Here is an 83,929-nt window from a genome sequence, read left to right on the forward strand (position 1 = left end):
CGGAACTGCGCCTGGCCCGGGCCGAGGCAGTTTCCCTGAGCAGCGCCCCGGAAGGCCTGATCCGCATTGATGCGCCTGCCGCATTCGGGCGCCGGCACCTGGCGCCGGTGATTGCAGACTTCCTGGTGCTCTACCCTGGCCTCGATGTGCAACTGCATCTGATCGACAGTTTTGTCGACATGCAGGGCTTGAACCTGGGCAAGGTCGACCTCGTGCTACGCGCCGGGCAAATGGCCGATACCCGCCTGGTGGCCACGCCACTGGCGCGCATGGTTCGAGTCGCCTGCGCGAGCCCGGCCTACCTGAAGCACCGTGGGATGCCGGCCGCCCCGGCGCAGTTGATCGACCATGACGGCCTGGACTGGGACGGCTTGGCTCCACCATTCGCCTGGCGCTTTGAGCAGGACGGACAAATGCAACTGCACCGCCCGGCGCGCATCCGCATGAGCGCCAACAATGCCGAAGCACTGGTGTGCGGCGCGCTGGCAGGGCTAGGCATCGCACATCTACCAACCTGGCTTGCCAGCGAATACCTGCTGCGCGGCGAACTGCAACCGCTGTTTTGTGACAGCGGCCTGCCGCCGCCGGAAAGCACCGGTATCTACGCATTGCGCCTGGAACAGCAACCCAACCCACGCAGTCGTTTGCTGCTTGAATACCTGAAGACCCGTTTCAGCCCGGTCCCGCCATGGGACTTGGCGCTGCAGAATAATCTGGACCGGCACTAACCGCGAATTATCTGGCGCATTAAAGATTCGCCCACTAGATTGATGACGATGACTGATCAAGGCTTTGAAATGACTGACAAGCACAACACCCCGGATAACTGTGACCACCTGCTGCTGGACAACCAGGTGTGTTTCGCCTTGCACTCCACTTCACTGATGATGACCAAGGTTTACAAACCGCTGCTGCAAGCATTGGGCCTGACCTATCCGCAGTACCTGGCGATGCTGGTGTTGTGGGAACGGGATGGCTTGACCGTGAGCGAAATCAGCTCTCGGCTGTTGACCGATCCCGGGTCGCTGACGCCGCTGCTCAAGCGCCTCGAAGTCGAGGGTTTGCTCAGCCGTACCCGGAGCCGGGAGGATGAACGGGTAGTGATTGTCGAATTGACCGCGCCAGGCCGCGCAATGCGAGACAAAGCGCGGGATATTCCCCAGTGCATCCTGGGGGCAAGTGGGCAGACGTTGCAGCAGTTACAGAAACTGCAGACCGAGTTGCAGGCATTGCGTAGTCACTTGCAGGACAGTCTCTGAAACCCGGGCCACCGCTGATCTGACCGGCACGAGCCCGCTTGCTGGCGATGGACGTCAACGATAACGAGTGCATGCTGAATAACCACGGCATCCTCAAATCCATCGTCAGAACGCCGCCCAGAGCAAGCTCGCTCAACAAGGGATCTGCGACAGGCCCAAGATTTTGCATTCGGTGTCGTGCGTAGTCTTCCAAAGCCATTGGTAAATTTTATCTTGCGCGCAAATAATTTGCGCGATACATTTACCTCGCACTTACTTGGCGCACAAAATATTAGTGCGAAATACATCCAATCTGGCGAGGCTCACATCATGCAAACTCTCTACACCGCAATCGCAACCTCTACTGGTGGCCGTGATGGTCGTGCGGTTTCCAGCGACAACGTCTTGGACGTCAAACTCGCCACGCCTAAAGAGCTCGGCGGTGCGGGGGGCGCCGCGACCAACCCTGAGCAACTGTTCGCCGCCGGCTACTCCGCGTGTTTCATCGGCGCACTGAAATTCGTTGCCAGCCAGACCAAACGCAGCATTCCCAACGATGCTTCGATCACAGCCCATGTCGGCATCGGCCAGATCCCAGGGGGTTTTGGTCTGGACATTGATCTGCATGTCAGTTTGCCGGGCCTTGAACAGGCCGATGCGCAATCCCTGGTGGATGCGGCTCACCAGGTGTGCCCTTACTCGAACGCTACTCGGGGCAATGTGGATGTGCGGTTGCATGTAACTGTGTAAATGCAGTGAAACGGGCCTGCGATCCCTTACTGACAGGCAAGAAAAAGCCCGACTCAATGGTCGGGCTTTTTCGTTCCTGAAGCGGTGCTTATTTGGCACGGCCTTTGTAGGAACCGCCTTCGCGGGTATCGATCTCGATCATGTCGCCGATTTCGATGAAGTCAGCAACCGACAGCTCGGTACCGTTCTTCAGTTTGGCAGGCTTCATCACCTTACCGGAAGTGTCACCGCGAGCGGAACCTTCGGTGTAGTCGATTTGACGCACGATGGTGGTCGGCAGCTCGACGGAAACCAGACGCTCTTCGAAGAAGATCGCTTCGCAAACATCGGTCATGCCTTCTTCAACGAAAGGTAGAACGGCTTCGATGTCTTCAGCGTTCAGCTCGTACATGGTGTAGTCGGTGGTGTCCATGAACGTGTAGGTGTCGCCGCTGATGAACGACAGGGTCGCTTCTTTGCGGTCGAGGATTACGTCGTCCAGTTTGTCGTCGGCGCTGTAAACGATCTCGGTCTTGTAACCGGTCAGCAGGTTTTTCAGCTTGGTCTTCATGATCGCGCTGTTACGACCGGATTTGGTGAATTCAGCTTTCTGAACCAGCCAAGGATCGTTTTCGAGACGGATCACGGTACCGGGTTTCAGTTCTTTACCAGTTTTCATTGCGAATATCCGAATTTGGATGGGATTTACAAAAATCTAGGCCGCGTATCATATCCAATTTACATAAAACTGTACCAGCGCCGCGGCAAGATCATCTTGCAAGGCCTGTTCCAGACACCACGCCTCGGCGTGCTGCTGCAGTTCTGGCGCGTATTTGCGGGTGGCTTGCCAGCCATCGGTCATTGCTGCACCGTCATTCCAGGCTCGCCATAGACCGCTGATCGCCTCACTGGCCGGCGGCGACAGGCCCTTCGTGTACAGTGCGAGGAACGCTTCGAGCTTGTCCAGGTGTATATCTTCGTCCTGCCTATAGATGTGCCACAGCAACGGGCGTCCTGCCCATTGGGCGCGCACGAACGAGTCCTCGCCGCGCACGGCATTAAAATCGCAGCTCCACAGCAACAGATCGTATTGATCCTGTCGGACGAATGGCAGCACCTGTACGGTCAAACCGTCGCGCACATGCACCTCGCCCGCTGCGAGCTCTTCGACGCCGAGCCAACGCGCCACGTCGCCGAGGATCCGTCCTTCCGGCACCAGCATGTGCGAGGGCGTCGAATCCCTTGCCAGGCAATCAAGCCAGCTGGCCAACCCGGCATTCTCATAGGCGAACAGCGAAATCAACAGGCTGTCCGGGGCTCGTTCGATGCCCAGGCCCTGGAGAAACTCGCGCTGAACTTGGGCGCTTTGCTGGAACTGCCGACGTCGCTCAAGCAAGCCACGCTCACGCAGTAAGCCACCAGTGCCCTGGCGAAAACCTGGGAAGAAAAAGTACTTCTGCACGTTTCGGTATTTGACCGACGGCAAGCCATGGCAACCGACCACCCAGTCTTCGGCGCTCAGGTAATCAAGGTTCAGCCACAGTGGTGGTTCCCGCGCTGCCATGGCGTCCATGTAGGGCGCCGGTAATTGGCAGGCAAACGCGGCGATGACCACATCAGCCGCATCGACCGCCGGCCAGTCCGCCGGCCAGTGTCGCACCTCGACGCCTTGTTGCCATTGTTGCGCCAGCTGATTGTCGATCTCCGGACACAGGCGCTCGAAGGCGCGCAGGTCATCGACCCACAGCCGCACTTGCACCGAATGCTCGGCTACCAATTGCCGGGCCAGCCGCCAGGTCACCCCGATGTCGCCGAAGTTGTCGACCACGGTACAGAAAACATCCCAGCGGGTGTTCGTGTCAGGCATTCCAGGCTCCCGTTGGCAAAGGTGGCGATTGTCCGCATAAATTACGCCCCGTAGAAGAGCCGACGGCGATTAATCTTCGTGCGACAATCGACCTTTGCTCGCAACCACCCGCCAGGAGGCGCCATGCCCTATCGTCCCAAGCCGCGCCGCCCACTAGCCATACGATTCAATATTCTGCAACTGAGTGCCAGCATCGCCCTGGGCCTGTGGCTTGGATTCATGGCCATCGCCCTCACTTGCTGGCTCGCCTCGCGCCTGTTGTTCAGCGAACAGTTGGCTCCGGTGACCGCAGCGATGAAGCAACTGGCCAGAGCGCCCGAGTCGGAGCAGACGCAACCACGACCGGACATTGCGCCCCAGAGCCAGTTGTTCGATCAATACGAGGAAAACCTGCGCAAGAACGAGCAGCAGCAGCGACTTGATCAGGCCCGAAGCAGCAGCCGCAATCTGGCTAATCCGAAATGCCAGTTCTGGCTGCAACAGGACCAGAACGCACCGAGTGAAAAGAGCCGCGCCAACGTCCAGCAATTCTGTGATTAATGAAACCAGCCATGCACAAGAAGACCGTTCACCAACTGATACTCGACAAGCTGCGCATTGATCTCGACATCGCCGAGCGCGCGGCACAGACCGCTTATGAAACCGCGACTCACGAAGAAAACATCGCCGAAAACAAGTACGACACCTTGGGGCTCGAAGCGTCCTATCTGGCTGCCGGACAGGCCAGGCGCGTGGAGGAAATCAGGCAGTCATTGACCCTGTGCCAAAACCTGACGCTGCGCCCCTACGACGAACAACGCGGCATCGAAGTCGGTGCCCTACTGGGGCTGGAAGACGAGAAAGGTCGCGAACAATGGCTTTTCCTCGCACCCGACGCGGCCGGGTTGAAGATCGATATCGTGGGACAGATCATCACGGTCATCACCCCCCGCTCGCCCTTGGGCAAAAGCCTGCTGGGCAAGTTCGAAGGGGACGAAGTGGAAATCCTGGTCGCGGGAACCCGGCAACAGTTTGCTGTTACCGAGGTAATCTAGACGGGAATCAGTGCACCGGCAATTCGACTCCGTCGAACAGTTCTTCCAGCTCCTGCTTGTTATGGCACTGGATGGCCTTGGCCATGATTTCTCGGGTCAGGTGCGGCGCGAACTTCTCGATGAAATCGCACATGAAGCCGCGCAGAAAAGTACCGCGACGGAAGCCGATCTTGGTGATGCTGGACTCGAACAAATCACTGGCATCGAGCATGACCAGGTCACTGTCGAGCTTGGCGTCGACGGCCATCTTCGCCACGATGCCCACGCCCAGACCGAGTCGCACGTAAGTCTTGATCACGTCGGCGTCAGCGGCGGTGAATACCACTTTCGGCGTCAGGCCGCGGTGGCTGAACGCTTCGTCGAGCTTTGAGCGACCCGTGAAGCCGAACACATAAGTAACGATCGGGTATTCGGCCAGCGCTTCGAGGGTAAGCTTCGACAGCTTGGTCAACGGGTGGCCCTGGGGCACGACCACGCAGCGATTCCAGCGATAGCACGGCATCATCACCAGGTCGCCGAAGAGCTCCAGCGCTTCGGTGGCAATGGCAAAATCCACCGTGCCGTCTGCGGCCATTTCGGCGATCTGCATCGGCGAGCCCTGGTGCATGTGCAGGGCCACATCGGGGTATTGCTTGATGAAATTGCTGATCACCGGCGGCAATGCGTAGCGCGCCTGGGTGTGGGTGGTGGCGATCGACAGGGTGCCCTTTTTCTCGTTGGAGAATTCCTGGGCGATCTGCTTGATGCTTTCAACCTTGCGCAAGATCTCGCCAGCGGTGGTGATGATGCGCTCGCCTGCCGGGGTCACGCGGGTCAGGTGCTTGCCGCTGCGGGCGAACACCTCGACGCCGAGTTCGTCTTCCAGCAGTCGAATCTGTTTACTGATGCCCGGTTGCGAGGTGTAAAGGCTTTGGGCTGTAGCTGAAACGTTGAGGTCGTGGTGCGCCACTTCCCAGATGTAGCGCAATTGTTGAAGCTTCATATGAATCCCTCAAAGCAAGGTAGACGCCACGGGCATCAGCGACGGTATATAACTATATTAATGGTTTGGAGAATAAATCTAGAACTTTTTATAAGAATGCCACCATTCGTTCCTAGCGATCCCCCTGGCGCCGACGCTCAACCAGCGGTACCAGATAGACCGGTACTCTTGCCAGTTGCAAAACTCGCGCAGCGGTGCGGCCCAAGGGTGTTTCGGCACCGGCCCCGTGGCTGTGACTACCGACGATCAGCAAATCCACAGAGAGTTTCTGCGCCTGGTCGAGAATCACCTGCGAGGGGTCGCCCTGAATCACCCGCACCGCCTGGATGCGCGCCAAGTCCTGGTCTCCCTCCTCCCCCAGTTCCTCGCGGAAGCTGTCGAGCACCCGCTGCTCGATGCTGGCGATCACCGTATTGAGGCCCTGGCTGTGGAAGTCATTCAACGCCTGCTCATCAAGGTAGCTCTGCAACACCGACTCGGCGAACAGCCCCATTGGCTCCACCGCATGCACCACATACAACTCGGCTTCGAATGTCCGGGCCAGCGCCAGGGCATGCTGCATCACCAACGGTGCGTAAAGGCCGAGGTCAGTGGCATACAGCATCGAACGAATCATATGACCTCCTCGTCTGCCAACATGGCGGAGATTGATTCAGCTTAGCAGTGCCTTGACGAGTACGGTGCCCGACGTAACGCATTGAACGGCGTGCTTAAACCTTTTGCTCGTTGCTTATGCCATGGGGCACATGGCCGGTTGCAACCACTTCACGGGCCAACTCGCAGTGCCCGGCCTGATCATCGAAAAACACATCGGCGGCAAAGGCTTCGAGGAACGCCGACTTGGTCAGGCCGCCAAGGAACAGTGACTCATCGAGGCGGATATCCCACTCGCGCAAGGTGCGGATCACCCGTTCATGGGCCGGTGCCGAACGCGCAGTCACCAGGGCGGTGCGGATCGGACAGGCGTCGTCTGGAAACTCACGCTGCAACAAATTGAGTGCGGCGAGGAAGCCTTTGAACGGTCCACCACGCAACGGTTCCCGTGCCGACTCTCGCTCGCTGGCCTGAAAGGCTTCAAGACCACCGGCCTGGTAAACCCGCTCGGATTCATCGGAGAACAGCACCGCGTCACCGTCGAAGGCGATGCGCAGTTCGTCGCTGGCTGCGCGACTGGCACCGCCGGACAAAATGGTCGCCGCAGCGAACCCGGCGTCCAGTGCGCTGCGCACGTCTTCGGCATGGGTCGACAGGAACAGGTCGCAGCCGAACGCCTTGAGGTAGGGATACGGACTGCGCCCACCAACAAACGCCGCGCGCGAGATCGCCAGACCGTAGTGGTGGATGGAGTTGAATACCCGCAGCCCGGTGTCGGCGCTGTTGCGTGACACCAAGATCACCTCGACCCGGGCACGGCCCAGGCTGTTATTGAGGTTCAGCAGTTTCTGCACCAGGGGAAATGCATCGCCGGGCTCGAGGATTTCGTCTTCGTGCTCGATCTGATATTGCCGGTAGGCTTCAACACCGCTGGACAGGTATACCTTGTGGCTTTCGCTCAGGTCGAACAGCGCTCGCGAGGAAATCGCCAGCACCAGCTTGTCATCGATAGTCTTCACCATACCTTCCCTCACTGGATGACCGACTCAAACTGGACGTCGATCGATGAAAGCCAAACTGCGAAACAGGGCTTCGATTCGCGGCATTTCGCATCCTGCGGCCTTCGCAGCCGCCAGGGGCCGGGCGTAAATCGCATCCAGCTCCAGTGGCCGCCCGTGCAGATGATCGTGGTACATGCTCGGCCAATAATCGGGCATCTTCTCGGTCATCGTAAACAGATGCTCGGCGTAACCGACGGGTATCTGATGGCCGCAGGCGGTGGCGCCCTGCACCACTTCGGCCATCAATGCCTTGATCAGCTCCCGGCTATCGGGATCGGCCATCAAGGGCGTGGTGCTCGCGCACAACAGCACGGAGAGTCCGTTGTAGGGGATATTCCAGACCAGTTTCTGCCAGCGTGCCTGATGCAAGTTCGCCATGGCCTGGGAATCGATGCCGGCAGACCGGAACAGCCCGGCGCCCTCTTCGACTATCGCCTGGCGTGATTTCGTATCGTTGGCAGGACCGCTGTGATAGCCGACATGCACTGCGCCCAAGGCCTGATGCGTGATGACTCCAGGCGCCTCGCGATGGACGCAGATATAACAGAGACCACCGAGCACATGCAGCGAATCAGGTAGGGATTCGCGCAGGCTGTCTTCGACATCCAAACCATTTTGCAACAGCAGCACCTTGGCGTGCGCCGCGCCAGCACGAACGATGGTGGACGCCAGATCGGCGTTGCTGGTAGTTTTCGCCCCCACCAGCAACCAGTCGCAGGGCGGCATGTCGTCGGCAGAAGAATAGGCCTGGACCGGGTAAATGTTTAGCGTGCCATGTTGCGCACTGCGCACTTGCAGGCCACGCTCGGCCACGGCGTGGAACTCGCTGCGCAGCAGCAAATGCACATCGAAACCGGCACGCGCCAGCATCGCACCGTAAAATCCGCCGATCGCACCGGTGCCGATAATGCCGATTGTCGGCTTGGCTACTGCCCCCATCATGGCAACTCCTCTGCTGTTCTTGTCAGCGCCTTGGCCACCGCTTCATTGAGTTCGGTAGCATCAAGGCGCGAATTCAGTGCCCCGAAGAATTCACCGTCGCGCACTACAAACAGTGCGGGCAAGTGAAAAACCTGGTAACGCTCGACCACGCCACCATTACTGCCGGCATCAATCCAGCACAGCCGGTCGACCGCCAGCTCCAACTTCGGTAATCGAGCCCGGGCAAATCGGCAACTGGCGCAGCCGACACTGGTGAAAATCACCAGAGAAACGCCGCTAAGCGCAAGCAGCCGCTGGTCGACATCGAAATCGGTCATTTCCGATTCGACCACTATACTGGTGGAAACACTGTCAGATGGCCGACACATGGAGTCCGTGTTCATGGGACGATTTCTTCCTCACCCTGACGATGTGCCTGTTGAATTAACGTTGCTCAAACATGAATGCATATCGCGGCAACGGCTGCACACTATCAGCCTCGGCGGCATGGCTTGCAATTACCACCGCGCCTGGCGCCATGGCACGGCGCTTGAAGTGCGCTTGCCGACCCTCAACCCGGACCTGCGTTACCTGGGCTATGTAGCCTGGTGCCTGCGCCGCAAGCGCGGCTATCTGGTAGGCATAGCGTTTGTCGACGAGCAGATGCTGTTCAGCGCGAGAATGGGCGAACAGATTTGCCAGATCGAACGCTATTGCCGCCTGCATGAGCCGCAAAGTGAGCGCCAGGACAATCAGGCCCTGGCGCTTGAGTGGGTCCAGCAGCATGCCGATGAGTTCTCTCATGACACGGTCTGCAAGGCTTTTGCACACCCTGTGCTGGATTAGGGGGGATTCTCCGTCAGTTTCCACGCCACGAAAACTAACGGAGAATGCCGCCTAAGCCACTTCTGCCCATTGTCGAGCCACGGTGTAACGCGCTAAGGTTCAGCTCCCCGACGCGCTTAATTTGCTGTGCTCCGCCGCGCGGGTTCGCTGGCGGCCAGCACCCGTGACCTGACGAGTAAACGATGGCTGATTTACCGATCAACGACCTAAACGTCGCCTCCAACGAGACGCTGATCACTCCTGACCAGCTCAAGCGTGATATTCCCCTGAGCGACGCCGCCCTGCGCACCGTCACCAAGGGGCGCGAAGTTATTCGCAACATTCTTGATGGCACCGATCACCGCCTGTTCGTCGTCATCGGGCCTTGCTCGATCCACGACATCAAGGCTGCCCACGAATATGCCGAGCGCCTCAAGGTGCTGGCCGCCGAAGTGTCCGATACCCTGTATCTGGTCATGCGCGTGTATTTCGAGAAGCCACGCACCACCGTTGGCTGGAAGGGATTGATCAACGATCCGTACCTGGATGACTCCTTCAAAATCCAGGACGGTCTGCACATCGGTCGTCAATTGCTGCTGGACCTGGCAGAGATGGGCCTGCCCACCGCCACCGAAGCCCTTGACCCAATCTCCCCGCAGTATCTGCAGGACCTGATCAGTTGGTCAGCCATCGGCGCGCGCACCACTGAATCCCAGACTCATCGTGAAATGGCTTCCGGCCTGTCCTCGGCTGTCGGCTTCAAGAATGGCACCGACGGCGGCCTGACCGTAGCGATCAACGCCCTGCAGTCGGTTTCCAGCCCGCACCGTTTCCTGGGGATCAACCAGGAAGGTGGAGTGTCGATCGTCACCACCAAGGGTAATGCCTACGGTCACGTGGTACTGCGCGGCGGCAACGGCAAACCGAACTACGATTCGGTCAGCGTCGCACTGTGCGAGCAAGCGCTGAACAAAGCCAAGATCAAACCGAACATCATGGTCGACTGCAGCCACGCCAACTCCAACAAGGACCCGGCCCTGCAACCGCTGGTGATGGAGAACGTCGCCAACCAAATCCTTGAAGGCAACCAGTCGATCATCGGCCTGATGGTCGAAAGTCACCTGAACTGGGGTTGCCAGGCCATTCCGAAGGATCTCGCCGACCTGCAATACGGCGTGTCGATCACCGACGCCTGCATCGACTGGTCTGCCACTGAAACCACCTTGCGCAGCATGCATGCCAAGCTCAAGGACGTGCTGCCAAAACGCGATCGCGGATGATCACTGTTTTGCACGCATAAAAAAACGCCGGGCTTACCCGGCGTTTTTTTGGCGTTGCGTTTACTGACTCAGCTTCGCGGCATGCCGCTGGTGACGTTCCATGTAGCGCTCGACATAGGAGCACGATGGAATGACCGTGTAGCCCATTTCCTCGGCGTACTGCAGCGCCTGCTCGGTCAACGCTGCGGCAATACCGCGGCCACGCAGCGCGTTGGGCACAAATGTACGGTAAATATCCAGGGTCTGTTTACCCAGATCCATATAGGTCAGGTAGGCACGATGACCGTCCACATTGGTCTCGAACTGATGACCAGCCTGGTCATGGTGGATGGACAACGCCTCGCTCATCACTACTCCTCGCGGGTCTTGAATTATGACCCCTACCTTACCGATGTTTTTCCGGCGAAGGAACATCTACGCCACCCCGTGCCTGAAAGGACACCGAGAAGAGCCGCACAAATCTCGCGCAACCGGGCACGTACAAATAGTAGGCACCATTGGCAAAAATGCTCAAGGTACGCTCGTCATCACGCAGGTTGGCGGGTGCTGCTCCGGGTGACGCAGGGACGTCTCGACCGGGGATTTCCCGCAGTCGATTACCTGAACATTGCCGAATGTTGAGACTTAAGACGAGCGCCCGTTGTTAAAGTCACCTCAACTAGCAGAAAGATAGGCGAGGTGCCGCACAAATCCCGAACAAAAGTGTAGACGAAATCATTTAGACGTACTTTACCCAAGACCGCAAAAACAGCGCTGCGGATCGGCAATTTTTCCGGCCGGCTCGCTCAGTTCGGGGCTTGCAGCTGGATATTTTTTAAACAACGCAGTTAAAAGTTGCTCGAAAAAGAATCAACGCCTACAATTTTTTTTGCTTCTTGCTACACGTCAGTTTACTTACTACAAGTAATGGGTAGTATGTACGCCGGCTATTTCCTCACTCTGAGGAGACAGCTACTTAATAGAAAGTCCTTGAAGGGGAACACGATGAACAACGTTCTGAAATTCTCTGCTCTGGCCCTGGCCGCAGTTCTGGCTACCGGTTGCAGCAGCGCATCGAAAGAAACCGAAGCACGTCTGACTGCTACCGAAGACGCAGCAGCTCGCTCCCAGGCTCGTGCAGACGAAGCTTACCGTAAAGCTGATGAAGCTCTGGCTGCTGCTCAAAAAGCACAACAGACTGCTGACGAAGCTAACGAGCGCGCTCTGCGCATGCTCGACAAAGCTAGCCGCAAGTAATAATCCTTCGGGATTGTTATCAAGCCGACCCATTTTTGGGTCGGCTTTTTTATTGCCTGAGTTTTCCTGCAGACAATAAAAAACCCGTCGACGCGATTCACGTCGACGGGCGATTCGAGACGCCTATTGCTGCAGGTCGATCGGCGAACTGGTCACCATCGGCGCTGCATCATTGGGTACGGCGATCTCCACTGGCAAGCCATCTTCGGCAGCGACCACATCACGCACCACATCCCAGTTCATGCGCAGGTTGTTGGTGATGTCCTCACGCTTGAGCATCGCGTTGATTACCGCCGTGTGCTTGTCGACCACCGACGGGTTGCCGTTATCATCCAGCGGCGTGTGCGCCTCGAGGTAGACCTTGCCGCCACTCACGCCGAATTTGTACGGGTCGTTGATGATGCGCACCGAGGTACCCACCGGCACCATGCTCGCCATTTCCAGGACATTATTGTTGAACATGCGGAAGCAACCATGACTGGTACGCATGCCGATGCCAAACTTCTTGTTCGAGCCGTGGATCAGGTAGCCCGGGGTGCCCAGGTTGAACTTGAACGGGCCCAGTGGGTTATCCGGCCCGGCCGGCACGACGTTAGGCAGTGGATCACCATCGGCAAGGTGCTCGGCCTTGATCGACGCAGGCGGCGTCCAGGTCGGATTAGGTGTCTTGGCAGTGATGGTCGTGTGGGCAATCGGCGAGCCCCAGCCTTCACGACCAATGCCCAGCGGGAAGGTGTACACCACGTCCCGGCCTTTGGGGTAGTAATAGAGGCGGTATTCGGCCAGGTTGATCACGATGCCTTCACGAGGCCCTGGGGGCAGGATGAAGCGAGTCGGCAGAATGATTTCGGTACCAGCGCCAGGCAGCCAGGCGTCGACGCCCGGGTTGGCGGCGATCATTTCCGAATAGCCCAAGTCGTAGGTGGTACCAAGGTCGGCGAAGGTATCTTCGTACTTGGCCTTGATCACTTGTACCTGACCAATGATGTCTTCACCGGGCGGCGGAAGGGGCAACTCCAAGGCTGCCACGGGACCTGCGGCACAGAGCGCGGCAAGAGTCAGGCAGCGGGTGACGACGGGAAAGCGCGGCAACATCCGGAAAATCCTTCGCATGATCGACAAGGTATAAGAACGCGATTGTACACTGGCGCTTTGGTATTCGGGGAGACGCACCGATAGAGCGCGCATTGGCTGGGGGCTTGGTGGGTGGGGGGTTCGGTTTTTCTGGAAACCCCTGCTAACGAATTCGCCCTGACTTTCTGGGATATGTGGGATGTGTGGGAGCAAAGCTGGCTCGCGATGGCGGCCTCAGGTGTACATCAAAGCTCAAAGCTCAAACCGTAACTCCGGCCAGATCGGCGAAGTCCCGCGCTTCTGCGATTCCAGAATCGCACGGCACAACGAACACAGGCGCTGGTCCTGAAAAACCCGACGATCCACGCTCGACCAGCGCGGCTGCGCCGGCAGAAGGCTGCCGCAGAGAGTCCGGTCGGCCGAGCCGCCCAGTTCAAGCTGTCGGGTCACCAGATGCACCCGCACTTCCTGGCAGGCGAACAGATCCAGCTGCTCGTCAGGCTCGATCAGTTGATAGGCGAAAAGTGACCAGGCGGGACGCGGCATCGGGGGCTCCAAATCGGGGGCGCCACCTTAGCCGAAACGCAGCCACTAGAAAAGCGTCAAAGCAGCGGTTTCAGTGTCGGCCAGACATTTTCCACCAACTTGCCCTGAGCCCCTGCAGCCGGGTGCAGGCCGTCGCTTTGCATCAGGTCCGGATGTCCACCCACGCCGTCGAGAAAAAAGGGGACCAGCGGGATTTTTTTCTCGTCGGCCACGGCACTGTAGACCTCGGCAAAAGCCTTGGTATAGCGAACACCATAATTCGGGGGTAGTTGCATGCCCAGCAGCAACACTTTTGCCCCGCTGGCGCGTGAGCTGTCGATCATCGACGCAAGATTTTGTTGCAATTGAGTTGGGAGCAACCCGCGCAAGCCATCATTGCCACCCAGCTCAAGGATCACCAACTCGGGCTTATGCTCTGCAAGCAGCGCTGGCAGGCGCGCCTGGCCTCCGGCACTGGTGTCGCCACTGATGGACGCATTGACCACCTTATCGTCGAAACCTTCGCGCTTGAGCCGCTGCTCAAGCAAAGACACCCAGCCCAAGCGGGTATCCAGGCCGAAACCCGCGCTGATACTATCGCCAACGATCAGGACAGTACCCGCCGCTGCGTTCTGGGCCATGCACATCAAGGCCAGGCCAGCACTCAAAAACCACACTCGCATCGGATTCTCCATGGGCTCAAGCATTCTCACCGCGAAGAACCTCAGCAAAGTGGTACCCAGCGCGGAAGGTGAACTGACTATCCTGCACGAACTCAGCCTGGAACTGAACAAGGGCGATAGCTTGGCTATCGTCGGCGCCTCAGGATCAGGCAAATCCACCCTCCTCGGTTTGCTCGCCGGCCTCGACCTGCCCAGCAGTGGCGAAGTCACGCTGGCCGGCCAGCCCTTGAGCAATCTTGATGAAGACCAGCGCGCGCGCATCCGGGCCGAACACGTCGGCTTCGTGTTCCAGTCGTTCCAACTGCTCGACAGCCTCAATGCCCTGGAAAATGTCATGCTGCCGCTGGAACTGGACGGTCGCAAGGATGCCCGCGAACGGGCCACGCAGTTGTTGCAGCGGGTAGGCCTGGGCCAGCGACTGACCCACTCTCCGCGCCAGCTCTCCGGCGGCGAACAGCAACGGGTGGCGATTGCCCGTGCTTTCGCTGCCGAGCCTGACGTACTGTTTGCCGACGAGCCCACGGGCAACCTCGACAGCCACACTGGCGAGCGCATCAGCGACCTGCTGTTCGAACTCAACAAGGAGCGCGGCACCACCCTGGTGCTGGTGACTCACGACGAACGCCTGGCACACCGCTGCCGGCGCCTGATCCGCCTTGAAGCCGGCCTGCTGGTCGCCCCTCTGGAGCCTTGATGGCACGCCTGCCGCTATTGCGCCTGTTCAGCCTTGCCCTGCGTCAACTGCTGCGCGATGCCCGCGCCGGTGAGCTGCGGGTGTTGTTCTTCGCTTTGCTGGTCGCCGTGGCGGCGAGTACTGCCATTGGTTACTTCGGCGCTCGCCTGAACGGCGCCATGATGCTGCGGGCCACCGAGTTCCTCGGCGCCGACCTGCTGCTCGAAGGGAGCTCGCCGGCACGACCGGAACAGATCAGAAGCGGAGTCGAGCTGGGCCTGGAGCACGCCCAGGTTGTAGAATTCTCCAGCGTGATCGCCACCGACAACGGTATTCAGCTGTCGAGTATCAAGGCTGTCGATGACATCTACCCGCTACGCGGCGAACTGAAAAGCGCGCCAGCACCCTTCGCCCAGGAGGAGCCGGGGGGTGGCCCGAAACCAGGGCAAGCCTGGGTTGAAGCGAGGCTGCTGACGGCCCTGGACTTGAGGATGGGCGACAGCATCGACGTCGGCATGAAGACGCTCAAGCTCGCCCGGGTACTGACCTATGAACCCGATCGGGCCGGCAACTTCTACAGCCTGACACCAAGGGTCATGATCAACCTCAGCGACCTTGCAGCGACTGGCGTGGTCCAACCCGGCAGCCGGGTCAGCTATCGGGAACTGTGGCGCGGCAACGCCGAGTCCCTGGAAAACTATCGGCAACTGATCAAGCCCGGCCTGGCGCCGAATCAGCGGCTGCAGGACGCCCGCGATGGCAATCGGCAAATCGGTGGTGCACTGGGCAAGGCCGAGCGCTACCTGAACATGGCCAGCCTGGTCGCGGTGCTGTTGTCGGGAGTGGCGGTGGCCTTGTCGGCGACGCGCTTCGCCACTCGCCGCTTCGATGCCAGTGCACTGTTGCGCTGCCTGGGCCTGTCCCGCCGGGAAACCCTGCTCTTGTTCAGCTTGCAGCTGACGGTGTTGGGCTTGCTGGCCAGTCTCAGCGGCGCGGTGATTGGCTGGCTCGCACAGCTTGGGTTATTTGCGTTACTCCATGATCTGCTGCCCACCGATGTCCCGCCCGGCGGTCTGTTTCCGGCCATCGCCGGGATCGGCACCGGGCTGGTGGCATTGGCCGGATTTGCCTTGCCACCCCTGGCTGCGTTGGGTCGGGTGCCACCGCTGCGTGTGTTGCGTCGAGACATGCTACCCATACCGTCCAGCACCTGGATGGTTTACGGCGCGGCGTTGGGGGCGCTGGGATTGATCATGTGGCGCCTGAGCCTGGACCTGGTGCTGACCTTCGCCCTGCTCGGCGGCGGCGTCATTGCCGCGCTGGTCCTGGGGGGCTTGCTGTTGCTGCTGCTCAAAAGCCTGCGGCGCATGCTGGCACGCGCTTCCCTGCCCTGGCGCCTCGGGCTGGGCCAGTTGCTGCGCCATCCCCTGGCGGCTGCGGGGCAGTCCCTGGCGTTCGGCCTGATCCTGCTGTCCATGGCTTTGATCGCCCTGCTGCGTGGCGAATTACTCGATACCTGGCAGAACCAGTTGCCGAAAAATGCGCCCAACTATTTTGCGCTGAACATTTTGCCGGCGGACAAGCAGGCATTCACCGACCGCCTGATCGAACTCTCGGCACAGGCCGCGCCTTTGTATCCCGTGGTGCCCGGTAGACTGATCAGCATCAATGGCGAACCGGTGCAGCAAATCGTCAGCAAGGATTCAGCCGGAGATCGAGCCATCCAGCGCGACCTGAGCCTGACCTGGGCTGCCGATCTGCCGGCGGGTAACAAGCTCACTGCTGGTAACTGGTGGACCGACCAGGCGCCCGACGAAATTCCCGGGGTGTCGGTGGAAGGAAAAGTCGCCGAGAGCCTGAAGCTCAAGCTGGGCGATCGCATGGTATTCACCGTCGGCGGAGTCAATCGCGAGGCGAAAGTCACCAGCCTGCGTGACATCAACTGGGACAACTTCCAGCCCAACTTCTTCATGATCTTCCAGCCCGGCACCTTGAAGGACCTGCCGGCCACCTACCTGACCAGCTTCTACCTGGCGGCAGGGCATGACCAGCAGATCGTCGACCTGTCCAGAAGCTTTCCGGCGGTGACCATCCTGCAAGTGGAGGCCTTGCTGGAACAGCTGCGCAGCATCCTCGCCCAGGTCACCCTGGCGGTGGAGTACGTCCTGCTGTTCGTCCTGGCGGCAGGCATGGCGGTGCTGTTTTCGGGGTTACAAGCGACGCTCGATGAGCGCATTCGCCAGGGTGCACTGCTACGCGCACTCGGCGCGCAGAGGCAGTTACTGGTCAAGGCCCGGAGGATCGAGTTCGGCCTGCTGGGCGCCGTGAGTGGTCTGCTTGCGGCACTGGGCTCGGAACTGGTCAGCCTGGTGCTGTACCGCTACGCATTCGACCTGCCCTGGCAACCGCATCCATGGCTGCTGGTATTGCCATTAATCGGCGCCGTGCTGATTGGTGGCGCTGGTGTTTTCGGAACCCGTCGGGCCCTGAACTCCAGCCCCCTGACCGTGTTGCGCGAGGGTTGAGTGAGGCGCTTGAGCGATCGCCCTACCCTGGGCGATCGTTTGGCGACTGCCCGTAAGAGATGGAGTTGATCCACCACAACACTTCTCCCCCCGGAGTCTGCACCACCGACTCGTCACCCACTTCCTTCTTCAGTAGCGCGCGGGCCATGGGTGAATCGATCGAGATGTAATCGTTTCGCCCATAGATTTCGTCGTAGCCCACCACGCGGAATCTCTTCACGTCCCCAGCCTCGTTTTCAATCTCGACCCAGGCGCCGAAATACACCCTCCCTTCCTGCTCTGGCGAGTACTCGACCACCCGCACATCCTCCAGCCGCTTGCGCAGATAGCGGACCCTGCGATCAATTTCGCGCAGCAGCTTCTTGTTGTACTGGTAATCGGCATTCTCGCTGCGGTCGCCTAGCGAGGCAGCCCAGGTAACCTTGCGGGTCGTGTCCGGACGCTTCTCTCGCCATAGGTAATCGAGTTCCTGTTTCAGGGCGTCATGACCTTCCTTTGTGATGATGTTCGTACTCAAGTCGAGTACCTCCTGGGGCGAGTTACGAATGGGCGGCACTGAAAAAAATATTTCGCGGCGGTGCAAACAAGCGAGAAATGAAACGCTTACAGCTCAGATAGATAGTCACGAAAACTCAACTGATTCTATTTGTCGCTTTCGAATATCGATAGTTTTATGACGCTATTCCAAGCAAATTCAATATAACTTGCTAACATCTTGTTACAACGGCCAATAAATTGGCACCTCGTAACCACGCAGATCCCCATTCATCAACGAGAGATTTAGTGGGAGTACGGCATGATCGTGCAGCAGTTGATTCAGAAAAGCCAAACGAAGATTCGAAAAAATGGGTTATCCAGCGCAATTCATCAGTTGCTGTTGAAGACGGTCAACGTCTTCATGCTGTTCAAGATTCTGCGCGGGGTAACGCTACAGAAAGTCGACGAGACATTTCTCGACTACCCCTCACACCTCAAGCCGATGTTCCTCAGTGAACAGATGATGCGTCACTACGCCCGCGATCCAGTGAATGAGATGCCCGAAAGCTTCATCGAAGAATCCTTGGCCAAGGGCGACCAGTGCTTCGGCATCTTCGATGGCGCGGTATTGGCCTCTTATGGTTGGTACTCACGGCAACCGACGCATATCGATCCGCCAGAACTGTTCCTGCACTTCAGCCCATCTTTCGTGTACATGTACAAGGGCTTCACCCATCACGACTATCGCGGTCAACGCCTGCACGCAATAGGCATGAACCTGGCGCTCAAGCATTACCTGGAGAAGGGTTATCAAGGCCTGGTCTCTTATGTCGAGTCGAGCAACTTCGATTCGTTGAAGTCCATTTACCGCCTGGGCTATTTGAACGTCGGCTCGATCTACCTGATCCGCCTGTTCGGCCGCTATCAGAGCTTTACCAGCAAAGGCTGTGAACCCTTCGACCTGGCCCTGAAAAGGCTTGTCTGACCGGTTGATGGAAGATCCTGGAAGCCACCGCTAGACGCTGGCACGCGAGCCAACCGACAGAACGGCAACATTCAGCGTCGTGTAATCAGCCCCTGGCGGGCCACGCGGATCAATTGGCTGATCATTTCGCCGGCCCGTTCAACATTTGGTGACTGAATCACCGCCAGGTCGAAGCTGTCGCTGGAGAAGCGCGCCAGCGACTCACCGTCTTCGACAAACTGGATGAGGAATGCAGCGGGACCACCGGTGCGGCGGGGCCAGCCATCGAGATAACGCAGGAGCGTCGGCTGATGTTTGCCGCCAAGCAGGATTTTTGGATTGCGCTGGGTGAGGTGTGCCGTGATCGGCGCGGGGCGTACAACGGGGCTTAGTGCATTCATCGTGTCGTGTCTCTGCCTCAAAGGTCTGCATGGCAGGTGAGAGGCAACACCGAACCAGCGCTTTAGCGGAATTTCGAAGCCTGTATCAAAGCTTCTATCGGTAACTGATCGAGTCACCTGGCGCCCCGCAAGTAGCTGTTTAAATCGGCGCATGAGCAGCATCCTAGAGAAGCCGACACGGCAGTGTCAAGAATCGCGAGCAACAAAAAGGCCCGCGCGATGCGGGCCTTTTGCTTGAGCCAGAGCGGCTAGCCGGCGATGGCGCGATCCGCCGACAACTTGCCGGCGCCTTCGATCAACACCGCGATGTTGCCACCGAGCAGGGCCAGGGCAAATTCATAACCGTTGTTGGCCATGAACAGGCCATTGCTGATGTGCACGGTGAAGATGGCAACCAGCGACAGAAACGTCAGGCCCAATGCCGCCGGGCGCACCAACAGGCCGATGATCAGTGCCAGGCCACCGAAGAACTCGGTGCCTCCGGCCAGCGTCGCCATCACATAACCTGGAGTCAGACCCAGGCTTTCCATGTACTGCGCAGTGCCGGCCAATCCGTAACCGCCAAATGCGCCAAAGAGCTTCTGCGCGCCGTGAGCGGCGAAGATGATACCAACGAAGATCCGCAGCACAGTCAAGCCGTAACCGGCGCGAGTAAACAGTACCTTGTTGATCAGTGTGCTCATGCTGTGTCATCCATTCTTGGTTTGAGTGTTGGTTAGCCGCCATATTAATCGTTTATTTTTATGTTAAAACCGTAAATAACCCATCATACCAATCAGTTTAGTCGATCATTTGCGTATGGCAACTTTTTGCCCCTGAGGCTCCAATGACTCCCGCTCCCGATCGAACGCCAGGTAATACTTGTTCACGCTATTAACATAGCTGACCGGGCCCATTCCGACCTGCTCCATGGCAATGCGCTCGACCTGGAAAAACCATTGATTGGGGTTCAGGCCGCGCCGTCGCGCCTCTGCACGCATGCCCTGGACCCGCTCCGGCCCGATGTTGTACGCCGCCAGCACGAACGCCATGCGCTCACGTTCATTGAGCTTGGGGCCGGCAAAAAACTTGCGGCGAATCATCGCCAGGTACTTGGCTCCAGCCTGCACATTGGCATCAAGCTCCCGAATGTTATTGACGCCGACCCGTTGCGCAGCCGAAGGGGTGATCTGCATCAGCCCGGTCGGGCCACCGCCGCTGCGGGCATTGGGCTGAAGCCCGGATTCCTTGAATGCCAACGCCGCCAGATTCAGCCAGTCCATGCCTTGGGCAGCCGCGTGTTTCTGCAACACCGGACGCAGCTTTTCAAGGCGCTGACGATTGGCCTTGGCCAAGGGATAGTGCACTTGATAGAGACGTCGGTAGATGCGCAGGAAGGCCACATCCTGGTCCGATGGTTTCTTGTAGGTGAGTAGAAAGCGGTTGATGCTGGCCCGTAACATTGAGGCGTCGCGCCGCACGAACCAGAACTCTTCTCCCGGCTCACTGATCAGTACCTGCCGGTCGAGGCGCAACTTGGGCAGAATCTTGCCCCAGCGCTCGGCAATCGGTTGTTCGACAATGGTCAGATGGAAGATGCCGCCCTGGACCATTTCCAGCACGTCCTCGACCGCGAGGCTGGGGTCGACCCACTCGACGTTCACCGGCGGCAATTTATGCAGCGCCAGTTTCTGGTTGATCTGGCTGACCGCATCCCCGGCGGCGCTGCCCGTGGGCAAGGCCAGGGTCTTGCCGGACAACTGCTCAAGACGGGTGTAACGCCGCTCGCCCTTGATCCCGACCAACACCAACGGAATATTGCTGGCAATCGGTTCACTGGTGCTGATGGCATGACCGGCCTGCAGGTCCAGCAACTCCCCTGGCGCCACCAGGTCACCCTCCCCGCGCTGCAATGCGCCGATCAGTTGATCCTTGCCTTTGGGGATTATCTTGAGGGTGATTTCCTGACCGTCCCGGGCATGACCGTTAAGGTATTGCTCAAAGGCACGCAGGCGATGGTATTCGACGCCGATGGCCTGGCCCTGCACTTCCCCGGAGCTGTTGCGGCTTTGGTTGACCAGCACGCGCAACACCCGGCTGCTGCGGATGTCCGCCAGGTCACGGACCTTGGTAGCGGGTACGGCTTGCAGCGGACCGGCAAGACGCGCAACCGCCGGCATCGGCAGTAGTAACGACAAACACAGCAGTAATAATACCGAGGGACGTGTCATCCACTCTCCGGAAAGAACACTGGGCCGATTTCAAGGATTGAGCGAAATCGAACGTCAGAAACAGAGCTGGCAAAGCCCGAGTAACGGGCCTCACGCGGGTCAACTGACCAGAACGACCTGCCTCGCGGCATCAAAAGACAGCTATAACTGATTGTAGTTCTAGGCTTTTCTTATAAATCTGCAGCTCTGATATGCTTTCCGGCCTTTGGTCCGAGGTAGCACCATGCAACTCATCGATATCGGCGTCAACCTGACCAACCCCAGTTTTGCCGACAAACACCAGGCGGTACTCGACCGCGCGTACGCCGCAGGCGTCTGCCAACTGGTGCTCACTGGCACCAGCGTCGAAGGCAGCGAACAGGCACTGGAACTGTGCCAGCAACTGGACGAAAGCACCCAGCGGCTGTTTGCCACTGCCGGCATCCATCCGCATTCCGCCAGCGACTGGAACGCCGACAGCGCTAAGCGCTTGCGCAGTCTGCTCAAGGAGCCCAACGTGGTGGCCGTGGGTGAATGCGGGCTGGATTTCAATCGTGACCTCTCGCCGCGCCCACAACAGGAGAAGGTGCTCGAGGAGCACCTGGCAATGGCGGTCGAACTGCAATTACCAGTGTTTCTGCACGAACGCGATGCCAGCCAGCGCCTGCTAGACATCCTGCGCGACTATCGGGATCAATTACCGGCCGCAGTGGTGCATTGTTTTACCGGCGAAAAAAAGTCCCTGTTCAGCTACCTCGACCTGGACTTGCACATCGGTATTACCGGATGGATCTGCGACGAACGCCGGGGCACGCATCTGCATCCATTGGTGAAAGAGATCAAATGCGGACGATTGATGCTGGAGAGCGATGCGCCGTACCTGCTCCCGCGCAGCTTAAGGCCCAAGCCGAAGAATGGCCGCAATGAACCGGCGTATCTGACGCAGGTATTGCGTGAGGTGGCGTTGCATCGCGGGGAAAGCGAGGAAGACCTGGCGGCGCACAGCACCGCTTGCGCGCGGGCGTTTTACGGGCTGCCGACAGTCGACTGAAGTATTCACTTCGTAAGAGCAAGCTCGCGATGCACTCAAGAACACCGCGTTTATCCAGCATAAACGCGTCATCGTTGTCGACCATCGCGAGCAAGCTCGCTCCTACAGAAGATCAGAGGACCCACCTTTACTCAGTGACTACTGCGCAGCATTTCCTTGGGTACATACTTGCCGACCTCGAACTTGCCAATAGCGGCGCGGTGCACCTCGTCCGGGCCATCGGCCAGGCGCAAGGTGCGTTGCATCGCATACATGTACGCCAGCGGGAAATCGTTGGAAACCCCGGCGCCGCCATGGATCTGAATCGCGCGGTCGATCACACGCAAGGCCACATTGGGTGCGACCACCTTGATCTGCGCAATCTCGCTCTTGGCCACCTTGTTACCGACTGTGTCCATCATGTAGGCCGCTTTTAAGGTCAGCAGACGCGCCATGTCGATTTCCATCCGCGAGTCGGCGATCTTGTCTATGTTACCGCCCAGGCGCGCCAGCGGCTTGCCGAAGGCGGTACGGCTGACCGCACGTTTGCACATCAGTTCAAGCGCGCGCTCGGCCATGCCGATAGAGCGCATGCAGTGGTGAATCCGGCCTGGGCCAAGGCGACCCTGGGCAATTTCAAAACCTCGACCTTCGCCCAGCAGGACGTTTTCAAACGGCACCCGGACATTTTCAAACAGCACCTCGGCGTGACCGTGCGGCGCATCGTCGTAACCAAACACCGGCAGCGGACGCAGGATCTTCACTCCAGGGGTATCCACCGGTACGAGGATCATCGAGTGCTGGGCATGCCGCGGCGCATCGGGATTGCTAAGGCCCATGAAAATGAGAATTTTGCAGCGTGGATCACAGGCGCCGGAGGTCCACCATTTTTTGCCGTTGATCACCCACTCATCACCGTCACGCACGGCGCGGGCGGCCATGTTGGTAGCGTCGGAGGACGCCACGTCCGGCTCGGTCATGGCGAACGCCGAACGAATTTCACCGCGTAACAGGGGCTCGAGCCAGCGCTGCTTCTGCTCTTCATTGGCGTAGCGCACCAGTACTTCCATGTTGCCGGTATCGGGAGCCGAGCAGTTGAAAGGCTCCGGCCCCAGCAGGGAGCGGCCCATGATTTCCGCCAGTGGCGCGTATTCCAGATTGGTCAGGCCGGCGCCGAGCTCGGACTCAGGCAGAAACAAATTCCACAGGCCCTCTGCCTTGGCCTTGAGTTTGAGTTCTTCCATTATCGCGGTCGGCTGCCAGCGATCGCCCTCGGCGACCTGGCGCTCGAACACGGCTTCGGCGGGATAGACGTACGTGTCCATGAACGCGGTCACGCGCTCACGCAGTTCTTGCACCTTGGGCGAATAAGCGAAATCCATGGGCAGCTCTACCTTTTGACGGGGGTTTCGATAAGTTGTTCAGGTCATGAATTTGATGCTAGAACAGTGACGAAAATTTACCTAGCCTATTCTCGGCGTGTATTAACATTCATCACCGATATATGATCCACTGATCGCCAAGGCCACCGAGCCCACACAATAAGAGTGCAGCGCCATGAATCTGAGCAAGGTCGACCTCAACCTTTTCATCGTCTTTGACGCGATCTACACCGAAGCCAATTTGACCCGCGCCGGGCAGATCGTTGGTATCACCCAACCGGCGGTCTCGAACGCCCTGGCCCGCCTGCGGGAGACATTCAACGACCCGTTATTCGTGCGCACCGCCCAGGGCATGGTCCCGACGCCCATGGCGCAGAACATCATCGGGCCGGTGCGCAATGCGCTCTCGCTGCTGCGTGTATCCGTCCAGGAAAGCCGCATATTCAACCCGCTGCAGGCGGTCAAGACCTATCGCATCAGCATGACTGACCTCACCGAGGCGGTGATTCTGCCTCCGCTGTTTCAGCGTCTGCGCCGCCTGGCGCCGACCGTGATCATCGAGAGCTTCCTGTCCAAGCGTCGCGAGACCACCAAGGAACTGGCTGCCGGGCGCCTCGATTTCGCGGTCGATGCACCGCTCAACACCGACCCCCAGGTACGCCATGTCAAGCTGATGGAGGACCGCTATGTGTGCGCCATGCGCAAAGGGCATCCGCTGGCAAACAAGGAAAAATTCAGCCTCGATGACTACTTGTCCCTGACCCACATCCATATCTCCAGCCGCCGCAGCGGCCTGGGCCATGTCGACCTGGCGCTGGGCAAGATGGGTATCCAGCGCAAGATCGCCCTGCGCTCGCAGCATTACCTGATGGCGTCGCAAGTACTGCAGCAGACCGATATGGTCATGACCGTGCCCGAACGTTTCGCCCGTCGCAACGATCTGCATGCCTTCAGCTTGCCGGTCAACGATGTGCCCCCAGTGGAAACTCACCTGTACTGGCACGAGAGCACTGACCAGGACCCGGCCAACCGCTGGATGCGCGAGCAGATGATCGAGTTGTGCCAGCAGGTGACGGCGCATGAGAAGAAGCTGGATAAGGCGTAGGGTACATTGCACCGAGTCATCGTTCATTCGCGGGCAAGCCCGCAAAGGGGCCGGCAGCAGCACCCAACATCCTGCCCCTTGACGTAAACGTCAACCTGCCTTTAGCTTAGCGCAATGACCCTTTTCGAGCGCGCCCATGAGCAGCCTGACCTACAGCATCTCCGACCTCGCCCGCGAGCTGGACATCACCACCCGAGCGATCCGTTTCTATGAGGAACAAGGCCTGCTCAGCCCCGAGCGACGCGGCCAGGAACGCATCTACTCGCCCCGGGACAAGGTCAGCCTGAAACTGATCTTGCGCGGGAAGCGCATCGGTTTTTCACTGGCGGAATGCCGCGAACTGATCGAACTTTACGACCCTGCCGGCGGCAACCAGAAACAGTTGCAGACCATGTTGAACAAGATCGCCGAGCGTCGTGATCAGCTGGAGCAGCAGATGCTCGACATCGAGCAGATGAAGCTGGAACTGGACACAGCGCAGGAGCGCTGCACCCAGGCGTTGGAACAGACGATCAAGAACCAGCAAGCAGTCCAATAATCCCACCCATCCCACCCCCTGTAGAAACGAGCTTGCTCGCGATGGAATCAAGGTCAACGCGTTTAACCAGGAAACCTGCGTTATCGTTAACAACCATTGCGAACAAAATCGCCCCTACAGGGTTAATCAGCACAGGTCATTTCACATGCCCCTACCCACCCACGTGCGCCTGGTCGAAGTCGGCCCCCGCGACGGTTTGCAGAACGAAGCCCAACCCATCAGCGTCGCCGACAAAGTGCAACTGGTCAACGCACTGAGCGCCGCCGGTTTGGGCTACATAGAAGTCGGCAGTTTCGTCTCGCCCAAATGGGTGCCGCAGATGGCAGGTTCGGCAGAAGTCTTCGCGCAGATCCAGCGCAAACCAGGCGTCACCTACGGCGCACTCGCCCCCAACCTGCGTGGGTTCGAGGACGCCATTGCTGCCGGGGTCAAGGAAATTGCGGTGTTTGCAGCCGCCTCCGAAGCCTTCTCCCAACGCAACATCAACTGCTCGATCGGCGAAAGCCTGGACCGCTTCGCCCCCATCATGGACGCGGCCCGGCAACATGGGGTGACGGTGCGCGGTTACGTGTCCTGTGTGCTGGGCTGCCCCTATGAAGGAGATGTGGCCCCCGAGCAAGTCGCACGGGTTGCTCGCGAGCTGCACGCAATGGGCTGTTACGAGGTCTCCCTGGGCGACACCATTGGCACCGGCACGGCAGGCGCCACCCGCAGGATGTTCGAAGTGGTATCGGCCGATGTCCCCCGGGAAAAACTCGCCGGGCATTTCCATGACACTTATGGCCAGGCCATGGCGAATATCTACGCCAGCCTGCTGGAAGGCATCTCGAGCTTCGACAGTTCCATCGCAGGCCTCGGCGGCTGCCCTTATGCCAAAGGCGCCAGCGGTAACGTGGCCACCGAGGACGTGGTGTATCTGCTCAACGGCCTGGGCATCGACACCGGCATTGACCTGGACACCCTGATTCTGGCGGGCCAACAGATCTGCACCGTTTTGGGCCGCCCTAGCGGGTCGCGGGTTGCCAAGGCGCGTAGCGCACAGTGAGCGGGCGGTTGTGTCGAGGTGTTACCGCCAGCTCAGAAATGTGGGCGCAATCGAGTAACACGGAAACAAAATGTGAGATCCAAGGCCATAGCGAAAACCAAAAAAAACATAAGTTACTGATTTTAAAGGTTTTTTAAAAGTTGGCACGGCTCCTGCTATCTCTATGGCATAACAAGAATAAAAAGCGGCAAACCAATAAAAATAAGACGTAACGACTCTGACATAACAAAAACAACACGGCAGAGACGCAGCTAACAGATTTTTTTGGAGAAGGTGTGTTTTTCAGGGTACTTCTCGGAGTAACCCGCAACCGGGCAGAGAACAATAAAACTACCCTCAGGTAGCTCCCGAACTGGTTGGATCGCTTAGCGAAAAAGCAGATCAGCGCTCAAAAAAATACGTTTGCTCTTGATCCCGTATGGGGATCGACAAAAACAGCGGTAAAGGGTCACGGTTACCAAAAACAACAACAGACCGCCCCTCAATAATAAAAAAAGAGCACACGCAAAAACAAATTAAAGGGGAGCCTCGGCTCCCCTTTGTGCTGTCTGGGATTCAGGTTTTCAAACCGCCTCTGCCACTGCCACTGCCATGACCCTGTGAGAGCGAGCCTGCTCCCACAGGGGATAGAGTGGTCAGCCGTTGTTGATGCGTAACTCCTCGATGCTTATCTCGCGCATGCGGAATTTCTGGATCTTGCCCGTTACCGTCATCGGAAACTCCTCCACAAACTTAAAGTAGCGCGGTGTCTTGAAGTGGGCGATGCGCTCCTTGCACCAGAGCTGCATCTCCTGCTCGGTCGCACTGTGGCCGGGATGAAACTTGATCCACGCGACGATTTCCTCGCCGTAGCGTGAACATGGAATCCCAATGACCTGCACGTCGGCAACGGCCGGGTGGGTAAAGAAGAACTCCTCCAGCTCGCGCGGATATATGTTCTCGCCGCCACGGATAATCATGTCCTTGTTGCGTCCGGCAATGCACACGTAGCCTTCATCATTCATGCTGGCCAAGTCTCCCGTATGCATCCAGCCTGCCTGATCGATCGCCTCCGCTGTGCCTTGGGGATTGTTCCAGTAACCGAGCATCACGCTGTAACCGCGAGTACACAGCTCGCCGATGGTACCGCGCGGCATCAGGTTGCCCGCCTCATCGATGATCTTGCTTTCCAGCTGCGGTTGGGTGCGGCCAACGGTGGTCACGCGCAGTTCCAATTCATCCAAAGGACCGGTTTGCAACGAAACCGGGCTGGTTTCCGTCATGCCGTAGGCAATCTGCACCTCGCTCATGTGCATTTCGCTGATCACCCGGCGCATCACCTCAATCGGGCAGGTCGCGCCTGCCATGATGCCGGTGCGCAAGCTCGACAGATCGAATTCCTGACGCCTTGGCTGGTCGAGCATGGCGATGAACATGGTGGGCACGCCGTAAAGCGCGGTGGCTTTTTCTTCGGCGACGGTAGTCAGAGTCAGCAGCGGATCGAATCCGTCATTGGGGTAGATCATTGTGGTGCCGTGGGTGATGCAGCCCAGGTTGCCCATCACCATGCCGAAACAATGGTAGAGCGGCACCGGGATCACCAGCCGATCGTCGGCGGTCAGCCCCAGGCTTTCGCCGACCATGTAGCCATTGTTGAGGATGTTGTAGTGACTGAGGGTCGCGCCCTTGGGAAAACCGGTGGTGCCGGAGGTGTACTGAATGTTCACGGCCTGGTCGAAATTCAGGCTGTCCTGGCGCTCGTGCAGTTGCTGCGCCGGTAGGCTGGCCGCCAAATCGGCCAATTGCGACCACGGCAGGAAACCGCACGGCGGTTGAGTATCGAGACTGATCACTCCGCGCAGATCGGGCAGGCGTTCGCTGTGCAGTTGACCGATGGATTGCTCGGCCAGCTCGGGCAGCAGCCCTTGAAGCATTTCGTGATAGTTGGACGTCTTGAAGGCACCAGCGCATACCAGCCATTGGCAGCCCGACTGCTTCAATACGTACTCCAGTTCCGAGCTGCGGTAAGCGGGGTTGATGTTGACCAGTATTACGCCGATCTTCGCGCTGGCGAGTTGGCTGATGCACCACTGGGCGCAGTTTGGCGCCCAGATGCCCAGCCGGTCTCCGGTCTGCAATCCCAGCGCCAACAGGGCCCGGGCATGCAGGTCAACGGCTGTAGACAACTGCTGCCAGGTATAGCGCAGCTGTTGATGTCGCACTACCAGCGCTTCCCCGTTCGGATATCGGGTGACCGTGTGATCGAACGCCTGGCCAATGGTCATCGCCAGCAGGGCTTTGTCTTGGGAACCGCGGGTATAACTGCGCTGCGGGCTTGCACTGGGTTGATCCATAACGACCCCTATTGTCTTTATTGTTTAGGAGCGCTGATTTGTTGTGGCGAGGGAGCAGCGCTGGTCTTTCAGAACGACCCTACTGTCGCTCAAGTTGACGTTAACGTAAAGGGTGATTGACAGCCATTCGTCACAGGCTTACGTTAACGTAAAGGTGAGAGCTGCATCACTGCCCTCCCCACCCTACAAAAAAGCCAAAAGGTGCCCCATGAGCTACCCATCCCTGAACTTTGCCCTCGGCGAAACCATCGATTCGCTGCGCCATGAGATTCAAAAATTTGTCTCCAGGGAGATCACTCCGCGCGCCGCCCAGATCGACATCGACAACCTGTTCCCCGCAGACCTGTGGAGCAAGTTCGGCGACATGGGCCTGCTCGGCATCACTGTCTGCGAGGAATACGGTGGCGCTGGCCTGGGTTACCTGGCCCACGTGGTAGCCATGGAAGAAATCAGCCGCGGCTCGGCCTCGGTCGCCCTGTCCTATGGTGCGCACTCCAATCTCTGCGTCAACCAGATCAACCGCAACGGTAATCACGAGCAAAAAACCAAGTATCTGCCCAAGCTGATTAGCGGTGAACACATCGGCGCCCTCGCCATGAGCGAACCGAACGCCGGCTCCGACGTGGTATCCATGAAACTGCGCGCCGACAAACGTGGTGATCGCTACGTGCTCAATGGCAGCAAGACGTGGATCACCAACGGCCCCGACGCCAACACCTACGTGATCTACGCCAAGACTGATCTGGAAAAGGGCCCCCACGGCATTACCGCCTTCATCGTCGAACGCGACTCGAAAGGCTTCAGCCGCAGCGACAAGTTCGACAAGCTCGGCATGCGTGGCTCGAACACCTGCGAGCTGTTCTTCGATGACGTCGAGGTACCTGAAGAAAACATCCTCGGCGTACTCAACGGCGGCGTGAAAGTGTTGATGAGCGGCCTCGACTACGAGCGAGTCGTTCTGTCCGGCGGCCCGACCGGCATCATGCAGGCCTGCATGGACCTGATCGTTCCCTACATCCACGACCGCAAGCAGTTCGGCCAGAGCATCGGCGAATTCCAGCTGATTCAAGGCAAGGTCGCCGATATGTACACCCAGCTCAACGCCAGCCGCGCCTATCTGTATGCAGTGGCCCAAGCTTGCGAGCGCGGCGAGACAACGCGCAAGGACGCCGCCGGCGTGATCCTGTACAGCGCCGAACGTGCCACGCAAATGGCCCTCGACGCGATCCAGATTCTCGGTGGCAACGGCTACATCAATGAATTCCCAGCTGGCCGTCTGTTGCGTGACGCCAAGCTGTACGAAATCGGCGCGGGGACCAGTGAGATTCGTCGCATGCTCATCGGCCGTGAACTGTTCAACGAAACCCGCTAACCGGAGTTGTCCATGGCTATCCTGCATACCCAGCTCAACCCCCGTTCGGCGGAGTTTGCCGCCAACAGCGCGGCGATGCGCAAACAGGTCGACGCCCTGCACACCCTGCTCGCCCAGGTGCAGCAAGGTGGCGGCGCAAAAGCACAAGAACGCCACACCTCCAGGGGCAAGTTATTGCCTCGCGAGCGCATCAATCGGCTGCTCGATCCCGGTTCACCGTTCCTCGAAATCAGCCAGCTGGCGGCCTACGAGGTCTACGGTGAAGATGTTCCGGCCGCTGGCGTGATCGCCGGAATTGGTCGAGTGGAAGGCGTCGAATGCATGATCGTCGCCAACGATGCCACGGTGAAAGGTGGCTCGTACTATCCGCTGACCGTGAAGAAACACCTGCGTGCCCAGACCATCGCCCAGCAAAATCGCCTGCCCTGTATCTATCTGGTGGATTCCGGCGGCGCGAACTTGCCCCGCCAGGATGAGGTGTTCCCGGACCGCGAACACTTTGGCCGGATTTTCTTCAACCAGGCCAACATGAGTGCCCTGGGCATTCCACAGATCGCCGTGGTCATGGGCTCTTGCACCGCTGGCGGAGCCTATGTCCCGGCCATGGCCGACGAGGCGATCATGGTGCGTAACCAGGCGACCATCTTTCTTGCCGGCCCCCCCCTGGTAAAAGCCGCAACCGGTGAAGTAGTCAGCGCCGAAGACCTTGGCGGGGCCGACGTGCACTGCAAGGTTTCCGGCGTCGCCGATCACTACGCCGAGAGCGACGAACACGCCCTGGCCATCGCTCGACGCAGCATTGCCAACCTTAACTGGCGCAAGCTTGGCGAAGTGCAGCAACGCGCGCCAATCGCCCCGCTGTATGCCAGCGACGAGCTTTACGGCGTGGTATCGGCTGACGCCAAGCAGCCCTTCGATGTGCGCGAAGTTATCGCACGGCTGGTGGACGGCTCGGTGTTCGACGAATTCAAGGCGCTATTCGGGACTACGCTGGTCTGCGGTTTTGCCTACCTGCACGGTTATCCGATCGCGATCCTCGCCAACAACGGCATTCTGTTCGCCGAGGCCGCGCAGAAAGGTGCGCACTTCATCGAGTTGGCCTGTCAGCGCGGTATTCCATTGCTGTTCCTGCAGAACATCACCGGCTTCATGGTTGGCCAGAAATACGAAGCCGGCGGCATCGCCAAGCACGGTGCCAAACTGGTGACCGCCGTAGCGTGCGCCAAGGTGCCGAAGTTCACCGTAATCATTGGCGGCAGCTTTGGTGCCGGCAACTACGGCATGTGCGGACGAGCCTACGACCCACGCTTTCTGTGGATGTGGCCGAATGCGCGGATCGGCGTGATGGGTGCCGAACAGGCTGCAGGCGTGCTGGTGCAAGTCAAGCGCGAGCAGGCCGAGCGCGGTGGCCAGGCTTTCAGCGCCGAGCAGGAGGCGCAAATCAAGCAACCGATCCTCGATCAGTACGAGCAGCAGGGACACCCCTACTACTCCAGCGCCCGGCTGTGGGACGACGGCGTGATCGACCCCGCGCAGACCCGCGATGTGTTGGCACTGGCCTTGTCGGCAGCGTTGAACGCGCCAGTAGAACAAAGCCGTTTCGGCGTGTTCCGGATGTGATTTTCTGTGGGAGCGGGCTTGCTCGCGAAGGACTCACCGCGGGCTCTCTGATGCACCGCGTTATCGTTCTACGCGAACACGCCCGCTCCCACATGAGTTGTGGAGGCAGACAAAATGAGCGACTTCAACACCCTTGAGCTACACATCGACCCCCGGGGTTTCGCGACCTTGTGGCTCGCCCGCGAAGACAAGAACAATGCCTTCAACGCGCAGATGATCCGCGAGCTGATTCTCGCCCTGGATAAAGTTTCGGCCGATACCAGCATGAGATTCCTGCTGTTGCGCGGCCGAGGCAAGCATTTCAGCGCTGGTGCCGACCTGGCGTGGATGCAGCAGTCCGCCGAACTGGATTACCACACCAATCTCGACGATGCCCGCGAACTCGCCGAGTTGATGTACAACCTTGCCAAGCTGAAAATCCCCACCCTGGCCGTGGTGCAAGGGGCTGCATTTGGGGGGGCACTCGGTTTGATCAGCTGCTGCGATATGGCCATCGGCGCCGATGACGCGCAATTCTGCCTGTCGGAAGTACGCATCGGCCTGGCTCCTGCCGTGATCAGCCCGTTCGTGGTGCAAGCCATCGGCGAACGCGCAGCTCGCCGCTACGCCCTGACCGCCGAGCGGTTCAGCGGCCTGCGGGCACGGGAGATCGGTTTGCTATCGGAAAGCTACCCGCTTGCAGAGCTGGAGTCCAAGGTCGATCAGTGGATCGATAACCTGCTGCTCAACAGCCCTGCCGCCATGCGTGCCAGCAAGGATTTACTGCGCGAAGTGGGCAATGGTGCGCTGACCCCGGCACTGCGCCGCTACACCGAAAATGCCATTGCCCGGATCCGCGTCAGCCCTGAAGGCCAGGAAGGTTTGCGCGCCTTCCTGCAAAAACGCCCGGCGAACTGGCTCGCTATCCCTAACACCAAGGAGCCGCGCTGATGAACACGCCCGTCATTACTTCGTTACTGGTGGCCAACCGCGGCGAAATCGCCTGCCGGGTGATGCGCACCGCCAAAGCCCTTGGCCTGACCACCGTGGCCGTGCACAGCGCCACTGATCGTGATGCCCGACACAGCCGCGAGGCCGATATACGAGTCGACCTGGGTGGCAGCAAAGCCGCCGACAGCTATCTGCAGATCGACAAACTGATTGCCGCTGCACTGGCCAGTGGCGCTCAGGCGATTCATCCGGGGTATGGCTTTCTGTCGGAGAACGCCGCATTTGCCCGGGCCATCGAGAATGCCGGCTTGATCTTCCTCGGCCCACCCGCCTCGGCGATCGATGCAATGGGCAGCAAATCCGCAGCCAAGGCGTTGATGGAGACCGCCGCAGTGCCACTGGTGCCTGGTTATCACGGCGAAGCCCAGGACCTGGAAACCTTCCGCGCAGCCTGTGAGCGCATCGGTTATCCGGTGCTGCTCAAGGCCACCGCCGGTGGGGGCGGCAAAGGCATGAAGGTGGTCGAGGACGTCAGCCAACTGGCCGAAGCCCTGGCCTCGGCCCAGCGCGAGGCGCAGTCGTCGTTTGGCGACTCACGCATGCTGGTAGAAAAATATCTGCTCAAACCGCGGCACGTGGAGATTCAGATCTTTGCCGATCAGCATGGCAATTGCCTGTACCTCAATGAGCGCGACTGCTCGATCCAGCGTCGCCATCAGAAGGTCGTAGAAGAAGCGCCTGCTCCAGGCCTGAGCGCGCAATTGCGCCGCGCCATGGGCGAAGCCGCCGTCCGCTCGGCGCAGGCTATTGGTTACGTCGGGGCCGGCACGGTGGAGTTCCTGCTGGACTCGCGAGGCGAGTTCTTCTTCATGGAGATGAACACGCGCCTGCAGGTGGAACACCCGGTGACTGAAGCCATCACAGGGCTCGACCTGGTGGCCTGGCAAATCCGCGTCGCCCGTGGTGAAGCCCTGCCGATGACCCAGGAGCAGGTCCCCCTGATCGGACATGCCATTGAGGTCCGGTTGTACGCCGAAGACCCGGGCAATGACTTCCTGCCGGCGACCGGACGCCTGGAGCTATATCGCGAATCAGCTGCGGGCACCGGACGTCGAGTCGACAGCGGAGTGGAGCAAGGCGATGAAATCTCACCGTTCTACGACCCGATGCTGGGCAAGCTGATTGCCTGGGGTGAAGACCGTGAACAGGCGCGCCTGCGCTTGCTGAGCATGCTCGACGAATTCGCGATTGGCGGCCTGAGAACCAACATCAACTTCCTGCGCCGGATTATCGGCCATCCAGCGTTTGCCGCCGCAGAACTTGATACCGGGTTTATCCCGCGTTACCAGGAACAGCTGCTGCCAAAACCAGCAGAGCTGGGTGAAGACTTCTGGCAGGCTGCTGCGCAGGCATTTACCCAAAGCCAGTCCGCCGCGTCGCGCACAGACGACCCGGCGTCGCCCTGGGCGAGAAGCAACGGTTTTCGTACCGGACTGCCGAGGGAGATCAGCCTGCACCTGAGTTGCGAAGGCCAGGACCGTGCGCTTACGTTGGGCGCAGTCGACGCGCACACAGCACAGCTCAAGGGCGAGCAATTGCTGATCGAGCACGAAGGGGTACGTCGCCAGCATCGGGCGATCCGCCGCGACGGCGTGGTCTATCTGCAATGGGATGGAGAACTGCGCCGCATCGAGTCCTACGACCCTATCAGTGCCGTCGAAGCCAGCCATAGCCACCAGGGTGGCCTGACCGCACCCATGAACGGCAGCATCGTGCGCGTCCTGGTGGAGGCCGGGCAAACGGTTGAAGCAGGAGCGCAACTGGTGGTACTGGAAGCCATGAAGATGGAACACAGCATTCGTGCGCCCCACGCTGGAGTCATCAAGGCGCTGTATTGCCAGGAAGGCGAAATGGTCAGTGAGGGCAGTGCACTGGTCGAGCTGGAAGAGGCCTGAAACAAAGACCGGTCTTGCACGCTGGCAGGACCGGTCCGGTCAGAATTTGGCAGTGGCTTGAACCACCACGCCGATGATTCGGCAGTCTGCGGTGTACAAGGCTTTGGGATAGGTCGGATTGAGCGGAATCAGGTAACGCTGACCGCCCTCCTCGATCAGTTTGCGAAAAGTGGCGGCGGCGCTGCCAGGCCATTGGGCGATCACCAGCTTGCCAGGCAGCACCTCAGCCTCTGGGTCTACCAGGATCAACATGTCGTGGGCGATGCTAAGGCCACTGGGAGCAGTCATTGCGTCACCCTCGACTTTGAGCCAGAACGCGCTGCCGTGAGCGTGGTAGTCGGACAGTTCGAACTGCGTCGCACCGTACACCGGAAACTCGCCATCGCGCAGCAACGGTGCATCTCGCCAATCACTGACAGGGTAACGAAAGGAAGGGTTGTGCCGCTGCGCCAAGGGAGGAATATCATCCTCGCAAGCCCGGACTTCCCTGAGTACCATCGCCACTTCCAGGAAATCCAGGCCCAAGGCTTCCAGCACACGGTTCATGTCCTCGACACCGGGCTGACGTCGTTTATTCAGCCAATGTCCAACACCACCCTGCGACATCCCTAGACGGTCTGCGAGTATCTCCTGAGTGATGTTGAGCTCACTCATCTTGGCCTTGACCAAATCAATCCATTTATCCATGTCCGGCACGATACGCGGGCTCCTACCTGCGCTCAAAACACAAGCTGTATTATTTCAATCGCCGAAACAAATACACTTTGTACTAAGCTCTTTTTTACGGATCTGATAATCAAAAAAGGAGTTTACATCACCATGGCAACCACCAGTACCGACTTGCCCGACGAGCCAATGGATACCACGCTCAACTCTCCCCAAGGCTTCGCTGCAGCGCAGCGCGCGCTCGACTACTACTTGAAACCATCTGTGTCACCAGAGCTTGAGGAAACGCGTTTTTTTGCTGTGAATCAGAACGTCAGCAATGAAGAGGCACTTGTGCATGCCTCGGATCTGATGCGCTGCGCCGCGTCCATTGCCTATGAATCGGCAGGTAATCTGCAAGGCGCCAGCCGGGACCTGACACTGTCGACGGTGCACCTGATCGATATGGCCCGAGCCATGGTTGATCGGTCGCTCAAGGGTCACAAGGGCTGAAAACGAAGACACCAGGAAAGGGTTTTTCTGGTGGGACCGCTAAAACCAGTTGACTTGCAAACGATAATGATTACTATTACATCATCTGATCGCGAGATCAGTCGATGGGCCAAGAGACCTAAGGTCGGTCTCCTGGACTATCTCCTCATCAGGCTAATCACGGTTTTTGACCCGGCTTTTGTGCCGGGTCTTTTTTTGCCAGTTATTCTGGCTTTTGGCTTCAGGCTAATGAATTCTTTAGTGACTGCAAGTTCGATGGCGCTAAGGATATCAAAAGAATATGTATTGATTAGAGAAGCCCGGCAATATTGGGCCAAACAATCGAAAAATAGCACTTGAGAATCAATCGTACAGTCTCTAAGCTGCTTCGGCGTCAAGGAGGACGCCCCCCAAATTCCTGGCAACTTCCCCAAATTTTCCCCCGCCCTGCGTGTAAAGTGACAGCCATAAAAATCATATTCTGGAATCGACTATGACCGTGGCTAAATCCTCTTTCGACATCAGCGCAAACTTCGACAGCGGCAACATTGAAGTGCTCGATATCAGCAATCCGCTGCAAGCGTTGCTGGCCATTCGACCCGATACCCGCAGCCAGCACTTCCAGTGGTTTCACTTCAAGGCCAGCGGCCTGCATGTGGGCCAGGAGCACTGGTTTCGCCTGAACAATGCCAGCAAGTCCTCCTACAACAAGGCCTGGGACGGCTATCAGGCCGTTGCCTCCTATGACCACGTCAACTGGTTCCGCGTACCGACCATTTTCGAAGGTGACTGCCTGCGCTTCAGCCTAGAAGCCACCGCTACCCATGCCTGGTTCGCCTACTTCGAACCCTACAGCCGCGGTCGTCACGACTGGTTGATCGAGCAGGCGCTGGCCAAGGCCGGCACCGAACTGCTCGCCACCGGTAAAAGCGTCGAAGGCCGGGACATTCAGCTGCTGCGCAAGGGCACCGGGGCCGAGGGCCGGCGTAAGGTGTGGATGATTGCCCAGCAGCACCCAGGCGAACATATGGCCGAATGGTTCGTGGAAGGTGTGATCGAGCGCCTGGAAAAACATGACGATCCAGTTGTGAACAAACTTCTGGCCAGCGCCGACCTGTACCTGGTGCCGAACATGAACCCGGACGGCGCCTTCCATGGCCACCTGCGCACCAACGCCACGGGCCAGGACCTGAACCGCGCCTGGCAGAGCGCCAGCCAGGCAATCAGCCCGGAAGTCCTGTTCGTGCAGCAACAGATGGAACACTACGGCGTTGACCTGTTCCTCGACATCCATGGTGACGAAGAGATCCCCTACGTGTTCACCGCCGGTTGCGAGGGTAACCCTGGCTACACCCTGCGGATCGAAAAACTCGAAGAACAGTTCCGCAGCCATCTGAAGCATCTCACCAAGGATTTCCAGACCAAGCATGGCTATACCCGCGATGAGCCGGGCAAAGCCAACATGACCTTGGCCTGCAACAGCGTCGGCGAGAAATTCGACTGCCTGTCGCTTACCCTGGAAATGCCCTTCAAGGACAACAATGACGCGCCTAATCCGATCACGGGATGGTCGGGTAAGCGTTCCAAACAGTTGGGCAAGGATGTGCTGACGACCATTGCCGACATGGTTGATGTCCTGCGCTGACCGGTTGCGGCCGCAGCTTCAACTGCGGCCACCAACGTCAGGCGCGGTCCTTACCCCGCAACATACTGTCCAGCACGTCGTCACGGCGTACCCAGCCATGGAACAGCGCCGCTGCCAGGTGCAGCAACACGGTCAGGAAAAGCAGGTAGGCCAGGTAGCCGTGGGCCTTGCGCAGGAAGGCAAATACCTGCGCGTTGGCCGGTACGATTGAAGGCAGCTGCAACGAATTGCTGAGCATCACCGGGTCGCCCGCCGCCGAGATCATTGCCCATCCCAGTAGCGGTAACACCAGCATCAAGGCGTATAACAACAGATGCGAGCCTTTGGCCGCGAGCACCTGCCATCCCGGCAAATCAGCAGGCAGCGGCGGCTGTCGAGTGGAAAAACGCACGACGATACGCACGATCACCAACAACAAAATGGCGATGCCCAAGGGCTTGTGCAGGTGGATCAGCCACTCATGACGCTCGGACACCGAGGCAACCATGCCCGCCCCGATGAACAGCATGGCAATGACCATCAGTGCCATCAGCCAGTGCAGCAACCGCGCCAACGGCGCGAAGTGGTTCGATTGAGTGCTCATTGTCGAGCTTCCTGTTTGGCGGCGGGCAACTGGCTGACTTCACTGGTGCGACGCAAGTAGGAACTGGCATAACCCGCGGAACGAGCGGCGAGCAGTGGATCGCCAGAGCCCTCAATGCCGGCAGGCAGTACCAGCGGGTCATAGTTAATGTCCCGGCACTCGCCACTGAGTTGCGGTTGGGTGCTTTCGAGCACCAGAGTCCCCGCGTTAACCACCTTGCGCCCCTCGGGCCAGGCCTTGCTGGCATCGTCGACCGGATCACCGGCGTTGGCCAGGGTAATGTTCAGCTTCCAACGCAGCGGCCCTGCGGCAATCCGCTGGACCAGGTCTTTTTCGAGAAAATCGCTACCCTCCGGCGCCGTTGCACCTGGCGCATCCTGGGTAACCGGCACCATGCTCCAGCGCACTGCCTGCCGCTGACCTGCGGCGTTGACCAGGTAAAACGCATTCACGCTGTTATAGGTTTCGGTCACATAACTGGCCGAGGGCTTGGCAGTCTTGATCCACGCCAGAAAAGGTGCAGCTTCCGGATGCGCGCCAAAAAATGCCGGCACTGCTCCAGGATCGGGTTTGCCGGTGGCCAGCACTGGCGACTGGGCTTGTTGCAACTGATAGAAGGCTTCGGGGGTGCCCACCGGGAACACCGGCATGCTGTTCATCCCGGTGCGCCATTGTTGACCATTGGCCTGGTTAAAGCGCAGCGCCATGCTGCGGATAGGCACGCTGCTGTCCGGTGCGTAGGGATTGCCAGCCGGTAGCGCGAAACGCCCGACCACCGGGGTTCTGGCCTCGTTGAACACTTGGGCGCTGGAGTAGTTGCGCGCCTCTTCGCTGCTTTCGAAATGTCCGATCACGCACACGCCCTTGGAGTGGTTCCGCCGGAACCCAGGGTGCACGCCGTTGTTGGTCTCCAGCACGTTGATCAGTTTTTTTGGCGTCAGGCGCTGTGGGTCAAATGTGCCGTTGACGTAGGCAAAAGCCCCGGCAACCGCAGCAACCACCAAGGCGATGCCGCCGAGGCGCAACACCAGGCTGGTGGCGCTCAGCGGCGGCCGAGTGGGCGGTGATGAGCGATCTACCATGAAAGACTCCAGGGCCTGTGGCCGCAAGTGAGAAGAATCAAGCAGACGAACCCCCGGACGGTTTATTCCATCACTGGGTGTTTATTTTTTCGAGCGTGGAATAACCTCGAAGGCCGAGCGTCTTCCTGGTCCACAGCGTAGTGACTAGTCAGAACTTCATGAACGATATCGACGAACAACTGAGTGAAATCATTCCCAGGTTGAGGCGATTTGCGTTGTCCCTGACGCGCAATCCCAGCAGCGCCGATGATCTGGTGCAGGCCTGCCTGGAACGGGCATTGTCGCGCTGGAGCGACAAACGCCCCGAAGGAGACTTGCGCGCCTGGCTGTTCTCGATTCTTTATCGACAGTTTCTGGACGCCCACCGGCGCTCCCGGCGCTACGCGCGAATGCTCGAGTTTTTCACCGGCCGTGAAGACGCCCAACCGTCTGTAGAGCGCACGGTGATCGCGCAATCGACGCTCAAGGCCTTCGACCAGCTCCCCACAGAGCAGCGCGCATTGCTGCTTTGGGTATCAGTCGAAGGCTTGAGTTACAAAGAGGTGGCCGAGATTCTACAAGTACCCACCGGGACTGTGATGTCCCGTTTGTCCCGCGCCCGCCAGGCCCTGCGCCAACTCAGCGAAGGTGAAATCACCCGCCCTGCCCTGCGGAGACTCAAATGATTAGCATGCCCCCTGACGAGCGCGACCTGCACGCTTACATCGATCACCAGCTCAGCGCAGCCGACCGACGCCTGATTGAAACTTATCTGACGAACAATCCGCAAATGGCCGCCACCGTGCGCGCCTGGCAGCAGGACGCCGAGCAACTGCGAGCCAACCTGAGCGGCGCGTTGCAACAACCGACTAATCCGCACCTGGAACCGGCAGTCATCCGCCAGCGCCTCAAGCGTCAGTCCCGGCGCCACCTGGCTAGCGCCGCCGTACTGCTGCTGGCCGTCAGCGTTGGCGGCTTCAGCGGCTGGCAGGCCAGGGAAATGACACTACTCAGCACTTCGGCGCCCATGGCCGATGCTCTGCAGGCGTACCGTCTGATCGCGCAACAAGGCATGCTGCCGGCCGATTTCAAGGTCGGCGAACAGGGCGATATGCAGGCCTGGCTGGATCGCTATTTCACCCAAGCCAACCGTCTACCGGATCTGGCGCGCGCAGGCTTCAAACCGGTCAGCGGGCGCCTGCTCAGCACCGAGCAAGGGCCAGCGGCGATGGTGGTCTACGAAAACCCGAACGGGCAGAAAGTCAGCTTCTACGTGCGCCCACCTGGGCCGAAAAACTTCTTGCTACCCCGAGGCAGTCGCAGCGATGGCGAGCTTCAGGCCGAGTACTGGTCGGGCGCTGGGTATAACTATGCAATGATCAGCCCCAGTGATACGCCAGCGGCGCATCTGCTCAGGCAGACGAAAACGTTTTGACCACGCAGCTCTGGAAGAAAAACCATCCGTTTGGCTAAACTGTGCCGCCGCCGCTCGGGGCGCCGGCTTGAAGATCCAGAGGGGGACATTCCAGTGGCCGTACGACCACCCAAGCGTTCGCGACTCACACCACGTTGGCCGGCAGTGCGCCGTCTGTTCGCGAAGGCATCGCTAACCCCGGCCACCAGTGCGAGGGTGATTCACGACTACTTTCTCCACAAGGCGCATGCCCAAGGTTATACCCTCAGCCACAGTCAGCAGCGCGTGATCGATTGTATGGCGCAGTACGCTCCCCTGCTGCCGGGTTCAGCCCAGCAGAAGCTTCCCGGGCTTTACCTGTATGGCGCCGTGGGTCGCGGCAAGAGCTGGTTGCTCGACGGTTTTTTCCAGGCCATCCCTGTTTCCGAAAAACAGCGACTGCACTTTCATGAATTCTTTGCCCGGTTGCATCAGGCGATGTTCACTCATCGCGAGCAGCCCGATGCCATGGCGGTCAGCCTCGACCATATGTTGCTCGATTGTCGGGTGTTGTGTTTCGACGAGTTTCACGTCCACGATATCGGCGACGCGATGCTGATTACCCGCTTGTTCCAGGCTCTGTTTCGCCGGGGCATCTTGCTGCTGGTTACCTCCAACTATCCACCGGAGGGCTTGCTACCGAACCCGCTGTACCACGCACGGTTCAAACCAGTCATCGACCTGATCAACTCGAAAATGCAAGTCATGGAAGTCGGCGGCCCCCACGACTACCGCAGCCAGGCGCGGCCCCACGCTCAGCAAGTTTTCACCCAAGGACGTTACCTCTGGCCGGACTCACTGGCGCTGCGACGGACGATGAACTTCCCCGAGACGGATGCGTCGCCCCTGCTACTGCCCGTCGGCACCCGGCAACTGCAGGCCAGATACCGCGATCGGTGCACTATCGGATTCACCTTCGCCGACCTGTGTGAGCATCCCACGGCGGTCATGGACTACCTGGAACTGTGCCGACAATTCGACCACTGGATTATCGTCGATCTGCCCCTACTCGCCGACACTTCCATCGCGGCGCAGCAACGGTTCATCAATCTGGTGGACGTGCTTTACGATCAGGACAAACACCTGACCTTGGTCGGCCAGCATTCATTGGGGCAGAGCCTGGGCGGTGATGCCATCGACCTGGCGCGAACCCGCAGTCGGTTGGGGCAGTTGGGCGATTCCCGGTAGAAAGGTTTATCCCGGTATCATGTCCGCGCCCATCTCCAGATCAATAGCGAATCCTTTCATGGACACCCTTGCCAAACTACGCGCCGGCCTACTGGCGGGCAGCACCCGCCTTGACCTGGCCTGCGGCCTGACCGAATTCCCAGCGGAAATTTTCGACCTGGCGGACTCCCTCGAAGTCCTCAACCTCAGCGGCAACACGCTCAGCCAACTGCCGCACGATATGTATCGACTGACCCGGCTGCGGGTGTTGTTCTGCTCGGACAACCTGTTCACCGAGCTGCCCGCATGCCTTGGCCAGTGCAGCTCACTGACGATGGTCGGCTTCAAGGCCAACCGCATAGCGCAAGTACCGGGCACCGCACTCCCGCCATTGCTACGCTGGCTGATCCTGACTGACAACTGCATTCGCGAACTGCCCAAGGAACTGGGCCAGCGCCCGCACCTGCAAAAACTTATGCTCGCTGGAAATCAGTTGCGGCACTTGCCTGACAGCCTGCAGCACTGCCATCGACTTGAACTAATCCGGGTCGCCGCCAACCAGCTGACCGAGCTCCCCGAATGGTTGCTCACCCTGCCAAGCCTGACATGGCTGGCTTACGCCGGTAACCCGCTGGAAACCGAAGCCGACTCTGCGCTGCTTGAATCGACTACCGTCATCCCCTGGAAGGCATTGTGTCTCGAGCAGCCACTGGGCGAAGGCGCTTCCGGGGTGATCCACCGAGCAACCTGGGCCCGCCCAGGCTCAGTGGACCAGCCAGTCGCGGTCAAACTCTACAAAGGCGAAATGACCAGCGACGGTTCGCCTTTGCACGAAATGAACGCGTGCATCACCGCAGGCCTGCACCCCAATCTCATCCAGGTAGAGGGACGAATCGTCGACCATCCACAGGGGCAAGCCGGACTGGTGATGGCGCTGGTCGAGCCGAACTTCCGCAACCTGGCCGGACTGCCGAGTCTTGTTTCCTGCAGTCGCGACGTCTACGCCCATGACACCCGCTTCAGCGCTGGCGTGGCCTTGCGCATCGCTGGCGCTATCGCCTCGGTGGCCAAACATTTGCACCGCCAGGGTATTACCCACGGAGACCTCTACGGCCACAATATTCTCTATAACGATCAGGGTGACTGCCTGCTGGGTGACTTTGGCGCAGCGTCTTTCCACGCGAAGTCAGACAGCGTCGAAAGCCGTGCCTTGCAGCGACTTGAAGTGCGGGCATTCGGGGTATTGCTGGGGGAGTTGCTGGAGCGGATCGACTCGGGATTGACCGAGGAGCGCCGTGGGCGACTGGAAGAATTGCAACAGCGTTGCTGTCAGCCCCAGGTGATGGAGCGGCCGGGGTTCGGCGAGGTTATGCAGGAACTGCAGGATCTGTGACCGGTAGAGAAGCTGTGGGAGGGACTTGCTCGCGGAGGGGCCGTGCCAGACGATCCTTTTTGGTGGATTTTACTCAGCCTTCGCGAGCAAGCCCGCCCCCACTGGTGCGCGTGTTGATCACTTGCATGTGTACAACACGAGAGCTGCGTGGGAGCGAGCCTGCTCGCGAGAGCGGTACTACTGAAGAAACCGATTAACCCGCCAACCCGACAAACATGTCCTGCACATCATCATGGTTATCCAGGCCTTCGAGGAAGGCTTCGACTTCGGCCATCTGTTCATCGCTCAAACCGCTCACCGGGTTCTTCGGCTGGTAGCCCAGCTTCGCCGACAACACCGTAAAACCCTGCTCAGGCAAGGCTTTCTGGACCGCATCAAGGTCCGCAGGCTCGGTCAGGAACAGGGTCGTGCCCTCTTCTTCGCCTGGCTCGAAATCCTGCGCACCCGCTTCGATTGCGGCCATTTCCGGATCGGCGCCCGGGCTGTCCGGGGATGCCTCAATCATGCCGACATGGTTGAAGTCCCAGGACACCGAACCCGAAGCGCCCAACTGGCCCTTGCGAAACGCAACGCGAATCTCGGCAACGGTGCGGTTGATGTTATCGGTCACGCACTCAACGATCAGCGGCACCTGATGCGGGGCAAAGCCTTCGTACGTCACACGATGGTACTGCACGGTTTCGCCGAGCTGGCCCGAACCTTTCTTGATCGCACGTTCCAGGGTTTCGCGAGGCATGGACGCCTTCTTCGCCTGCTCCACCACCAGGCGCAAATGCGCGTTGGTCGAGACATCGGCACCATTGCGCGCGGCAATGGTGATTTCCTTCACCAGTTTGCCGAAGATCTTGCCCTTGGCATTGGATGCCGCTTCTTTGTGTTTAACCTTCCACTGTGCGCCCATTACTCACTCTCTTGTCTGTGGCGCCGAAACATCTATTGGCCGACGCTTTGCGCAAGTTTATACGGCCTAAAGTCGGCAATCGACCAAAAATTCCACCGGTTTGATCGCCATGATGCATAGGCATCTTCACCAATGGTTGTAGGCCGATTCTGATAATACATATGCGGTGTTCCTAAACTGATGTGGTTTCGTACCCTCTGCGTCCCCTACCTGCCAGCAGAAGCGCGCCCGATGCACGACGACAAGGAAAGCCCGTTCAACCTCACCCTCCTCAAGGGTGACCTGCAACTGCAGGTGTTGCAGTTCAGTGGCCAAGAAGTATTGAACCAACCCTATCGATTCGAGATTGAAGTCATCGCCCCGGCACCTGCCGTCAACCTCGGCTTGTTGCTGCACCAGGAGGTCTTCTTCGAACTGGGCAATGGCAACGGCATTCATGGGGTGATCCAGTGCGCCACAGCCGAATATCTTGGCCCGCACCGGGTCGGTTACACAGTGACCGTGGTGCCGCTGCTGCAATCGCTGCAGAGGTGCAGCAACCGCCGGGTCTTTCATCACCTGAGCGTGCCGGACATCTTGCTGCAATTACTCAAGAACCATGAGCTACCCGACAGCAGCTATCGCCTTGAACTGATGGGCCAGTACCCTTCCCGGCCCTTTTGCATCCAGTACGAGGAAACTGACCTGGAGCTGTTCCAACGACTATGTGAAGACGAAGGCATCCATTTTCATTTCGAACACAGTCGAAAGGAGCATGTCCTGGTGTTGGCCGACGACCTCTTGAGCCTGCCCCAGGAGCCGGTAATGATGGCGTTCCGGCCAGATGTGGACGACCCCAGTGAGCTACCCAAGCTCAGCCAGCTGTATCAGCGCCACCACTCCCGGCCTTCGCTGGTTCGTCCCGGCGCACGGGACAGGAGCACCGCAACCCGTGCCGACAACGCAGCCAACCTGGTATTTTCCAGTACAACCGCGACGCCAACCAAGGCCCATGAAGCACAACGCAGCCTGCGACAACTGGAACGCCTGCGTTGCACCTCCCGGCAGATCCACGGCCAGAGCAACCATAGCGCTTTGTGCAGTGCGCGAGTTGTCCAAGTCTCAGAACACCCCGTACCGGACTTCAACGATCAATGGCTGCTGACCGGCCTGCGCCATCGAGGGTGCCAGGCTTCGATTCTCGCCCAAGACAGCGGCGTTTCAGAGTACTGCAATGAGTTCACCGCGATCCCCTGGTCGACGGTGTTCAGAGCCCCACTGCTCCAGCCAAGGCCGATTATTGCGGGGTATCAGCCAGCACGAGTCGTTGGTCAGCCCGGACAACCGGCCACCTTGGATGATCGAGGGCGGATGCTGGTCTGGTTGTGGCCGAGTGCCCACTCAGATCCTGATGAGTCTTGCGCCGCTCCCGTGCCGATCGCCTACGCGGTGCCGGGCCGATGCATCGACCCCGGGACCCTGCCGGCAGCGGGCAGTGAGGTGCTCATCAGCTTTCTCGATGGCAATCCTGAGCGTCCGGTGTTCTGCGCCCCTGCGGTTCAGCTGCTCCCCTCGAGCCCGGGCACGAATACCGGCCTGTTGCTCGATTGGTTGGTGGAGCGCTGAGTTTTACCACTTGTCCGCCTTGCCCACCGCCGCGGCAAACTTTGCCAGGCGCACGTCCAGATGCCGAGGCCGATGCCCGTGATCTTCGGCCCGCTCCTTGCGCCGGATGGCGTTGCGGACCATCAGCAAGTCGAGTTAACGAATCGGCTGCGGCGGCTTGCCCGCGATGGCCGCGCCGGGGTCTATTTGTCCGGAGCCAACCCAAAGAACGCCTGGATCAAGCGCAAACCCCGCCGCCGCTCCATGCACCCCATCATGTGCCGATTCACCAACCCCTCGCCCATGATCGGTACCGCAGCCACACGCGGGTCATGACTGACTTCTACCGACGACACCACGCCAACCCCCAAATCGGCCGCCACGGCTTCGGTCACGGCCTCGCGGCTGTCCAGCTCCAGCAATACCCGAGGGCTGACATTGGCCTGAATACAGGCGTCATCAAACGTGCGACGGGTGATCGAACCCGGCTCACGCAACACCATGATCACCTGGTCCAGTTCCTTGAGCGATACCTTCAAACGTTTCGCCCAAGGATGATTTTCCGGCACCAACGCGCAGATCCGTGACTCGCTCAACGCCTGCAAATGCAGGCCCTTGCGTGGTTCGACTTCAGTGAGTACCGCCACGTCTGCATGCTCGGACAATAACGCAGCCAGGGTCTCCTGGGCATTACCCAGCCGCAGGTTCACCGTTATCCCAGGGTAACGCGCGCGCAAACTGGCAAGCATCGGCATGACCATGTGCGGCCCGTCCGCCGCCACCTCCAGGCGCCCGGTAAGCAACTGCCGGTTCGCCTCCAGCATCACTTGCGCCTCCTCCGCCAGGCCAAACATTGCCCGGGTAATGGCCGCCAATTTGGTGCCCTCCTCGGTCAGTTCTACCCGTCGGGCCGTACGGCGCAACAAGGTGATCTGGTAATGCTCCTCCAGGGCCTTGATGTGCCCCGTGACTGCTGGCTGGCTGATGAACAGCCGCGCGGCTGCCCGGGTGAAGCTGCCTTCGCGCGCTACAGCATCGAAGGCCCGGAGCTGGAACAGGTTCATTAATAACTCTCACTGATGACTGGCATAACAATAAACAATTTGATTGATAGCACAGCAAATTGCAATTTAAGTCCCGTAGATTCATCCCATCGATTGCGAGGACACGAGAATGAGTACCGCCGAACCCATCCTGCTTACACCCGGCCCGTTGACCACCTCGGCGCGCACCCGTCAGGCGATGATGGCCGACTGGGGTTCATGGGATGACCGCTTCAACCAACTTACCGCCAGCCTGTGCGAGCAGTTGCTGGCGATCATCAACGGCGGCAGCAGCCACCACTGCGTGCCACTGCAAGGCAGTGGCACCTTTGCGGTCGAAGCAGCCATCGGTACCCTGGTGCCCCGTGACGGTAAGGTGTTGGTGCTGATCAACGGCGCCTATGGCAAACGCCTGGCGAAAATCTGCGAAGTTCTCGGCCGCTCCTTCAGCACATTCGAGACCGCCGAAGACGAGCCCACCACGGCGGCCGACGTCGACCGCCTGTTGCGGGCGGACGCCAGCATTACCCACGTCGCGTTGATCCACTGTGAGACCAGCACCGGCATCCTCAACCCGCTGCCGGAAATCGCCCAGGTCATCGCGCAACAGGACAAACGCCTGATCATCGACGCCATGAGCTCCTTCGCAGCCTTGCCGATCGACGCACAGCAGGTGCCGTTCGATGCGCTGATCGCCGCCTCGGGCAAATGCCTCGAAGGCGTACCGGGTATGGGTTTTGTCTTCGCCCGCAAGGAAGCCCTGGCCAATGCCGCCGGCAACTCCCACTCCCTGGCCATGGACCTGTTCGACCAGCACGCCTACATGACCAAGACCGGCCAGTGGCGCTTCACCCCGCCAACCCACGTGGTCGCGGCGCTGCATGAAGCGCTGCTGCAATACAACGAAGAAGGCGGCTTGCCAGCCCGGCATCAGCGCTACGCCAACAACTGCCAGGTGTTGCTCGAAGACATGGCCAAACTGGGCGTGCGCAGCTTCCTGCCCGCGGCGATCCAGGCGCCCATTATCGTCACCTTCCATGCGCCCAAGGACCCGCGTTACCAGTTCAAGGAGTTCTACGAACGGGTCAAGGCCAAGGGTTTCATCCTCTACCCCGGCAAACTGACCCAGGTCGAAACCTTCCGCGTCGGCTGCATCGGCCACGTCAACCAGGCCGAGATGCAAGCGGCTGTGGCGGCGGTGGCTGAAGTGCTGCGGGAGATGGAAGTGCTCGAAATCTAGTCCCCCTGTTCGCGATGACGCCCGATCAGTCAGCACACCGTTGAATGAAAGACCGCTATCGCGGGCAGGCTCACTCCTACATAAAGCCAATCACCTGAACATTGTGCTCACACAGGAATTCGTCACCATGAACTACAACAACCCAACCAAACTCCAGGCCGCCATCCTCGACTGGGCCGGTACTGTCGTCGACTTCGGCTCTTTCGCACCGACCCAGATTTTTGTCGAAGCTTTCGCCGAGTTCGACGTCCAGGTGTCCATTGAAGAAGCTCGCGGGCCGATGGGCATGGGAAAATGGGATCACATCCGCACCCTGTGCGATCAGCCGCCAGTCGCCGAGCGTTATCGCGCCGTGTTTGGACGCACGCCCACCGACGATGACGTCACCGCCATCTACAAACGTTTCATGCCATTGCAGATCGAGAAAATCGCTGAGCATTCGGCGCTGATCCCGGGCGCACTGGACACCATCGCCAACCTGCGCCAACAAGGCATCAAGATCGGTTCCTGCTCCGGTTATCCGAAGCAGGTCATGGACAAAGTTGTCGAGCTGGCGGCCACCAACGGATACGTCGCCGACCACGTGGTTGCCACCGATGAAGTCCCGAACGGCCGCCCATGGCCGGCCCAGGCGCTGGCCAACGTGATAGCCCTGGGTATCGACGATGTCGCCGCTTGCGTGAAAATCGACGACACCGTACCGGGCATTCTCGAAGGACGTCGCGCGGGCATGTGGACGGTCGCTTTGATTTGTTCGGGCAACGCACTGGGCCTGGACTACGAGAGCTATCGCGCCCTTGGCAGCGACAAGCTGGATAGCGAGCGCCAGCGCATCCACGCCATGTTCGAAGGCTCGCGCCCGCACTACATGATCGACACCATTTCGGACCTGCCCGAAGTCATCGCCGACATCAACAAACGCCTGGCCAACGGCGAGACGCCGCAGGCGAGCTGATCACGCTGCCTTGATCCCACAAGGCGCCAGCCCTAACCAGTCCTGGCGCCTTTTTTTGGACTGAAGGTTGACCCAGGACATTGAAAGACTGATCGCGAGAGGCGTACGAGGCAAAACGGGCTTACAGTTAACACACACCGTCAAAAAGAGCGGTGAACCTGCAAACCGCCCGTGAGGAATACCCGTATGCCCTGGAAGAGTTCTGAATCACGTTACAGCACCGTATCCATCTCTCTGCACTGGTTGATGCTGGTCCTGCTGGCGCTGGTGTATGCCTGTATCGAGTTTCGCGGAGCATTCCCCAAGGGCAGTGGCGGGCGGACGCTGATCACCGAGTCGCATTTCATGCTCGGCCTGACGGTCTTTGTCCTGGTATGGCTTCGACTTCTCGCGCGCAGTGTCGGCCCCGCCCCCAAGATATTCCCGGCATCACCGCGCTGGCAGAATGTACTTGCCAAGTCCATGCACTGGGCGCTTTACCTGTTCATGATTGCCATGCCATTGCTGGGGTGGCTGGTGACCAGTGCCAAGGGACACCAGGTGATGTTCTACGGCTACGACCTGCCGTTGCTGATCGCGGAAGACAAAGCGCTGGCCAAACAGATCGAGGGCTGGCACGAGCTGGGTGGCACGATCGGCTACTGGCTGATCGGGCTGCATGCCCTGGCGGGGCTTTATCACCATTATGTAGTGCGTGATAACACCTTGTTGCGGATGATGCCCAAGCGGGGGTAAGGCGAGCGCGGACTTCGCCGCTGTTACAGGGCTGTTATTGGGGCTGGAATCCTCGCCGGCCTTGCAGGCCGCCAGTGTGGATGAAGATCAGGCGTGCTCCTTTTTTGAGTCTGCCAGCTTCGATGTACTGTTTTAGCGCAAACAGTGCTTTGCCTGTATAGAGCGGTTCCAGTGGAATACCGCTGGCCTGCTCGGTCTTTTCGATAAAACCAAGCAACTGTGGATCGACCTTGGCGAATCCGCCGCGACTGGCGTCGAGCAATTCATATGCGCTCAGGGGCGAGCCGGCCTGCCGCACGATTGATTCAACCTGCTGTGCCACGCCATGACCGCCCGGCACCGTCAGCGCGCCGTGCACCGGATGCACTCCCGCCTCAGCAAGCACCAGGCCGGCCAGGGTAGTACCGGTTCCACAGGCCAGCCACCAACCGTCGTAATCGCTCCAACCCAGGCTGTTCAACCGCTGCGCGACCATCGACTTGAGTTGCATGCAACCTTTGGCCCCGAGCAAACCGCCCCCCCCTTCCGGCACCGCCTGCAAGCCAGGATACAGGCCGTGCCAGGGGTCCCAGAAACCCGCGTCATGCCGGGCGCGATAGCCGCCATAACCCAGCCAATGCAATTGCATGCCAAAAGCCTGCAAGTCTTGCACGGTCGGAGTGTCCTGCGGATGACCGCGCAACAGACCCACGGTGGCGAACCCGAAACGCTTGCCCGCCGCCGCTAATGCGTGGAGATGATTGGAGTAGGCGCCGCCAAGGCTGATGATGCCTTTGGCACCGGCGAAGTCTGCGACCTTCAGGTGCTCGATGAGCTTGAACCATTTGTTGCCGCTGATCAGCGGGTCGATCTGGTCGAGGCGCAGGATCGCGACTTCGATGCTGGATTGCGATAGCCAATCAAGCTGAAGGCGTTCGAGGGGGGCTTGAGGGAGCCAGTCGCAGGAGTGGAGAAGCATTGATGCCGACTCTAGGTAACAAGCCGGCATATTAGCAGCCCAGTTGTGGCGAAGGTGTTTGCTCACCACTGTTAGGGAGTGGGGCGTTACAACTGCGCAGCCAGCCGCGAACCCTGGTTAATTGCGCGTTTAGCATCCAGCTCTGCCGCCACATCCGCACCGCCGATCAGGTGCACGCTCTGTCCCGCCGCGACCAGGCCATCTTGTAACTCACGCAATGGATCCTGCCCGGCGCAGATCACGATATTGTCCACCGCCAGCACCTGGGGCTCGCCGGTTTCGCCAATGCGGATATGCAAACCCTGGTCGTCGATTTTCAGGTACTCGACGCTGTTGAGCATCTGTACCCGTTTGTTTTTCAAACCCGTGCGGTGAATCCAGCCGGTGGTCTTGCCCAAGCCGTCGCCGACCTTGGATTTCTTTCGCTGCAGCAGAAACACTTCACGGGCAGGGGCATGTGGCTCAGCCTTGATACCCGCTACGCCGCCACGCGCCTGCAGATCCGTATCGATGCCCCACTCTTTCCAGAACGCTGCCCGATCCAGGCTGGTCGACACGCCCTGGTGCACCAGGAACTCCGAGACGTCGAAACCGATGCCGCCCGCACCGATCACCGCCACGCGCTTACCCACCGGTTTGCGCTCGAGGATAACGTCCAGGTAACTCAACACCTTGGCATTTTCGACGCCCGCAATCGCCGGAGTTCTCGGCGCAATACCGGTGGCGAGGATGATCTCGTCGAAACCACCGTCCACCAGTTGCGCGACATCGACACGGGTGTTCAGGCACAGCTCAACGTGGGTGGTCTGCAGTTTGCGAGCGAAATAGCGCAGGGTTTCAGAGAACTCTTCCTTGCCCGGCACGCGCTTGGCGATATTGAACTGCCCACCGATCTCGCTGGCCGAATCGAACAGCGTCACCTGGTGGCCGCGCTCTGCGGCCACCGTGGCCGCCGACAAACCGGCAGGACCGGCACCCACGACAGCAATTTTTTTGATCTGCTGCACCGGCAGGTAGTTGAGCTCGGTTTCATGGCAGGCCCGCGGGTTCACCAGGCAGCTGGTCAATTTGCCGCCGAAGGTGTGGTCCAGGCACGCCTGGTTACAGCCGATGCAGGTGTTGATTTCGTCGGCGCGGCCAGCGGCGGCCTTGTTGACGAAGTCAGCGTCGGCGAGGAATGGACGCGCCATCGACACCATATCGGCATCGCCTTCGGCGAGAATCTGCTCGGCGACTTCCGGCGTGTTGATGCGGTTGGTGGTGATCAGGGGAATGCTCACCGAACCTCGCAGCTTGGCCGTGACTTTGCTGAACGCGGCGCGCGGCACCTTGGTGGCGATAGTCGGGATCCGCGCTTCGTGCCAGCCGATACCGGTGTTGATGATGGTCGCCCCGGCCTGTTCGATGGCCTTGGCCAGGGTAACGATTTCTTCCCAGGAACTGCCGCCTTCCACCAGGTCGAGCATCGACAGGCGGAAGATGATGATGAAGTTCGGGCCTACCGCTTCGCGCACTCGACGGACGATTTCCACCGGCAGGCGCATGCGATTTTCGTAGCTGCCACCCCAGCGGTCGGTGCGGTGGTTGGTGTGAGCCACGAGGAACTGGTTAATGAAGTAGCCTTCGGACCCCATGATCTCCACGCCGTCGTACTCGGCTTTCTGTGCCAGGGTCGAGCAGGTGACGAAATCACTGATCTGTTTCTCGATGCCTTCCTCGTCCAGCTCTTTAGGCTTGAACGGATTGATCGGTGCCTGGATCGCACTCGGTGCGACCTGTTTCGGGCTGTAGGCATAACGGCCGGCGTGCAGGATCTGCATGCAGATCTTGCCGCCCGCCTCGTGCACGGCGCGGGTGACGATCAGGTGTTTGAGCGCTTCTTCCTCGGTGGTGAGCTTGGCTGCACCGGAATACACCCCGCCCTCGTCGTTTGGGCCAATGCCGCCGGTGACCATCAGGCCGACCCCGCCAAGGGCGCGTTCGGCAAAGTACGCCGCCATGCGTTCGAACCCACCCGGCTTCTCTTCAAGACCGGTGTGCATCGACCCCATCAGGGTACGGTTGCGCAGCGTGGTAAAACCCAGGTCCAGCGGGGCCAGCAGGTGCGGGTAATGGGCGGCGGTCATTGGTAACTCCACATCGAACGATCACGGAAAAAGTGCAGGAGCTCTGCGGCCCCCGTCATTCATGTTGGACAGACTAAGAGTCGCGCAGCCATCGCTCAATGACCGAAACTGACAACTTATTGATCCAAATGCGCAGCGCCCCTTGGCAATCGCCAGCGTGGGCCCTACCCTAGTCTCGAACCCTGCACACGGCCGTTGACTGTTTCCCCATGCGCAAACTTCTGTACCTGACTTTATCCATGGCAATTATCGCCGCCCTGACGACCTACGCAATGTGGGCCGCCGACCGTCCGGTGGGACATTATCTCTCCGACCTACGTATCGATCTTGCCGTCGACCAAGGTACCCCGGGCAACCATGGCAACCTGCTAGGTATCCAGCCCGAGCTGTTCCCCACTGACTATCAAAGCCCGGCGCGCCTGCATCGCAAACTGGCGGCTTATCTGCAGAAGGCTCAGGAACAGGGCCTGCTCAACGACAAGACCATCGTCGTGCTGCCGGAACATGTCGGCACCTGGCTGATGGTGAGCGGTGAAAAGGACGAGTTGTACCAGGCTACCACTCTGAAGGAAGCCATGAACTGGCTGGCTGCGAGCAACCCCTTGAAGTTCGCCAAGGCATGGGTCAGCGCCAAAGGTGACAACCGCCTGGACGACGCCTATTTGCGCATGAAGGCCAAGGGCATGGCCAAGGACTACCAGGCGCTGTTCGGTGGCCTGGCGAAAGAATTCAACGTGACCCTGGTCGCAGGCTCCATCGTGCTACCTGAACCGAGCGTCATCGACGGCAGGCTGAAAATCGGCCGTGGGGCGCTGTTCAATAGCAGCGTGGTGTTTGGTCACGACGGTTTGCCGATTGGCCAGCCACAACGGCAGATCCATCCCGTGTTCGATCAAACTGATGTGATCGCTGCCAATGGCGAGCACGCGATGAATGTCGTCGAGACACCGGCCGGACGCCTCGGCGTATTGATCGGCAGCGACAGCTGGTATCCGGACAACTACCGCAAACTCAACGAACAGGGTGCGCAACTGGTTGCAGTACCGGCTTATATCACCGGCCGCGGGGCATGGGATAAACCATGGCGCGGCTTCAAAGGCCTGGCCACTCCGAGTTCGGTCAGCCTCAAGGCCGGTGAGCTCAGTGAAGGCCAGGCCTGGCAACGCCTGACTCTGACTGCGCAACCACCTAGCAGCCAGGCCATCGGCGGCATGAGCGTGTTCCTGCGCGGCCAGTTCTGGGACAAGGGCAGCGCCGGCCACAGCTTTCTCAGCAGCAACGGGCAGCATCTCGCCGACGGCGACGCCCGCGGCGCACGCCTTCTGAACCTCTGGCTGTAAGGCATGAAACCGCTGCCAATGCGTCTTGGAGACTTGTCGGTGGGCTTCGTCCATAGCCTGGCCGATGCGGTGCGCAGCCACGACCTGGACCCGCAGCCTTTGCTCGAACAATACGGGCTGGACGCCGCACGCTTGAGCGAAGCCGGTGCCCGGTTATCGATCCCGCGCTACATGCGCCTGGGCCACAGCGCCATTCAACTGACTGGCGATCCCGCCTTGGGCCTGCGCATGGGCCAGCTGAGTCGATTGAGTCAGGCCGGCTTGGCGGGTATCACCGCCTCCCAGGCCCCGACAGTGCGCGAAGGGGCCCGCTGCCTGATTCGCTTTGAAGCCCTGTACGGGTCCAATTACCGTGGCCAATCGAGCTTTCACGAAGACGCCCAAGGAGCCTGGTTGCGCTTCTATTCCATTAGCCCCTACAACAGCTACAACCGCTTCGTGGTGGATTCGATCATCTCTGGATGGTTGCACCAACTTTCTAGTCTGTGCCCTGCCCCGTTGCGTGCCGAACGCATCGAAGTCGAGTTCCAGACTCCAGACTACGCCCAAGCTTACGAAGGCCTGGGTGATTGCCCGATTCAGTTTGGCAGCGAGCAAAACCAGCTGCGCTTGAGCCTCGCCAGCCTCGGTCAACGCAATGCGGAGCACTGCCCCAGCACCTGGCGCCACCTGCTGCAGCTGTGTGAACGGGAATTGGAACAATTGACCCGCACTCGCAGCCTGCGCGAACGCATCACTCAGCTGCTGGGGCCGTTATTGAATGGTGGCCGGGAACCCGACCTGGAGGAAGTGGCCGCACGCCTGAAGCTGCCCACCTGGACCTTGCGGCGCAAGCTTGCCGAGGAAGGCACGCAATTTCGCGCAATACTCAACGACACCCGTCGCGACTTGGCCATGACCTACATTCGTGACACCGAACTGGCATTCGGAGAGATAGCCTATTTGCTGGGCTTTGCTTCAGCCGAAGCCTTTCAACGGGCGTTCAAGCGCTGGAGCGCCCAGACCCCCGGAGAATTTCGTCGAAGCCATCGCCAATCCGCCTGAGACCTAGAGCTCAGTAGCATCTTCTGCAGGCTCCAGCGGATCGAGTTCAAATGCCTGATACTCGAGCAGTTCTTCTTGATATTCGTCCATTGTTACATCCCTCACTGCTCGTTAAAAACATTGCCTGATTAAATGACCAGCGCCTTGAGCATAAAGTGCCCGCATGAAAGAAAAATGACGCAGGCACGCCGCTCGGCCGCTACTCAATAAAACGTAGCAGGCACCTGGTGATTTATCGCAGGTTTGTTTCGAGACAGGCCGTAGAACTACGGCCGGGGTGACGTGGATCAATTCAACCAAATGTTACTGGCCCGAAGCAGGCATGGCCGGGATCGGCTCGCTGGGAGGCGGCAGGCTCGATTCAGGTGGCGGCGTGATCGCTTCAGTAGACGGCGCAGGCTCGCTGACTTCGACTGGCGTGATCGGTGCATCTTCAGCCGGTGGAGCAATAGGCTCGGAGGCAGTTGGTGCCGTTTCGACCACGGCTGGAGCAGGTTCCGCTACCGGTGCTGCGGGCGACGGCTCGGCAGCCGGTGCTGGTGTTGAAGGAGGTGCCAACGCAGCCGGTGCGGCATTGGTTTCAGGCATGCCCAGATCTGTTTTTGGTTTTTGCGGAATGTGTGCAGCTTTTTTTGCCTCCGGCGGCAGGAACAGTTCGACCAAGGCAAAAAAGCGTTCGTAGAACTTCGCAGACGACACCGTTTCGCTGGCCACCTTGACCATCGAATCATCGGACGAACCGATGGGCATCGACACCGAGCCCAACACGCCGACACCCAGGCTGGCGGAATTGTTGGTTTTCTTCAATGCATAGCGGTCCTGCAGGGCGTTGGCGAACACGGTCGCGTGGTGCCCTTCGCTACCGTCATCGGCACACACCACACTGAAGCTGATCTCCATATGGGTTTCGCCGGTCTGTTGAAAACTCTTGTGACCACTCACCAACTTTGGATCGCTGCTGGTGATGATATAGCCTTGGCTCAGCAGAGCCCGACGGGCGGCTTCGCAGGTTTGTGCGTCCGTCACCGGGTAATTGCGTGAAAACGTACCGGAGTCATCGAAGTTCTCATGCTCGTAGATGGCGGCCTTCTTCGACGAACAGCCAGCAGCAGCGCCCAGCACCAACGCCAGCCCGACAACACGCATGGGAAATGATCTAAACATTGAACATCCTGAAGAAAACAGTTCGGGGCGTATTGTGCAACAGAACGATGCTTAGCGTCGCATCGATTGCGTCTTGTAACAATTGCAGCTTAGTTGACCATCATTTCAGGCAAGCATTCCCTGTGGGAGTCCGCTTGCCGTCGATAGCAATGGTCAATTTTGCGCCGCCATAGCTGCTACGCGAGCATAAAAAACCCCAACCGAATGGCTGGGGTTTTTGTCTAACGTGAGGCTTGCTCAGGCATCAGAAACGCTTGATGTCTGCAGCGCTCTCCAACTGTTTGCGGTATGCCGCAAAATCCTGCTGGCCAATGCGCGAGGCGAGGAAGCGACGGTATTGAGCCTTCTCTTCGTCGGTCGGTGCAGCGCCTTCATTGACGCCGTTCAGTCGCACGATCACCAGGCTGCCATCAGCCAAGGTCACGCTGCTATAGGTCGATTGATCCTTGGCAGCCGGCTTCGGCATGCGGAACAACGCTTGCAGGACAGTCGGGTCAACCCCTTCCTGACCGCGAGTGGCGGCTTCGATGACTACCCAACCTTCACCGTCAATGGCCTTGTCCGCTGGCGCTTTACCCTCGCGCAGGCTGGCGATCAGCTCGTCGGCCTTGGTCTTGGCAGCAGCACTGGCGTGCTCCTTGGCCAACTGCGAACGAATGCTGGCATTGACGCTTTCCAGCGGCAGTTGTGCAGGCTTCAGGTGCTCCTTGGCCCGCAGCACGATAACGGTTTCAGGATCCAGTTCGATGGCGGTGCTGTTGGCACCTTCACTCAGTACTTCTGGGCTGAACGCTGCAGTGACCACGGCACGATTGGCCGCAACACCTTCGCCACCCTCACGACCAAACGGCTTGGAGGTATGCACGGTCAGCTTAAGGTCCTGTGCCGGCTGGGCCAGGTCGGAGGCTTCGAACGCCGAATCTTCGAGCTGCTTGGTAGCTTCGACGAAACGCCGCTCTACCTGCTGGGTTTTCAGTTCGCGGGTCAGCTTGTCCTTCAGACGGGCAAACGTCGGCACTTCAGGTGCTTCCACGCCCAACAGCTTGATCAGGTGGAAACCGTAATCGGTGCGAACTGGTGCCGAAACCTGATCCTTGGCCAGCGCGTACAACGCAGTTTCGAAGGCCGGATCATAAACACCCTGCCCTGCATAACCGAGGTCACCGCCGTTGTTGGCCGAACCTGGATCCTGGGAAACCTCCTTGGCCAGTGCCTCGAACTTCTCGCCTTTGGCCAGGCGAGCCTGAATCTCTTCGATCTTCGCCTTGGCTTGCGCCTCGGTGACCTTGTCATTCACTTCGATCAGGATATGCGCAGCCCGACGTTGCTCGGACAGGTTCGCGATCTCTTTCTGATAAGCCGCCTGCAGGTCTTCGTCCTTGACGCTAACCTGATCGAAGAAGGAGGACTTCTTCATTTCGACGTAATCGATGATCACCTCGTCCGGCGTCATGAATTCCTTGGCGTGTTCGTCGTAGTAAGCCTTGACCTCATCGTCAGTCAGCTTCACAGCCGCCGGATCGGCCTTGACATTCAAGGTCGCGAAATCGCGGGTCTGTTTTTCCAGACGAGCAAACGAAAGCACCTGGGCATCGGTGACAAAACCGCTGCCCGCGAGGCCTGCGCGCAGTTGGCCGATCAACATTTCCTGACTCAGCATCTGACGGAATTGCATCCGGCTGTAACCCAATTGACGGATCACCTGATCAAAACGCTCGGCGCTGAACTTGCCGTCCACCTGGAATTCAGGGGTCTGCAGGATCACTTGATCCAGCGCGGCCTCAGAAAATGCGAACTTCGAGTCCTGTGCACCTTGCAGCAACAGTTTACGGTCGATCAGGCCCTTGAGGGCCGATTCGCGCAGCATTTTCTCGTCGAGCAGCGAGGCATCGAAATCCTTGCCCAGCTGTTGCATCAGCTGGCGGCGTTGCATATCAACCGCCTGGCTTAGCTCGCTCTGACTGATCTCTTCACCGTTGACCTTGGCCGCGTCCTGGCTATTACTCGTAGCCTGGAATATGGCTTCGACACCGGTGAAAGCCATCAGTACAACGATGATCCCGATAATGGTTTTGGCAATCCAGCCTTGTGAATTGTCCCTGATATTCTGCAGCATGCGTCCCCCAGAAACGGTTGAACTTCAAAATTAGGCAACCGTGGAGCGTGGGTAGAATCCGGATAGAAGAAAGGCGCATCCGAGGATGCGCCTTCTCGTAACTGGCGGAGCGGACCGAGGGGATCGAACGTGCGACCCTCGGCGTCTCGGACCGGCGACTCGCCGACTGGACTACCGCTCCGCTGCCAGGTCAGGCATGACCCCGACCCGGATAGGCAAAAACCTGAATCGAACTTAGTTGACAGCTTCTTTCAGTGCTTTACCGGCTTTGAAACCTGGTTTCTTGGCGGCTGCGATTTCCAGCGTCTTACCGGTCTGTGGGTTACGACCAATGCGAGCTGGGCGATCAGTCACGGAAAACGTACCGAAGCCAACCAGAACAACAGAGTCGCCAGCCTTGAGAGCGCCAGTAACGGATTCGATTACAGCGTCCAGCGCACGGCCAGCAGCAGCTTTCGGGATATCAGCGGATGCAGCGATAGCATCAATCAGTTCCGACTTGTTCACTCTAAGTCCCCTTATATCTATTTGAGTATGATTCTAAGTTTTTTGGTGAAAGCAAAAACGAGTGCTGAATGGCCTACAGACACTATAAGAGCCGCTTTATAACAAGGGCTCTAAAAAGCTGTCAAGGAAGCCCCCCAGGCAAATGCGTATTAATGTGTACTAATTCTTTCCTTGGAATCGGACTCGCGCTTTTCGTCCTTCGCGACAATCTCCGGAGCCACATCTGGCAAGGGCTCCGGCGCGTATTGCAGCGCAATTTGCAGGACCTCGTCAATCCATTTAACCGGTTTGATCTGCAGATCAGCCTTAATATTGTCCGGAATTTCCTTGAGATCACGTACGTTCTCTTCAGGAATGATCACCGTCTTGATTCCACCACGGTGTGCCGCGAGCAGTTTTTCCTTCAAACCGCCAATGGCCAGCACCTGGCCACGCAGGGTGATTTCCCCGGTCATGGCAACGTCCGCGCGCACTGGGATCCCGGTGAGGGCCGACACCAGTGCCGTGCACATACCTACACCGGCGCTAGGGCCGTCCTTCGGGGTCGCCCCTTCTGGCATGTGGATATGCGTGTCGCGTTTCTCGTGGAAGTCCAAGGGAATCCCCAGGCTCTTCGCCCGACTGCGCACAACCGTCAATGCAGCGGTGATCGACTCGACCATTACGTCACCCAGGGAACCGGTCTTGATCAACTGGCCCTTGCCTGGAACGACTGCGGCTTCGATGGTCAGCAGTTCACCGCCTACCTGGGTCCACGCCAGCCCGGTCACCTGACCGATCTGATCCTGGGATTCGGCCAGGCCGTAGCGGAATTTCCGTACGCCCAGGAAATGTTCCAGCATGTCGGCAGTGACCTTCACCGAGAAGCGTTTTTCCAGAGCGTGCTCTTTGACCGCCTTGCGGCACACTTTGGCAATCTGGCGCTCCAGCCCCCGCACACCGGCTTCGCGGGTGTAGTAGCGGATGATGTCGCGGATCGCTTCGGCGTCGAATTCCAGTTCGCCTTTCTTCAAGCCGTTGGCAGTGATCTGCTTGGGCGAGAGGTACTTGACGGCGATGTTGATCTTCTCGTCTTCGGTGTAGCCCGGCAGACGAATCACTTCCATCCGGTCGAGCAGCGCCGGCGGGATATTCATGGAGTTGGAGGTGCACAGGAACATCACATCGGACAAGTCGTAGTCGACTTCCAGATAGTGATCGTTAAAGTTGTGATTCTGCTCGGGGTCGAGCACTTCCAGCAACGCCGATGCCGGATCACCACGCATGTCGCTGCCCATTTTGTCGATTTCATCGAGCAGGAACAGCGGGTTACGCACGCCTACTTTCGTCATCTTTTGAATCAATCTTCCTGGCATCGAACCGATGTAAGTACGGCGATGACCACGAATTTCAGCTTCATCACGCACGCCACCGAGGGCCATGCGCACGAATTTACGATTGGTCGCGTGGGCAATGGACTCCGCCAGGGAAGTTTTACCCACACCTGGAGGGCCGACCAGGCACAACACCGGACCGCGAATCTTTTTCACGCGTTTTTGCACGGCGAGGTATTCGAGGATCCGCTCTTTAACTTCTTCCAGACCGTAGTGGTCGGCGTCGAGAATGTCTTCGGCGCGCGCGAGATCCAGGCGAACCTTGCTCTGGGCCTTCCACGGCACCTGCACCAGCCAGTCAATGTAAGAACGCACCACGGTCGCTTCCGCCGACATCGGCGACATCTGCTTGAGCTTATTCAATTCGCCCTGGGCTTTGGCCAGGGCATCCTTTGGCAAACCGGCGGCATCGATGCGCTTTTTCAGCTCTTCGATTTCGTTGTGGCCTTCATCGCTGTCACCGAGCTCCTTCTGAATGGCCTTCATTTGCTCATTCAGGTAGTACTCGCGCTGGCTGCGCTCCATTTGTTTCTTAACGCGACCGCGAATGCGTTTCTCGACCTGCAGCAGATCGATCTCGGCATCCAGCAACGCCAAGACGTGCTCGACCCGGGCCGACAGATCGATGATTTCAAGAATTTCCTGCTTCTGCTCGATCTTCAGAGCCATGTGCGCGGCCATGGTGTCGACCAGGCGACCCGGCTCGTCGATGCTGTTGAGCGACGACAGGACTTCAGCCGGGACCTTCTTGCCCAACTGCACATATTGTTCGAACTGGGCCAGCAGGCTGCGAACGAAGACTTCCGACTCGCGCTCCGGGGCGTCGACTTCTTCTATCAGGGAGACTTCTGCACGGCAATGGCCGTCCACTTCACTGAAGCGCTCGACGGCGCCGCGCTGCTCACCCTCGACCAGAACCTTGACCGTGCCATCAGGCAGCTTGAGCAGCTGCAGGACAGTCGCAATGGTACCTACGCGATAGAGGGCATCTTCACCGGGATCGTCGTCTGCAGGGTTTCTCTGGGCCAGCAGAAGGATCTGCTTGTCGCCCGTCATCGCGGCCTCGAGGGCTTCGATGGATTTCTCGCGCCCCACGAACAGCGGGATAACCATGTGCGGATAAACCACAACATCACGCAATGGCAAGAGAGGCAATTCGATGGTTGTCTTCATGATTTCGCCTCTACGGCGGCCATAAGGCCGTAAACAGATGGAAGTAAGCTTGAAACCAAGATGGGGGCTGCCTTGAAAAAAAACAAGCGCAAAGACTGTGTTAAAACCTGCAAAAAGCAAAGGGGCCCGAAGGCCCCTTCTTTATTCCAGCTGCCTGACGCTTAAGCGTCTGGCGCGGCCTTGGCAGCCGGCTCACTGTTTTCGTAGATATACAGTGGCTTGGACTTGCCTTCTATCACGCTTTCGTCGATCACCACCTTGCTCACCTCGGACTGCGAGGGGATTTCATACATGGTGTCGAGCAGTACGCCTTCGAGAATCGAGCGCAGTCCACGGGCACCGGTCTTGCGTTCCAGGGCACGTTTGGCTACCGATTTCAGTGCGTCAGCCCGGAATTCCAGGTCAACACCTTCCATCTCGAACAGCTTGGCATACTGTTTGGTCAGAGCATTTTTCGGCTCGGTGAGAATCTGCATCAGCGCAGCCTCATCAAGCTCGTCCAGCGTAGCAAGTACCGGCAGACGGCCGACAAATTCCGGGATCAGGCCGAACTTGACCAAATCGTCAGGCTCGACTTCACGCAGGGACTCTCCGACTTTCTTGCCTTCTTCCTTGCTGCGCACTTCGGCGTTAAAACCGATACCACCCTTGGTGGAACGGTTCTGGATGACTTTCTCCAGACCGGAAAACGCACCACCACAGATGAACAGGATGTTCCGGGTATCAACCTGAAGGAATTCCTGCTGCGGATGCTTGCGACCACCTTGCGGTGGAACGGAAGCGACCGTGCCTTCGATCAACTTGAGTAAAGCCTGCTGCACGCCTTCACCGGAAACGTCCCGAGTGATCGACGGGTTGTCGGACTTGCGCGAGATCTTGTCGATCTCATCGATGTAGACAATGCCCATCTGGGCCTTTTCCACGTCGTAATCGCACTTCTGCAACAACTTCTGAATGATGTTCTCGACATCTTCACCTACGTAACCCGCCTCGGTGAGGGTGGTGGCGTCGGCGATGGTGAACGGAACGTTCAGCAAGCGGGCAAGTGTTTCGGCAAGCAAGGTCTTACCCGAGCCTGTCGGGCCGATCAGCAAGATGTTGCTCTTGCCGAGTTCGACGTCGTCATTCTTTTTGTCGCGTTGGTTCAGACGCTTGTAGTGGTTGTACACCGCTACGGCCAGAACCTTCTTCGCACGCTCTTGACCAATCACATACTGGTCAAGGATGCCGCTGATTTCTTTAGGCGATGGCAATTTATGCGCGCTGCTTTCGGCCTGGGCTTCCTGCACCTCCTCACGGATGATGTCGTTGCACAGGTCGACGCACTCGTCGCAAATAAAGACCGAGGGACCGGCAATCAATTTGCGCACTTCATGCTGGCTTTTGCCACAGAAGGAGCAATAAAGCAGTTTGCCGTTGTCCTCGCCGTTGCGGGTGTCAGTCATTCGATCGATCCAAATCCGATAGGCTTGCAACACAAGATGAAGGCTATTGCGGGCTTTTTCAAGTCCGCAGGTGATCAGATAAGCCGACCAGCCCTATTTTGAGCTGCTTATTTTAAGCTGGGCGCTGGGCGATCACTTCATCGATCAGCCCGTACGCACGCGCGGCTTCTGCACTCATGAAATTATCGCGGTTGGTATCGCGCTCGATTTCTTCGAGAGTGTGCCCGCTGTGCTTGGCCATCAGCGTATTGAGGCGCTCGCGAATGAACAGGATTTCCTTGGCATGGATTTCGATATCCGACGCCTGGCCCTGGAAGCCGCCCAGTGGCTGGTGAATCATCACGCGCGAGTTTGGCAGGCAGAAACGCTTGCCCGCAGCACCGGCCGTCAGCAGGAATGCGCCCATGCTGCAAGCTTGCCCAATGCAGGTGGTCGACACGTTCGGCTTGATGAATTGCATGGTGTCGTAGATCGACATGCCTGCAGTTACCGAACCGCCTGGAGAGTTGATGTAGAGATGGATGTCCTTGTCCGGGTTTTCCGCTTCAAGGAACAGCAGTTGCGCACAGATCAGGTTGGCCATGTAGTCCTCTACCGGGCCAACCAGGAAAATCACCCGTTCCTTCAGAAGACGCGAGTAGATGTCATAGGCGCGCTCGCCCCGAGCGGATTGCTCGACAACCATCGGGACCAAGCCGCCTGCGGCCTGGATATCAGAGTTCTGCTGAATATAAGAATTACGGAACATGCTCTGCAGTCGCTCCAAATAGTTATGTCTTGAATACGCATAAGCCAGCGCGAAGGCTGGCTTATGGTATGTACTTCTTAGCGCAAAAACGATCAGTCGGCTTGTGCAGCTTCTACCGGCTTGACTGCTTCTTCGTAAGAGACCGATTTGTCGGTCACGTTAGCCTTCTGCAGAACAGTATCCACAACTTGCTCTTCCAGCACAACCGAACGGACTTCGTTCAGTTGCTGGTCATTTTTGTAGTACCAGGACACTACCTGCTCTGGCTCCTGGTAGGCCGAAGCCATTTCCTGAATCATCTCGCGAACGCGAGCTTCGTCAGGCTTGAGGTCGAACTGCTTGACCACTTCAGCCACGATCAGACCCAGCACAACGCGACGCTTGGCTTGTTCTTCGAACAGCTCGGCAGGCAGTTGGTCAGGCTTGATGTTGCCGCCAAATTGCTGAACTGCCTGCACGCGCAGACGGTCAACTTCATTGGACAGCAAGGCTTTTGGCACTTCGATCGGGTTGGTGGTCAGCAGACCGTCCATTACCTGATTCTTGACCTTGGACTTGATGGCCTGACGCAGTTCGCGCTCCATGTTCTTGCGAACTTCGGCACGGAAGCCTTCCAGACCGGTTTCCTTGATGCCGAATTGAACGAAAAACTCTTCGTTAAGCTCTGGCAGTTTTGGCTCGGAAACAGTGTTCACGGTAACGGTGAACTCAGCGGCTTTGCCTGCCAGGTCGAGGTTCTGATAGTCCTCTGGGAAGGTCAGGTTCAGAACGCGCTCTTCGCCGGCTTTAGCGCCAACCAGGCCGTCTTCGAAACCAGGGATCATGCGGCCGGAACCCAGCACCAGCTGAGTACCTTTGGCAGAACCACCAGCGAACACTTCGCCGTCGACCTTGCCAACGAAATCGATGTTCAGCTGGTCGTCGTTCTGAGCAGCGCGATCGGCTTCTTCAAAGCGGGTGTTCTGCTTGCGCAGCACGTCCAGCATCTTATCCAGATCAGCGTCAGTCACGTCAGCGCTCAGGCGCTCTACAGCGATGCCGTCGAAACCGGCAACGGTGAACTCAGGGAACACTTCGAAGATGGCTACATATTCCAGATCTTTGCCAGCTTCCAGAGATTTTGGCTCGATCGAAGGAGCGCCAGCCGGGTTCAGCTTTTGCTCAACTACGGCTTCGTAGAAAGAAGACTGGATCACGTCCCCAACAGCTTCCTGACGGGCATCAGCACCAAAACGGCGCTTGATTTCGCTCATTGGCACTTTGCCTGGACGGAAGCCAGCAATCTTGGCCTTTTGGGCAGTCTGCTGCAGACGCTTGTTGACCTGAGTCTCGATGCGCTCAGCCGGCACGGTGATGCTCATGCGGCGCTCAAGAGCAGAAGTATTTTCAACAGAAACTTGCATGGATATTCCTCGTTGCACAGACGTTGGCCGGCCGTTTCCGACCCCAGAATCAAGGGCATGCATTCTAGTAGGTCAAACTCAAGAAGTCACCCTACTGAAAACGGGTAAAAACGCAGCAGGCAATTTATAGAAGCGGATACACCAATGCAGCCCGCCCCGATGGCAAATACGGTCAATCACGCCGGGGCTCTGCGCCAACCCTCCTATATATGGAAGCAGTTGCCGAACAGCCCCCGGACAGCCGACCTTGCGAGCAAGTCCGGCGGGTAGCGCGGCATCATCGAGAAACATAAATACGACGAAACGCCCCGCCACTGCGACCCAGTACCTGCGGCCGTGAATCACTGAAACCACTGAAACAAAAAAGGCGCCAGACTGTTAAATCTGGCGCCTTTCGAAATATGGGGTGGACGATGGGGATCGAACCCACGACAACGGGAGTCACAATCCCGTGCTCTACCAACTGAGCTACGCCCACCATGTAGCATGACAAGGTAACCAAGGTTTCCTGTCGAACCTCACTCAAGCCAAGCGGCCAGACTGAAGCTTTATTTGGTGCGGATGAAGAGACTCGAACTCTTACGCCTCGCGGCGCTGGAACCTAAATCCAGTGTGTCTACCAATTCCACCACATCCGCAGGTTGAAGCTTTTAAAGCAAAGGCGCCAGACTGTTAATCTGGCGCCTTTTGAAATATGGGGTGGACGAAGGGGATCGAACCCTCGACAACGGGAGTCACAATCCCGTGCTCTACCAACTGAGCTACGCCCACCATATCGCGTTACTTGTGCCAAAGCTGCCTAATGGCGCACCCGGCAGGACTCGAACCTGCGACCATCCGCTTAGAAGGCGGATGCTCTATCCAGCTGAGCTACGGGCGCCTTGTTAATCTGTACTCTTGGACGACTACAAACTAAGTGCTTTCAAGTCTCGCAGAATCGCAACCCCACTCAACCTTCTTAACCAGTGCTAGGCTGTGCCCGACAAGTGCGACGAATAGTATAGACCGCCCCAAAGGGCGTCAAATCCTTTTTAAAAAAAATTCATTTAATTAAAGGGGTTAGGGGAATTTGCAGACCAAGCGCCTTTGCCCTCACCTCATGACATGCGAGAATGCGTTCTCTTTTTTTCCCCTCTCGATGGTTAATCACGCGCAATGACTGCACAACTAATCGACGGCAAATCGATCGCCGCCAGCCTGCGCCAGCAGATCGCCAAACGCGTCACCGAGCGTCGCCAGCAAGGCCTGCGCACGCCCGGTCTCGCGGTGATCCTGGTCGGCAGCGATCCTGCCTCTCAGGTTTATGTCTCGCACAAGCGTAAAGACTGTGAAGAGGTCGGCTTCCTTTCCCAAGCTTATGACCTGCCTTCAGAAACCACCCAGGAAGCACTCACCGAGCTGATCGATCGCCTCAACGACGACCCGGCAATCGACGGCGTACTGCTTCAACTGCCCCTGCCGGAACACCTGGACGCGTCCAAATTGCTGGAACGCATTCGCCCGGACAAGGACGTTGACGGTTTCCACCCTTATAACGTGGGCCGCCTCGCCCAGCGCATCCCGCTGCTGCGCCCTTGCACCCCCAAGGGCATCATGACCTTGCTGGAAAGCACAGGCGTTGATCTATACGGCATGAATGCGGTGGTCGTCGGCGCATCGAATATCGTCGGTCGCCCGATGGCCATGGAACTGCTGCTGGCCGGCTGCACCGTGACTGTCACCCACCGCTTCACCAAGGACCTGGCCGGCCACGTTGGTCGCGCCGATCTGGTAGTGGTCGCCGCCGGCAAGCCAGGGCTGGTGCGAGGCGAATGGATCAAGGAAGGCGCGATCGTGATTGACGTCGGCATCAACCGTCAGGATGACGGCAAGCTGGTCGGTGACGTGATCTACGAAACCGCCCTACCTCGCGCCGGGTGGATCACTCCGGTCCCGGGTGGTGTAGGTCCGATGACCCGTGCGTGCCTGCTGGAAAACACCCTGTACGCAGCGGAAACCCTGCATGGCTGATTGCATTTTGTGCCGCGCATGCTGAGCAAAAAAACCCCGCCAATCGCGGGGTAATGAGATGGTCACCCCCAACACCCTGTGAGGGCTACGCTTTCACGGGGTGTTTTGTTTTCGGAGGCCATCATCATGAGCGAGTCAGTACTCATCGGTATCGATCTCGGCAAACATACTTTCCACCTGCACGGCCAGGATAAGTCGGGCCGCGAGGTCTTTCGCAAAAAATGCTCACGAGCGCAGATGATGCAGTTTTTCGGCAACTCGCCGAGCTGTGTCGTGATGATGGAAGCCTGTGCGGGGTCGCACTATGTTGCTCGTCAGTTGGCGGCAATGGGGCATACGGCCAAGCTGATTTCCTCGCAGTTCGTTAAGCCCTTCGCCAAGGCCAACAAAAATGATTTCGTCGATGCAGAAGCGATTTGCGAAGCCGCTTCACGTCCATCCATGCGCTCCGTTACACCTAAAACTGAATCCCAGCAAACCCTGTCTGTGCTGCATCGGATGCGCGAATCATTGGTGCATGACCGCACCAAAACGGCTAATCAGATGCACGGTTTTCTGCTTGAGTTTGGGATCAGCCTGCCCCAGGGGCTTGGCCATCATGAGGCGTTTGGCGAGCGTTTTGGCGAGCACGAATTACCCGTTCGTCTGACAGTACGGTTGCAGCGCCTGCACGATCACTTCGTCTACCTGGATGAGCAAATCAAAGCGCTGGATAAAGAGCTGGCGGGCTAACCACACCCCCCGTTGATCAGTATTGCAAAAATGGGGGTGACCCTAGATTTTTGTGCCCGCCAACCGGCACCTACCATTCGCCGGAAACACGCTGTTTTGTACGTCTTTTCAAGGACTTTCACCTGTTATTTGATCAACCATCGACAGTTCTTCAGCCATACTCCTAAAATGCGTCGGTTTTAAGAAACAGTCCGTTACAAAAACGGCTTATCCACCTCTTATGAGTCTGCCAGCGTGAAAATCCGTCTTTCCATCCTGACCCTGGTTTTTGCAGTTACAGGGACATTCATCACGCCAACGATCAACGCCGCCGAAACCACCTCGGCACCTCGGGATGCCTCACAACTGAAGATCGCCTCCGGCAGCGCGCTGCTGATGGATCTGCAGACCAACAAAGTCATCTACGCCAGCAATCCGGACGTGGTCGTGCCCATCGCTTCTGTCAGCAAGCTGATGACCGGCCTGGTGGTTGTTGAAGCACGGCAGAACATGGATGAATACATTTCCATCAACATCAGCGACACGCCGGAAATGAAGGGTGTGTTCTCCCGGGTCAAGCTCAACAGCGAAATGCCGCGCCGGGAAATGCTGCTGATTGCACTGATGTCCTCGGAAAACCGCGCCGCCGCCAGCCTGGCCCATCACTACCCAGGCGGCTACGTCGCGTTCATCGCCGCTATGAACGCCAAAGCCAAGGCATTGGGCATGTCCAGCACTCACTTCGTCGAGCCCACCGGCCTTTCCCCTCGCAACGTATCGACAGCGCGCGACCTGAGCAAACTCCTGGTGGCCGCCCATAAGTACCCGCTGCTGACGACACTCAGCACCACCAAAGAAAAAACCGTGTCGTTCCGCAAGCCCAACTACACCTTGGGCTTTCGCAACACCGACCATCTGGTGAACAAACCAAACTGGGACATCCGCCTGACCAAGACCGGTTTCACCAACCAGGCCGGACACTGCCTGGTGCTGGTGACAACCATGGGCAATCGCCCGGTCGCCCTGGTCATCCTCGATGCTTTCGGCAAATACACCCACTTCGCCGATGCCAGCCGGATTCGCAGCTGGGTGGAGACCGGCAAGGGTGCCAGCGTTCCGTCGGTCGCCCTGCAATACAAGTCGGAGAAGAATTTGAAAAACCGCCAGAGCGGCGTGGTCGAGGCGTCCAAATAAACGCAGCCGTAATAAAAAGCCCCGATCACTCGGGGCTTTTTATTGCCTGCTTTCAATCGTTCGGCAGCGGCATCTGATCATCATTCGCAATGCCATCTCCCGCGCCTGGATCCTTACGCTGTTCGGTCGGCGTCACCAACGGACGCGCTAGCGGATCACGCTGCGCACTGTCCGGATCAAGGACGGGGTCGATGTCGTCCTCAAGCGTAGTCGGAACACTGTCCGGACGTTTGTCATTGAAACTCGAATCGGTAGACATATGCACCTCGCAGGAAGTCAGGGTTTCAAATCAGCTAGCGGGTCATAAGGCTTGGCTGGAGCCTTCTCGTCCTTGTTCGGATTCTTGTCCCGCGGAGCAATGGCGGGTCCGACGGGATCAACCTGAGGATCAGCAGCGTCAGGCGAATCAGGATCAAAACCCAGGTCGTCACCGGACGAATGCTCCGATGAATGCGGGCCTGCGGGCGTGTTTGAATGTGCCATGGGCGCCTCCGTGGTCTGGCCCGGAAAATCCGGGCCTTGTACTTCAGAGGCCAGCGACGCGTGACGGTGCCCGGCAGATGACGAACGGACCTACTGAGTGCCCAACGCCTTCTTCGCCCGGGCTGCAGCTTGCTCCTGCCCGGCCTGAGCCAGATCATTCGCCGCCTTCAGCCAGCGTTGCGGGTCGACATTGACAGGAATCTGGTCCGGTTTCTGAAGCAATACCGCCCAACCGCCACCGTCCTTGAACGCCGACTCGAATGAACTGAAGCTCATCAGCATCCGGCGATTCATGCTGGCGCGCAACAGCACGGTCTGCTTCTGGGTGTTGTAACCGGACAGAATCGCGTAGCGCGGCTCAGCCCAGAACGCCGAGCCTTCGGTGAAGCGCACCATCACCGGATAGCCGGCGGCCACTTGGGCGAGCAAGGCTGGCAGCCTGTCGTCCAGGGCATAGACCACCAGGCCGTATTCGCGAGCAAGGTTGAGCATGTTCTGCGGCAGCTGAGCTTCGCCAGCCGGCAGATGCAGCGGCTTGTCGAGCATACCGGGAGTGATCGCCACGCCCTGCTGCGACAGCAGGCTGGCCAGCACCTGCGGACCACTTTGATGGGTCTGCCCGCGATAGAAGGTACCACTGAGCTCAACCCGTTCCGGCAGCCGTTTGATTTCCGGCGAAACACTTCCCGCGCAGCCGACCAGGCCCGCAAGGCTCCCCGCAAGCAGTGCTGCACAAATAATTCGAGGAAATAGCCGTACCATCATCTCTCCCTTGTTAAGGTGCCGGCAATCGAGCTACCGGCTGGGTCGTAGATCATAGGGCGCGAAGCAGCCAGGGTATAGCACTCAAGTGCTAGTTGAAGCGCTTCGATAGAGCGAACTGGTTAGTGACAGGCGACCTTTGGTCAATGGCCTGCAACATGGCAACGGCTAGACTGTCATTTTGCAAGAGTGGTTGCCCGAAGCAGGGCAACGTGGAGGCACTGATGAGCCTGACAATGATCATACTGATGCTGTTAACCGGATGGCTGGCTGTAGCTGCCGCCATGCTGTGGGGCGTGCTGCGCATAGCCCGCCGTCATCATCACCCTGTGCAACCTGCACCAGTAGCGCAGCCCCGCAAAACCGTCTCAGCGCATTGACTGGACAGAACTCGACAAACACAACGGCCGCCTGAGTTCCAGGCGGCCGTTGTGTTTTCAGCGAGCGTTAAGCTTCAGCGCCAACACGCTTCTGCCTGGCCCGCCGCGACATCATGTTCAGGCATTCGATCGTAGCCGAGAACGCCATGGCCGCATATACGTAGCCTTTCGGCACATGGGCACCGAAGCCTTCGGCGATCAGCGTCATGCCGATCATGATCAGGAAGCCCAGCGCCAGCATGACCACCGTTGGGTTGTCGTTGATGAACTTGGCCAGTGGATCAGCGGCCAGCAGCATGACCAACACCGACACCACCACCGCAATGATCATGATCGGCAAATGCTCAGTCATGCCGACAGCGGTAATGATGCTGTCGATCGAGAACACCATGTCCAGCATCAGGATCTGCCCGATCGCCGCAGCGAAGCCGAGCGTCACCGTGGAAGTCGCCGACTTCGGATCTTGCGGCGACGGGTCCATGCTGTGATGGATCTCGGTGGTCGCCTTCCACAACAGGAAAAGGCCGCCGGCGATCAGAATCATGTCTTTCCAGGAGAACGCGTGGCCGAGAATCTCGATCACGGGGGCCGTCAGCTGGACGATGAAAGCGATGGTGCTCAACAGTGCCAAGCGCAGGATCAACGCCATGCCAATACCGATGCGCCGTGCTTTTTGCCGATGCTGCTCAGGCAATTTGTTCGTCAAAATCGAAATGAAGATCAGGTTATCGATGCCAAGCACGATCTCCATGACCACCAGCGTAGCCAGAGCAACCCAGGCGGTAGGGCTTGCAGCAAGTTCTAAAAGATATTCCATGGGTCAGTCCTGACTCGTTGAGACGGTTTAGATTTCCTGGGACGAAGATTCGCTGTCGTCGCTCTCTTGGACCGATGATTCTTTCTTGCTGATCAGACCGCCCGTGGCCTCGCTGATTGCCTCCTCGGCCGCCTTGTGCGTATCGTCGATGGCCTGCTTGGCGGTTTCGGCGGCCTTGCCCATCAACTGCTGGGCGCTTTTTTCGGCCTGATCGCAACCAGCCAGCACCAGGAAAGACGCGATCAGTAGCGTCGTGGTTTTTAAACTCATGATGTTTCCTCGTTAGAACGAATGCAGCCGTAGGAGCGGCCGGTTGATAGCGCTGCATTCTAGAGCCAGGAACACTTCAGGAAAATTCGTATTTTTTTCGGCTATACTTCGCTTTTTACGAACTATTGGTCGACATGCTTAACTATCGCCAGCTCCACTATTTCTGGGTCGTCGCCAAAACCGGCAGCATCGTGCGCGCCTGCGAACAACTGAATCTGACGCCGCAAACCATCAGCGGGCAGATTTCATTGCTGGAACAGACCTACGGGATCGAGTTGTTCCAACGAGTGGGGCGACAGCTGGAACTCACCGAAGCCGGGCGCCAGACCCTGCCCTTTGTTGAGCAGATGTTTCAGCTCGGTGGCGAGCTGGAGCTGATGTTGCGCGCCCAGCCCAATGAGCAACAGATTCTGTTTCGAGTGGGGGTCGCGGACGTTGTACCCAAATCTATCGTCTACCGCCTGATCGCGCCAACCATGGCGTTGAGCGAGCCGATGCGCATTACCTGCCGCGAAGACAAACTCGAACGTCTGCTCGCCGATCTGGCGATTCAGCGCCTGGACCTGGTGATCTCCGACAGCCCCATGCCCTCGCACCTGGACATCAAGGGCTACAGTCAGAAACTCGGTGAATGCGGCATCAGCTTTTTCGCCACTGCGCAACTGGCGGCGCAATACGGCCAGGACTTCCCCCGCAGCCTCCACGGCGCCCCACTGTTGATCCCCGGGCCGGAAACCGTGGTACGCAGTCGCTTGCAACGCTGGTTCGCCGAGCAGCAGATTCAACCAAGGATTGTCGGCGAGTTCGATGACAGTGCCCTGATGCAAGCCTTCGGGCAATCCGGGAGCGGGGTATTCATCGGCCCCAGCGTGATTGCCGATGAAGTCAAACGCCAATATGGCGTGGAGCTGATTGGCCAGACGGACGCGGTCACCGAGTCGTTCTACGCCATCTCGGTGGAGCGCAAGGTCAAGCACCCCGGTATCGTGGCGATTACCGAAGGCGCCCGACGCGAGCTGTTTACCGGGGTTTAAAACTTCAGGCGCAGATTTCCCTGGGCTTGAAGGTCATCAGCGCGATGGCCAGCAGGATCGATGCGAGGATAAATGCCGCCCCGGCGAAGCCCAGGCCTTGCAGGCCGACACTGTCGATCACACGACCGCCCACCATGGCGCCCAGGCCAATACCGAGGTTGGCCCCAGCTATGTTCAGCGACGCGGCAAACGCCGGCGCTTCGGGTGCGGCCTTCATCAGTCGCACATGGCTGACCAGGAACAAGGCTGCCTGGGTCACGCCCCAGATCCCCATAGCCGCCGCCAGGCCCAAGGTTGAATGAATGTTCGGCACCAGCGTCACCATGCCGGCGATCATGAATGCGCAGAACATCACCGACGCAATCAGCGGATGGCGATCCACGGCACGGCCACCCAGGGAGTTACCGATCAAGCCGACCGCGCCAAAGCCCATCAGGCACCAGCCGACCAGGGTGCCATTGAAGCCGGCAAGGCGCTCGAGGATGTCCGCCAGATAGGTGTAGGCGGTAAACATGCCGCTAAACACCAGGATCGACAACAGCACATGGCCGATCATCAACGGGCTGCGCAGGATCTTGAACTGCGAACGGAAGCTCACCTGGTGCTGGTGCAGACTGGTTTTCGGCAGGTAGATAAACAGCAGCAACGCCTTGGCAAAGGCAATCACCGCCAGAATGCCAAAGGCACTGCGCCAGCCGAACGCATCAGAAATCAGCGTGCCCACAGGGATGCCAAACACCGTGGCACAGACGATGCCAAAGCCGATCTTGGCGATTGCACGCCCGGCGAAGTCGGGGCCCACGATGTCTACCGCCGTTTCACTGGCCAGAGCCCAGAACACCGGCAGCCCCAGCGCCGGAATCAGACGCGCAGCAGCCATGACCCAGATGTTGGGTGCAAACGCGGCGAGCGTGTTGGCCAGGCCAAACATGATCAACACCGAAATAAACAGTTTGCGCCGTTCGAACCGGGCGAAGTACGCCGTCAGGAAAGGGCCGAATGCAGCAACCGTGAAGGCGAACAGGGTCACCAGCAAGCCCGCTTGCGGGATGCTGACAGCCAGGTCTCGTGCGATTGCCGGCAACAGGCCGACGATGATGAACTCCGTGGTCAGCACGGTGAAACCGGCGGCCGACAACAGAAGGATGGGCAACAGCATGCAGAACTCCAGGAAAACGACGACACCAGCGCTAGCCCGGGGGCGCACTGGCAGAACTTGAAAATGAGGGTGGGCCATCCTAACAGAAGTGTTTGCGTACTGGGTTGCACGAACCTGCAAAACGGCCTGGACATCCGGGTGGCAGATCGTCACAGGTCTGAAGGATCGAGCCTACGCTGTGATAAAGTCCGCCCCCCGCGATATGTACATCCTATTCATCGGCCAGCCCGCACCTAAAAAAATCAGAGATGCCCGCTTTATGACCGCCTCATCCCCTTCCCTGCTGCACCGCCTGAAAAACACCGGCTTGGTTACGCAAATCATCATCGGCCTGATCGCCGGGATTGCCCTGGCGCTGCTCGCTCCCGACCTGGCAAAGTCCACCGAGTTCATCGGCAAGGTCTTCGTCTCTGCACTCAAAGCAGTTGCGCCGATCCTGGTATTCGTGTTGGTCATGGCGTCGATCGCCAACCACAAGCACGGTCAGGAAACCCACATCCGGCCGATCCTTTTCCTGTACCTGCTGGGCACATTCTCTGCGGCGGTGGTCGCAGTCGTCGCCAGCATGATGTTCCCATCGAGCCTGGTACTTTCCACGCACGACGTGGCCGTGACGGCACCGGGCGGCATCAGCGAAGTGCTGCAAAGCCTGCTGCTGAGCGCGGTGGATAACCCGATCCGAGCGCTGATGAACGCCAACTTCATCGGTATCCTGGCTTGGGCTATCGGCATGGGCATCGCCATTCGCCATGCCGGTCAAACCACGCGCGAAGTCCTGGGCGACCTGTCCAACGGCGTGACCTTGATCGTGCGCGTGGTTATCCGCTTCGCCCCGCTGGGGATCTTCGGCCTGGTGGCCTCGACCCTGGCCACTTCGGGCTTTGGCGCCCTGGCCGGCTACCTGCACCTGCTGGCCGTGCTGCTTGGTTGCATGTTGTTCGTGGCGCTGGTGATGAACCCGGCGATCGTCTACTGGAAACTGCGTCGCAACCCTTACCCGCTGGTGTTCACGTGCCTGCGGGAAAGTGGCATCACCGCATTTTTCACTCGCAGTTCGGCGGCGAACATTCCGGTGAACCTGGAACTGAGCAGGCGCCTGGGCCTGCATGAAGACACCTATTCGGTCTCGATCCCGCTGGGTGCGACGATCAACATGGCCGGTGCGGCGACTACCATTACCGTGCTCAGCCTGGCTGCAGTGCATACGCTGGGAATTTCCGTGGATATTCCGACGGCCATTTTGCTCAGCTTCGTCGCGGCAATCTGTGCCTGCGGCGCCTCGGGTGTGGCGGGTGGTTCCCTGCTGCTCATTCCGCTGGCCTGCAGCCTGTTCGGCATCCCGAGCGAGATCGCCATGCAGGTGGTGGCGGTCGGTTTTATCATCGGGGTGATTCAGGATTCGGCGGAGACCGCACTGAATTCGTCGACGGATGTGTTGTTTACCGCTGCGGCCTGTTTGAGTAAGGACGAGAAGGCTGCGCAATTGGCATAAAGCTCAAGATCTTTTGACTGAAAAAAAGCCCGACAAGGCGTAAACCTTGGCGGGCTTTTTTGTGCCTGGGCGGCTTAGAACGCACCCATGTAATCGCGCTTGCCCACTTCCACACCGTTATGGCGCAGCAAGGCGTAAGCGGTAGTCACGTGGAAGAAGAATTGCGGCAAGCCGTAAGTCAGCAGGTAAGCCTGGCCAGTGAAACGCTTCTCTTTAGGCGTGCCCGGACGGGTGACGATCTCGATACCTTCCTGGCCGTTGATCTGCTCGGGTTTGATCTCGCCGATGTAGCCCAGCACCTTGGTCAGCAGTGCTTGTAGCTCGGCAAAGGTGGTTTCGGCATCTTCGTACTTGGGCACATCGACCTCGGCCAGGCGCGAGGAAACGCCCTTGGCGAAATCAACGGCGATCTGCACCTGGCGCACCAGCGGGAACATGTCCGGGAACAGGCGAGCTTGCAGCAACGCGTTCGGGTCGATGTTTTTGGCGCTGGCGTGGGCTTCAGCCTTGTGCAGGACGTCGCTCAGGGCAGTGAGCATTTGCTTGAAAACCGGATGGAAGCGTCGTACAGGGAAATGGTCATGGCAGTCTCGTGTTGTGACAGGAGGAAACGTGGGGCGATTATAGCCTTGGAAATCCTCGACACGCTGGAGTGCCTGCGTTCGTGTCCATTGGCCACTTCGGCTAATTAGGGATAGTCTCTGAACAAATTCCCTTGCAGCCCCCAGTCTCATGACCCACCCGGATTTCACCCCAGACCTTGAAGCCATCCACAGCATCGATGCGGTGCCTGTGATTTTGAGCATGGTCAAGCACCTCACGGGCATGCGTTTCGCGGCGATCGCCAGAGTGACTGAGCAAAAGTGGATCGCCTGCGCGGTCGACGACTCCATCGACTTCGGCCTCAAACCCGGCGATGAACTGGTGTTGGAATCGACCATCTGTCATGAAATTCGCCAGCATCGAAACCCGGTGATTTTTGGCCGTGCCAGCCATCACCCGATTTTCTCCCAGCATCACACACCCAGGATTTATGGTCTGGAAAGCTATGTTTCCATCCCAATCGTGAAGGCCAACGGTGATTTTTTCGGCACGCTGTGCGCCATCGACTCGGTCTCGGCGGATCTGGAGGATCCGGCGATCGCCAAGACACTCAACCTCTTCGCCCAACTGATCGCGATGAGCCTTGACTCTCAAAGCCATCTGGAAATCACCAGGAAGGCGCTGGTCGCCGCTCAGGAACAGGGCCGGCTGCGTGAGCAATTTGTTGCCGTCCTGGGGCATGACCTGCGCACACCGCTCAGCGCTATCCGCATGAGCGCCGACCTGCTGGAAAGCAAGGTCGAGGAGAAACGCTCCCTGAGCCTCATATCCGCCATCCGCAACAGCTCTACTCGCATGGGCGTGCTGATCGAAAACGTCCTCGATTTCGCCCGGGGCCGCATGGGTGGCGGGATTCCAGTCAAGCGCCAGTTGGTCGATGACCTGGGGCGCACCGTAAAACTGACGCTGGAAGAAATCCAGGCTTCGCACCCCAGGGCCCAGATTGTTCACTCGCTGGACATACCGGGGGGCGTCTATTGCGATGCGTTGCGCATCAGCCAGTTGCTATCAAATCTGCTGGGCAACGCGGTTACTCACGGCAGTATCGCCACGCCCATTCGCGTGAGGGTCTACGCCGAAGCAGATGAGTTGGTGATCTCGGTGACCAACCAGGGCCCACCGATCCCACAGGCCTTGATGCCATTGCTGTTCGAGCCCTTCACCCGCACAGAGGCCGGCCAACGGGGAGAAGGTCTGGGATTGGGGCTTTATATCGCTGCGCAAATTACCACCGCACACAACGGAAATTTGAGCGTCACCTCGACGGTGGAATCGGGAACCTGCTTTACCGCAAGGTTTGCGGCTCGATTCAAATGGGTATGAGTCGAGGCTCGCCGCCCCGACTGCCAATTAGGGATAGATAAAATGACTGAACAAGAAACGACTTTCACCGAGCCAAGACTCAACAGTACGGAAATCCGCATCCTGGGCTCGCTGATCGAAAAAAAGGCCACCAGCCCGGAAACCTATCCGCTGACCCTCAATGCCCTGGTGATTGCCTGCAACCAGAAAACCAGCCGCGAGCCGGTGATGAACCTCACCCCGGGCCAGGTCGGCCAGAGCCTGCGCGCCCTGGAAGGCCGCGGCTTCACCAAACTGGTGATGGGCAGCCGCGCCGACCGCTGGGAACACAAAGTCGACAAGGCCCTGGAGCTGGTTCCGGCTCAGGTGATCCTGGCAGGGCTGTTGTTTCTAAGGGGCCCACAGACGGTCAATGAACTGCTGACCCGCAGCGGCCGGATGCATGATTTCGAAGATGCCGAACAGGTCGTGCATCAACTGGAGCGCCTGATCGCACGCGGGCTGGCGCTGTTGATTGCGCGCCAGGCGGGACAGCGCGAGGACCGCTACATGCATGCGCTGGGGGATCCGGCGGATATCGAAGTGATCCTCGCCGCACGGCATAACCCTGCGGAGCGCGGCTCCGGCAGTGGTGTTTCAGTGGAAAAGCTCGAAGAGCTTGAGGCGCGGATTGCCGCGTTGGAAGAGCGTCTGGCGCGCCTGGAATAACCACGACAATCCCCGTAGGAGCCTTCGGCAGCGCCTACCGGAGGTTTCTACAAATCAAATTCAGCTACGCGCGAATTCCACCGCCAGGCGAAACTGCTCATCCGTCGGCCGTACACCGGTGTACAGCACGAACTGCTCCAGCGCCTGGATCGCGATCACTTCAAGGCCGGTGATCACTCGCTTGCCCTCGGCACGAGCGCGTACGATCAGCGGCGTTTCCGAGGGGATCGCCACCACGTCGAAGATGGTTTCCGCTTTTTCAATCGCATCAGCCACAAAAGCCAACTGCTCGGCTTCTGGGCCACCGGTCATGCCGATCGGCGTGACGTTGATCAGCATTCGCGGGCGTTGAGCACCCAGCTCCGCGTGCCATTCATAGCCCAGGCTCTGGGCCAGAGCCCGCCCGGCTTCTTCGTTACGGGCGACGATCAGGCCGTTGCTGTAACCGCCATCGCGCAGCGCACTCGCCACCGCCTTCGCCATGCCGCCGCTTCCGCGCAGGGCGAAAGTCGAATCCTTGGGCACTTGATGAGTTTCAAGCAGCTGCGCAATGGCGATGTAATCGGTGTTATAGGCCTTGAGATGGCCACCCGTGTTGACGATGGTGTTGATCGACTGGATGGCCGCAGCCGACGCGTCCAGCTCATCGACCAGGGCGATGCAAGCTTCCTTGAACGGCATCGATACGCCACAGCCACGGATGCCCAAGGCGCGGATGCCACCTACCGCACCCGGCAGGTCCTGGCTGCTGAACGCCTTATAGTAGAAATTCAGCCCCAACTGCTCGTACAGATGATTGTGAAAACGCAGGCCAAAATTCCCCGGACGCCCAGAGAGGGACATGCACAACTGGGTATCTCGGTTGGGGTTCATCTGCATGAAATAATCTCCATCAAGTGCACTTTCAGATGGACGGGATTGGCCATTCCATCCTGTTCTGATCGATCATAAAGGTCAGCGTTCGCCTGGGAACCAGACCGTCGGCAAGCCGGTACAGACCTTACACAAAATTTACCCAGCGGCTGTGCTGATTTTGCAAAAAGTGCTGTCTTAGATGTATCCCCGCGACGATCCTTGGGTCTATTGCAGACGCAAGCGCCGGGGCGAAAAACCGAGGAATCATCATGATCCGTAAAATCTCCACAGTGGCCTTGCTGATCGGCGCTCTCGCTGTCACAGGGCAATCACAGGCCCATGGCGGTGGTGGCGGTTGGCAAGGTCCAGCGGTATTTGGTGCGATCGTGGGCTCGGCCATCGTCGGTTCGGCCCTGATCAACGCCAACCGGCCGGTCTATGTACAGCAGCCGGTCTACGCACAACCACAGCCCGTTTATGTGCAACAACCACCGCCACCGGTTTATTACCAGCCAGCGCCGGTCTACGTTCAACAACCGGTCTACTATCAGCCAGCACCGGTGTACTACGGTCCGCCACGTGGCTACTACGGTCCACCGCGCGGCTATTACGGACCGCCCCGCGGTTATTACGGCCGCCCGCATTACTGATAGACGCATCAGGCCCCGCCTCAAAACGGGGCTTTTTTCTAGCCGCTGATCAGTGCAGGTCTGGATCGATCTGTGTCGAGGTCGCTGCCGGAACAATGTTTGCAGATAGAGTCGGCAAGATTGACGCGAAGCTCGTTCCCCACTTCGGTTAAAACAGTCATATTCATGTCATATCAGGTCCGCAAGCTTGGGCCTGTCCGCCAATAACAGGTTGATAACAACAAGGACGACCTCATGCCCACACAGAACCCGCACCGCAATGTCGGCCTGTGCACCTCTAGCAAGGTGTATGACACATTGACCGAACTCAAGCACCTGGAAGGCCACCGCAGCGCCAAGTTCCTCTCGCTGCTGGCCGAGAACCTGGTACGCAAGGGACTGCTCAACGAGCAGGAAGTGGTGCATATGCTGGATTTGGTGGTCGACTGAGCGCCGGGCTCACTGGCGTCAATGACGACTATCGAGAACGTTGATTGTTCCTGTCGACGCCGGGCCCGTAAGGTAGCTCCATCGATTGATGGAGGTAGTTATGTCCCAGGTCCAGATCATGTCCGTTATTGGCAGCGCAGTCCCCGCCCCCTTGAGAGAGCTGGGTTTGCTGGCTTGTTGGTACCTTGTGCAGGATGGCGAGCCGATCAGCGGCCCGCTCACTTCGCTGCCGGCCGCCCAGGCATTGTCCCAAAGTATCGACCAGGGCCGCTTGAGCGCTTAAGGCAATTGCACCCGCGGCTTGGATTCACTGAAGATCGCCCAGCTCGACATGAACAGCGCGGCGATCAGTGGCCCGATCACAAAGCCATTGAGGCCAAACACAGCCATGCCACCCAGGGTTGAAATCAGGATCATGTAATCCGGCATCTTGGTGTCCTTGCCCACCAGGATCGGGCGCAGCACATTGTCTACCAGGCCGATGACAAACACCCCGAACAATCCCAGCACCACGCCCTGCCAGATGGCTCCGGTCAGCAGGAAGTAAACCGCCACCGGCCCCCAGACAATTCCCGCGCCCACCGCTGGTAACAACGACAAAAACGCCATCAACACCGCCCAGAGCAACGCACTCGGGATATCCAGAAACCAGAAGATCAGTCCGCCCAAGGCGCCTTGCGTGACGGCTACCAACAAGTTGCCTTTCACCGTCGCGCGCACAACGCGATTGAACTTGAGCTGCAGTCGCCGTTTCTGGTACTCCTGCAACGGCACTGCTACTCGAACCTTGCGCGCCAATTCCTGCCCGTCGCGCAGGAAGAAGAACAGCAGGTACAGCATGATAAAAAAACTCACGACGAACTCAAACGTACCCTGGCCAAAGCTGAAGGCCTGGGACGCCAGGACCTTGCCGCCCGTCATCGCGCTCTTCACCAGCTTTTCCCGCAAGCCGTTCAACTCGCCCATTCCAAAGCGGTCGAGCAAGTGCTGGAAGTACGTCGGCAGGCTGTGCTTGAACTGGGCCACATAGGACGCGATATCCAGCTCGCCGCTTTCGACACTCTTGTAGAACACCGCGCCTTCCTGCACCAGCAAAGCGCTGATGATGATCACGGGCAAAATCGCGATCACCAGACACACACTCAGGGTGCATAGCGAGGTCAAGTTGCGCTGCCAGCCAAATTTCAACTGCAGACGGCGCTGCAAGGGTGCAAACACAATCCCTAGAATCACCGCCCAGAATACTGCACCGTAAAATGGTAGAAGGATCCAGATGAAGGCGGCGGTAACCACGAACAGCAATATGACCAGCGATTTATTCTGTAGCGTCTTTTCGTTCATGTCCGATCCATGTCAGTCCGCAGGCCGCAAGTGCGCGACCTGATGCTTAGTCCGCCACGGTTCGCGCGAGTGCCATCCGTTTGTTGATAAAGCATAGATGGAGATCAAGGGTGATCGGCGAGAAAGCGGTCGCGGCTGTTGGTCAGGTGCAGCCACATGGCAGCACGCGCCGCATCGGCGTCCTGGCGCTTGATGGCGTTGAGAATCGCCTCATGCTCGAGATTGGCCAGCAATCCCAGCTTGCTCAAATCCGCTGCGCCGCGTTCGGCCGCGTTAACCCGGGTGCGAGGGATCATCGCGCTGCCCAGGTGTTGCATGATTTCGCCGAAGCAGGCATTGCCGGTGGCCTCGGCGATCAGCAGGTGAAAGCGCCTGTCGGCTTCGACGCAGCTGTCGTTGTTAGCCAGCAGACGCTGGTAATCGTCCAGCGCTTCGCGCATTTGCGCCAGATGATGATCGGACCGGCGAATGGCGGCCAATGCGGCGGCCTGGGTTTCCAGGCCCATGCGCAATTCCAGGATGCTGCGCACCCCCAGTGCGGTATCGACATTCAATCGCAGGCCCTGCTGCGCTTCGCGCTCCAGCACGAAGGTGCCGATGCCGTGGCGTGTCTCGACGTAACCCGAGGCCTGCAGCTTGGAAATTGCCTCGCGCACCACCGTGCGACTGACCCCGTGCTCCTGCACTATCGAGTTCTCGGACGGCAACTTGTCCCCCGGCTGCATCTGCCCCAACAGGATGCTCTGGGTCAGCTTGGCAACCAGGTCATGGGCCAGGTTATGGGTGCGCTTGCGGGCAGGCGCGTCGAGATTTTCTTGCATGGGCTCATCCGAAAGCGGAATTGCAGCAATCGTAGCACTGCATACGTCAGGAATCTCTCGAGTCGACCCTCAAGCTTGTATGACAACACTCAACATTACAGGCTAAAACGGCTTCTTTCACCCGAAAACCCGAGTGTGAAACTCTGCAAAATAGGCAAATAATCGCCATTTATCTAGGCAGCGTACCTTGCAGACTGAAAAAAATCAGTTGTATGATGTCTATCAACAAGTAGCACCCACCATACCCCGCATAAAAATAATCACATCGGCTTCGTCCGCGCCCACATGGAACACGATCCGTGTGAACACGCTTACAAGGATAAAAAAATGCACGCACAAGACAGCGCAAAAGCCCCGATCATCACCCGCATGCAAGTGGTTCCGGTGGCCGGTCACGATGGCATGCTGCTCAATCTGAGCGGCGCCCATGGCCCGTTTTTCACGCGCAATATCGTGATACTCAAGGACAACGCCGGGCATACCGGCGTCGGCGAGGTACCCGGTGGCGAGCGTATTCGCCAGACGCTGGAGGACGCTCGCTCGCTGGTGGTGGGCAGCCCGATCGGCACCTATCAGAAGATTCTCAATCAGGTGCGCCAGGCTTTCGCCGACCGCGATGCTGGCGGTCGCGGTTTGCAGACCTTCGACCTGCGCATAACCATCCACGCGGTGACCGGCCTGGAAGCCGCGCTGCTGGACCTGCTCGGCCAGCATCTGGAAGTGCCGGTCGCCGCCCTGCTTGGCGAAGGTCAGCAGCGCGATGAAGTGAAGATGCTCGGGTATCTGTTTTACCTGGGCGATCGCACCGCAACCGACCTGGCCTACCGCAGCGAACCGGACGCGGATAACAACTGGTTCCGCGTACGTCACGAAAAAGCCATGAGCGCCGACGCCGTGGTCCGCCTGGCCGAGGCCGCTCATGCGCGGTACGGGTTCAAGGACTTCAAGCTCAAGGGCGGCGTGCTGTCAGGGGATGAGGAAATCGAAGCCGTGACGGCCCTGGCCGAACGCTTCCCTGACGCACGCATCACCCTGGACCCCAATGGCGCATGGTCGTTGAAAGAAGCGATTCGCCTGTGTCGGGATCAGCATCATGTCCTTGCTTACGCCGAGGACCCCTGCGGAGCGGAGAACGGTTACTCGGGCCGCGAAGTGATGGCTGAATTTCGCCGCGCCACGGGCTTGAAAACCGCAACCAATATGATCGCTACCGACTGGCGGGAGATAAGCCATGCGCTCCAGTTGCAATCGGTGGACATCCCCCTCGCCGACCCGCACTTCTGGACCCTGCAGGGCTCAGTCCGGGTAGCGCAGATGTGCCATGAGTGGGGCCTGACCTGGGGCTCGCACTCCAACAACCACTTCGATATTTCCCTGGCGATGTTCACCCACGTCGCGGCCGCCGCCCCGGGCGACATCACGGCGATCGACACTCACTGGATCTGGCAGGACGGCCAGCGCTTGACCAAAGCGCCCCTGCAAATCGTCGGCGGCTGCGTGCAGGTGCCGACGAAACCGGGGCTGGGGGTCGAGCTGGATGAGGATCAATTGGCCAGGGCTCACGAGCTTTATAACGGCATGGGCTTGGGGGCGCGGGACGACAGCGTGGCGATGCAGTTTCTGATTCCGGGGTGGAAGTTCGATAACAAGCGGCCGTGTCTGATGCGCTAGAGTTTTCTTTGGCGGTGTACATATCCGTTTCTGCGACCTGCGGGAAGTGACACCTGTGGGCAAAGTAGTCGCGTGCCCTCCCTCCCCACATCATGTTTACCGCCTGTCTCATTCATTGACGTAAGAGTTTGCAAAGCAGAAAGATCTGACTCCATTCAAAGACCCTTCCTACATAAATCTTTTCCCCCAGTTGATAAATTGCCGACCAATTTCGCGTGAACAGACCAGGGACGGTTTGGACGTCGCGCTTCATTTCCTCTTTGCTTAAGGATAAGCGTATGTTCGGATCGGCCAATACGGCGCACTTTGCGCTGCACATCCCCACTGTTCGCAACGATTTCAAAGTGCTCGCCTT

Annotated in this window: 83 protein-coding genes, 4 tRNA genes and 3 pseudogenes; 43 read left to right on the top strand and 47 right to left on the bottom strand. The window is 58.8% G+C overall.

Going from position 1 to position 83,929, the window contains the following annotated elements:
• From L9059_RS20620 to L9059_RS20630, 3 genes are all read left to right on the top strand, one after another.
• Window positions 1–728, top strand: a 728-nt coding sequence (locus L9059_RS20620; protein WP_247292769.1) for a substrate binding domain-containing protein, incomplete at its 5' end; no start/stop codon positions are given.
• A 69-nt stretch (window positions 729–797) separates the two neighbouring features.
• Window positions 798–1,259, top strand: coding sequence for a MarR family winged helix-turn-helix transcriptional regulator (locus L9059_RS20625; RefSeq protein ID WP_247292770.1), 462 nt, complete (start codon window positions 798–800; stop codon window positions 1,257–1,259).
• A 309-nt stretch (window positions 1,260–1,568) separates the two neighbouring features.
• Complete coding sequence (locus L9059_RS20630; protein ID WP_247292771.1) at window positions 1,569–1,988, top strand: organic hydroperoxide resistance protein; 420 nt, start codon at window positions 1,569–1,571, stop codon at window positions 1,986–1,988.
• 88 nt (window positions 1,989–2,076) lie between these two features.
• Here the strand turns inward: L9059_RS20630 and L9059_RS20635 are convergent, their stop codons facing one another.
• Window positions 2,077–2,646 (bottom strand): elongation factor P, encoded by a 570-nt coding sequence (locus L9059_RS20635; protein ID WP_150772569.1) that lies wholly within the window; start codon window positions 2,644–2,646, stop codon window positions 2,077–2,079.
• A 48-nt stretch (window positions 2,647–2,694) separates the two neighbouring features.
• Window positions 2,695–3,834 carry an elongation factor P maturation arginine rhamnosyltransferase EarP gene (gene earP, locus L9059_RS20640; protein ID WP_247292772.1) on the bottom strand — a complete coding sequence of 380 codons (1,140 nt, stop codon included), beginning with the start codon at window positions 3,832–3,834 and terminating at the stop codon, window positions 2,695–2,697.
• Between the two features lie 123 nt (window positions 3,835–3,957).
• Here earP and L9059_RS20645 point away from each other — a divergent pair, with 123 nt between their 5' ends.
• Complete coding sequence (locus L9059_RS20645; RefSeq protein ID WP_247292773.1) at window positions 3,958–4,374, top strand: hypothetical protein; 417 nt, start codon at window positions 3,958–3,960, stop codon at window positions 4,372–4,374.
• A gap of 11 nt (window positions 4,375–4,385) precedes the next feature.
• Window positions 4,386–4,868 (top strand): GreA/GreB family elongation factor, encoded by a 483-nt coding sequence (locus tag L9059_RS20650; protein WP_247292774.1) that lies wholly within the window; start codon window positions 4,386–4,388, stop codon window positions 4,866–4,868.
• A gap of 7 nt (window positions 4,869–4,875) precedes the next feature.
• On the opposite strand, the gene cysB is transcribed toward L9059_RS20650, so the two are convergent.
• From cysB to L9059_RS20675, 5 genes are all read right to left on the bottom strand, one after another.
• Complete coding sequence (gene cysB, locus L9059_RS20655; protein WP_247292775.1) at window positions 4,876–5,850, bottom strand: HTH-type transcriptional regulator CysB; 975 nt, start codon at window positions 5,848–5,850, stop codon at window positions 4,876–4,878.
• A gap of 112 nt (window positions 5,851–5,962) precedes the next feature.
• Window positions 5,963–6,466 carry a universal stress protein gene (locus L9059_RS20660; protein ID WP_247292776.1) on the bottom strand — a complete coding sequence of 168 codons (504 nt, stop codon included), beginning with the start codon at window positions 6,464–6,466 and terminating at the stop codon, window positions 5,963–5,965.
• 94 nt (window positions 6,467–6,560) lie between these two features.
• On the bottom strand, window positions 6,561–7,466 hold the full coding sequence (locus L9059_RS20665) for a 5'-nucleotidase (protein ID WP_247292777.1): 906 nt from the start codon (window positions 7,464–7,466) through the stop codon (window positions 6,561–6,563).
• Between the two features lie 24 nt (window positions 7,467–7,490).
• Window positions 7,491–8,447, bottom strand: coding sequence for a putative 2-dehydropantoate 2-reductase (locus tag L9059_RS20670; RefSeq protein ID WP_247292778.1), 957 nt, complete (start codon window positions 8,445–8,447; stop codon window positions 7,491–7,493).
• Entirely contained in the window at window positions 8,444–8,830 is a 387-nt protein-coding gene (locus L9059_RS20675; RefSeq protein WP_247292779.1) for a thioredoxin family protein, read from the bottom strand. The genes L9059_RS20670 and L9059_RS20675 overlap by 4 nt, the downstream gene beginning before the upstream one ends.
• Here L9059_RS20675 and L9059_RS20680 point away from each other — a divergent pair.
• Both L9059_RS20680 and L9059_RS20685 read left to right on the top strand, forming a co-directional pair.
• Window positions 8,829–9,272 carry a PilZ domain-containing protein gene (locus L9059_RS20680; protein ID WP_247292780.1) on the top strand — a complete coding sequence of 148 codons (444 nt, stop codon included), beginning with the start codon at window positions 8,829–8,831 and terminating at the stop codon, window positions 9,270–9,272. The genes L9059_RS20675 and L9059_RS20680 overlap by 2 nt on opposite strands.
• Window positions 9,273–9,454: 182 nt before the next feature.
• A complete protein-coding gene (locus L9059_RS20685; RefSeq protein WP_162437524.1) occupies window positions 9,455–10,531 on the top strand; it encodes a 3-deoxy-7-phosphoheptulonate synthase in 1,077 nt (358 codons plus the stop codon).
• A 60-nt stretch (window positions 10,532–10,591) separates the two neighbouring features.
• Here the strand turns inward: L9059_RS20685 and L9059_RS20690 are convergent, their stop codons facing one another.
• Entirely contained in the window at window positions 10,592–10,879 is a 288-nt protein-coding gene (locus L9059_RS20690) for a GNAT family N-acetyltransferase (RefSeq protein WP_020800382.1), read from the bottom strand.
• A 636-nt stretch (window positions 10,880–11,515) separates the two neighbouring features.
• On the opposite strand from L9059_RS20690, the gene oprI reads away from it, so the two are divergent.
• Window positions 11,516–11,767 (top strand): outer membrane lipoprotei OprI, encoded by a 252-nt coding sequence (oprI, locus tag L9059_RS20695; RefSeq protein ID WP_003199355.1) that lies wholly within the window; start codon window positions 11,516–11,518, stop codon window positions 11,765–11,767.
• Window positions 11,768–11,890: 123 nt separating this feature from the next.
• Here the strand turns inward: oprI and L9059_RS20700 are convergent, their stop codons facing one another.
• The 3 genes from L9059_RS20700 to L9059_RS20710 form a co-directional block, all read right to left on the bottom strand.
• On the bottom strand, window positions 11,891–12,862 hold the full coding sequence (locus tag L9059_RS20700; protein ID WP_247292781.1) for a L,D-transpeptidase family protein: 972 nt from the start codon (window positions 12,860–12,862) through the stop codon (window positions 11,891–11,893).
• A gap of 231 nt (window positions 12,863–13,093) precedes the next feature.
• A complete protein-coding gene (locus L9059_RS20705; protein WP_003226812.1) occupies window positions 13,094–13,387 on the bottom strand; it encodes a hypothetical protein in 294 nt (97 codons plus the stop codon).
• A 56-nt stretch (window positions 13,388–13,443) separates the two neighbouring features.
• Entirely contained in the window at window positions 13,444–14,049 is a 606-nt protein-coding gene (locus L9059_RS20710; RefSeq protein ID WP_247292782.1) for an arylesterase, read from the bottom strand.
• Window positions 14,050–14,059: 10 nt separating this feature from the next.
• On the opposite strand from L9059_RS20710, the gene L9059_RS20715 reads away from it, so the two are divergent.
• Together L9059_RS20715 and L9059_RS20720 are read left to right on the top strand one after the other, a co-directional pair.
• Window positions 14,060–14,743 (top strand): ABC transporter ATP-binding protein, encoded by a 684-nt coding sequence (locus L9059_RS20715; protein ID WP_247292783.1) that lies wholly within the window; start codon window positions 14,060–14,062, stop codon window positions 14,741–14,743.
• Window positions 14,743–17,247: an ABC transporter permease gene (locus L9059_RS20720; protein WP_247292784.1), complete on the top strand. Its 2,505-nt coding sequence runs from the start codon at window positions 14,743–14,745 to the stop codon at window positions 17,245–17,247. The genes L9059_RS20715 and L9059_RS20720 overlap by 1 nt, the downstream gene beginning before the upstream one ends.
• A 22-nt stretch (window positions 17,248–17,269) precedes the next feature.
• Here L9059_RS20720 and greB read toward each other — a convergent pair whose 3' ends face one another.
• Window positions 17,270–17,764, bottom strand: coding sequence for a transcription elongation factor GreB (gene greB, locus L9059_RS20725; protein ID WP_247292785.1), 495 nt, complete (start codon window positions 17,762–17,764; stop codon window positions 17,270–17,272).
• Window positions 17,765–18,043: 279 nt separating this feature from the next.
• Between greB and L9059_RS20730 the strand changes: the two genes are divergently transcribed.
• Window positions 18,044–18,709, top strand: coding sequence for a GNAT family N-acetyltransferase (locus L9059_RS20730; RefSeq protein WP_247292786.1), 666 nt, complete (start codon window positions 18,044–18,046; stop codon window positions 18,707–18,709).
• 71 nt (window positions 18,710–18,780) lie between these two features.
• Here L9059_RS20730 and L9059_RS20735 read toward each other — a convergent pair whose 3' ends face one another.
• The 3 genes from L9059_RS20735 to L9059_RS20745 form a co-directional block, all read right to left on the bottom strand.
• Window positions 18,781–19,089: a class I SAM-dependent methyltransferase gene (locus L9059_RS20735; protein WP_247292787.1), complete on the bottom strand. Its 309-nt coding sequence runs from the start codon at window positions 19,087–19,089 to the stop codon at window positions 18,781–18,783.
• 248 nt (window positions 19,090–19,337) lie between these two features.
• Window positions 19,338–19,772, bottom strand: a complete 435-nt coding sequence (locus L9059_RS20740) for a DoxX family protein (protein WP_247292788.1) — start codon at window positions 19,770–19,772, stop codon at window positions 19,338–19,340.
• A gap of 105 nt (window positions 19,773–19,877) precedes the next feature.
• Entirely contained in the window at window positions 19,878–21,299 is a 1,422-nt protein-coding gene (locus L9059_RS20745; protein WP_247292789.1) for an MltF family protein, read from the bottom strand.
• Between the two features lie 223 nt (window positions 21,300–21,522).
• Here L9059_RS20745 and L9059_RS20750 point away from each other — a divergent pair, with 223 nt between their 5' ends.
• On the top strand, window positions 21,523–22,329 hold the full coding sequence (locus tag L9059_RS20750; protein WP_247292790.1) for a TatD family hydrolase: 807 nt from the start codon (window positions 21,523–21,525) through the stop codon (window positions 22,327–22,329).
• A gap of 131 nt (window positions 22,330–22,460) precedes the next feature.
• Here L9059_RS20750 and L9059_RS20755 read toward each other — a convergent pair whose 3' ends face one another.
• Complete coding sequence (locus L9059_RS20755) at window positions 22,461–23,690, bottom strand: acyl-CoA dehydrogenase (RefSeq protein WP_247292791.1); 1,230 nt, start codon at window positions 23,688–23,690, stop codon at window positions 22,461–22,463.
• 175 nt (window positions 23,691–23,865) lie between these two features.
• Between L9059_RS20755 and L9059_RS20760 the strand changes: the two genes are divergently transcribed.
• The 3 genes from L9059_RS20760 to L9059_RS20770 all read left to right on the top strand — a co-directional run bounded on the left by L9059_RS20760 (window position 23,866) and on the right by L9059_RS20770 (window position 26,378).
• Window positions 23,866–24,795: a LysR family transcriptional regulator gene (locus L9059_RS20760; RefSeq protein ID WP_247292792.1), complete on the top strand. Its 930-nt coding sequence runs from the start codon at window positions 23,866–23,868 to the stop codon at window positions 24,793–24,795.
• A 136-nt stretch (window positions 24,796–24,931) separates the two neighbouring features.
• Window positions 24,932–25,333, top strand: coding sequence for a MerR family transcriptional regulator (locus L9059_RS20765; protein ID WP_247292793.1), 402 nt, complete (start codon window positions 24,932–24,934; stop codon window positions 25,331–25,333).
• Window positions 25,334–25,478: 145 nt separating this feature from the next.
• Window positions 25,479–26,378: a hydroxymethylglutaryl-CoA lyase gene (locus L9059_RS20770; protein WP_247292794.1), complete on the top strand. Its 900-nt coding sequence runs from the start codon at window positions 25,479–25,481 to the stop codon at window positions 26,376–26,378.
• A 635-nt stretch (window positions 26,379–27,013) separates the two neighbouring features.
• Here the strand turns inward: L9059_RS20770 and L9059_RS20775 are convergent.
• A complete protein-coding gene (locus L9059_RS20775; RefSeq protein WP_247292795.1) occupies window positions 27,014–28,711 on the bottom strand; it encodes an AMP-binding protein in 1,698 nt (565 codons plus the stop codon).
• A gap of 208 nt (window positions 28,712–28,919) precedes the next feature.
• Here L9059_RS20775 and L9059_RS20780 point away from each other — a divergent pair, with 208 nt between their 5' ends.
• From L9059_RS20780 to L9059_RS20795, 4 genes are all read left to right on the top strand, one after another.
• Window positions 28,920–30,083 carry an isovaleryl-CoA dehydrogenase gene (locus L9059_RS20780; protein WP_247292796.1) on the top strand — a complete coding sequence of 388 codons (1,164 nt, stop codon included), beginning with the start codon at window positions 28,920–28,922 and terminating at the stop codon, window positions 30,081–30,083.
• A gap of 12 nt (window positions 30,084–30,095) precedes the next feature.
• Window positions 30,096–31,703 carry a carboxyl transferase domain-containing protein gene (locus tag L9059_RS20785; protein ID WP_247292797.1) on the top strand — a complete coding sequence of 536 codons (1,608 nt, stop codon included), beginning with the start codon at window positions 30,096–30,098 and terminating at the stop codon, window positions 31,701–31,703.
• A gap of 114 nt (window positions 31,704–31,817) precedes the next feature.
• Window positions 31,818–32,633: a gamma-carboxygeranoyl-CoA hydratase gene (locus L9059_RS20790; protein ID WP_247292798.1), complete on the top strand. Its 816-nt coding sequence runs from the start codon at window positions 31,818–31,820 to the stop codon at window positions 32,631–32,633.
• Window positions 32,633–34,588 carry an acetyl/propionyl/methylcrotonyl-CoA carboxylase subunit alpha gene (locus L9059_RS20795; RefSeq protein WP_247292799.1) on the top strand — a complete coding sequence of 652 codons (1,956 nt, stop codon included), beginning with the start codon at window positions 32,633–32,635 and terminating at the stop codon, window positions 34,586–34,588. Before L9059_RS20790 ends, L9059_RS20795 begins: the two co-directional genes overlap by 1 nt.
• A 39-nt stretch (window positions 34,589–34,627) precedes the next feature.
• Here L9059_RS20795 and L9059_RS20800 read toward each other — a convergent pair whose 3' ends face one another.
• The gene (locus tag L9059_RS20800; RefSeq protein WP_247292800.1) at window positions 34,628–35,275 is read right to left on the bottom strand and encodes a LexA family protein; all 648 of its coding nucleotides are present in this window, start codon (window positions 35,273–35,275) and stop codon (window positions 34,628–34,630) included.
• 132 nt (window positions 35,276–35,407) lie between these two features.
• On the opposite strand from L9059_RS20800, the gene L9059_RS20805 reads away from it, so the two are divergent.
• Entirely contained in the window at window positions 35,408–35,746 is a 339-nt protein-coding gene (locus L9059_RS20805) for a DUF6124 family protein (protein WP_247292801.1), read from the top strand.
• 472 nt (window positions 35,747–36,218) lie between these two features.
• Window positions 36,219–37,370, top strand: a complete 1,152-nt coding sequence (locus L9059_RS20810) for a M14 family metallopeptidase (protein WP_247292802.1) — start codon at window positions 36,219–36,221, stop codon at window positions 37,368–37,370.
• Between the two features lie 37 nt (window positions 37,371–37,407).
• Here L9059_RS20810 and L9059_RS20815 read toward each other — a convergent pair whose 3' ends face one another.
• Window positions 37,408–37,953 (bottom strand): cytochrome b, encoded by a 546-nt coding sequence (locus L9059_RS20815; protein ID WP_247292803.1) that lies wholly within the window; start codon window positions 37,951–37,953, stop codon window positions 37,408–37,410.
• Window positions 37,950–39,035 (bottom strand): catalase family peroxidase, encoded by a 1,086-nt coding sequence (locus tag L9059_RS20820; protein WP_247292804.1) that lies wholly within the window; start codon window positions 39,033–39,035, stop codon window positions 37,950–37,952. The genes L9059_RS20815 and L9059_RS20820 overlap by 4 nt, the downstream gene beginning before the upstream one ends.
• Before the next feature lie 158 nt (window positions 39,036–39,193).
• Between L9059_RS20820 and L9059_RS20825 the strand changes: the two genes are divergently transcribed.
• The 4 genes from L9059_RS20825 (at window position 39,194) to L9059_RS20840 (ending at window position 43,027) form a co-directional block, all read left to right on the top strand.
• Entirely contained in the window at window positions 39,194–39,700 is a 507-nt protein-coding gene (locus L9059_RS20825) for a sigma-70 family RNA polymerase sigma factor (protein WP_247292844.1), read from the top strand.
• Window positions 39,697–40,449: an anti-sigma factor family protein gene (locus tag L9059_RS20830; protein ID WP_247292805.1), complete on the top strand. Its 753-nt coding sequence runs from the start codon at window positions 39,697–39,699 to the stop codon at window positions 40,447–40,449. Before L9059_RS20825 ends, L9059_RS20830 begins: the two co-directional genes overlap by 4 nt.
• Before the next feature lie 93 nt (window positions 40,450–40,542).
• Complete coding sequence (gene zapE / locus L9059_RS20835; RefSeq protein WP_247292806.1) at window positions 40,543–41,655, top strand: cell division protein ZapE; 1,113 nt, start codon at window positions 40,543–40,545, stop codon at window positions 41,653–41,655.
• Between the two features lie 58 nt (window positions 41,656–41,713).
• Entirely contained in the window at window positions 41,714–43,027 is a 1,314-nt protein-coding gene (locus L9059_RS20840) for a leucine-rich repeat-containing protein kinase family protein (RefSeq protein WP_247292807.1), read from the top strand.
• A gap of 193 nt (window positions 43,028–43,220) precedes the next feature.
• On the opposite strand, the gene L9059_RS20845 is transcribed toward L9059_RS20840, so the two are convergent.
• Window positions 43,221–43,928 (bottom strand): YebC/PmpR family DNA-binding transcriptional regulator, encoded by a 708-nt coding sequence (locus tag L9059_RS20845; protein WP_247292808.1) that lies wholly within the window; start codon window positions 43,926–43,928, stop codon window positions 43,221–43,223.
• Between the two features lie 231 nt (window positions 43,929–44,159).
• Between L9059_RS20845 and L9059_RS20850 the strand changes: the two genes are divergently transcribed.
• Window positions 44,160–45,533, top strand: coding sequence for a type VI secretion system Vgr family protein (locus L9059_RS20850; RefSeq protein WP_428480288.1), 1,374 nt, complete (start codon window positions 44,160–44,162; stop codon window positions 45,531–45,533).
• Between the two features lie 3 nt (window positions 45,534–45,536).
• Here the strand turns inward: L9059_RS20850 and L9059_RS20855 are convergent.
• Window positions 45,537–45,689 (bottom strand): annotated as a pseudogene (locus tag L9059_RS20855) (FAD-dependent oxidoreductase); the annotation flags it as partial.
• A 26-nt stretch (window positions 45,690–45,715) separates the two neighbouring features.
• A complete protein-coding gene (locus L9059_RS20860) occupies window positions 45,716–46,576 on the bottom strand; it encodes a LysR substrate-binding domain-containing protein (RefSeq protein WP_247292810.1) in 861 nt (286 codons plus the stop codon).
• Window positions 46,577–46,685: 109 nt separating this feature from the next.
• Between L9059_RS20860 and L9059_RS20865 the strand changes: the two genes are divergently transcribed.
• The 3 genes from L9059_RS20865 (at window position 46,686) to L9059_RS20875 (ending at window position 49,485) form a co-directional block, all read left to right on the top strand.
• The gene (locus L9059_RS20865; protein ID WP_247292811.1) at window positions 46,686–47,795 is read left to right on the top strand and encodes a 2-aminoethylphosphonate--pyruvate transaminase; all 1,110 of its coding nucleotides are present in this window, start codon (window positions 46,686–46,688) and stop codon (window positions 47,793–47,795) included.
• 127 nt (window positions 47,796–47,922) lie between these two features.
• On the top strand, window positions 47,923–48,750 hold the full coding sequence (gene phnX / locus L9059_RS20870) for a phosphonoacetaldehyde hydrolase (RefSeq protein WP_247292812.1): 828 nt from the start codon (window positions 47,923–47,925) through the stop codon (window positions 48,748–48,750).
• A 186-nt stretch (window positions 48,751–48,936) separates the two neighbouring features.
• Entirely contained in the window at window positions 48,937–49,485 is a 549-nt protein-coding gene (locus L9059_RS20875) for a cytochrome b (protein ID WP_247292813.1), read from the top strand.
• Window positions 49,486–49,519: 34 nt separating this feature from the next.
• Here the strand turns inward: L9059_RS20875 and L9059_RS20880 are convergent, their stop codons facing one another.
• The gene (locus L9059_RS20880; protein WP_247292814.1) at window positions 49,520–50,443 is read right to left on the bottom strand and encodes a 1-aminocyclopropane-1-carboxylate deaminase/D-cysteine desulfhydrase; all 924 of its coding nucleotides are present in this window, start codon (window positions 50,441–50,443) and stop codon (window positions 49,520–49,522) included.
• Window positions 50,444–50,529: 86 nt separating this feature from the next.
• Window positions 50,530–52,569 (bottom strand): NADPH-dependent 2,4-dienoyl-CoA reductase, encoded by a 2,040-nt coding sequence (locus L9059_RS20885; protein ID WP_247292815.1) that lies wholly within the window; start codon window positions 52,567–52,569, stop codon window positions 50,530–50,532.
• Between the two features lie 209 nt (window positions 52,570–52,778).
• Between L9059_RS20885 and L9059_RS20890 the strand changes: the two genes are divergently transcribed.
• Both L9059_RS20890 and L9059_RS20895 read left to right on the top strand, forming a co-directional pair.
• On the top strand, window positions 52,779–53,909 hold the full coding sequence (locus L9059_RS20890; RefSeq protein ID WP_247292816.1) for a carbon-nitrogen hydrolase family protein: 1,131 nt from the start codon (window positions 52,779–52,781) through the stop codon (window positions 53,907–53,909).
• Between the two features lie 3 nt (window positions 53,910–53,912).
• Window positions 53,913–54,953 carry an AraC family transcriptional regulator gene (locus tag L9059_RS20895; protein WP_247292817.1) on the top strand — a complete coding sequence of 347 codons (1,041 nt, stop codon included), beginning with the start codon at window positions 53,913–53,915 and terminating at the stop codon, window positions 54,951–54,953.
• Between the two features lie 303 nt (window positions 54,954–55,256).
• On the opposite strand, the gene L9059_RS20900 is transcribed toward L9059_RS20895, so the two are convergent.
• The 11 genes from L9059_RS20900 to L9059_RS20950 all read right to left on the bottom strand — a co-directional run bounded on the left by L9059_RS20900 (window position 55,257) and on the right by L9059_RS20950 (window position 65,762).
• The gene (locus tag L9059_RS20900) at window positions 55,257–56,117 is read right to left on the bottom strand and encodes a DUF2242 domain-containing protein (RefSeq protein ID WP_247292818.1); all 861 of its coding nucleotides are present in this window, start codon (window positions 56,115–56,117) and stop codon (window positions 55,257–55,259) included.
• Between the two features lie 244 nt (window positions 56,118–56,361).
• Window positions 56,362–58,233, bottom strand: a complete 1,872-nt coding sequence (locus L9059_RS20905; RefSeq protein ID WP_247292819.1) for a SurA N-terminal domain-containing protein — start codon at window positions 58,231–58,233, stop codon at window positions 56,362–56,364.
• 234 nt (window positions 58,234–58,467) lie between these two features.
• Window positions 58,468–58,740: an HU family DNA-binding protein gene (locus L9059_RS20910; RefSeq protein ID WP_002552737.1), complete on the bottom strand. Its 273-nt coding sequence runs from the start codon at window positions 58,738–58,740 to the stop codon at window positions 58,468–58,470.
• Window positions 58,741–58,889: 149 nt separating this feature from the next.
• Window positions 58,890–61,286, bottom strand: a complete 2,397-nt coding sequence (lon, locus tag L9059_RS20915) for an endopeptidase La (RefSeq protein ID WP_247292820.1) — start codon at window positions 61,284–61,286, stop codon at window positions 58,890–58,892.
• 161 nt (window positions 61,287–61,447) lie between these two features.
• Entirely contained in the window at window positions 61,448–62,731 is a 1,284-nt protein-coding gene (gene clpX / locus L9059_RS20920; RefSeq protein ID WP_007946893.1) for an ATP-dependent Clp protease ATP-binding subunit ClpX, read from the bottom strand.
• A gap of 112 nt (window positions 62,732–62,843) precedes the next feature.
• A complete protein-coding gene (gene clpP, locus L9059_RS20925; RefSeq protein ID WP_247292821.1) occupies window positions 62,844–63,479 on the bottom strand; it encodes an ATP-dependent Clp endopeptidase proteolytic subunit ClpP in 636 nt (211 codons plus the stop codon).
• A gap of 92 nt (window positions 63,480–63,571) precedes the next feature.
• Window positions 63,572–64,882 carry a trigger factor gene (gene tig, locus L9059_RS20930; RefSeq protein WP_247292822.1) on the bottom strand — a complete coding sequence of 437 codons (1,311 nt, stop codon included), beginning with the start codon at window positions 64,880–64,882 and terminating at the stop codon, window positions 63,572–63,574.
• A 402-nt stretch (window positions 64,883–65,284) separates the two neighbouring features.
• Window positions 65,285–65,360, bottom strand: a tRNA-His gene (locus tag L9059_RS20935).
• 75 nt (window positions 65,361–65,435) lie between these two features.
• Window positions 65,436–65,520 (bottom strand) — tRNA-Leu (locus tag L9059_RS20940).
• Between the two features lie 57 nt (window positions 65,521–65,577).
• A tRNA-His gene (locus L9059_RS20945) sits at window positions 65,578–65,653 on the bottom strand.
• A gap of 32 nt (window positions 65,654–65,685) precedes the next feature.
• Window positions 65,686–65,762 (bottom strand) — tRNA-Arg (locus tag L9059_RS20950).
• A 275-nt stretch (window positions 65,763–66,037) separates the two neighbouring features.
• Between L9059_RS20950 and folD the strand changes: the two genes are divergently transcribed.
• The 3 genes and pseudogenes from folD (at window position 66,038) to pbpG (ending at window position 68,797) form a co-directional block, all read left to right on the top strand.
• Window positions 66,038–66,892: a bifunctional methylenetetrahydrofolate dehydrogenase/methenyltetrahydrofolate cyclohydrolase FolD gene (gene folD, locus L9059_RS20955; RefSeq protein ID WP_247292823.1), complete on the top strand. Its 855-nt coding sequence runs from the start codon at window positions 66,038–66,040 to the stop codon at window positions 66,890–66,892.
• A gap of 126 nt (window positions 66,893–67,018) precedes the next feature.
• Window positions 67,019–67,618, top strand: a pseudogene (locus L9059_RS20960) (IS110 family RNA-guided transposase); the annotation flags it as partial.
• Window positions 67,619–67,858: 240 nt separating this feature from the next.
• Window positions 67,859–68,797: a D-alanyl-D-alanine endopeptidase gene (gene pbpG / locus L9059_RS20965; protein ID WP_247292824.1), complete on the top strand. Its 939-nt coding sequence runs from the start codon at window positions 67,859–67,861 to the stop codon at window positions 68,795–68,797.
• 52 nt (window positions 68,798–68,849) lie between these two features.
• Here the strand turns inward: pbpG and L9059_RS20970 are convergent, their stop codons facing one another.
• The 3 genes from L9059_RS20970 to L9059_RS20980 all read right to left on the bottom strand — a co-directional run bounded on the left by L9059_RS20970 (window position 68,850) and on the right by L9059_RS20980 (window position 70,042).
• Window positions 68,850–69,056 (bottom strand): hypothetical protein, encoded by a 207-nt coding sequence (locus tag L9059_RS20970; RefSeq protein ID WP_247292825.1) that lies wholly within the window; start codon window positions 69,054–69,056, stop codon window positions 68,850–68,852.
• Window positions 69,057–69,073: 17 nt separating this feature from the next.
• Window positions 69,074–69,280 carry a DUF6021 family protein gene (locus L9059_RS20975; protein WP_247292826.1) on the bottom strand — a complete coding sequence of 69 codons (207 nt, stop codon included), beginning with the start codon at window positions 69,278–69,280 and terminating at the stop codon, window positions 69,074–69,076.
• Between the two features lie 90 nt (window positions 69,281–69,370).
• Window positions 69,371–70,042, bottom strand: a complete 672-nt coding sequence (locus tag L9059_RS20980; protein ID WP_247292827.1) for a cysteine peptidase family C39 domain-containing protein — start codon at window positions 70,040–70,042, stop codon at window positions 69,371–69,373.
• A gap of 224 nt (window positions 70,043–70,266) precedes the next feature.
• On the opposite strand from L9059_RS20980, the gene L9059_RS20985 reads away from it, so the two are divergent.
• Complete coding sequence (locus tag L9059_RS20985) at window positions 70,267–70,422, top strand: hypothetical protein (RefSeq protein ID WP_247292828.1); 156 nt, start codon at window positions 70,267–70,269, stop codon at window positions 70,420–70,422.
• A gap of 67 nt (window positions 70,423–70,489) precedes the next feature.
• Here L9059_RS20985 and L9059_RS20990 read toward each other — a convergent pair whose 3' ends face one another.
• Entirely contained in the window at window positions 70,490–71,239 is a 750-nt protein-coding gene (locus tag L9059_RS20990; protein ID WP_247292829.1) for a TerC family protein, read from the bottom strand.
• 27 nt (window positions 71,240–71,266) lie between these two features.
• Window positions 71,267–71,509, bottom strand: a complete 243-nt coding sequence (locus L9059_RS20995; RefSeq protein ID WP_247292830.1) for a hypothetical protein — start codon at window positions 71,507–71,509, stop codon at window positions 71,267–71,269.
• A gap of 134 nt (window positions 71,510–71,643) precedes the next feature.
• Here L9059_RS20995 and nhaR point away from each other — a divergent pair, with 134 nt between their 5' ends.
• The gene (nhaR, locus tag L9059_RS21000; RefSeq protein WP_247292831.1) at window positions 71,644–72,543 is read left to right on the top strand and encodes a transcriptional activator NhaR; all 900 of its coding nucleotides are present in this window, start codon (window positions 71,644–71,646) and stop codon (window positions 72,541–72,543) included.
• Window positions 72,544–72,547: 4 nt separating this feature from the next.
• Here the strand turns inward: nhaR and L9059_RS21005 are convergent, their stop codons facing one another.
• Window positions 72,548–73,702, bottom strand: coding sequence for an MFS transporter (locus L9059_RS21005; RefSeq protein WP_247292832.1), 1,155 nt, complete (start codon window positions 73,700–73,702; stop codon window positions 72,548–72,550).
• Between the two features lie 259 nt (window positions 73,703–73,961).
• Between L9059_RS21005 and sstT the strand changes: the two genes are divergently transcribed.
• Complete coding sequence (gene sstT / locus L9059_RS21010) at window positions 73,962–75,194, top strand: serine/threonine transporter SstT (RefSeq protein WP_247292833.1); 1,233 nt, start codon at window positions 73,962–73,964, stop codon at window positions 75,192–75,194.
• Window positions 75,195–75,268: 74 nt separating this feature from the next.
• Here sstT and L9059_RS21015 read toward each other — a convergent pair.
• Window positions 75,269–75,777, bottom strand: a pseudogene (locus tag L9059_RS21015) (DUF1993 domain-containing protein).
• Window positions 75,778–75,926: 149 nt separating this feature from the next.
• Here L9059_RS21015 and L9059_RS21020 point away from each other — a divergent pair.
• A complete protein-coding gene (locus L9059_RS21020; RefSeq protein WP_247292834.1) occupies window positions 75,927–77,120 on the top strand; it encodes a GAF domain-containing sensor histidine kinase in 1,194 nt (397 codons plus the stop codon).
• A gap of 42 nt (window positions 77,121–77,162) precedes the next feature.
• The gene (locus tag L9059_RS21025) at window positions 77,163–77,807 is read left to right on the top strand and encodes a YceH family protein (protein ID WP_247292835.1); all 645 of its coding nucleotides are present in this window, start codon (window positions 77,163–77,165) and stop codon (window positions 77,805–77,807) included.
• Between the two features lie 60 nt (window positions 77,808–77,867).
• Here L9059_RS21025 and L9059_RS21030 read toward each other — a convergent pair whose 3' ends face one another.
• Window positions 77,868–78,686, bottom strand: a complete 819-nt coding sequence (locus L9059_RS21030) for a shikimate 5-dehydrogenase (protein WP_247292836.1) — start codon at window positions 78,684–78,686, stop codon at window positions 77,868–77,870.
• 245 nt (window positions 78,687–78,931) lie between these two features.
• On the opposite strand from L9059_RS21030, the gene L9059_RS21035 reads away from it, so the two are divergent.
• From L9059_RS21035 to L9059_RS21045, 3 genes are all read left to right on the top strand, one after another.
• Complete coding sequence (locus L9059_RS21035) at window positions 78,932–79,312, top strand: hypothetical protein (RefSeq protein WP_247292837.1); 381 nt, start codon at window positions 78,932–78,934, stop codon at window positions 79,310–79,312.
• 234 nt (window positions 79,313–79,546) lie between these two features.
• Window positions 79,547–79,741, top strand: a complete 195-nt coding sequence (locus tag L9059_RS21040) for a hypothetical protein (RefSeq protein ID WP_247292838.1) — start codon at window positions 79,547–79,549, stop codon at window positions 79,739–79,741.
• Window positions 79,742–79,841: 100 nt separating this feature from the next.
• Window positions 79,842–80,024: a hypothetical protein gene (locus L9059_RS21045; RefSeq protein ID WP_247292839.1), complete on the top strand. Its 183-nt coding sequence runs from the start codon at window positions 79,842–79,844 to the stop codon at window positions 80,022–80,024.
• Here L9059_RS21045 and L9059_RS21050 read toward each other — a convergent pair.
• Both L9059_RS21050 and L9059_RS21055 read right to left on the bottom strand, forming a co-directional pair.
• Window positions 80,021–81,082: an AI-2E family transporter gene (locus L9059_RS21050; protein WP_247292840.1), complete on the bottom strand. Its 1,062-nt coding sequence runs from the start codon at window positions 81,080–81,082 to the stop codon at window positions 80,021–80,023. The genes L9059_RS21045 and L9059_RS21050 overlap by 4 nt on opposite strands.
• Window positions 81,083–81,186: 104 nt before the next feature.
• Entirely contained in the window at window positions 81,187–81,903 is a 717-nt protein-coding gene (locus L9059_RS21055; RefSeq protein WP_247292841.1) for a FadR/GntR family transcriptional regulator, read from the bottom strand.
• A gap of 327 nt (window positions 81,904–82,230) precedes the next feature.
• Between L9059_RS21055 and gudD the strand changes: the two genes are divergently transcribed.
• Window positions 82,231–83,574, top strand: a complete 1,344-nt coding sequence (gene gudD, locus L9059_RS21060) for a glucarate dehydratase (protein WP_247292842.1) — start codon at window positions 82,231–82,233, stop codon at window positions 83,572–83,574.
• A gap of 155 nt (window positions 83,575–83,729) precedes the next feature.
• On the opposite strand, the gene L9059_RS21065 is transcribed toward gudD, so the two are convergent.
• Window positions 83,730–83,929 (bottom strand): hypothetical protein (locus L9059_RS21065; protein WP_247292843.1); only part of this gene is annotated, 200 nt, incomplete at its 5' end.

Source organism: Pseudomonas violetae, assembly GCF_023072615.1.
In the GTDB taxonomy this organism is placed as follows: domain Bacteria; phylum Pseudomonadota; class Gammaproteobacteria; order Pseudomonadales; family Pseudomonadaceae; genus Aquipseudomonas; species Aquipseudomonas violetae.

Bases quoted from the DNA above. Each gene is read 5' to 3' on its own strand.
- L9059_RS21005 (WP_247292832.1), bottom strand. From the start codon at position 73,702: ATGCTGTTGCCCATCCTTCTGTTGTCGGCCGCCGGTTTCACCGTGCTG.
- L9059_RS20970 (WP_247292825.1), bottom strand. From the start codon at position 69,056: ATGTCTACCGATTCGAGTTTCAATGACAAACGTCCGGACAGTGTTCCG.
- L9059_RS21035 (WP_247292837.1), top strand. From the start codon at position 78,932: ATGATCCGTAAAATCTCCACAGTGGCCTTGCTGATCGGCGCTCTCGCT.
- L9059_RS20990 (WP_247292829.1), bottom strand. From the start codon at position 71,239: ATGGAATATCTTTTAGAACTTGCTGCAAGCCCTACCGCCTGGGTTGCT.
- L9059_RS20635 (WP_150772569.1), bottom strand. From the start codon at position 2,646: ATGAAAACTGGTAAAGAACTGAAACCCGGTACCGTGATCCGTCTCGAA.
- L9059_RS20815 (WP_247292803.1), bottom strand. From the start codon at position 37,953: ATGAGCACTCAATCGAACCACTTCGCGCCGTTGGCGCGGTTGCTGCAC.
- L9059_RS20890 (WP_247292816.1), top strand. From the start codon at position 52,779: ATGCGCAAACTTCTGTACCTGACTTTATCCATGGCAATTATCGCCGCC.
- gudD (WP_247292842.1), top strand. From the start codon at position 82,231: ATGCACGCACAAGACAGCGCAAAAGCCCCGATCATCACCCGCATGCAA.
- L9059_RS20810 (WP_247292802.1), top strand. From the start codon at position 36,219: ATGACCGTGGCTAAATCCTCTTTCGACATCAGCGCAAACTTCGACAGC.
- L9059_RS20690 (WP_020800382.1), bottom strand. From the start codon at position 10,879: ATGAGCGAGGCGTTGTCCATCCACCATGACCAGGCTGGTCATCAGTTC.
- L9059_RS20645 (WP_247292773.1), top strand. From the start codon at position 3,958: ATGCCCTATCGTCCCAAGCCGCGCCGCCCACTAGCCATACGATTCAAT.
- clpP (WP_247292821.1), bottom strand. From the start codon at position 63,479: ATGTTCCGTAATTCTTATATTCAGCAGAACTCTGATATCCAGGCCGCA.
- L9059_RS20775 (WP_247292795.1), bottom strand. From the start codon at position 28,711: ATGGATCAACCCAGTGCAAGCCCGCAGCGCAGTTATACCCGCGGTTCC.
- L9059_RS20980 (WP_247292827.1), bottom strand. From the start codon at position 70,042: ATGGTACGGCTATTTCCTCGAATTATTTGTGCAGCACTGCTTGCGGGG.
- L9059_RS20730 (WP_247292786.1), top strand. From the start codon at position 18,044: ATGATCGTGCAGCAGTTGATTCAGAAAAGCCAAACGAAGATTCGAAAA.
- L9059_RS20780 (WP_247292796.1), top strand. From the start codon at position 28,920: ATGAGCTACCCATCCCTGAACTTTGCCCTCGGCGAAACCATCGATTCG.
- L9059_RS20660 (WP_247292776.1), bottom strand. From the start codon at position 6,466: ATGATTCGTTCGATGCTGTATGCCACTGACCTCGGCCTTTACGCACCG.
- L9059_RS20685 (WP_162437524.1), top strand. From the start codon at position 9,455: ATGGCTGATTTACCGATCAACGACCTAAACGTCGCCTCCAACGAGACG.
- L9059_RS20755 (WP_247292791.1), bottom strand. From the start codon at position 23,690: ATGGATTTCGCTTATTCGCCCAAGGTGCAAGAACTGCGTGAGCGCGTG.
- L9059_RS21020 (WP_247292834.1), top strand. From the start codon at position 75,927: ATGACCCACCCGGATTTCACCCCAGACCTTGAAGCCATCCACAGCATC.
- L9059_RS20720 (WP_247292784.1), top strand. From the start codon at position 14,743: ATGGCACGCCTGCCGCTATTGCGCCTGTTCAGCCTTGCCCTGCGTCAA.
- L9059_RS20795 (WP_247292799.1), top strand. From the start codon at position 32,633: ATGAACACGCCCGTCATTACTTCGTTACTGGTGGCCAACCGCGGCGAA.
- cysB (WP_247292775.1), bottom strand. From the start codon at position 5,850: ATGAAGCTTCAACAATTGCGCTACATCTGGGAAGTGGCGCACCACGAC.
- L9059_RS20985 (WP_247292828.1), top strand. From the start codon at position 70,267: ATGAGCCTGACAATGATCATACTGATGCTGTTAACCGGATGGCTGGCT.
- L9059_RS20975 (WP_247292826.1), bottom strand. From the start codon at position 69,280: ATGGCACATTCAAACACGCCCGCAGGCCCGCATTCATCGGAGCATTCG.
- L9059_RS20875 (WP_247292813.1), top strand. From the start codon at position 48,937: ATGCCCTGGAAGAGTTCTGAATCACGTTACAGCACCGTATCCATCTCT.
- L9059_RS20850 (WP_428480288.1), top strand. From the start codon at position 44,160: ATGCACGACGACAAGGAAAGCCCGTTCAACCTCACCCTCCTCAAGGGT.
- L9059_RS20715 (WP_247292783.1), top strand. From the start codon at position 14,060: ATGGGCTCAAGCATTCTCACCGCGAAGAACCTCAGCAAAGTGGTACCC.
- L9059_RS20900 (WP_247292818.1), bottom strand. From the start codon at position 56,117: ATGTTTAGATCATTTCCCATGCGTGTTGTCGGGCTGGCGTTGGTGCTG.
- L9059_RS20905 (WP_247292819.1), bottom strand. From the start codon at position 58,233: ATGCTGCAGAATATCAGGGACAATTCACAAGGCTGGATTGCCAAAACC.
- L9059_RS20710 (WP_247292782.1), bottom strand. From the start codon at position 14,049: ATGCGAGTGTGGTTTTTGAGTGCTGGCCTGGCCTTGATGTGCATGGCC.
- L9059_RS20830 (WP_247292805.1), top strand. From the start codon at position 39,697: ATGATTAGCATGCCCCCTGACGAGCGCGACCTGCACGCTTACATCGAT.
- L9059_RS20740 (WP_247292788.1), bottom strand. From the start codon at position 19,772: ATGAGCACACTGATCAACAAGGTACTGTTTACTCGCGCCGGTTACGGC.
- clpX (WP_007946893.1), bottom strand. From the start codon at position 62,731: ATGACTGACACCCGCAACGGCGAGGACAACGGCAAACTGCTTTATTGC.
- L9059_RS20700 (WP_247292781.1), bottom strand. From the start codon at position 12,862: ATGTTGCCGCGCTTTCCCGTCGTCACCCGCTGCCTGACTCTTGCCGCG.
- L9059_RS21030 (WP_247292836.1), bottom strand. From the start codon at position 78,686: ATGCAGATGAACCCCAACCGAGATACCCAGTTGTGCATGTCCCTCTCT.
- L9059_RS20860 (WP_247292810.1), bottom strand. From the start codon at position 46,576: ATGAACCTGTTCCAGCTCCGGGCCTTCGATGCTGTAGCGCGCGAAGGC.
- L9059_RS20735 (WP_247292787.1), bottom strand. From the start codon at position 19,089: ATGAATGCACTAAGCCCCGTTGTACGCCCCGCGCCGATCACGGCACAC.
- L9059_RS21040 (WP_247292838.1), top strand. From the start codon at position 79,547: ATGCCCACACAGAACCCGCACCGCAATGTCGGCCTGTGCACCTCTAGC.
- L9059_RS21050 (WP_247292840.1), bottom strand. From the start codon at position 81,082: ATGAACGAAAAGACGCTACAGAATAAATCGCTGGTCATATTGCTGTTC.
- L9059_RS20805 (WP_247292801.1), top strand. From the start codon at position 35,408: ATGGCAACCACCAGTACCGACTTGCCCGACGAGCCAATGGATACCACG.
- L9059_RS20885 (WP_247292815.1), bottom strand. From the start codon at position 52,569: ATGACCGCCGCCCATTACCCGCACCTGCTGGCCCCGCTGGACCTGGGT.
- L9059_RS20670 (WP_247292778.1), bottom strand. From the start codon at position 8,447: ATGATGGGGGCAGTAGCCAAGCCGACAATCGGCATTATCGGCACCGGT.
- folD (WP_247292823.1), top strand. From the start codon at position 66,038: ATGACTGCACAACTAATCGACGGCAAATCGATCGCCGCCAGCCTGCGC.
- L9059_RS20790 (WP_247292798.1), top strand. From the start codon at position 31,818: ATGAGCGACTTCAACACCCTTGAGCTACACATCGACCCCCGGGGTTTC.
- phnX (WP_247292812.1), top strand. From the start codon at position 47,923: ATGAACTACAACAACCCAACCAAACTCCAGGCCGCCATCCTCGACTGG.
- L9059_RS20625 (WP_247292770.1), top strand. From the start codon at position 798: ATGACTGACAAGCACAACACCCCGGATAACTGTGACCACCTGCTGCTG.
- L9059_RS20865 (WP_247292811.1), top strand. From the start codon at position 46,686: ATGAGTACCGCCGAACCCATCCTGCTTACACCCGGCCCGTTGACCACC.
- nhaR (WP_247292831.1), top strand. From the start codon at position 71,644: ATGCTTAACTATCGCCAGCTCCACTATTTCTGGGTCGTCGCCAAAACC.
- L9059_RS20770 (WP_247292794.1), top strand. From the start codon at position 25,479: ATGCCCCTACCCACCCACGTGCGCCTGGTCGAAGTCGGCCCCCGCGAC.
- L9059_RS20820 (WP_247292804.1), bottom strand. From the start codon at position 39,035: ATGGTAGATCGCTCATCACCGCCCACTCGGCCGCCGCTGAGCGCCACC.
- L9059_RS21055 (WP_247292841.1), bottom strand. From the start codon at position 81,903: ATGCAAGAAAATCTCGACGCGCCTGCCCGCAAGCGCACCCATAACCTG.
- lon (WP_247292820.1), bottom strand. From the start codon at position 61,286: ATGAAGACAACCATCGAATTGCCTCTCTTGCCATTGCGTGATGTTGTG.
- L9059_RS20760 (WP_247292792.1), top strand. From the start codon at position 23,866: ATGAATCTGAGCAAGGTCGACCTCAACCTTTTCATCGTCTTTGACGCG.
- L9059_RS20650 (WP_247292774.1), top strand. From the start codon at position 4,386: ATGCACAAGAAGACCGTTCACCAACTGATACTCGACAAGCTGCGCATT.
- L9059_RS21045 (WP_247292839.1), top strand. From the start codon at position 79,842: ATGTCCCAGGTCCAGATCATGTCCGTTATTGGCAGCGCAGTCCCCGCC.
- L9059_RS20745 (WP_247292789.1), bottom strand. From the start codon at position 21,299: ATGACACGTCCCTCGGTATTATTACTGCTGTGTTTGTCGTTACTACTG.
- L9059_RS20680 (WP_247292780.1), top strand. From the start codon at position 8,829: ATGGGACGATTTCTTCCTCACCCTGACGATGTGCCTGTTGAATTAACG.
- L9059_RS20825 (WP_247292844.1), top strand. From the start codon at position 39,194: ATGAACGATATCGACGAACAACTGAGTGAAATCATTCCCAGGTTGAGG.
- L9059_RS20880 (WP_247292814.1), bottom strand. From the start codon at position 50,443: ATGCTTCTCCACTCCTGCGACTGGCTCCCTCAAGCCCCCCTCGAACGC.
- L9059_RS20665 (WP_247292777.1), bottom strand. From the start codon at position 7,466: ATGGTGAAGACTATCGATGACAAGCTGGTGCTGGCGATTTCCTCGCGA.
- L9059_RS20765 (WP_247292793.1), top strand. From the start codon at position 24,932: ATGAGCAGCCTGACCTACAGCATCTCCGACCTCGCCCGCGAGCTGGAC.
- sstT (WP_247292833.1), top strand. From the start codon at position 73,962: ATGACCGCCTCATCCCCTTCCCTGCTGCACCGCCTGAAAAACACCGGC.
- L9059_RS20895 (WP_247292817.1), top strand. From the start codon at position 53,913: ATGAAACCGCTGCCAATGCGTCTTGGAGACTTGTCGGTGGGCTTCGTC.
- L9059_RS20845 (WP_247292808.1), bottom strand. From the start codon at position 43,928: ATGGGCGCACAGTGGAAGGTTAAACACAAAGAAGCGGCATCCAATGCC.
- L9059_RS20785 (WP_247292797.1), top strand. From the start codon at position 30,096: ATGGCTATCCTGCATACCCAGCTCAACCCCCGTTCGGCGGAGTTTGCC.
- tig (WP_247292822.1), bottom strand. From the start codon at position 64,882: ATGCAAGTTTCTGTTGAAAATACTTCTGCTCTTGAGCGCCGCATGAGC.
- L9059_RS20750 (WP_247292790.1), top strand. From the start codon at position 21,523: ATGCAACTCATCGATATCGGCGTCAACCTGACCAACCCCAGTTTTGCC.
- L9059_RS20630 (WP_247292771.1), top strand. From the start codon at position 1,569: ATGCAAACTCTCTACACCGCAATCGCAACCTCTACTGGTGGCCGTGAT.
- L9059_RS20675 (WP_247292779.1), bottom strand. From the start codon at position 8,830: ATGAACACGGACTCCATGTGTCGGCCATCTGACAGTGTTTCCACCAGT.
- L9059_RS20840 (WP_247292807.1), top strand. From the start codon at position 41,714: ATGGACACCCTTGCCAAACTACGCGCCGGCCTACTGGCGGGCAGCACC.
- L9059_RS20800 (WP_247292800.1), bottom strand. From the start codon at position 35,275: ATGGATAAATGGATTGATTTGGTCAAGGCCAAGATGAGTGAGCTCAAC.
- oprI (WP_003199355.1), top strand. From the start codon at position 11,516: ATGAACAACGTTCTGAAATTCTCTGCTCTGGCCCTGGCCGCAGTTCTG.
- L9059_RS20995 (WP_247292830.1), bottom strand. From the start codon at position 71,509: ATGAGTTTAAAAACCACGACGCTACTGATCGCGTCTTTCCTGGTGCTG.
- L9059_RS21025 (WP_247292835.1), top strand. From the start codon at position 77,163: ATGACTGAACAAGAAACGACTTTCACCGAGCCAAGACTCAACAGTACG.
- L9059_RS20705 (WP_003226812.1), bottom strand. From the start codon at position 13,387: ATGCCGCGTCCCGCCTGGTCACTTTTCGCCTATCAACTGATCGAGCCT.
- earP (WP_247292772.1), bottom strand. From the start codon at position 3,834: ATGCCTGACACGAACACCCGCTGGGATGTTTTCTGTACCGTGGTCGAC.